Source organism: Rhizobium sp. Root149 (assembly GCF_001427345.1).
Classification (GTDB): domain Bacteria; phylum Pseudomonadota; class Alphaproteobacteria; order Rhizobiales; family Rhizobiaceae; genus Neorhizobium; species Neorhizobium rhizoryzae.
Genome location: NZ_LMGD01000024.1, coordinates 1 through 114,650, shown reverse-complemented (window position 1 = coordinate 114,650; position 114,650 = coordinate 1). Strand labels below are relative to the sequence as shown.

The 114,650-nt window shown below is 58.1% G+C and carries 103 protein-coding genes; 49 read left to right on the top strand and 54 right to left on the bottom strand.

Annotation, left to right across the window (positions count from 1 at the left end; translation table 11 throughout):
• Nucleotides 1-10 precede the first annotated feature (10 nt).
• Nucleotides 11-1,459 carry an aminotransferase class V-fold PLP-dependent enzyme gene (locus ASD54_RS23555; RefSeq protein ID WP_062557032.1) on the top strand — a complete coding sequence of 483 codons (1,449 nt, stop codon included), beginning with the start codon at nt 11-13 and terminating at the stop codon, nt 1,457-1,459.
• A gap of 3 nt (nt 1,460-1,462) precedes the next feature.
• On the opposite strand, the gene ASD54_RS23550 is transcribed toward ASD54_RS23555, so the two are convergent.
• Complete coding sequence (locus tag ASD54_RS23550) at nt 1,463-2,467, bottom strand: LacI family DNA-binding transcriptional regulator (protein ID WP_082547364.1); 1,005 nt, start codon at nt 2,465-2,467, stop codon at nt 1,463-1,465.
• A 115-nt stretch (nt 2,468-2,582) separates the two neighbouring features.
• On the opposite strand from ASD54_RS23550, the gene ltnD reads away from it, so the two are divergent.
• The 12 genes from ltnD (at nt 2,583) to ASD54_RS23490 (ending at nt 14,190) form a co-directional block, all read left to right on the top strand.
• Nucleotides 2,583-3,488: an L-threonate dehydrogenase gene (gene ltnD, locus ASD54_RS23545; protein ID WP_062557030.1), complete on the top strand. Its 906-nt coding sequence runs from the start codon at nt 2,583-2,585 to the stop codon at nt 3,486-3,488.
• A 3-nt stretch (nt 3,489-3,491) separates the two neighbouring features.
• Nucleotides 3,492-4,760 (top strand): 3-oxo-tetronate kinase, encoded by a 1,269-nt coding sequence (gene otnK / locus ASD54_RS23540; protein ID WP_062557029.1) that lies wholly within the window; start codon nt 3,492-3,494, stop codon nt 4,758-4,760.
• Nucleotides 4,757-5,407 carry a 3-oxo-tetronate 4-phosphate decarboxylase gene (gene otnC / locus ASD54_RS23535; protein ID WP_062557028.1) on the top strand — a complete coding sequence of 217 codons (651 nt, stop codon included), beginning with the start codon at nt 4,757-4,759 and terminating at the stop codon, nt 5,405-5,407. Before otnK ends, otnC begins: the two co-directional genes overlap by 4 nt.
• Complete coding sequence (locus tag ASD54_RS23530) at nt 5,407-6,183, top strand: TIM barrel protein (RefSeq protein WP_062557027.1); 777 nt, start codon at nt 5,407-5,409, stop codon at nt 6,181-6,183. The genes otnC and ASD54_RS23530 overlap by 1 nt, the downstream gene beginning before the upstream one ends.
• Before the next feature lie 131 nt (nt 6,184-6,314).
• Nucleotides 6,315-7,052 carry a FadR/GntR family transcriptional regulator gene (locus ASD54_RS23525; protein ID WP_062557026.1) on the top strand — a complete coding sequence of 246 codons (738 nt, stop codon included), beginning with the start codon at nt 6,315-6,317 and terminating at the stop codon, nt 7,050-7,052.
• A 42-nt stretch (nt 7,053-7,094) separates the two neighbouring features.
• Complete coding sequence (denD, locus tag ASD54_RS23520) at nt 7,095-8,081, top strand: D-erythronate dehydrogenase (RefSeq protein ID WP_062557025.1); 987 nt, start codon at nt 7,095-7,097, stop codon at nt 8,079-8,081.
• On the top strand, nt 8,078-8,854 hold the full coding sequence (locus ASD54_RS23515; RefSeq protein ID WP_062557024.1) for an SDR family oxidoreductase: 777 nt from the start codon (nt 8,078-8,080) through the stop codon (nt 8,852-8,854). The genes denD and ASD54_RS23515 overlap by 4 nt, the downstream gene beginning before the upstream one ends.
• Before the next feature lie 87 nt (nt 8,855-8,941).
• The gene (ugpC, locus tag ASD54_RS23510) at nt 8,942-10,009 is read left to right on the top strand and encodes a sn-glycerol-3-phosphate ABC transporter ATP-binding protein UgpC (RefSeq protein WP_062557023.1); all 1,068 of its coding nucleotides are present in this window, start codon (nt 8,942-8,944) and stop codon (nt 10,007-10,009) included.
• 135 nt (nt 10,010-10,144) lie between these two features.
• A complete protein-coding gene (locus ASD54_RS23505) occupies nt 10,145-11,455 on the top strand; it encodes an ABC transporter substrate-binding protein (protein WP_062557022.1) in 1,311 nt (436 codons plus the stop codon).
• Between the two features lie 66 nt (nt 11,456-11,521).
• Complete coding sequence (locus ASD54_RS23500; protein WP_062557021.1) at nt 11,522-12,466, top strand: sugar ABC transporter permease; 945 nt, start codon at nt 11,522-11,524, stop codon at nt 12,464-12,466.
• Between the two features lie 74 nt (nt 12,467-12,540).
• Nucleotides 12,541-13,440: a carbohydrate ABC transporter permease gene (locus tag ASD54_RS23495; protein WP_062557020.1), complete on the top strand. Its 900-nt coding sequence runs from the start codon at nt 12,541-12,543 to the stop codon at nt 13,438-13,440.
• A 3-nt stretch (nt 13,441-13,443) separates the two neighbouring features.
• On the top strand, nt 13,444-14,190 hold the full coding sequence (locus ASD54_RS23490) for an SDR family NAD(P)-dependent oxidoreductase (RefSeq protein WP_062557019.1): 747 nt from the start codon (nt 13,444-13,446) through the stop codon (nt 14,188-14,190).
• A 6-nt stretch (nt 14,191-14,196) separates the two neighbouring features.
• On the opposite strand, the gene ASD54_RS23485 is transcribed toward ASD54_RS23490, so the two are convergent.
• From ASD54_RS23485 to ASD54_RS23450, 8 genes are all read right to left on the bottom strand, one after another.
• Complete coding sequence (locus ASD54_RS23485; protein ID WP_062557018.1) at nt 14,197-14,712, bottom strand: 2'-5' RNA ligase family protein; 516 nt, start codon at nt 14,710-14,712, stop codon at nt 14,197-14,199.
• A complete protein-coding gene (locus ASD54_RS23480) occupies nt 14,709-15,779 on the bottom strand; it encodes a LacI family DNA-binding transcriptional regulator (RefSeq protein ID WP_062557017.1) in 1,071 nt (356 codons plus the stop codon). The genes ASD54_RS23485 and ASD54_RS23480 overlap by 4 nt, the downstream gene beginning before the upstream one ends.
• On the bottom strand, nt 15,779-16,594 hold the full coding sequence (locus tag ASD54_RS23475) for an ABC transporter permease subunit (RefSeq protein ID WP_062557016.1): 816 nt from the start codon (nt 16,592-16,594) through the stop codon (nt 15,779-15,781). The genes ASD54_RS23480 and ASD54_RS23475 overlap by 1 nt, the downstream gene beginning before the upstream one ends.
• Nucleotides 16,591-17,412, bottom strand: a complete 822-nt coding sequence (locus ASD54_RS23470; RefSeq protein ID WP_062557015.1) for an ABC transporter permease subunit — start codon at nt 17,410-17,412, stop codon at nt 16,591-16,593. Before ASD54_RS23470 ends, ASD54_RS23475 begins: the two co-directional genes overlap by 4 nt.
• 87 nt (nt 17,413-17,499) lie before the next feature.
• The gene (locus ASD54_RS23465; RefSeq protein WP_062557014.1) at nt 17,500-18,633 is read right to left on the bottom strand and encodes an extracellular solute-binding protein; all 1,134 of its coding nucleotides are present in this window, start codon (nt 18,631-18,633) and stop codon (nt 17,500-17,502) included.
• Nucleotides 18,634-18,753: 120 nt separating this feature from the next.
• Complete coding sequence (locus tag ASD54_RS23460; RefSeq protein WP_062557013.1) at nt 18,754-19,833, bottom strand: ABC transporter ATP-binding protein; 1,080 nt, start codon at nt 19,831-19,833, stop codon at nt 18,754-18,756.
• Between the two features lie 108 nt (nt 19,834-19,941).
• Complete coding sequence (locus ASD54_RS23455; protein WP_244484835.1) at nt 19,942-20,724, bottom strand: inositol monophosphatase; 783 nt, start codon at nt 20,722-20,724, stop codon at nt 19,942-19,944.
• Between the two features lie 85 nt (nt 20,725-20,809).
• A complete protein-coding gene (locus tag ASD54_RS23450; RefSeq protein ID WP_062557011.1) occupies nt 20,810-21,832 on the bottom strand; it encodes a LacI family DNA-binding transcriptional regulator in 1,023 nt (340 codons plus the stop codon).
• Between the two features lie 173 nt (nt 21,833-22,005).
• Between ASD54_RS23450 and ASD54_RS23445 the strand changes: the two genes are divergently transcribed.
• From ASD54_RS23445 to ASD54_RS23435, 3 genes are all read left to right on the top strand, one after another.
• Nucleotides 22,006-23,529, top strand: a complete 1,524-nt coding sequence (locus tag ASD54_RS23445; protein WP_062557010.1) for a sugar ABC transporter ATP-binding protein — start codon at nt 22,006-22,008, stop codon at nt 23,527-23,529.
• 59 nt (nt 23,530-23,588) lie between these two features.
• On the top strand, nt 23,589-24,599 hold the full coding sequence (locus tag ASD54_RS23440) for an ABC transporter permease (RefSeq protein WP_062557009.1): 1,011 nt from the start codon (nt 23,589-23,591) through the stop codon (nt 24,597-24,599).
• A gap of 108 nt (nt 24,600-24,707) precedes the next feature.
• Entirely contained in the window at nt 24,708-25,631 is a 924-nt protein-coding gene (locus tag ASD54_RS23435; RefSeq protein ID WP_244484842.1) for a substrate-binding domain-containing protein, read from the top strand.
• Nucleotides 25,632-25,679: 48 nt separating this feature from the next.
• Here the strand turns inward: ASD54_RS23435 and ASD54_RS23430 are convergent, their stop codons facing one another.
• The gene (locus tag ASD54_RS23430; RefSeq protein ID WP_062557007.1) at nt 25,680-26,603 is read right to left on the bottom strand and encodes a hydrogen peroxide-inducible genes activator; all 924 of its coding nucleotides are present in this window, start codon (nt 26,601-26,603) and stop codon (nt 25,680-25,682) included.
• A gap of 166 nt (nt 26,604-26,769) precedes the next feature.
• Between ASD54_RS23430 and katG the strand changes: the two genes are divergently transcribed.
• On the top strand, nt 26,770-28,947 hold the full coding sequence (katG, locus tag ASD54_RS23425) for a catalase/peroxidase HPI (protein ID WP_062557006.1): 2,178 nt from the start codon (nt 26,770-26,772) through the stop codon (nt 28,945-28,947).
• 158 nt (nt 28,948-29,105) lie between these two features.
• Here the strand turns inward: katG and ASD54_RS23420 are convergent, their stop codons facing one another.
• Complete coding sequence (locus ASD54_RS23420) at nt 29,106-29,843, bottom strand: GntR family transcriptional regulator (protein ID WP_062557005.1); 738 nt, start codon at nt 29,841-29,843, stop codon at nt 29,106-29,108.
• A 143-nt stretch (nt 29,844-29,986) separates the two neighbouring features.
• Here ASD54_RS23420 and ASD54_RS23415 point away from each other — a divergent pair, with 143 nt between their 5' ends.
• On the top strand, nt 29,987-30,955 hold the full coding sequence (locus ASD54_RS23415) for a tripartite tricarboxylate transporter substrate-binding protein (protein WP_062557004.1): 969 nt from the start codon (nt 29,987-29,989) through the stop codon (nt 30,953-30,955).
• Between the two features lie 86 nt (nt 30,956-31,041).
• The gene (locus ASD54_RS23410; RefSeq protein WP_062557003.1) at nt 31,042-32,118 is read left to right on the top strand and encodes a tartrate dehydrogenase; all 1,077 of its coding nucleotides are present in this window, start codon (nt 31,042-31,044) and stop codon (nt 32,116-32,118) included.
• Nucleotides 32,119-32,144: 26 nt separating this feature from the next.
• Here the strand turns inward: ASD54_RS23410 and ASD54_RS23405 are convergent, their stop codons facing one another.
• The 12 genes from ASD54_RS23405 to ASD54_RS23350 all read right to left on the bottom strand — a co-directional run bounded on the left by ASD54_RS23405 (nt 32,145) and on the right by ASD54_RS23350 (nt 42,967).
• Nucleotides 32,145-32,828, bottom strand: coding sequence for an ABC transporter ATP-binding protein (locus ASD54_RS23405; protein WP_062557002.1), 684 nt, complete (start codon nt 32,826-32,828; stop codon nt 32,145-32,147).
• Nucleotides 32,828-33,580, bottom strand: a complete 753-nt coding sequence (locus tag ASD54_RS23400; RefSeq protein WP_062557001.1) for an ABC transporter ATP-binding protein — start codon at nt 33,578-33,580, stop codon at nt 32,828-32,830. The genes ASD54_RS23405 and ASD54_RS23400 overlap by 1 nt, the downstream gene beginning before the upstream one ends.
• Nucleotides 33,573-34,544, bottom strand: coding sequence for a branched-chain amino acid ABC transporter permease (locus ASD54_RS23395; RefSeq protein ID WP_062557000.1), 972 nt, complete (start codon nt 34,542-34,544; stop codon nt 33,573-33,575). The genes ASD54_RS23400 and ASD54_RS23395 overlap by 8 nt, the downstream gene beginning before the upstream one ends.
• Nucleotides 34,545-34,556: 12 nt before the next feature.
• Complete coding sequence (locus tag ASD54_RS23390; RefSeq protein WP_062556999.1) at nt 34,557-35,477, bottom strand: branched-chain amino acid ABC transporter permease; 921 nt, start codon at nt 35,475-35,477, stop codon at nt 34,557-34,559.
• Nucleotides 35,478-35,490: 13 nt separating this feature from the next.
• Nucleotides 35,491-36,627, bottom strand: a complete 1,137-nt coding sequence (locus ASD54_RS23385) for an ABC transporter substrate-binding protein (protein WP_062556998.1) — start codon at nt 36,625-36,627, stop codon at nt 35,491-35,493.
• 275 nt (nt 36,628-36,902) lie between these two features.
• Nucleotides 36,903-37,688, bottom strand: a complete 786-nt coding sequence (locus ASD54_RS23380; protein ID WP_062556997.1) for a glucose 1-dehydrogenase — start codon at nt 37,686-37,688, stop codon at nt 36,903-36,905.
• Between the two features lie 2 nt (nt 37,689-37,690).
• Complete coding sequence (locus ASD54_RS23375; RefSeq protein ID WP_062556996.1) at nt 37,691-38,539, bottom strand: fumarylacetoacetate hydrolase family protein; 849 nt, start codon at nt 38,537-38,539, stop codon at nt 37,691-37,693.
• Entirely contained in the window at nt 38,539-38,964 is a 426-nt protein-coding gene (locus ASD54_RS23370) for a cupin domain-containing protein (RefSeq protein WP_062556995.1), read from the bottom strand. The genes ASD54_RS23375 and ASD54_RS23370 overlap by 1 nt, the downstream gene beginning before the upstream one ends.
• Before the next feature lie 74 nt (nt 38,965-39,038).
• Nucleotides 39,039-39,434 carry a RidA family protein gene (locus ASD54_RS23365; protein ID WP_062557180.1) on the bottom strand — a complete coding sequence of 132 codons (396 nt, stop codon included), beginning with the start codon at nt 39,432-39,434 and terminating at the stop codon, nt 39,039-39,041.
• A complete protein-coding gene (locus tag ASD54_RS23360; protein ID WP_062556994.1) occupies nt 39,427-39,846 on the bottom strand; it encodes a thioesterase family protein in 420 nt (139 codons plus the stop codon). Before ASD54_RS23360 ends, ASD54_RS23365 begins: the two co-directional genes overlap by 8 nt.
• Before the next feature lie 16 nt (nt 39,847-39,862).
• Nucleotides 39,863-40,645 (bottom strand): SDR family NAD(P)-dependent oxidoreductase, encoded by a 783-nt coding sequence (locus ASD54_RS23355; protein WP_062556993.1) that lies wholly within the window; start codon nt 40,643-40,645, stop codon nt 39,863-39,865.
• A gap of 6 nt (nt 40,646-40,651) precedes the next feature.
• Nucleotides 40,652-42,967: a bifunctional salicylyl-CoA 5-hydroxylase/oxidoreductase gene (locus tag ASD54_RS23350; RefSeq protein WP_062556992.1), complete on the bottom strand. Its 2,316-nt coding sequence runs from the start codon at nt 42,965-42,967 to the stop codon at nt 40,652-40,654.
• Nucleotides 42,968-43,172: 205 nt separating this feature from the next.
• Between ASD54_RS23350 and ASD54_RS23345 the strand changes: the two genes are divergently transcribed.
• The 3 genes from ASD54_RS23345 (at nt 43,173) to ASD54_RS23335 (ending at nt 46,960) form a co-directional block, all read left to right on the top strand.
• Complete coding sequence (locus ASD54_RS23345) at nt 43,173-43,679, top strand: MarR family transcriptional regulator (protein WP_062557179.1); 507 nt, start codon at nt 43,173-43,175, stop codon at nt 43,677-43,679.
• A 219-nt stretch (nt 43,680-43,898) separates the two neighbouring features.
• Complete coding sequence (locus ASD54_RS23340; protein WP_062556991.1) at nt 43,899-45,551, top strand: AMP-binding protein; 1,653 nt, start codon at nt 43,899-43,901, stop codon at nt 45,549-45,551.
• Between the two features lie 86 nt (nt 45,552-45,637).
• The gene (locus ASD54_RS23335; RefSeq protein ID WP_062556990.1) at nt 45,638-46,960 is read left to right on the top strand and encodes an MATE family efflux transporter; all 1,323 of its coding nucleotides are present in this window, start codon (nt 45,638-45,640) and stop codon (nt 46,958-46,960) included.
• Nucleotides 46,961-47,035: 75 nt separating this feature from the next.
• On the opposite strand, the gene ASD54_RS27485 is transcribed toward ASD54_RS23335, so the two are convergent.
• Nucleotides 47,036-47,161, bottom strand: coding sequence for a hypothetical protein (locus ASD54_RS27485; RefSeq protein WP_280139228.1), 126 nt, complete (start codon nt 47,159-47,161; stop codon nt 47,036-47,038).
• Nucleotides 47,162-47,264: 103 nt separating this feature from the next.
• Between ASD54_RS27485 and kdpA the strand changes: the two genes are divergently transcribed.
• The 8 genes from kdpA (at nt 47,265) to ASD54_RS23295 (ending at nt 58,856) form a co-directional block, all read left to right on the top strand.
• A complete protein-coding gene (kdpA, locus tag ASD54_RS23330) occupies nt 47,265-48,974 on the top strand; it encodes a potassium-transporting ATPase subunit KdpA (RefSeq protein ID WP_062556989.1) in 1,710 nt (569 codons plus the stop codon).
• 10 nt (nt 48,975-48,984) lie between these two features.
• Nucleotides 48,985-51,021 (top strand): potassium-transporting ATPase subunit KdpB, encoded by a 2,037-nt coding sequence (gene kdpB, locus ASD54_RS23325; protein ID WP_062556988.1) that lies wholly within the window; start codon nt 48,985-48,987, stop codon nt 51,019-51,021.
• Nucleotides 51,022-51,023: 2 nt separating this feature from the next.
• Nucleotides 51,024-51,593, top strand: a complete 570-nt coding sequence (gene kdpC / locus ASD54_RS23320; RefSeq protein ID WP_062556987.1) for a potassium-transporting ATPase subunit KdpC — start codon at nt 51,024-51,026, stop codon at nt 51,591-51,593.
• A gap of 22 nt (nt 51,594-51,615) precedes the next feature.
• Nucleotides 51,616-54,306 carry a sensor histidine kinase KdpD gene (locus tag ASD54_RS23315; protein WP_062556986.1) on the top strand — a complete coding sequence of 897 codons (2,691 nt, stop codon included), beginning with the start codon at nt 51,616-51,618 and terminating at the stop codon, nt 54,304-54,306.
• Nucleotides 54,303-54,992 carry a response regulator gene (locus tag ASD54_RS23310; protein WP_062556985.1) on the top strand — a complete coding sequence of 230 codons (690 nt, stop codon included), beginning with the start codon at nt 54,303-54,305 and terminating at the stop codon, nt 54,990-54,992. Before ASD54_RS23315 ends, ASD54_RS23310 begins: the two co-directional genes overlap by 4 nt.
• Nucleotides 54,993-55,146: 154 nt before the next feature.
• Complete coding sequence (locus ASD54_RS23305) at nt 55,147-56,643, top strand: sugar ABC transporter ATP-binding protein (RefSeq protein WP_062556984.1); 1,497 nt, start codon at nt 55,147-55,149, stop codon at nt 56,641-56,643.
• A 16-nt stretch (nt 56,644-56,659) separates the two neighbouring features.
• Nucleotides 56,660-57,721 (top strand): ABC transporter permease, encoded by a 1,062-nt coding sequence (locus ASD54_RS23300; RefSeq protein WP_062556983.1) that lies wholly within the window; start codon nt 56,660-56,662, stop codon nt 57,719-57,721.
• A gap of 37 nt (nt 57,722-57,758) precedes the next feature.
• A complete protein-coding gene (locus ASD54_RS23295) occupies nt 57,759-58,856 on the top strand; it encodes a substrate-binding domain-containing protein (protein ID WP_062556982.1) in 1,098 nt (365 codons plus the stop codon).
• An 84-nt stretch (nt 58,857-58,940) separates the two neighbouring features.
• Here ASD54_RS23295 and ASD54_RS23290 read toward each other — a convergent pair whose 3' ends face one another.
• The 5 genes from ASD54_RS23290 to ASD54_RS23270 all read right to left on the bottom strand — a co-directional run bounded on the left by ASD54_RS23290 (nt 58,941) and on the right by ASD54_RS23270 (nt 62,526).
• Nucleotides 58,941-59,954 carry a LacI family DNA-binding transcriptional regulator gene (locus ASD54_RS23290; RefSeq protein WP_062556981.1) on the bottom strand — a complete coding sequence of 338 codons (1,014 nt, stop codon included), beginning with the start codon at nt 59,952-59,954 and terminating at the stop codon, nt 58,941-58,943.
• A gap of 91 nt (nt 59,955-60,045) precedes the next feature.
• A complete protein-coding gene (locus ASD54_RS23285; RefSeq protein ID WP_062556980.1) occupies nt 60,046-60,378 on the bottom strand; it encodes a hypothetical protein in 333 nt (110 codons plus the stop codon).
• Complete coding sequence (locus ASD54_RS23280) at nt 60,375-61,262, bottom strand: NAD(P)-dependent oxidoreductase (RefSeq protein WP_062556979.1); 888 nt, start codon at nt 61,260-61,262, stop codon at nt 60,375-60,377. The genes ASD54_RS23285 and ASD54_RS23280 overlap by 4 nt, the downstream gene beginning before the upstream one ends.
• Before the next feature lie 2 nt (nt 61,263-61,264).
• On the bottom strand, nt 61,265-61,768 hold the full coding sequence (locus ASD54_RS23275) for a gluconokinase (protein WP_062556978.1): 504 nt from the start codon (nt 61,766-61,768) through the stop codon (nt 61,265-61,267).
• Complete coding sequence (locus ASD54_RS23270; RefSeq protein ID WP_062556977.1) at nt 61,768-62,526, bottom strand: SDR family oxidoreductase; 759 nt, start codon at nt 62,524-62,526, stop codon at nt 61,768-61,770. Before ASD54_RS23270 ends, ASD54_RS23275 begins: the two co-directional genes overlap by 1 nt.
• A 98-nt stretch (nt 62,527-62,624) precedes the next feature.
• On the opposite strand from ASD54_RS23270, the gene ASD54_RS23265 reads away from it, so the two are divergent.
• From ASD54_RS23265 to ASD54_RS23250, 4 genes are all read left to right on the top strand, one after another.
• Entirely contained in the window at nt 62,625-63,572 is a 948-nt protein-coding gene (locus ASD54_RS23265) for a 2-hydroxyacid dehydrogenase (RefSeq protein ID WP_062556976.1), read from the top strand.
• 12 nt (nt 63,573-63,584) lie between these two features.
• On the top strand, nt 63,585-64,616 hold the full coding sequence (locus ASD54_RS23260) for an L-idonate 5-dehydrogenase (protein WP_062556975.1): 1,032 nt from the start codon (nt 63,585-63,587) through the stop codon (nt 64,614-64,616).
• Between the two features lie 35 nt (nt 64,617-64,651).
• A complete protein-coding gene (locus ASD54_RS23255) occupies nt 64,652-65,542 on the top strand; it encodes an SMP-30/gluconolactonase/LRE family protein (RefSeq protein WP_062556974.1) in 891 nt (296 codons plus the stop codon).
• Nucleotides 65,543-65,671: 129 nt separating this feature from the next.
• Nucleotides 65,672-66,712 carry a glycoside hydrolase family 5 protein gene (locus tag ASD54_RS23250; RefSeq protein ID WP_062556973.1) on the top strand — a complete coding sequence of 347 codons (1,041 nt, stop codon included), beginning with the start codon at nt 65,672-65,674 and terminating at the stop codon, nt 66,710-66,712.
• Between the two features lie 16 nt (nt 66,713-66,728).
• Here ASD54_RS23250 and bcsN read toward each other — a convergent pair whose 3' ends face one another.
• From bcsN to bcsA, 4 genes are read right to left on the bottom strand one after another with little or no spacing between them, the layout of a single operon-like run.
• Nucleotides 66,729-67,511: a cellulose biosynthesis protein BcsN gene (bcsN, locus tag ASD54_RS23245; RefSeq protein WP_156379356.1), complete on the bottom strand. Its 783-nt coding sequence runs from the start codon at nt 67,509-67,511 to the stop codon at nt 66,729-66,731.
• The gene (locus ASD54_RS23240; RefSeq protein ID WP_062556971.1) at nt 67,508-69,553 is read right to left on the bottom strand and encodes a hypothetical protein; all 2,046 of its coding nucleotides are present in this window, start codon (nt 69,551-69,553) and stop codon (nt 67,508-67,510) included. Before ASD54_RS23240 ends, bcsN begins: the two co-directional genes overlap by 4 nt.
• The gene (locus tag ASD54_RS23235; RefSeq protein ID WP_062556970.1) at nt 69,550-71,832 is read right to left on the bottom strand and encodes a cellulose biosynthesis cyclic di-GMP-binding regulatory protein BcsB; all 2,283 of its coding nucleotides are present in this window, start codon (nt 71,830-71,832) and stop codon (nt 69,550-69,552) included. The genes ASD54_RS23240 and ASD54_RS23235 overlap by 4 nt, the downstream gene beginning before the upstream one ends.
• Entirely contained in the window at nt 71,825-74,077 is a 2,253-nt protein-coding gene (gene bcsA, locus ASD54_RS23230; protein WP_062557178.1) for a UDP-forming cellulose synthase catalytic subunit, read from the bottom strand. The genes ASD54_RS23235 and bcsA overlap by 8 nt, the downstream gene beginning before the upstream one ends.
• A gap of 345 nt (nt 74,078-74,422) precedes the next feature.
• Between bcsA and ASD54_RS26750 the strand changes: the two genes are divergently transcribed.
• Nucleotides 74,423-74,584 carry a hypothetical protein gene (locus tag ASD54_RS26750; protein WP_156379355.1) on the top strand — a complete coding sequence of 54 codons (162 nt, stop codon included), beginning with the start codon at nt 74,423-74,425 and terminating at the stop codon, nt 74,582-74,584.
• Nucleotides 74,585-74,871: 287 nt separating this feature from the next.
• The gene (locus tag ASD54_RS23225; protein WP_062556969.1) at nt 74,872-75,939 is read left to right on the top strand and encodes an HD domain-containing phosphohydrolase; all 1,068 of its coding nucleotides are present in this window, start codon (nt 74,872-74,874) and stop codon (nt 75,937-75,939) included.
• A gap of 23 nt (nt 75,940-75,962) precedes the next feature.
• Here ASD54_RS23225 and ASD54_RS23220 read toward each other — a convergent pair whose 3' ends face one another.
• From ASD54_RS23220 to ASD54_RS23185, 8 genes are all read right to left on the bottom strand, one after another.
• Nucleotides 75,963-76,958, bottom strand: a complete 996-nt coding sequence (locus tag ASD54_RS23220; RefSeq protein ID WP_062556968.1) for an MDR family oxidoreductase — start codon at nt 76,956-76,958, stop codon at nt 75,963-75,965.
• 75 nt (nt 76,959-77,033) lie between these two features.
• Complete coding sequence (gene ugpC / locus ASD54_RS23215; RefSeq protein ID WP_062556967.1) at nt 77,034-78,146, bottom strand: sn-glycerol-3-phosphate ABC transporter ATP-binding protein UgpC; 1,113 nt, start codon at nt 78,144-78,146, stop codon at nt 77,034-77,036.
• Between the two features lie 10 nt (nt 78,147-78,156).
• A complete protein-coding gene (locus ASD54_RS23210; RefSeq protein WP_062556966.1) occupies nt 78,157-79,209 on the bottom strand; it encodes a carbohydrate ABC transporter permease in 1,053 nt (350 codons plus the stop codon).
• Nucleotides 79,209-80,162 (bottom strand): sugar ABC transporter permease, encoded by a 954-nt coding sequence (locus ASD54_RS23205; RefSeq protein ID WP_244484841.1) that lies wholly within the window; start codon nt 80,160-80,162, stop codon nt 79,209-79,211. The genes ASD54_RS23210 and ASD54_RS23205 overlap by 1 nt, the downstream gene beginning before the upstream one ends.
• Before the next feature lie 200 nt (nt 80,163-80,362).
• Complete coding sequence (locus tag ASD54_RS23200; protein WP_062556965.1) at nt 80,363-81,625, bottom strand: ABC transporter substrate-binding protein; 1,263 nt, start codon at nt 81,623-81,625, stop codon at nt 80,363-80,365.
• A 47-nt stretch (nt 81,626-81,672) separates the two neighbouring features.
• Nucleotides 81,673-84,144 carry a hypothetical protein gene (locus ASD54_RS23195; protein ID WP_062556964.1) on the bottom strand — a complete coding sequence of 824 codons (2,472 nt, stop codon included), beginning with the start codon at nt 84,142-84,144 and terminating at the stop codon, nt 81,673-81,675.
• Nucleotides 84,141-84,977 carry a 5-dehydro-4-deoxy-D-glucuronate isomerase gene (gene kduI / locus ASD54_RS23190; RefSeq protein WP_082547361.1) on the bottom strand — a complete coding sequence of 279 codons (837 nt, stop codon included), beginning with the start codon at nt 84,975-84,977 and terminating at the stop codon, nt 84,141-84,143. Before kduI ends, ASD54_RS23195 begins: the two co-directional genes overlap by 4 nt.
• Nucleotides 84,974-86,074, bottom strand: a complete 1,101-nt coding sequence (locus ASD54_RS23185; protein WP_062556963.1) for a glycoside hydrolase family 88 protein — start codon at nt 86,072-86,074, stop codon at nt 84,974-84,976. Before ASD54_RS23185 ends, kduI begins: the two co-directional genes overlap by 4 nt.
• Nucleotides 86,075-86,192: 118 nt before the next feature.
• On the opposite strand from ASD54_RS23185, the gene ASD54_RS23180 reads away from it, so the two are divergent.
• The 6 genes from ASD54_RS23180 (at nt 86,193) to minE (ending at nt 91,133) form a co-directional block, all read left to right on the top strand.
• A complete protein-coding gene (locus ASD54_RS23180) occupies nt 86,193-87,248 on the top strand; it encodes a LacI family DNA-binding transcriptional regulator (RefSeq protein WP_062556962.1) in 1,056 nt (351 codons plus the stop codon).
• 78 nt (nt 87,249-87,326) lie between these two features.
• Nucleotides 87,327-88,367 carry a dipeptidase gene (locus ASD54_RS23175; RefSeq protein WP_062556961.1) on the top strand — a complete coding sequence of 347 codons (1,041 nt, stop codon included), beginning with the start codon at nt 87,327-87,329 and terminating at the stop codon, nt 88,365-88,367.
• 175 nt (nt 88,368-88,542) lie between these two features.
• Nucleotides 88,543-88,689, top strand: a complete 147-nt coding sequence (locus ASD54_RS23170) for a DUF1127 domain-containing protein (protein ID WP_082547374.1) — start codon at nt 88,543-88,545, stop codon at nt 88,687-88,689.
• Between the two features lie 575 nt (nt 88,690-89,264).
• Nucleotides 89,265-90,029 (top strand): septum site-determining protein MinC, encoded by a 765-nt coding sequence (gene minC / locus ASD54_RS23165; protein ID WP_062556959.1) that lies wholly within the window; start codon nt 89,265-89,267, stop codon nt 90,027-90,029.
• Between the two features lie 31 nt (nt 90,030-90,060).
• A complete protein-coding gene (minD, locus tag ASD54_RS23160; RefSeq protein WP_062556958.1) occupies nt 90,061-90,876 on the top strand; it encodes a septum site-determining protein MinD in 816 nt (271 codons plus the stop codon).
• Complete coding sequence (gene minE / locus ASD54_RS23155) at nt 90,873-91,133, top strand: cell division topological specificity factor MinE (RefSeq protein ID WP_062556957.1); 261 nt, start codon at nt 90,873-90,875, stop codon at nt 91,131-91,133. The genes minD and minE overlap by 4 nt, the downstream gene beginning before the upstream one ends.
• Before the next feature lie 54 nt (nt 91,134-91,187).
• Here minE and ASD54_RS23150 read toward each other — a convergent pair whose 3' ends face one another.
• The 4 genes from ASD54_RS23150 to ASD54_RS23135 form a co-directional block, all read right to left on the bottom strand.
• Nucleotides 91,188-92,084 (bottom strand): amino acid ABC transporter substrate-binding protein, encoded by an 897-nt coding sequence (locus tag ASD54_RS23150; RefSeq protein ID WP_082547360.1) that lies wholly within the window; start codon nt 92,082-92,084, stop codon nt 91,188-91,190.
• Nucleotides 92,085-92,088: 4 nt separating this feature from the next.
• The gene (locus tag ASD54_RS23145; protein ID WP_062556955.1) at nt 92,089-92,955 is read right to left on the bottom strand and encodes an amino acid ABC transporter substrate-binding protein; all 867 of its coding nucleotides are present in this window, start codon (nt 92,953-92,955) and stop codon (nt 92,089-92,091) included.
• Between the two features lie 113 nt (nt 92,956-93,068).
• Entirely contained in the window at nt 93,069-95,255 is a 2,187-nt protein-coding gene (locus tag ASD54_RS23140) for an EAL domain-containing protein (RefSeq protein WP_062556954.1), read from the bottom strand.
• 410 nt (nt 95,256-95,665) lie between these two features.
• Nucleotides 95,666-97,264: a sulfatase-like hydrolase/transferase gene (locus ASD54_RS23135; protein WP_156379354.1), complete on the bottom strand. Its 1,599-nt coding sequence runs from the start codon at nt 97,262-97,264 to the stop codon at nt 95,666-95,668.
• Nucleotides 97,265-97,344: 80 nt separating this feature from the next.
• On the opposite strand from ASD54_RS23135, the gene ASD54_RS23130 reads away from it, so the two are divergent.
• The gene (locus ASD54_RS23130) at nt 97,345-98,265 is read left to right on the top strand and encodes a lysylphosphatidylglycerol synthase transmembrane domain-containing protein (RefSeq protein ID WP_062556953.1); all 921 of its coding nucleotides are present in this window, start codon (nt 97,345-97,347) and stop codon (nt 98,263-98,265) included.
• A gap of 14 nt (nt 98,266-98,279) precedes the next feature.
• On the opposite strand, the gene ASD54_RS23125 is transcribed toward ASD54_RS23130, so the two are convergent.
• Together ASD54_RS23125 and ribA are read right to left on the bottom strand one after the other, a co-directional pair.
• The gene (locus ASD54_RS23125) at nt 98,280-98,990 is read right to left on the bottom strand and encodes a CDP-alcohol phosphatidyltransferase family protein (protein WP_062556952.1); all 711 of its coding nucleotides are present in this window, start codon (nt 98,988-98,990) and stop codon (nt 98,280-98,282) included.
• A gap of 118 nt (nt 98,991-99,108) precedes the next feature.
• On the bottom strand, nt 99,109-100,215 hold the full coding sequence (gene ribA / locus ASD54_RS23120; RefSeq protein WP_156379353.1) for a GTP cyclohydrolase II RibA: 1,107 nt from the start codon (nt 100,213-100,215) through the stop codon (nt 99,109-99,111).
• Between the two features lie 383 nt (nt 100,216-100,598).
• Between ribA and ASD54_RS23115 the strand changes: the two genes are divergently transcribed.
• The 4 genes from ASD54_RS23115 to ASD54_RS23100 are packed head-to-tail and all read left to right on the top strand — an operon-like array spanning nt 100,599 to nt 103,621.
• A complete protein-coding gene (locus ASD54_RS23115; protein WP_244484834.1) occupies nt 100,599-101,372 on the top strand; it encodes a zinc-binding alcohol dehydrogenase in 774 nt (257 codons plus the stop codon).
• A gap of 16 nt (nt 101,373-101,388) precedes the next feature.
• A complete protein-coding gene (locus ASD54_RS23110; RefSeq protein ID WP_062556950.1) occupies nt 101,389-101,787 on the top strand; it encodes a 6-carboxytetrahydropterin synthase in 399 nt (132 codons plus the stop codon).
• A complete protein-coding gene (locus ASD54_RS23105; protein ID WP_062556949.1) occupies nt 101,784-102,827 on the top strand; it encodes a glycosyltransferase family 4 protein in 1,044 nt (347 codons plus the stop codon). The genes ASD54_RS23110 and ASD54_RS23105 overlap by 4 nt, the downstream gene beginning before the upstream one ends.
• Nucleotides 102,824-103,621, top strand: a complete 798-nt coding sequence (locus ASD54_RS23100; protein ID WP_062556948.1) for a class I SAM-dependent methyltransferase — start codon at nt 102,824-102,826, stop codon at nt 103,619-103,621. Before ASD54_RS23105 ends, ASD54_RS23100 begins: the two co-directional genes overlap by 4 nt.
• Here the strand turns inward: ASD54_RS23100 and ASD54_RS23095 are convergent.
• Together ASD54_RS23095 and ASD54_RS23090 are read right to left on the bottom strand one after the other, a co-directional pair.
• Nucleotides 103,550-104,386 (bottom strand): dihydrofolate reductase family protein, encoded by an 837-nt coding sequence (locus ASD54_RS23095; protein WP_062556947.1) that lies wholly within the window; start codon nt 104,384-104,386, stop codon nt 103,550-103,552. The genes ASD54_RS23100 and ASD54_RS23095 overlap by 72 nt on opposite strands.
• A gap of 15 nt (nt 104,387-104,401) precedes the next feature.
• The gene (locus tag ASD54_RS23090; protein ID WP_062556946.1) at nt 104,402-104,932 is read right to left on the bottom strand and encodes a cytochrome b; all 531 of its coding nucleotides are present in this window, start codon (nt 104,930-104,932) and stop codon (nt 104,402-104,404) included.
• 207 nt (nt 104,933-105,139) lie between these two features.
• Between ASD54_RS23090 and ASD54_RS23085 the strand changes: the two genes are divergently transcribed.
• A complete protein-coding gene (locus ASD54_RS23085) occupies nt 105,140-106,387 on the top strand; it encodes a cytochrome P450 (RefSeq protein ID WP_062556945.1) in 1,248 nt (415 codons plus the stop codon).
• A gap of 14 nt (nt 106,388-106,401) precedes the next feature.
• Here ASD54_RS23085 and ASD54_RS23080 read toward each other — a convergent pair whose 3' ends face one another.
• The 5 genes from ASD54_RS23080 to ASD54_RS27480 all read right to left on the bottom strand — a co-directional run bounded on the left by ASD54_RS23080 (nt 106,402) and on the right by ASD54_RS27480 (nt 113,473).
• Nucleotides 106,402-108,723 carry an FdhF/YdeP family oxidoreductase gene (locus tag ASD54_RS23080; RefSeq protein WP_082547359.1) on the bottom strand — a complete coding sequence of 774 codons (2,322 nt, stop codon included), beginning with the start codon at nt 108,721-108,723 and terminating at the stop codon, nt 106,402-106,404.
• Nucleotides 108,724-108,814: 91 nt separating this feature from the next.
• Nucleotides 108,815-109,999 carry a M20 aminoacylase family protein gene (locus ASD54_RS23075; RefSeq protein ID WP_062556944.1) on the bottom strand — a complete coding sequence of 395 codons (1,185 nt, stop codon included), beginning with the start codon at nt 109,997-109,999 and terminating at the stop codon, nt 108,815-108,817.
• Between the two features lie 80 nt (nt 110,000-110,079).
• Nucleotides 110,080-112,266: a mechanosensitive ion channel family protein gene (locus ASD54_RS23070; protein ID WP_162249606.1), complete on the bottom strand. Its 2,187-nt coding sequence runs from the start codon at nt 112,264-112,266 to the stop codon at nt 110,080-110,082.
• A gap of 121 nt (nt 112,267-112,387) precedes the next feature.
• Complete coding sequence (locus ASD54_RS23065) at nt 112,388-113,332, bottom strand: glyoxylate/hydroxypyruvate reductase A (protein ID WP_062556942.1); 945 nt, start codon at nt 113,330-113,332, stop codon at nt 112,388-112,390.
• A gap of 12 nt (nt 113,333-113,344) precedes the next feature.
• Nucleotides 113,345-113,473 carry a hypothetical protein gene (locus ASD54_RS27480; protein WP_280139225.1) on the bottom strand — a complete coding sequence of 43 codons (129 nt, stop codon included), beginning with the start codon at nt 113,471-113,473 and terminating at the stop codon, nt 113,345-113,347.
• Between ASD54_RS27480 and ASD54_RS23060 the strand changes: the two genes are divergently transcribed.
• On the top strand, nt 113,472-114,326 hold the full coding sequence (locus ASD54_RS23060) for a D-amino-acid transaminase (protein WP_062556941.1): 855 nt from the start codon (nt 113,472-113,474) through the stop codon (nt 114,324-114,326). The genes ASD54_RS27480 and ASD54_RS23060 overlap by 2 nt on opposite strands.
• Nucleotides 114,327-114,650: the final 324 nt, after the last annotated feature.

Here is a 114,650-nt window from a genome sequence, read left to right as displayed (position 1 = left end):
GAGTTTCATCATGGATCAGGGCGTTCAACAGCCGATCAGCGCACTAGCCAGGTTTGAGCAGTCGCTGGCGCGACCGGATATCATTGCGGATCTGGCGAATGGCTTGATCGGGCGCGATGCCGTTGTGGATGGCCCGTTCGGGATCAAACCGCTTGTCTATGCGGATTATGTCGCATCCGGTCGGGCACTCATGCAGGTTGAGCAGTTCGTACTCGAGCAAGTGCTTCCGTATTACGCGAACAGCCATACCGAGGCTTCCTTTTGCGGGAGCACCATGACACGTATGCGCCGTGAGGCGCGCAGCCGCATCGGCGAAATCTGTGGCGCCGATTCCCGTTATGCGGTCATCTTCACGGGTTCCGGGGCTACGGCTGGGCTTAACCGTCTCGTCAAGCTTTTCGGCGCGGATCTGGCAAACACGCGGGTTATCCTAGGCCCTTACGAGCATCACTCCAATATCCTGCCATGGCGTGAGTCTGGCGCTGATATTATTGAGTTGCCGGAAGCGGAAGATGGCGGTCCCGATCTTGAAGCCCTGTCGCAGTGCTTGGCGGAGTCCAGCCGGTTTGACCGCGTGATCTGCAGCTTCTCGGCAGCTTCTAACGTTACGGGGATCGTGACGGATGTCGCGACAGTCACCCGAATGGTCAAAGCCTCCGGCGCAGTCATGATCTGGGATTACGCCGGTGCCGGGCCCTATGTACCGATCCGGATGGTGCCGTCCATTGAGGCCGAAATCGATGCCATCGTGGTCTCGCCGCACAAATTCATCGGTGGACCCGGCGCTTCGGGTATCATGATCGTTCGCCGCGATGCGGTCGGTCGTGATCTGCCGACCTGGCCTGGTGGAGGGACTGTGCGCTTCGTGTCATCCCACGGGCACGACTACGCCCAGAATCTCGAGGCGCGTGAGGAAGCCGGCACGCCGAACGTGGTTGGCGATATCCGTGCAGCCCTTGCCTTCATGGTGAAGGAGGCTATCGGGGCCGACTATATGAGGGAGCGGCAGCAGGAATTGCGTCAGCGCGCACTTTCAGCGTGGCGGGCGCATCCGAACATCGAGCTGCTCGGCAATCTGGACACGGACCGTCTGCCGATCTTCTCGTTCCGTCTTCGCGACGGGCAGGGAGGTTATGTGCACCAGCAACTGGCAACGCGTATGTTGAGCGACCGCTTCGGTATTCAGGCGCGCGGCGGCTGTGCCTGCGCCGGGCCTTATGTGCATCGATTGCTGAATATCAGCGATGAGGAGTCAGACCGTCTGCGCGCTGCAATCCTCGCTGGCGAAGAAATGGAAAAGCCGGGCTTCGTGCGCCTCAATTTCTCAGTTCTGCTGGATGACGCCAAGGTGGATTACATTCTGGCAAACGTCATCCAGCTTGCCAGCGACGCCCTGAGCTTTGGAGAGGTTTACGGTTTCGATCCGGCGCGCGCCATCTTTTTCCCGAAGGCGGCCTGAGGTTCATTTCTCTGCATCGCCCAGTGTGATCTCTGCCCGCAACTCGATGCGGCGGGCGAGATCCTTTCCGTTGCCGTTCATCGCTGCCAAGGCGAGTTGCGCCGCCTGTTCGCCAATGGCTCTGCGGGGTGATGTCGAGGTGGCAATTCGAACAGGCAGCGCGCTTGTTATCTCCAGCCCGTTGAAGCCTGCGATGAGAATGTCGCCTGGCACATCTCGCCCTAGCTTCATGCAGGCAAACAGGCTGCCTGCCGCCATATCGTCGTTCGAGCAATAGATGCAATCAAGATCCGGATGCCGTGCGAGCAGGCGTTCGGTCAGATCTCTCCCGAGCCGGGAAGATGAAGCGTCAAGACTGGTTTCGACCGAAACGAAGGTCAGGCCGTTATCCTGAAGGGCTGCCTCAAAACCGGCGCGGCGTTTGATGGCTCGTCGGTCACGGTCGACCGCACTGCCGATGTAGCCGATCCGTTTGCGGCCAGATGCAAGAATGGCCTCGGCCATGTCGCGCCCTGCTTGTGTGTGGGAAAGACCAACCACGAAATCTATTGGCTCCCCGTCCAGGTCCATGATCTGAATGACGGGAATATCGCTCTGTCGCAGCAGTTTACGCGTCTCTTCCGGCTGATCCAACCCTGTAATGATGAGCGCTGCGGGCTTCCATGACAGCATGTTGCGGATGATGTCTCGTTCCTTGTCGAGGTCGTAATCGCTGACGCCGAAAACCGGCTGGAGGCCAGAGCCTTCCAATCCGCTGATGATGCCGCCAAGCACTTCCGGGAACACGATATTGGACATGCTGGGAATGACGACGCCTATGAGATTGGTCCGGCGCGACGATAAAGAAAGCGCAAGCTGATTGCCGACATAGCCCAGTTGCTCTGCTGCAACCTTGACCTTCTCGATGCTCGCTGCGGATACATCGCGTGCGCCCCTGAGGGCTCGCGAGGCCGTCATTTTGCTGACACCGGCCCTAGCCGCCACCTCTTCCAATGTTGGCTGACGCATGTGCGAAATCCTGTTTTAGAAATTTCCCGGTTGACAGAGTTAACAATCACCTCATACGTTACCGATACCGGTATCGATACCAGTGTCAAGCATGATTGCGTTGGGAGGCGCCAGCATGACGAGGCAAATGACAGCGACAGTCATCGGTCTAGGCTCCATGGGCTGGGGTGCCGCACTTTCCCTGTTGCGCGCGGGCTTCGATGTGAAGGGCGTGGATATCCGCAGCGACGTATTGGCCAGTTTCGAGAAGGAGGGCGGCAAAGCCTATCCGGACGCTGCCAGTGCTGGCGAAAGCGACGTGGTTTTCGTCTTCGTCGTGAACTCCCGGCAGGCCGAAGAGGTTCTGTTCGGTGAGCGAGGCGCGCTGAAATCTGCCAAGGCTGGCACCGTATTTCTTCTCTGTGTCACCATGGCACCCACTGCCACTATGGAACTTGCTGAGCGGCTGAGCAGCGCGGGTATGCAGGTCATCGATGCGCCGGTGTCCGGCGGTCATATCAAGGCTTTGGCGGGCGAAATCACGGTCATGGCTTCAGGGCCCGACCAAGCGTTCGACCATGCAGCCGCGGCGCTGGATGCCGTATCAGCAAAGGTATTCCGGCTTGGCTCGGAGGTCGGTCTCGGCTCCAAGGTCAAGATGATCAACCAGTTGCTGGCGGGTGTCCATATCGCGGCAACGGCGGAGGCGCTGACTCTGGCTGCCGCCGAAGGCCTCGATCTCCGAACCGTTTTCGACGTCATTCGCGTGTCTGCAGGCTCCTCCTGGATGTTCGAAAACAGAGGGCCGCACATTGTCGATGGCGACTACACGCCACGTTCGGCGGTCAATATCTTCGTCAAGGATCTCGGCATCGTCACCAGCGAGGCTGACAAGGCAGGTGCCAGCACGCCGCTCAGTGCAGCCGCGCTGGCCCTGTTCAAGGAAGCAGCTGAGTCCGGTCTCGGACTGGAGGATGATGCAGCGGTGGCAAAGATCCTGGCAGAACGTGCATCCATCAAGCTTCCTGGCATGGAGGGATAATCTGTGCAGATAAGCTTTGGCGCTATTGCCGACGATTTTACTGGCGCAACTGACCTTGCGGCGCTTCTGTCGCGCAGCGGCTGGCCAGTATCGCTGCGGCTTGGCCTGCCAAAGTCTGACGATACGCCTATGGCGCCTTTCGAGATCATTGCGCTGAAGATCCGCACCCTGCCGGTCGAGCAGGCTGTCGAGCAGGCCCTGATCGCTGCCGACTGGCTGGAAAAGGCCGGAGCAAAGCGGTTCTATTGGAAATATTGCTCCACCTTCGACAGCACAGCCGAAGGCAATATCGGTCCTGTCTCGGAAGCCCTGATGCAGCGCCTTGGCGCATCCCAGACCATCTATTGCCCAGCCTTCCCGGAGAACGGGCGCAGCATTTTCATGGGGCATCTTTTCGTTGGCGAGCAGCCACTTGATGAAAGCGCGATGAAAGATCATCCGCTGACGCCGATGCGCGATTCAAGCCTTGTCCGGCTGCTTTCGCCGCAGGTGACCTTACCCGTCGGGCTGGCAAACCGGCTCGTGGTCGCCAAGGGCGTCGAGGCGCTGCGTGATCGACTGGACGCGCTGAAGAACGAGGGCGTGCGGCATGTCGTGGTTGATGCGGTTGCGGACGACGATCTGGCAGTCATCGCACAGGCAACCATGGGGTTTCGGCTCGTAACCGGCGGCAGTGCGCTGGCAATGCCCTTGCCGAAGTTGCTGGCCGATGCGGGGGAACTTTCGGGCTCACGCAGCCAGGGAACTCAGGTTCGCGTAGGAGAGGGGCAGATCGTACTCTCCGGCAGTTGCTCAGCCATGACCCGCAAACAGGTTGGGCGCTATCTGCCTCATGCGGAAAGCTACAGGCTCGATCCTCTGGCTTTGGCAGAGAAAGGTGTGGAACCTGCGCTGAATTGGCTGCGAAGCGTTCCAATCGATAAGGCCAAGCTCGTCTATGCCACGGCGGAGCCGGATGAGGTGCGCAACTATCAGCAGGCGCTTGGCGTCGAAAAGTCTGGCGCGCTGGTCGAGGAGGCGCTGGCCAGGATTGCGCAGGACGCATCGCGACTTGGCGTCAGCCGTTTCGTGGTTGCCGGGGGAGAAACATCCGGCGCAGTGGTCAATGCACTCGGTGTCAGGCAGCTATCGATCGGCAAGGAAATCGCACCGGGCGTGCCTTGGACCTATGCGAACCTTGAAGGTCGCACCATCGCACTGGCGCTTAAGTCCGGCAATTTCGGAGCGGAAGACTTCTTCGCACAGGCGTTCTGCCTTCTGGAGGCCTCATGAGCGAAGAGGCGCGGCTGCGGGACGATATATGCCGCATGGCCAAATCGCTGTTCGAGCGAGGTCTGACAGGCGGTTCTTCCGGCAATATCTCGGCAAGGCTTTCTGATGGTCGGCTTCTGGTCACGCCGACCGGCAGTTCTTTCGGTAGCCTGGATCCGGGCAGGCTTTCGCTGTTCGATGCGGATGGACGTCTGATCGGTGGCGACAAGCCCACCAAGGAAATGCCGCTTCATTCGGCCTTCTACGAGACGCGCCCGACGCGAACCGGCGCTGTGGTTCATCTGCATTCCTGCCATTCTGTGGCGCTTTCAATGCTGCCGGATGTCGACCCGGAAAACATGCTGCCGCCGCTGACGGCCTATTCGATCATGAAGCTCGGCAAGGTGAAGCTCCTGCCGTATTTCATTCCTGGCGATCCCGCCATGGGTGATGCGATCCGCGGACTGGCGGGCAAGCGCAGTGCGGTCATGCTGGCCAACCACGGGCCAGTTGTTGCCGGCAAGGATCTGGAGGCGGCAGTCTATGCGGTGGAAGAGCTGGAAGAGACCGCGAAGCTCGCGCTGCTCACCCATGGGCTGAAGCCGCGCATGCTGACACCGGAGCAGATCGCAAAGGTTGTCACGACATTCGATGTGGAGTGGGACTGATGGCGACACGCTTTTCCGCCAATCTGGGATTTCTATGGCAGGAGTTATCTCTTCCCGACGCAATTCGTGCTGCAAAGTCCGCTGGTTTCGATGCCGTGGAATGTCACTGGCCGTATAATGAGAGTGTCGATCGGCTGAAAGCGGCGCTGGATGAGACCGGTCTTGCGATGCTTGGTCTCAACACGGTTCGGGGACGCGTAGAGGCAGGCGAAAACGGTCTGGCCGCGCTTCCCGGTCGGGAACTGGAGGCGCAGACAGCAATTCGCCAGGCGCTGGATTATGCGGTGGCGCTCGATGTACCGAACATTCACGTCATGGCGGGTAAGGCGTCTGGTGAGGTGGCTCATGCCACTTATGTCGCCAATCTGACCATTGCCTGCGAACTGGCTGCGGCCCACGGCAAGACCATTCTCATTGAGCCGCTCAACAACCGCGATGCGCCGGATTACTTCCTGAGCACCACAGCGCAGGCTGTTTCGGTCATCGAGGAGGTTGGGCACGCCAATCTGAAGATCATGTTCGACTGCTACCATGTGCAAATCATGGAAGGCGATCTGTGCCGGCGTTTTGAACGCCTGATGCCGCATGTCGGACATGTTCAGATCGCTGCCGTGCCTGACCGCGGTGAGCCGGATTCCGGCGAAATCGACTACCCTTATGTTCTGTCTCGTCTGGCATTCCTTGGTTGGGATCGTCCTATCGGCGCAGAGTATCGTCCGCGTGCCACAACGGATGCCGGCTTGGGTTGGATGTCCAGATTCGAAGGGAGAAAATGACGCAGAATTGCCGCGATGCAGCAACGAATTTGCATTGACGCTAACGCAACCTTAAATACAGTGCATATCCGGTGGTCCGGCCAGTAGACCAGTATCAGGCTGATCGACGAGGGCGGACGGAGGAAGCGGCAATGAAGGCGGATGCCATACTGCATCAGGTTCCCATGGTCGGCGGGTCCGTGACCCGGCAGACTGCACGGGATGTGGTTGCAGACAAGCTGACGACCTTGATTGCGACCGGCATGTTGAAAGCAGGGGACGAACTGCCTGGAGAGCGTGAACTCGCGACCGTACTGCATGTCAGCCGGGAGACTGTTCGGGGCGCCATTCAGATCCTCGCGGGCAAAGGGTTTATCGAGGTATCGCAGGGAAGTCGCAGCCGCGTTGCGGATGTCGATCTCAGCCATCTGCCGATCACCCTGGCATCGAAAAGCGTGATCGACCGGTATGACCTTGAAGCCGTTCATGCGGCAAGACTGCTCGTGGAACTGGATGTCGTGCGTCAGGCCGCCCGAAACATGGACGGTGAAACGATTGCGAAATTGGAAAACCTGCTGGAGACCCAGCGGGAAGCAGGTCGGGATACGATGCGTTTTCTGATCTGCGACCGGGAGTTTCATCTGGCGATCTATCGGGTGTGCGGCAATCCATTGCTGACCGACATCGTGACGGACCTCTACGGTTATCTGATGGACTATCGCCGTCAGGCCATGGCGAAGCCGGGTGCCACGGAGAACAGCTACGAAGACCATGTGGAAATCGTGGAGGCGCTGAAGCGTAAGGATGATGATGCCGTGGTGGATGCTTTTCGAAGGCATCTGACCCGCATTTACGAGACCACGAAGGCGCTGCGCGCCGTTGCCGTCTGAAGGCAAGTATAAAATGAAATACGGCAGGGAGGAGCGCCGCACATGAAAGTTCTGGTCATTGGGTCTGCCGGGATGGTAGGCCGGAAACTGGTGGAAAGGCTCGGTCGTGAACCGGATTGCCTCGGCGCCAGCATCGATCAGTTGATACTGGCGGACGCTTTTCCGTCGCCGGTGCCGCAAAGCCTTGCTTCCGTCTCGTCGGTTCTGACGCTTGATTTTGCTGCGCAGGGATCCGCTGAAAAGCTTATCGAACAGCGACCGGATCTGATTTTCCATCTTGCGGCCATCGTTTCCGGCGAGGCCGAAGCCGATTTCGACAAGGGCTATACCATCAATCTCGATGGCACGCGGTTGCTGTTCGAAGCCATCAGGCAGGCAGGTTTGAAAGAGCCTTACGTGCCGCGTGTGATCTTTGCCTCCTCCATTGCGGTCTTCGGCGCACCCTTCCCGGATATGATCGGCGGCGAGTTCTTCACGACGCCATTGACCAGTTACGGCACACAGAAGGCTATCGCGGAACTGCTGCTGGCGGATTATTCGCGGCGCGGGATTTTTGACGGTCTTGGCATTCGCCTGCCGACGATCTGCATTCGACCGGGCACACCCAACAAGGCGGCATCCGGCTTCTTCTCCAACATTCTGCGCGAACCGCTTTCCGGCAAGGAAGCCGTGCTTCCGGTGGATGAAAATGTCCGCCATTGGTTTGCGAGCCCGCGCTCGGCGGTTGGCTTCTTCGTGCATGGTGCGACGCTTGATCTCTCCAAGGTCGGTCCGCGCCGCAATCTCACCATGCCCGGTCTCTCTGCCCTGGTCGGCGAGGAAATCGAGGCACTGCGCCGTGTGGCAGGCGAAAAAGCAGTCTCGCTGATCCGCAAGGAGCCGGATCCGGTTATCGCCAAGATCGTGGCCGGTTGGCCAACGAACTTCGATGCAAGCCGGGCAGTTGGTCTTGGTTTCAGAGCCGAGTCTACCTTCGATGAGATCATCCGCATTCATATCGAGGATGAATTGGGAGGTCATCTGGGATGAGTGAGGATACGAACCGGATGACAGGAAAGATCGCTCTTGTAACGGGCGGCGGTACGGGCGTTGGGCGGGCTATTGCTCGAGGCCTTGCCAAGGCTGGTTATGTGGTGGTGATCACGGGCCGCAGACTGGACCTGCTGGAAACCGCTGCGCGTGAACTTCGCGACGAAACCGGAGCAGCGGTGCATGCGATCAGCGCCGATATTGGCAACCCCGATGCGGTGAAGGCGCTATACGACCAGATCTCCGAGACATTCGGTCGTCTGGACGTGCTGGTCAACAATGCAGGCATGAGCGCACCTGGCGTTCCGCTCGAAGAGATCAGTTTCGAACAATGGAGCAATGTGGTTTCGGCTAACCTGACGGGTGCATTTCTGTGCACGCAAGGGGCGTTCAGGCTCATGAAGGCGCAGAACCCGCGCGGCGGCCGCATCATCAACAACGGTTCCATTTCCGCCACCACGCCGAGGCCGAATTCGTCGCCCTATACCGCAACCAAGCATGCGATTACCGGTTTGACGAAATCAACAGCACTGGATGGCCGCGATTTCGATATCGCCTGTGGCCAGATCGATATCGGCAATGCGGCGACCGACATGACGAAGAAGATCGCTGCGGGTGTGATCCAGGCAAACGGCAGCATGGCGGCCGAACCGACGATCGACTCGCGCCATATCGCGGACGCGGTGGTCTACATGGCGGGCCTGCCGCTCGACGCCAATGTTCTGACGATGACCGTGATGGCAACAAAAATGCCGTTCGTGGGACGCGGATAACAGCGAGGCGAAGCGGCGAGGCTGGAGGAGCCCGCCGTTTGCGCCAACAGACGACGAAATTTGACATCGCACTCTGGGAGGAGACGCATGGCTACCGTTCAATTTGCCGAGGTGAAAAAATCCTTTGGCGCCTTCCCCGTCATCAAGGGGGTCAATATAGATATCGAGGATGGCGAGTTCGTCATTCTTGTCGGGCCGTCCGGTTGTGGAAAATCCACACTGCTGCGCATGCTGGCTGGGCTTGAGAATATTTCCGGCGGCGAAATCCGCATTGGTGGCCGGCAGGTCAACAACCTGCCGCCAAAGGAACGCGACATCGCAATGGTGTTCCAGAACTACGCGCTCTATCCCCACATGACCGTTGCCAAGAACATGGCGTTTTCGCTGATGCTGAATTCGGCACCGCAGGCGGAAATCGACAAGCGTGTCAACTACGCGGCCGGTATCCTGGGCCTTACCAATCTGCTCGACCGCTATCCACGGCAGCTCTCCGGTGGACAGCGTCAGCGGGTGGCCATGGGGCGCGCCATCGTGCGCGATCCCCAGGTCTTCCTTTTCGATGAGCCGCTTTCCAACCTTGACGCCAAGCTGCGTGTTGCCATGCGCGCCGAGATCAAGGAATTGCATCAGCGGCTCAAGACAACGACGGTCTATGTGACGCATGACCAGATCGAAGCCATGACCATGGCCGACAAGATCGTGGTCATGCATGACGGGCGTGTGGAGCAGATCGGTTCGCCGCTGGAACTCTATGACCGGCCGAACAACCTGTTCGTCGCGGGCTTCATCGGTTCCCCGGCCATGAACATGATCAAGGGCAGGCTGGACCCGCAGGATCCCATGCATTTCGTGGCCAAGGACGGCACCCGGCTGCCGCTGACGCGAGCCTATGCGAATGCAGCCGGTCGCGACCTCGTCTACGGTTTGCGGCCCGAATATATTCGTCTCGATCCCAATGGCTATTCCGTTCCCGTCGTGGTGACGGAACCGACCGGCTACGAGACGCAGATGGTCGTGCAGTTCGGTGGCGCGGAAGTGAGTTGCGTTTTCCGCGAACGTATCCCGGCCCGTCCGGGCGAGAACATCTCGATCAATATCGATGCGGAGCATGTTCATCTTTTCGATGAGCAGACAGGAATGCGGTTGACCGCGTGATCAACGAGAATTGGTCGGGGAAGAGGAGCCCCGTCCAATTCTGGATCATCCGGCGCATGGTAGCGCGGCATGACCGGCAAGGGGCAGCCGGAATGTGGAACGCGACTTTGTCCCGATAACGGAGGAGGAGTAAACATGTCGATCAAGAGAAGAACATTCCTGGCCGGAACCGCAGGTCTGGCCGGTGCTGCCGGTCTTTCCGGTTTCGGTATCAATCCTGCATTCGCGGCAGAGCCGAAATACACGCCGGAAAAGGGGGCAAGCCTTCGCCTTCTGCGCTGGACGCCCTTCGTCAAGGGCGATGAAGAGGCCTGGCTGGCAAACACCAAGAAGTTCACGGAAGCGACCGGCGTCGAAGTGCGTATCGACAAGGAAAGCTGGGAAGACATCCGCCCGAAGGCGGCCGTTGCGGCAAATGTCGGTTCCGGCCCCGATCTTGTGATGTGCTGGTTCGACGACGCGCATCAGTACCCTGACAAGCTTCTGGATCTGACAGAGCTCGGCACCTATCTCGACGGCAAGTATGGTGGCTTCTACGATGGCGTGAAGGGCTATGCGACGCGCGAAGGCAAGTTCATTGCCATGCCTCTGACGGCCATCGGCAATGCCGTGGTCTATCGCGACAGCCACATGAAGGCGGCGGGCTTCAGCGAATTCCCGAAGGATACGAAGGGCTTCCTGGAGCTCTGCAAGGCGATGAAGGCCAAGGGCACGCCTGCCGGCTTCCCGCATGGCAAGGCGGTTGGTGATGGCAACAACTACGCTCACTGGCTGCTGTGGAGCCATGGCGCCAAGATGGTGGACGAAAGCGGCAAGGTGACGATCAACTCACCGGAAACGCTGGCCGCCATCAAATATGCCAAGGAACTCTATTCCACCTTCATTCCGGGCACGGAAAGCTGGCTCGACATCAACAATAACCGTGCCTTCCTGGCCGGTCAGGTGTCGCTCACGGCAAACGGCGTTTCCATCTACTACGCTGCCAAGAACGATCCGAAGCTGGCGGAAATTGCTGCCGACATGCGCAGCACCAACTTCCCGGTCGGCCCGGTCGGCAAGAGCATCGAGCTTCACCAGACGAGTTCCCTGCTGCTCTTCAAGCACACCAAGTATCCGGAAGCCGCAAAGGCCTACATCAAGTTCATGATGGAAGCTGACCAGATGAATGCCTGGATCAAGGGCTCCAGCGCCTATTGCTGCCAGCCGCTGAAGGCTTTCGCCAGTAACCCGGTCTGGACGGAAAACCCGATCCACGCGCCCTATGCCAAGGCATCGGAAACACTGCGTCCGAATGGCTATGCCGGCCCGCTGGGCTACGCTTCGGCTGCCGTGATGGCCGACTATGTTCTGGTCGACATGTTCGCCGCCGCCGTGACGGGTGCTTCCACGCCGGAAGATGCCATGGCGCAGGCGGAGAAGCGCGCCAACCGCTACTACCGCGTCTAACAGGATGATAGCCGGAGGGGCGCGCTTGTCGCCCCTCCGATTTTCAGCGCTTTGGAGTGAACCGTCATGACGATGCCCTCATCGGCCGGTCAGAATGCGCCGCAGCGTTCGCTCGGTGCCCGTCTCGGCAACAACCGCGATTTTCTCGGCTTTCTTTTCATGCTTCCCGCGGCAGTGTTCCTGCTGTGCTTTCTCACCTATCCGCTTGGGTTAGGCGTGTGGCTCGGGTTCACCGATACGAAGATCGGCCGGGACGGCATATTTATCGGGCTCGAGAACTATCAGTTCCTCTGGAGCGATAGCGTGTTCTGGATGTCGGTGTTCAATACCGTCCTCTATACTACGGTTGCCTCCGTCCTGAAATTTGCCCTCGGTCTGTGGTTGGCGCTTTTGTTGAACGAGCACCTGCCGTTCAAATCCTTTTTCCGCGCCATCGTGCTGCTGCCCTGGGTCGTGCCCACTGTTCTTTCGGCGCTGGCCTTCTGGTGGATCTATGACGCTCAGTTCTCGATCGTCTCCTGGTCGTTGATGAAAATGGGACTGATCGATGCGCCGATCAACTTCCTGGGCGATCCGACCAATGCACGTGCCTCGGTCATTGCAGCCAATGTCTGGCGCGGCATTCCGTTCGTCGCCATCTCGCTGCTTGCCGGCCTGCAGACCATACCAGCATCGCTTCAGGAAGCCGCTTCCCTGGACGGCGCCTCAAGCTGGCAGCGTTTCCGGCATGTGACCCTGCCGATGCTGACGCCGATCATTGCCGTGGTGATGACCTTCTCGGTGCTGTTCACCTTCACGGATTTCCAGTTGATCTACGTCCTGACCAAGGGCGGTCCAGTGAATGCCACGCATCTGATGGCAACGCTTTCCTTCCAGCGCGCCATTCCGGGCGGACAGCTGGGCGAGGGCGCCGCCATTGCGGTTGCCATGGTGCCCTTCCTGCTGGCTGCCATCATGTTTTCCTTCTTCGGCCTGCAGCGACGCAAGTGGCAGCAGGGCGGCGGCGATTGAGAGAGTTTGACGCATTTCCGGATAGGGAACCGGCTTGGTTCTTTCTGCAAATGCTCTGATTGAGGATCTGGTCAATGAATACCAAGGTACAGGCCGCCGATGGGGCGCTCACCGACGACAGCCAGGGCATGTCCTATCTCAACAGGCTGCCGCGCCGTATCGTTACCATTTATATTCCGATGGCGCTCTTCGTCTTCGTGCTGCTGTTTCCGTTCTACTGGATGGCGATTACAGCGGTGAAGCCGAATTCGCAGCTGACGGATTATGACAACTACAGCCCGTTCTGGGTGGTCGGCGCAACACTTGATCACATCAAGTATCTGCTGTTCGAAACCTCCTATCCCGGCTGGCTGTGGAGCACGATGGTCGTGGCCTTTGCCTCTACCTTCCTGTCGCTTCTGGCGTCCGTATTCGGCGCTTACGCGATTGAGCGGATCCGCTTTACCGGATCGCGGTCCATCGGCCTGTTCATCTTCCTGGCCTATCTGGTGCCGCCATCCATCCTCTTCATTCCGCTTGCCTTCATCGTCTTCAAGATCGGCATTTATGACTCGCGTCTGGCGCTGATCTTCACCTATCCAACCTTCCTCATTCCTTTCTGCACCTGGCTGCTGATGGGCTATTTCCGGTCGATTCCGTTCGAACTGGAAGAAAGCGCCTTGGTGGACGGGGCAAGTCGCTGGCAGATCCTCTCCAAGATCATTCTGCCGCTCGCGGTGCCGGGACTGATTTCGGCTGGCATCTTCGCTTTTACACTCTCGTGGAACGAGTTCATCTACGCGCTGACCTTCATCCAGTCTTCTGAAAACAAGACTGTGCCGGTGGGCGTTCTGACCGAACTGGTGCGAGGCGATATCTTCGAATGGGGTTCGCTGATGGCCGGTGCGCTGTTTGGTTCTCTGCCAGTCGTCATCCTCTACTCGTTCTTCGTGGACTACTACGTTTCGTCGATGACCGGTGCGGTCAAGGAATAACATATGAACAGTTATGATCTTTCAGGCCAGCACGCTGTCGTGACTGGCGGGGCTCAAGGTTTGGGCTTCGCCATGGCCAAACGCTTCGTGGAATCGGGCGCCAAGGTTACCCTGTGGGACGTGAACGAAGCACTGCTGTCGGAGGCGGTTTCAGCTCTTGGTGCCAATGCCCGAAGCGTGGCTGTCGATATCACGGACTATCCAGCTGTCGAGGCTGCGCATCGGGAGAGCGAGGAGAGGCAGGGTCCTGTCTCCATCCTCGTCAATTCGGCAGGCATTGCCGGACCCGCAGCGCCGCTCGATGTCTACGATGTCGAGATGTTCAAGAAAATCATCGATATCAACGTGCATGGTACATTCCACGTCAACCGCGTCTGTGTGCCAGGAATGAAAGCGCGCAATTACGGACGCATCGTCAACATCGCTTCCATCGCGGGCAAAGAAGGCAATCCAAATGCGTCCGCCTATTCCGCCTCAAAGGCGGCGGTGATCGGCATGACGAAATCGCTCGGCAAGGAACTGGCTGGCTTCGATATCGCCGTGAACTGCATTACGCCCGCGACGGCGCAGACGCGCATCCTCGAACAGTTGAGCGACGAGTTCATCGAATATATGCGATCGAAAATTCCGCGTGGTCGCTTCCTGAAGGTAGAAGAGGCGGCCGCCATGGTGACCTGGCTTGTTTCCGCCGAGAACAGCTTCACGACGGGTGCGGTGTTCGATCTTTCTGGCGGGCGGGCAACTTACTGACGCCCTTCATTCAAGGACATGGCGGTAAACGATCTGCCAGTCCTTGATTGGGATGGACTGTGCCGAGGCTGTCACCACAACTTCCGTGAAGCGGATCACTTTGCCGGTCAGGCGGGTACTGAGATCCGCGATCGGTGCCGCTTTCTGCTCTTCGGTCACGCCGTAAGCGAGCGAAATATGTGGCATGAAGCTTTCCACTTCGCCGCGCTCAAAGGCTTTCACCGCCCGCGTCTTCAGGCCGATAAGAGGACCGGCGGCCTCGAAACCTGCAAAGAGCGAGCGGAAAAACAGCGGCAAACCGTCGACGCGATTGATCTTCGCCTCAAACGAAGTCTGTCCGGCGAAATGATGGCTCAGCGCCGCCGCCAGATCATCCCGCGACCGCGGCATGTCTTCCATCAGGGTTAGATGCGGGCAGAATGATTCAGTATTGAAGCGCTCAGACAGATCATCGACGATCGCTTGAAAGAATTGCAGGTCGTCTGCGGCAGGCATCAGCCAGATCGAGTGCCATTCGCTCATTCGGCTTCGTTTCCTTTTGAAGGTTCTGGTTTTTTCCCGGGCAAGGGTCGGACCGTCTCGCGGACGACCAGTGGCAGATCGAGTTGCGAGACGATCGGCGCCGCGGTCGGTTCCTTCAGCCGTTGCTCCAGAACCTGCAAGATCTCCCGCGCCTGCCGCTCCGCATTCTGCTGGAAGGTGGTCAGCCGGTAGGCGCCCCAGCGGGCCTGCGGTACGTCATCGAGACCGATGACCGACAGATCGGCCGGGATCGAGAGCCCCAGCATGTCGCGGGCATAATCCATTAGTCCGAACGCCATGAGGTCGTTGACGCAGAAAACGCCTTCGATCTTGCGTTCCTTGGTCAGAAGCAGTGATGCTGCCAGCGTTCCACCATCGTAATTGGTTCGCTCGGCCCGCTCTACATGAACTTCGAGTCCGAGGTCCCTTGCCTTGCGCGTGTAAGCCTCTTCGCGTTCCACAAGGTTGGGGCTGCCAACGGCGGACGTTACAAGGCCGATGCGCCGCATGCCTCGCGCGGCGAAAAGGTCCACCGCCGTTTCTGCTGCCAGCACGTTGTTGATGCGGATGTGGTCCGGCCCAACTTCGCTTCGGCCAACGGCGATCAGCGGCTGACCGTTGCGTTGTGCGAGATCGACAAACGCCTTGGATGGCATGCCGGAAAGAATGATCGTGGCTTCCGCCCGGTAGCGCAGGAGGGTTGCATGCGAGGCGCGGCCTGCTTCTGTCTGATCGGTTGTGATCAGCACCGGAACCCTGCCGCTTTCGATCAGGAGGCGCGAAAGGGCAGCGATCTGCTGCGAACGGAACGGCGTTTCCGCATCGGAGGCGATCATACCGATCAATTGGCTGCGGTTGGCCAGCAGTCCGCGCGCCAGATCATTGACCTGATAGCCAAGCTCTTCAGCTGCCCGGAGCACCTTCTCTCGCGTCGCAGGCGAGACGCTGGCTCCGTGCGTGAAGGTGCGGGAAACGGCAGAGCGCGAGACACCTGCACGTTGCGCGACTTCATGCGCACTGATGAAGCGCGGCAACTCCATTTCATCTGTGCCGTTTTTCTCTGCCATTACCGGCCCACCTTGGAAAGCACATCCGCCCGCAGGAAGCGTTCAATGACCAGCATGAACGCAATCGACGGAATAAGTAGGATGAGAGCGGTGATAGAAGCAATCTGATAGTTACCGCCGGAGCTTGCCGTATAGAGCAGGAGCGGCAGGGTGGAGATATCCGGCGCGCCCACGAAATAGGTGCCGGTAAACTCGTCGAGCGATTCCAGAAACACGAAGACGGCGCTGGCGAGAAGGCCGGGTGCCGCAATCGGCAAGGTGACATCCCGAAAAGTACGCATCGCCGAGGCGCCCATGGAGCGAGCAGCTTCTTCCAACTCGCGGTCGATGGCGGAAAATGCAGCTGTTGCGATCCAGACCGCATAGACCAGCCCGTGAGTGACATGCACCAGCACGACGCCGATGACTGTTCCATTCAAACCAAACTGGTAGAAAATACGGGCAATATTTACATAGACCGGCAGGTTAGGGAAGGCTTGCGGTATAAGGAGGATAAGCAGGATAAGACCGCGTAGCGGCAACTTCAGGCGCGCCAGGGCATAACCCGCCGGTATCGCGAGACCGATGGAGAGCACCACGGTCAGGCTGGCGATGAGAATGCTCATCAACAGGGAGCCCGTTGCGTTACCGCGCGGTGAGAATACGTTCACCCAATAGGAAAATCCGTATTGCAGCGGCAGCGCATGGGGGAAATACCATTTCTCTGCGATAGCCCAAAGCAGCAGGTTCGTCAGCGGCCCGAAGATCGCGAAGGCGAGAAGGCCAAGGCCCAGCGCACGCGGTATCCACTTCAGATCGATCATGAGCGTTTTCATCTGTGTTCCCTCATGGTTTGCCGCAGATAGATCCAGGCCACAAGACTGGTGGTGAGCAGCGAGATCACGCCAAGCGCGTTGGCCACGCCATAATCACCATAGGCATTGATGCGGAAAGCCATGCTTGCGGTTATCATTGTCGGGGACTGTGCGTTGATCATCAACGGTACCGAAAGCACCGACATCATCGTGACGAAGCTGAGAATGAGCCCGACCATAAGCGTTGGCAAAACCTGTGGCAGGATGATTTCGATGAGAATTCGAAGGCGTCCGGCACCCAGATTACGTGCAGACTCGATCATTGAACGATCCAGCGAGGCCATGGCACCCGCCAGCAGCAGCGTGACGAATGGCGTCTGTTTCCAGACGAAGGCGATCACAATGCCGCGCCAGTCCAGAAAGCTCATGGTTTGCAGTGGTGTCACCAGACCGGTTTCGATCAGCATGCTGTTCATCAGGCCGTTCTTCGCGAGAAAGGTTCGCAGGATCTGACCGACCACGATGAAAGGCACGAAAAGCGGCCAGCGATAGAGCCAGCGCAGGATGGCAACAGCCTTCGGATTGGAGCCCAGCGTCAGGTATCCGCCAATCGCCACAGAGCAGAGGCCGATCAACGCCGCCGAAAGCGAAACGATGACGATCGTGAACAGGATATCGCTGCTGTAAAGCTCGAAGGCTTTGTAGAAATTGGCGAAGCCGAAGCTCCCGTCCGCGTTGAACGCGCCCGTGACCGAGCTTGCAAGCGGCACGATGAACAGAAGCAACACGATGATGAGGGCGGGCGTGACCAGCAGCAGCCCGATCAATGGTAATGGCATGAGGGATCACCCGGCATGGAGAGGTGAGCGAGTTTTGTCGCCTGGAAAAGTGAGGATGCGGGACTGAACCCGCATCCTCCTAGGGATTCAGTTTCCGACCTGACGCTCGTAGGCTTCGAGGATCGCCTTGTTATAGGGAGCAATCGGGAAAGCCTTGCCGTTCTTGGCGAGATCATCCGGGGAAATATCAGTGAAGAGCTTTTCCCAGGTTGCCTTGTCGAGCTTGGCCTGCACGTGCTGCGCATCAATGCCCGGATACCAGTTGAAGCGTTCCACGATACCCTTGGCCTGAACTTCCGGGCTGGTGGCAAGGTTGACGAACTTCTCGGCCAGATCCTTGTGCGGGGCCTTGGCAGGAATGGTGTAATGCATGGGCTGGCCCGGCATGCCCGGCGCAGGCAGCACGAGTTTCATGTCCGGCGGCAACTGGCCCTTGGCCTTCCAGGAATAGAACATGTCGACCCAAACCGGACCAATGGCGATTTCACCACGGCTCAGCATGTCCAGAGTGCCGGCATTGCCCGGCGTCAGGGTCGCGTTCGTCGTGAAATCCTTCAGCTTGTTGAAGGAATCGTTCCATTTCGCAGCCTGTGCCGCATCGAACGGGCCGTTCTGAAGTTTGTCGGCATCGCCGCCGAAAGCGTAGATCCAGCCCATGACGAAGCTCACGCCCGATGCGCCGCCCTTGATGCCGTTATAGCCAAATTGCTTGGGGTTCTTCTTGGCCCAGGCAACAAGCTCTTCGTAGCTCTTTGGCGGATTTGGAACGAGGACGGGGTTATAAGCAAGTGCGGTCTGGCTGTTGAACATCGGCATGACATAGCCGTCAACATTGGTGCCGAGCGCCATCTTGGCATTGGCGCGCGTCACAAGAGCACCGCTTTCGATCTTGCCACGGTACTTTTCCAGATAGCTCTTTTCGACCATCGGGCCGACGAACTTCTCATGCACCACGGCAACGTCTGCATCCCATGTCTGTACATTAGCCTGCGCCTGCGCATCGAAACGCTCAAGGATCTTCTGCGAGCCTGCATCGCCGGGGCCGGTTCCGACAGCGCGAACCTTGACGCCCGGGTTCTGCTTTTCGAACATTGGTCCGAGAAACTCGTTGATGTAATCAACCATGTTCTGGTCACCCGCCGTCATGACAGTCAGTTCCTGCGCCATGAGCGGCGAGGTGCTGAGGCCGAGCGCCAGGATTGAATACGCTACTTTCTTCATTGCAACCTCCCTTTGGGGTTTTGTTGTCCAAGGCAATGCAGGCCCGTTCATGTACGCCGGAGCCCGGGTTGAACGGCGGATAGGCATCCGCCGGTCGGAGCATTCGCTCCGTCTTCCCCTTCAGTTGGGGGGAAAGATGTAAAGCCGATCTTCCGGAATGCGCATTTCGACCTCCGCTCCGTCTTCGAAGCGGGTGTGCGAATCCACGATCACGGTACGGTCGCCGATATGGATGACATGCCGCCAGATGCCGCCCGGATAGCTGACTTGCTCGACATGTCCGTGAAGCAGAAGGTGAGGCTGCCCGGATGTATGGCTGTGATCGCCTTTGGCAGAAAGCAGGATGGCCTCGCTGCGGAACCTGGCGATTGCTGCACCCGTAGAAAGCTCTCTGCCGGCTTTCGAAAATGAGGCGGGACTATTGTAGTGGCCTTCCTTCACATCCACCGCTTCGCCGTGCACCACGATATCGAGATCGATCAGGTTCTCGGCGCCCATGAAGGCTGCAACGAAGGCTGAATTCGGCCTGTTGTAAACCTCGAGCGGTGAGCCAACCTGCGCGATTTCGCCGGCATTCAGGATGACGATCCTGTCGGCCATCACCATGGCTTCCTCACGATCATGCGTCACATGGACGGCTGTGATCCCGAGGCGACGCTGGAGGGCGCTGATCTCGTGGCGAACTGTCAGTCGAATGCGGGCATCGAGGTTGGAAAGCGGTTCATCCAGCAACAGGATCTCCGGATTGATCGCCAGGGCACGCCCCAGCGCCACGCGTTGACGCTGTCCCCCGGAAAGCTCTCCCGGTTTACGATGGCCAAGGGCATCAAGACCCAGAAGCCCCTTCATCTCATCGATGCGTTTTTTCGCGATGCTGGTTTCGGTGCGCCGAAGTTTGAGGCCATAGCCGATGTTCTGGTCCACCGTCATATGCGGCCAGAGGGCGTAGGACTGGAACACCAGCGCCATGCCCCGCTTGTCAGGCGGAAGGCGGGTGACATCCTTGCCGTCGATGGAAATCGTGCCATGCGTTGGCGTGTTGAAACCCGCAACCGTTCGTAGCAATGTTGTCTTGCCGCAGCCCGACGAGCCCAACAGCGCAACGAATTCGCCCTTCTTGACGGACAAATCAACCCCTTTGAGGATCTCTGTCTCGCCATAGCGAACGCGAGTCTGTGATATGTTCAAATAACCGCTCATCCGTGCCTCCTTGTCACAGATAATATGCACAGCTGTGCAACAGTTTTGTGAATGCGCCGCTTGATTAGTGATATCAGGCGATCCTCCTCGATTGCCCGATATCGGCGGCTATTCAGCTTTCAATGCGATGCCGGTGGCCCGGCAAACAGCTTCAGCGAGGCGCGGGGTAACCGCCAGGACGGGACCACCGCGCAGGATCTTTTCAGGTCCTTCGAAAGAGCAGACGAGGCCGCCCGCTTCCTCGACCATCAGCAAGCCAGCAAGACAATCCCATGAGTTCATGTGCGCTTCAGCATAAGCGTCGTTGCGACCATCCGCGACATAGGCGATGCCCAGCGCGCCGGAGCCGGCGCGGCGAACGTTGAAGCCCGCATCGATGAGATCTTCAAGCGAAGAGAGATAGTCGCTTTTGGCGATTCTCGTGGACCAGCCCAGTTCTACCGTCGCAGAACTTGCCTCGGAACGATCGGAAACCGAGATCGAAACGCCGTTGCATGTGGCACCGCGTCCGCGCTGTGCGAAATGGAGCTCTTTGAGAACCGGATTATAAATCGCGCCGATCTCGGTCACGCCGTCGACCACGTAGGCGATGGCAATACAAAAATGCGGAATGTTACGAGCGAAATTGGCCGTTCCGTCGATGGGGTCGACGACCCACAGCTTTTCCCCGGAGGTGCCACCGCTTTCCTCACCGAAAAAGCCATCGTCCGGAAAGGCCTCAAGCAATCGCTGCCGAAGGAACTCCTCGCAGCGACCATCTGTTTCGGTCAGATAATCCTGAGGCCCCTTCATCTGCGTCTGTCGCGCCTTGCCGTAACCGGCCAGTGCAATAGCGCCAGCCTCGACGATGATGCGACGGCAGAAGTCTGCCTTGTGGTCCAAGCTATCCAAGTTTCGCCCTCCCAAGCGTCTCGGCCTCATGATGCTTGCACAGCTGTGCAAGCATGTCAATTCTTACGTAAGGATATTTGCAACTTCATCGCAAGGACGCGGAGAGCGGCTCACTGACGGAGCCCCGAACGATAAGATCGGGAATAATCAGATGCTCGGTTGGCTCCTGCTCCGGCGTCTCGAGCATTGTCAGAAGCGATGCCATGGCTTGTTTGCCAATGGCTGAACGGGGCTGGCGGATGGTTGTCAGCGCCGGCTTGACATAGATTGCCTGCGGTACATCGTCGAAACCGATCACCGAAAACTCCCTTGGAATGTCATAGCCGCGTGCCGCCAGGCCATTCATCACGCCCAGCGCCGTGGCATCGTTCACGCACATGAACGCGGTAGGCAGAGTGTCACGCATGAAAAGCTGCTCGACTCCCAGTCGTCCGCTTTCGATCGTGCCATCGCCATCCAGCACCAGTCGGTTTTCCGGCGCAATGCGTGCCGCGTTCATCGCATCCTCGAAACCCTGGCGGCGGCGCTGCTGGCCAAGGCGGGTCTTGCTATCGCCAATGAAGGCAATGCGGCGGTGTCCAGCGGAAAGCAGATGTTCCGCAGCTTTGCGACCGCCTGCCTTGTCGTCCACACCAACATAGGGGATCTTGCTGTCAAAAACCGGCTCGAAAACGGCGACTGAAGGCGGCAGTCGCTCCGCGAGTGCCTGATGACCAAACGGCTGGTGACCAGTAAAGAGCACAAGTCCCGCGGCCTGCCCGGAACTGACGAACTTCAGATACTCCAGGCCTCTTTCCGCATCGTTCTGGGTATGCCCGATGAGCACGCCATATCCGCTGGCTCTTGCCTCGTTTTCCAGTCCGATCAGGATCGAGGAGAAATTCGGATCGGCAATATCTGGCGCCAGCACCAGGATCATATTCGAGCGGCCCATTCGAAGCGACCGCGCCATGGCGTTTGTCGTGTAGCCGGTTATCGCAATAGCCTGGTTCACGCGCTGGCGGGTCGTCTTGGCAACTTTCTCCGGGGTGTGAATGGCCCGGCTGACCGTCGCGATGGAAACATCCGCAAGCCGGGCGACATCCTCGATTGTTGCCGGATTGCTCATCGTCGCGGTACCCCATCACGCGTTAAAGCTCGACGTTACAGGTCTGTTCGCAAATGCGAAATGCTGAGATAGGTGAAATCCCCTGATATTGTGCGATGTAAACCTTTACATGATCGATGTAAAGGTTTACATCATGGGTATATTAGCAGTTGAGGAGCTGCTGGGAGGGGTGAATGGCGGTTCTGGGCGAGGGGTCGCAGCCTGTTGTGCTGGCGGCTGAACGAGTCTCAAAATCCTTCGGGGAAATACAAGTTCTTTTCAGCGTCGACTTCGATGTCAGGCGCGGCGAGGTTCATGCCCTCATGGGTGAGAATGGCGCCGGCAAATCGACTCTTGTGAAGATTCTTTCCGGCTTCGAGCAGCCCACCTCTGGCAAGATCCTGCTGGACGGGCAGCCGGTCGCCTTGCCTGCAAATGGCTCGGCCGAATCGCTCGGCATTGTTCTGATCCATCAGGAATTCAATCTCGCGGAACATTTGACGGTCTCGGAAAGTCTTTTCCTCGGGCGAGAGGTCACGCGCTTTGGTGTCTTGAACAAGGCGTTCATGCGCGAGCGCACCCGCCATTATCTGGACCAGCTTGGTACCCGCATTCACGAAGATGCGCTGATTGGATCGCTTTCAGTGGCGGAAAAGCAGATGGTCGAGATTGCCAAGGCAATTTCGCGCGAAGCTCGCGTCATTTTCATGGATGAGCCGACCGCTGTCCTCTCGCGAGAAGAGACCGGCCTATTGTTTGAGCAGGTGCGCCGTCTTCGCGCTGAGGGAACGAGTTTCGTTTTCGTGTCGCACAAGCTTGAAGAGGTGATGGAATTGACCGACCGGGTCACCGTCCTCCGGGATGGGCAATGGGTAAAAACCGCACCAACCAAGCTGCTGGATGGCGAGGCCATTGCGCAACTGATGGTTGGCCGCGAGCTCTCAACGCTTTACCCGGCAAAGCATGAACCCGATGTCGACGAAGAGGTTGTGCTTTCGGTGCAAGGCTTGACCACCGGCTATGTCAAGGACGCCAGCTTCGATCTGCGAAGGGGGGAAATTCTCGGCTTTTCGGGCTTGATCGGCTCTGGTCGAACGGAACTCATGGAGGCGGTTGCCGGTCTTCGCAGCCGCCAGTCCGGCACCGTGGAAATACATGGCCAAGCCATGGCGTCGTCGGACTTCCGGGCCGCCAATGCTGCAGGCCTCGCCTACATGACCAAGGATCGCAAGGGCCACGGGCTTCTCCTTGGTGAAAGCATGGCCGTGAACCTGACGCTGCAATCGCTCGATCGCCATGTGAAGGGTGGCTATCTGGATCCGGTCAGCGAAAGCAAGGCGCTCGTCCGTGCAAAGCGCCGCTTCGATATCCGTGTGCGCGACGAGAATGTCCGCGTCGGCCGCATGTCGGGCGGCAACCAGCAAAAGTTGTTGCTCGCCAAGATCATGGAGGTCGAGCCGAAAATCATCATCATCGATGAGCCAACGCGCGGCATTGACGTCGGCACCAAGCAACAGATTTACCACTTCATTGCGGCGCTCGCCCGCGAAGGTCGCTCCATCATCGTCATTTCTTCGGAAATGCCGGAGGTGATCGGGCTCTGTACGCGCGTCGCGGTCATGCGCGAGGGGCGTATCGTCGGCATGCTCGAAGGAGAAGACGTCTCCGAGCAGATGATCATGCGCTATGCGGCCGGCTTGCGTCGGCAGGCAGGTTGAAGTGGGTAGCAGCCAGCAATTGAGAACCCGGCAGAGGTCCGTCGGGAGGAGTGGGGATTATGTCGGTCGAAGCTGAAGGGCATTCAGGTGCCCGTCGTCAAAGAGCATGGCGTGATATCGATCTGAGGGCGGTCGCGCCCTTTGCAGCGCTGCTGTTGCTGCTCATCATCGGTGCCCTGGTGAACCCGAACTTCATCGGCCTCACCAATCTGGCAAATGTTGCGACACGCTCAGCCTTTATTGCGATCATCGCTGTCGGCGCTACGTTCGTCATCTCTGCCGGGGATCTTGATCTCTCGGTCGGATCCATGGTCGCTTTCGTTGCCAGCCTCATGATCCTGTTCATGAATTCCGGAGCCATAGCTGATCCGGGCTTGATGATTGCCGCAGCGGTGGCGCTTGCCATCGTCATCGGATCGCTATGTGGCCTGGCAAACGGGCTCATTACGACGGTCGGGAAAATCGAGCCGTTTATCGCGACCCTCGGAACCATGGGCATCTATCGCGGTCTCACGACCTGGCTTTCCCAGGGTGGCGCCATCACGCTGCGGTCGGCGGAACAGCAATCTATCTACCGTCCGGTCTATTTCGGCTCCATTCTCGGCGTGCCGGTCCCGATCCTCGTCATTCTATTGGTCACGGTCATCGCAGCTTTCATCCTGTATCGAACGCGCTATGGCCGCCATGTGACGGCTGTAGGTTCAAGCCGGGATGTGGCGCGTTATTCCGGTATCGCGGTGGATCGGGTGCGCACCATAGCTTTCATCATCCAGGGGCTTTGCGTCGCGATTGCCGTGCTTCTCTATGTTCCGCGTCTCGGGTCCACATCGGCCACAACCGGCATCCTGTGGGAACTCCAGGCCATCACCGCGGTCGTGGTCGGCGGTACGGCGCTCAAGGGCGGTGCGGGTCGCGTCTGGGGCACAATTTGCGGGGCCTTCATTCTCGAGCTGGTCGGCAACATCATGCTGCTGTCGAATTTCATTTCGGAATATCTGATCGGCGCCATACAGGGCACCATCATCATCGTCGCCATGCTGGTTCAGCGGTCGCTGGCCCGCAAGGGATAGACATAACCACACGCTTGCCTGGCCGGATCAGGGGTCGTCCGGATGAGGTGTCAGAAGACCCCATCACCATCTTGGGAGGAAGAGATGAAAAGAATGATTGGCCTCGCCATGGCCGTGGCGGGAATGGTAGCGGCTGCCCAGGCGGTTGCTGCTGACACGAAAACGATCGGCGTATCGATCCCGGCTGCGGATCACGGCTGGACTGCTGGCGTTGTCTATCACGCCAACCGTGTCGCGGACCTTCTTATGAAGGAACATCCGGGTCTCAAGGTCGTGGTCAAGACGTCGCCGGATCCTGCCAGCCAGGCAAATGCGCTGCAGGATCTGGAGGTGCAGGGCATCGATGCGCTGGTCATTCTGCCGACGGATCCGGATCCGCTGGTCAACGCTATCAAGGAAGTGAAGAAGAAGGGAACCTTCGTCTCCATCGTCGACCGCGCCCCGTCCACCAATGACAATTCCGTCCGCGATCTCTATGTTGCGGGCAATAACCCGGCGCTGGGTCAGGTGGCAGGCGAATATATCAAGGCGAATACGCCCGAAGCGCAGGTGGTCGTAATCCGCGGTCTGCCGATCCCGATCGATCAGCAGCGTCAGGACGGTTTCGACAAGGGCATCGCCGGCTCGAAGCTCAAGATTCTGGATCGCCAGTTCGGCAACTGGAACCGCGACGATGCCTTCCGCGTCATGCAGGACTATCTCACCAAGTATCCCAAGATCGATGTGGTCTGGTGTCAGGATGACGATATGGCTGTGGGCGTCCTTCAGGCCATCGAGCAGGCAAAGCGCACCGACATCAAATACATTATCGGCGGTGCGGGTTCGAAGGACATGATCAAGAAGGTCATGGACGGCGACAAGATGATGCCGGTGAACGTGCTGTATCCGCCGTCGATGGTTGGCACTGCGATGGAACTGACGGCTGCCGCCATCTACGATCAGGTTCCTGTTCACGGCACCTATACGCTGGATGCGACATTGATCACGAAGGATAACGCTAAGAACTACTACTTCCCGAATTCGCCGTTCTGATCCGGCTGCAATCGAGTGTGAGGTCCCGCTCCTCAGGGTGCGGGGCTTTCACGCGCTGGTTAACTTCTCACTGCAGTTCTGCCTGTTGACGCCAAGATCGCGAATGATTTCGATGATCTGGCCGAACTGTGCGGCCAACGGGTTCGAATGACGCCATACGATGCCGATCGTGCGGGTCGGCTTGGGATCAGCGAGATGCGACACGGCGACGTTTGCCCGATGCGCCTCGATATCGATGGCCATGCGAGGGATCAGGGTTACGCCTATTCCCGCTCCAACCATTTGCACGAGGGTGGAAAGCGAGCTCCCTTCCATCAGGTCGCGCGGCGGCGCACTTGATATGTTGCAGAAGGAGAGGGCCTGCTCGCGGAAGCAATGTCCTTCCTCAAGCAGCAGCAGCCGCATCTGCTTCAGCATGTCGGCACTTGGTACCGGCTTCCCGGCATCTTCTATCGGTCTCACCAGAACGAACTCCTCTTCGAACAGAGGAACTTCCTCAAGCGAGGGTTCAGAAACAGGCAGAGCGACGATGGCCACGTCCAGCTTGCCGTCGACCAGATCCTCGATCAGCTTTTGCGTAATCGCTTCCCTTGGCCGCGCATCCACCAGAGGATAGCGGGCAGCAATGGACTTCATCAGTTCCGGCAAAAGATACGGCGCGACAGTCGGTATGACGCCAATCCGCAGCCGTCCGCTCAAGGGTCCCTTGGTCGAACGGGCAAGATCTGCAAGTTCATCCACAGACCGCAAGATCTCGCTTGCCCGCTCGGCAAAAACTTCGCCCAAACCTGTCAGATGGATCTGGCGTCGCCCGCGTTCCACCAGAGGCGCTCCGATCAGTTCCTCCAACTCCTTGATCTGCACGGAAAGCGCCGGTTGGGAGATTGAACAATCTTCCGCCGCCCGACCAAAGTGACGGTGTCGAGCGAGCGATTCAAAATATCGCAAATGCTTCATCGAGAGGCCATTCATAACCTCAGCATATCGAACCGTTAGGAATATACAATTGGAAACTATGGAACTCGTCTGCTAGGCCTCTGCCGTGATGAATTGAAACGAAGAACAAGTTATTTTCACACTGCATTGATATCACCTGCCAGTTTACTGAATGAGAACAAACAGATCGTCGGAGAACCTCATGGACGCGCATAAAACGAACTCAGCCGGCAAATGTCCCGTTATGCACGGTGGCAACACCGTTTCTGGCCAATCAACTGTCGCCTGGTGGCCGAACGCCCTCAATCTCGACATCCTGCATCAGCACGATGCCAAGACGAACCCTCTCGACAAGGGTTTCAACTATCGCGAAGCGGTCAAGTCTCTCGACGCCGCGGCTCTAAAGGCCGATATGAAAGCTCTGCTGCGCGACAGCCAGGAGTGGTGGCCGGCAGACTGGGGCCACTACGGCGGCCTGATGATCCGTCTCGCATGGCATTCCGCAGGTTCCTACCGTCTGGCCGATGGCCGCGGGGGTGGTGGCTCCGGCAACATTCGTTTTGCACCGCTGAATTCCTGGCCGGACAATGCCAGCCTCGACAAGGCACGCCGCCTCCTGTGGCCGCTGAAGAAGAAGTATGGCAACAAGATTTCCTGGGCCGACCTCATTCTCTTCGCAGGCACCGTTGCCTATGAAGACATGGGCTTGAAGACCTTCGGCTTCTCCTTCGGTCGCCCGGACATCTGGGGTCCGGAAAAGGACGTGTATTGGGGCGCGGAAAAGGAATGGCTGGCGCCGTCCGACACGCGCTACGATGATGTCACCAAGCCGAACACGATGGAAAATCCGCTTGCCGCCGTGCAGATGGGTCTTATCTACGTCAACCCGGAAGGTGTGAACGGCAATCCGGATCCGCTGGCAACCGCTGCCCAGATCCGCGAGACTTTCGCTCGCATGGCGATGAATGACGAAGAAACCGCAGCCCTGACCGCTGGCGGCCACACGGTCGGGAAGGCGCACGGCAATGGTCTCGCGCAGGAACTCGGTCCTGAGCCGGAAGCTGCTGGCATCGAAAACCAGGGCTTCGGCTGGACCAATCCGCACCAGAACGGCAAGGCGAGCCTTGCAGTCACCTCCGGCATCGAAGGTGCATGGACCACGAATCCAACCGTGTTCGACATGGGCTATTTCCAGCTTCTGTTCGGTTATGACTGGGAACTGACGAAGAGCCCGGCCGGTGCCCATCAGTGGCAGCCGATCGGCATCAAGGAAGAGGACAAGCCGGTTGACGCCAGCGATCCGTCCATCCGTCGCATGCCGATGATGACTGACGCCGACATGGCCATGAAGGTCGATCCGACCTACCGCGCCATCTGCGAAAAGTTCATGGCGAATCCGGACTACTTCAACGACACCTTTGCCCGCGCATGGTTCAAGCTTACGCACCGCGATCTCGGCCCCCGCGTTCGCTACATCGGCCCGGAAGCTCCGACCGAAGATCTGATCTGGCAGGATCCAATTCCGGCTGGCACGACGGGTTATAACGTCGATGCGGTCAAGGCGAAGATTGCAGCATCCGGCCTGTCCACCGCCGAACTGGTCGCAACCGCATGGGACAGCGCCCGCACCTTCCGTGGTTCGGACCTTCGCGGCGGTGCCAACGGTGCCCGCATCCGCCTTGCCCCGCAGAAAGATTGGGAAGGCAATGAGCCTGCCCGACTTGCGAAGGTTCTGGCCGTTCTGCAGCCTATCGCTGCCGAATTCGGTGCGAGCCTTGCCGATGTCATCGTCCTCGGCGGTAATCTCGGTGTTGAGCAGGCTGCAAAGGCTGCCGGCTTCAATGTGAACGTTCCGTTCGCCCCGGGTCGTGGCGATGCCACGGCAGAGCAGACCGATGCGGCCAGCTTCTCGGTTCTGGAGCCTCTTGCCGATGGCTTCCGCAACTGGGCCAAGAAGGATTATGTCGTCAGCCCGGAAGAAATGCTTCTGGACCGCGCCCAGTTGATGGGCCTCACCGGTCCGGAAACCACGGTTCTGCTCGGCGGCTTGCGTGTGCTCGGCACCAATTACGGTGGCAGCAAGCACGGCGTGTTCACGGATCGCGAAGGCCAGCTCACCAACGACTTCTTCGTCAACCTGACGGACATGAAGTTCACATGGAAGCCGACCGGCAAGAACTCCTACGACATCGTCGATCGCAAGACCGGCGTTACCAAGTACACGGCAACACGCGTGGATCTGGTGTTCGGTTCCAACTCCATCCTGCGTGCCTATGCGGAAGTCTATGCGCAGGACGATGCACAGGAGAAGTTCGTGGCTGATTTCGTCGCAGCCTGGACGAAGGTCATGAACGCGGATCGCTTCGATCTCGCTGCCTGATTGAACCAGCCTCCCTAAACGAAGGGGCTCGCTGAAAGGCGGGCCCCTTTTTGTTCTAGAGCGTGTCGCGATCTTTCAGATACGCTCCTGGCGCTCTATTTCTCTACTTTTCGCATGTCGTTATCGCAAAACCGCTGCACACTTTTGCGCGACATGCTTTAAAGATTGCGTAGATTGAGCCGCCGGATCAGAGGGATGAGTTGATCCTTCGCCTTCTGTCGGTGCAGTCGCGCTGCAGTACTTGCACCCTCCACGTCACCCTGTTGAATAGCGGTGATGATCAATGCGTGCTCGTCTGCGGAACTGGCTGGCAGTGGACGAAGGTTGAGGGTCAACATGCGCGTTCGGTGCAATTGATCGGCCACGGTTCCGGCCATGCGGATCAGCCGTTTGTTCCGGCTGCCCAGCAGCAGTTGCTCATGGAATGTCTCGTCTGCGGAGGCCCACACCACGAGATCCTTTGCACTGATCGCGACGCCCATTGCGTTTGTGGACGCGGTGAGGGCCGCAACGCATGCCTGGCGATCCTCGTCCGCAAGACTTGCAATCTTTCCTGCTGCAGCACCTTCCAGCGCCATCGTGATCTCATAGATCTCTTCGATGTCTTCCGGTGCAAGCGGGCAAATGAGAATTCCCTTGCGGGCCAGGATCTTCACGAGGCCATCTTCCTGCAGGCGTGCCATTGCCTCATGAACTGGCGTGCGGCTCATCCCAAGCTGGCGCGCAATTTCAATCTCCGCCGCCTGATAGCCAGGTGGGAATGTGTTGTTCCGGATGGCGGATTTGATTGCCTGGTAAGCCGCGTCCACTCGGCCTTGCGGAGCCGATTCCAGGTCTGGTTCTGTACCTTCGGTCTCTCGGGGATTGATCCGGGGATGCTGTTCGCTCTGTGCCATGTGCCTCCTGCCAAGATTGTTGAAGCTATAGCGCAGCCAGCCCCCGTTGACAAACGCAGCGCAAGCTGGAATTCTAACTTGCATGCAAGATTGCATGGTACAGCCGATGTGGAGGCGTCGGTTGGTTTCGGGAGGAGACCATCATGAAGACAGCGCGGATTGCATGTGCGACGTTGAGTTTTTTTGGCGCCATGAGTGCCCAAACTTTTGCGCAGGACAAATTTCCATCGAAAACGATCACGCTCATGGTCCCTGCAGCAGCCGGCGGGCCGAGCGACACGGTGGCAAGGCTTGTGGCTCAGTCCATGTCGAAGACGCTTGGACAACAGATCATCATAGAGAATATGGGCGGGGCCGGTGGATCTCTTGGGACGGCTTCGGTGGCGCAATCGGAACCGGATGGCTACCGCATCGTGCTGTACCACATCGGCGTTGCGACGTTTTCGGCGCTCTATCCCAATCTGCCCTTCAAGCCGGAAGAGCTGACGAGTGTCGGCCTTGTGACAGAGGTGCCCATGACGGTCGTCGCCCGTAAGGATTATCCGGCGAAGACCCTTGCCGAGCTGCTTGCCGGGTTGAAGAAGGATGCGGAAGCAGTAACATTCGGCACTGCCGGAACAGGCGCGGTATCTGATCTCTGTGGTCGCCTGATCCAGGATGCCGTCGGCGCAAAAATGACGGTCGTTCCCTATAAGGGCATGGGGCCGGCAATGACAGACCTGATCGGAGGTCGTATCGATCTTGCCTGCGATCAGACCACGAATACGGCGACGCAGATCAAGGCCAATGAAATCAAGGCTTTCGCCGTGACCACAGCGAAACGGATATCGTTGTTCCCGGATCTGCCCACCGTGAGTGAAAGCGGTATACAGGGGTTCGAACTGAGTGCGTGGCATGCGATCTGGGCACCTAAGGGAACGCCGGAACCCATCCGAAAGACATTGTCAGATGCGTTGAAGACCGCGCTCAAGGATCCCGTTGTCATCGAGCGCTTTGCCACATTGGGCACAGCGCCCGTGGCGGAAGATCAGGCAACACCAGCGGCGCTCGACGCCAAGTTCAAGTCTGAGATCCAGAGATTGAGTGCCTTGATTGCAAAGTCATCCAAATAAACGCGAGAGCCGGGATATAGTTTGTCCCGGCATCGCTGATCTTCACGCGGCGGGATCTGCCGTAAACACTGCTGAACGAGACGCACATGAGAGACTACAAGATTGCCGCCATTCCGGCGGATGGAATTGGCCCCGAGGTCATTGCGGCCGGACTGCAGGTTCTGGAGGCGCTGGAAAAACGCAGCGGTGATTTTCGCATCCATGCGCAGAGCTTCGAATGGGGTTCCGACTATTACAAGCGCCACGGCGTCATGATGCCAGCGGACGGCCTTGAAACGCTGAAAGGTTTCGATGCCATATTCTTCGGAGCCGTCGGCGCGCCGGACGTGCCGGATCACGTAACCCTCTGGGGCTTACGTCTGCCGATTTGTCAGGGTTTCGACCAATATGCCAATGTGCGGCCGACAAAAATTCTCCCTGGCATAACGCCACCCTTGCGCAATTGCGGTCCCGGAGACCTTGACTGGGTGATCGTGCGCGAGAATTCGGAAGGGGAATATTCCGGCCATGGCGGCCGCGCCCATCGCGGCCTGCCGGAAGAGGTCGGAACGGAAGTCGCCATCTTCACCCGCGTCGGCGTTACCCGCATCATGCGCTATGCGTTCAAACTGGCGCAGGCGCGACCGCGCAAGCTTCTGACCGTCGTGACCAAATCCAATGCCCAGCGGCATGGCATGGTGATGTGGGATGAAATCGCAGCCGAGGTTTCCAAGGAATTCCCTGATGTGACCTGGGACAAGATGCTGGTTGATGCGATGACAGTTCGCATGACCCTCAATCCAAAAAGCCTAGACACGATCGTCGCGACCAATCTGCATGCGGATATCCTGTCGGATCTTGCAGGAGCTCTTGCGGGAAGCCTTGGCGTCGCGCCAACGGCCAATATCGATCCTGAGCGGCGCTACCCCTCGATGTTCGAACCAATCCACGGATCTGCGTTCGACATAACGGGCAAGGGTATTGCCAATCCGGTCGCTACTTTCTGGACTGCGGCGCAAATGCTGGAGCATCTGGGAGAAAAAGAAGCCGCATCCCGGCTGATGGCAGCCGTCGAGCGGGTGACCGGTGCTGGCATCCTGACCCCGGATGTTGGTGGCACGGCCAATACAGCCGAGGTTACCCGGGCGGTGTGCGAAGCCATCGCAGGGTCGAATATTCTTTAAAGAACTCGTCCGAATATCTGGGGGTATCAAACCCCCAGATAGCGATCCTGCAGGTCGGCGGTCAGCGCATCCGGCGCGCCTGTCCAGACCGTCTTGCCATTCTCCAGCACGATGCAACGATCAGCCACCGGAAGCAGTTCGGACAGCGTCTTGTCGACCACGAGAATGGAAAGGCCATCTGCCTTCAATGTGCGGATGGCCCGCCAGATATCCTGCCGGATGACCGGCGCCAGACCTTCTGTCGCTTCATCGAGGATCAGCAGGCGCGGATTGGTCATCAGTGCGCGCCCAACCGCCAGCATCTGCTGTTCGCCACCGGAAAGCGACCGCGCAAGCTGGTTTTTCCGCTCTTCGAGCCGCGGAAACAGCGTCGAGATGCGCTCAAGGGTCCACGGCCCCGGGCGCGCCGCCGTAACCAGATTTTCGTAGACGGTGAGGTTGGGGAAGCAACGTCTTCCTTCCGGCACCAGGCCGATCCCCAGTCTTGCGACCTTGTGTGTCGGCATGGCGCGGGTGGTAACGCCACCAAAAGCAATAATGCCCTCGCGTGGCGGGACGAGGTTGCAGATTGCCTTTATGGTGGTGGATTTGCCCATGCCGTTGCGCCCCATGAGCGCCACCACCTCTCCCTCTGAAAGCGAAAGATTGACACCGAACAGTGCCTGGCTCGAACCGTAGAAGGCCGTAATCTCCTGAACATCCAGCAGCATCAGGCATGATCTCCCAGATAGGCGGTACGCACGGTTGGATCGTTGCGGATCTGATCGACCGTGCCTGTCGCGATGATGCGTCCGTAGACGAGAACGGAAATCCGGTCCGCCAGCGCATAAACCGCATCCATGTCGTGCTCCACCAGAAGAATAGGGGCTTCGCGCCGCAAACCATCCAGGAAACGGGTCAGTGTCTTGGAACCTTCAGGTCCCATTCCGGCCATGGGCTCATCCAGCAGGAAGGCGCGCACATCGAGCGCCAGCGCAACTGCGATTTCGAGTTGCCGCTTTTCCCCATGGGAAAGTTCGGCAGCCGGAACATGGGCGCGATCGGCGAGACCCACACGAGACAAGCGCTCCATTGCGGCCTCTGTCAGGGACTTGTCCTTCATCACAGGTTTGAAGAAGTGGAAGCTCGAGCCTTGCTGTGCCTGCACCGCCAGCATCACGTTGCGCAGCGTGGAAAACTCTCCCGCGAGCGACGAGATCTGAAACGTGCGCCCCAGACCGAGACGGGCGCGATCGGCCACACTCAAACTGCTGACATCCTGACCGCCGAGATGGATCGTGCCTTTGTCCTGTCTCAGCGTGCCGCAGATCTGGTGAATGAGCGTGGATTTGCCAGCCCCGTTCGGACCGATGAGCGCATGGATCTCACCGGGTCGCAGCGTCAGGCTCACATTGTCTGTAGCCTTCAACGCACCGAAGCTTTTCTCAAGGCCGTTGATTTCAAGAACAGCATTCTCAGCCATGACGTGCCTTTCCGGCCAGAAGACCCATGACCCCGCCGCGCGCGAACAGGACGACGGCGAGCAGAATGAGACCGAGGAAGAACTGCCAGCGCTCGGTCATGCCGCCCAGCACGAATTCCAGGATGACATAGAGAGCGGTACCGGCAAGCGGCCCGAACAGCCGGCCCGTTCCACCCAGAATGATCAGCACGATCAGTTCGCCGGACATGTGCCAGGAGAACATGGACGGGCTGACGAAGCGGTTGAGGTCCGCATAGAGAGCACCGGCGAGCGCGGTGATCATGGCAGACAGCACGAAGGCCGTCAGGCGGATGGGGAAGGGCTTGATGCCGATGGAGGCAACGCGGACATCGTTCTGCCGCACGGCCTGCAAGGCTGCACCGAAGCGGGATGAGCGCATCAATGAAAACAGGCCGAGCGTCAGCATCAGCAGACCATAGGCCACCAGGAAAAACTCCATCGGGCGCATGGTATTCAAGCCGGGAAACCCGTTGCGCACGGCAATCGACAGGCCGTCTTCGCCGCCATAGGCTGGCCAGGAGATCGCGAAGTAAAAGATCATCTGCGCAAAGGCGAGCGTAATCATGATGAAGTAGACGCCGGACGTTCTGAGGCTGACGACGCCGATTCCAAGCCCTATGAGACCGGCAACGACGGCTGCGACCAGCCAGATGACCGGCATGGATTGCGACCCCTCGAAGCCGAACATCATCGGTTCACCGGACAGCGCGTGGGCAGACAGAATGCCTGCGGCATAGCCGCCAATCCCGAAGAAGGCCGCATGCCCGAAGGAAACGAGCCCGCCGAGGCCAAGGGCAAGATTGAGCCCGGTGGCGGCCAGTGCCAGAATGGCAATGCGTGTTGCCAGCGTGATGGTGAAGGTCTGGCCCATTTGCAGCGCGATGATGGGCACGGCAAGCAGCGCCAGCGCCATGGCTGCGTTTATTGAAACCTCGCGATTCATCAACTTATGTCCTCACGCCTGAGCCGGAAAAAGGCCGCGCGGTTTGACTGCCAGAATGAAGGCCATGACCAGATAGATCAGCATGGATGCGATGGCCGCTCCCATGGGCTTGGCGTCGGCAGGTGATACGAAAAGGGTCAATATCTGCGGCAGCAGGAAGCGCCCCATCGTATCTACAACACCGACAGTCAGCGCGCCGACGAAAGCGCCCTTGATGGAGCCTATGCCGCCGATGATGATGACCACGAAAGCAAGGATCAGAACCGGTTCGCCCATGCCGACCTGGACCGACTGGATAGCCCCCACCATGGCACCCGCAAGTCCGGCCAGTGCCGCACCCAGTGCAAAGACCAGCGTGTAGAGCGTACGAATGTCGACACCGAGAGCCGCAATCATTTCCCTGTCGCTTTCACCGGCACGAATGCGCATTCCGAGCCGGGTGCGCGAGATCAGCAGGTAGAGACCTCCAGCCACAAGAGCGCCCGTGACGATAATGGCGAGCCGATAGAGTGGATATTGCGCGCCGCCAGGCAGAGAAACAGCGCCTTGCAGAAGTGGTGGTATGTCGAGATAGAGCGGAAATGACCCGAACAGCCAGCGCGTTCCTTCCGAAAAGATAAGGATGAGTGCGTAAGTCGCCAGCACCTGTTCCAGATGGTCCCGATTATAAAGCCTGCGGATGACGGTGATTTCCATCAGGGCACCAGCGCCCGCTGCAAAGGCAAGGCTTGCGGCAAGACCCAACCAGAACGAGCCGGTGGCTGCCGCCACGGCGGCGCAAGCAAATGCGCCGACCATGTAGAGCGAGCCATGGGCCAGGTTGATCAGGCCCATGACGCCGAAGACGAGAGTCAGCCCGGCCGCCATCAGAAACAGCATGAAACCGAGCTGAACGCCGTTCAGCAATTGCTCGAGGGCAAGTGCGAAGGTCACAAGTCTGCCCGCCTTACTTCTTGCATTCCTTGGCGTAGGCATCGCCGTGATCGGTGAAGATCTTCTCGACGGTCTTGTTGGTCAGCACGCCATTTTCCTTCACCACCTCGGTCACATAGATATCCTGGATCGGGTGACGATTGGTGTTGAACTTGAAGTTGCCGCGTGGCGATTTGATATCGGCCGCATTCAGCGCTGCTGCAAACGCCTTGGCATCCTTCACGCTGGCCTTGGACGAGGCCGAGAGAATCAGCTGCGCCGCATCGAAAGCCTGCACGGCATAGATGGAGGGCAGGCGGCCATATTCCTTCTCGAAGGCTGGTACGAACGCCTTGTTCGCAGCGTTGTCCAGATCCTTAACCCACTGGCCGGACGCTTTTACGCCAAGCGCAGCATCGCCAATAGCGGGCAGCACGTCCTGGCTGAAGGAGAAGCCGGGGCCAATGATCGGTGTCTTCACGCCGGATTGCGCATACTGCTTCATGAAGGCGATGCCCATGCCGCCGGGAAGGAAGACGAACACCCCATCGGCACCGGATGCGCGTATCTGGGCGATTTCAGCGGCGTAATCCGTCTGGCCGACCTGAGTATAAACCTCGTTGGCAACAGTTCCCTTGTAGTAGCGCTTGAAGCCGGTCAGCGAATCCTTGCCCGCCGGATAGTTCGGCGCCATGATGAACATCTTCTTGTAGCCTTTGTTGGCATATTCGCCCATGGCTTCGTGAAGATTGTCGTTCTGGTAGGCGGCGTTGAAGTAGAGCGGATCGCACTTGGCACCGGCAAGCGCCGCAGGGGCTGCGTTGGTCGAGACGTAGAACTTGCCCTGCGCCACGACGCCCGGCTGAACGGCCATGAGAAGGTTCGACCAGACGATACCCGTCAGGACGTCAACATTTTCGCTCTGGATCATCTTGTCGGCAATCTGCACCGCAAGTTCCGGCTTCTGGGCATCATCCTCGGTGACGACGGTCACGTCCTTGCGGCCCGATTGCTTGATCGCGAGCATGAAGCCATCGCGCGTATCGACACCAAGTCCAGCGCCGCCGCCCGACAATGTCGTGATGAGGCCGATCTTGACCGGTTCAGCGGAAGCCATGCAGGCGCTGCCCAGCATCAATGCTGCAGTCGCAGCCAAAAGAGAAGTTTTCATCCGATGCACTCCGTTTTCTGTTGCTGTTCCCGATTATTGTTATTTTTCATTCGGTTCTTTGGAGAACCTTTATGCTCAACTGCGCTCACCAATGCAACCGCCCGGCACTTTGTTGTTTAAGCAGGTTGTCACAGGTCATTTCAGACCACAAGAATTATTTTAAGCTTAGAATAAATTCTTGGGCGTTGCTTGCGCCGTTGGCGACCAAGCGCATGAAAGCTTGCCGGGCGTTCCTCCGCCCGGTCACAAATTCACGATGTTTGGCCATGCTGGCCTTAAAATATGCCGGTCTCGACGGCGACCCGACGATAGGCGGCACCTGCGGTAAACCCGCCATCAATGACAAAGTCTTCGCCGGTGACGAAAGCGGAGCGTGACGAGGCGAGAAACAGAACCAGTTCCGCAATCTCCTCCGGAGCGCCCGAGCGCTTCATCGGCGTCATCTCGATCATCGGCTTCAAATGCGGGCTGCTGGCGTTGAGGCCGGTGACGACAAGGCCGGGGCAAACGGCGTTGACGCGAATGGCCTTGCCCGCCAGCTCCATGGCTGCACTCCTCGTCAGCCCACGCAGGCCCCATTTGCTGGCGGTGTAAGCCGGATCGTAATGACCGGAGAATGCGCTGTTGGAGGAAATATTGACGATGGAGCCACCGCCATTTTCCGCCATCAGATCGGTCACGGCACGGATGCCAAGAAAGGCACCGGTGAGGTTGACCTTCAGCAAACGTTCCCAGGCTTCAAGCTCTGTAGAGGCAACCGTCGAGCGATTGATGATCCCGGCATTGTTGACGAGGATATCAAGACGGCCCTGCCATTCGCGGGCAAGATCGACAACCTTTGCCCAGCTTTCCGGACTTGTCACATCATGTGCCAGGAACCGCGCCTGATGACCTTCCTCGGTGAGCGTTTTCTCCAAAGCTTCACCTTCCGCCGTCAGCACATCTGCGATGATGACGGCGGCGCCGTGAGACGCGAAGAGGCGGGCTTCCGCCTCACCCTGTCCGCGCGCGCCACCGGTGACAATGGCCAATTTGCCGGCAAGTTCTCCCTGTGACGTCATGGTCAGGCCCTCGCTTCGACAGTGGTCTGCTTCTGTTCGCCCAGACCCTCAATGCCAAGCGTCATGACTTGGCCGGCTCTCAGAAACACCGGTTCCGGCTTGATGCCCATGCCGACGCCGGGCGGCGTGCCGGTCGCGATGATATCGCCCGGCTCCAGTGTCATGAACTGGCTGATATAGCTGACGAGGTGGGCGACACCGAAGATCATCGTGTTGGTATTGCCGGTCTGGCGGCGCACGCCATCCACATCCAGCCACAGCGACAGGTTCTGCGGATCCGCTACCTCATCGCGAGTGACAAGCCATGGGCCGATCGGCCCGAAAGTGTCGTGGCTCTTGCCCTTGGTCCATTGCCCGCCGCGCTCTGACTGGAAAGCGCGCTCAGAAACATCATTGACGACGCAATAGCCTGCCACGTGGTTGAGCGCTTGAGACTCGGCCACGTATTTTGCACGGGTCCCGATTACGACGCCAAGTTCGACCTCCCAGTCGGTCTTCAACGACCCGCGCGGGATTTCCACATCGTCATTCGGACCGACGACGGCATTCGTCGCCTTCATGAACAGGATCGGCTCTTCCGGCGGTGCCTTTCCGGTTTCCTTTGCGTGGTCGGCATAGTTCAGGCCGACGCAGATGAACTTGCCCGGACGGACAACGCAAGCGCCAATGCGCTGCGGGTCAACCACCGGCAGGGTTGAAAGATCGGTCTGACGGAGGCGGTCGAGTGATGCGTCCGACAGCGCCTCTCCACCGAGATCGCTGAGCATGCCGGAGAGATCGCGGATCTTGCCCTCGGCGTCGAGAATGGCAGGCTTTTCGGCGCCTGCCGGTCCATGGCGAAGGAGTTTCATCAGGCCCGCCGATATCCAACCAGAACACTGTCGTCCACATCCGGAAGATTGACCACGATGTTATCCGGCGTGCGGGTTGTGAGCCACACCAGTTCCTCGGTCGTGGACATATTGACCTCGATATGCGGCCAGTTCGGCGGCACGAAGATGAAGTCGCCTTCTTCCATGTCGATGAATTCCTGCCAGTTCTCGCCGAAATAGATGCGGCCCTTGCCCTTCAGCACATAGCCGCCGGTTTCGGCTTCGCCATGGTGGTGGGGATAGGAGCGATAGCCCGGTTCGTTGGAAACCTTGCCGAACCAGATCTTGGTCGCCGGGGTGTGCTGCGGGCTGACGCCGGAAATACGCACACATCCGCCGGACTGGCCGGTTCCGGTATCTTCCTGACCCTTGCGGGTCACGACGGGCATAACCTTGTTGCTCATGAAATCCTCCTCTAGAACCTGTGTAGATGGCTAGATGTCTAGATAACTAGACATCCTCTGAATGACCTTGATGCTCAGTCCGGCACGACGGCCAGTGCCTGGATCTCGATCTTGGCGCGGTCTTCCATCAGTGCGACTACCTGCACGGCGGCCATGGGCGGGAAGTGGCGCCCTATGATCTCGCGATACACGGCGCCGATCTCTTTCATGCGCGTCTTGTAGGCTTCGCGATCCGTGAAATACCAGGTCATCTGAATCAGGTGTTCCGGCTTGGCATCTGCGGCCGAGAGAACGCTGACAATATTCAACAGCGTCTGCCGCACCTGCTCGACAAAATCGTCGGAATGAAACTCACACTGCTCATCCCAACCGATCTGACCGCCCACCTGAACGATGCGCCCACGGGCGCTGATGCCGTTGGAATAGCCAATCGGCTTGGCCCAGCCTTCCGGCTGGATGATTTCATGCATCATGGGAAGGCTCCAGGTAACGGGTCAGTCCGGCCCTGACATCGTCGGGCCATGGATGAGATTTGTGATCTTCAAGCGAAGTCATCACGATGCGCTGACGCACCGTCCAGATGATGTCGCCGCGGACGGTAACGATGGTTTCAAGGTCCAGCGAGGCGCGGCCAATGGCGCGGACATGCACGGCAAAATCCAGCACATCGCCATAGACGGCGGGCTTCTTGAATTCGAGGTTCAGCGTCACGGTCGGCAAGCCGAGCTTGCGCTCGAACATGATTTCTTTCCATGTCACGCCGAAGGAGGCAAACATTGCCTCGTTCACATCGACCAGCATGGAAAGATAGGCCGGATGATAGGCGATGCCGGTCAGGTCGCAGTCGCCGAACCGCATTGGCTTCGAGATTGTAAAAGGCATGCTTCCTCCCTGTGGCTCAGCCGGACAAGACTTCGCCGCCCGCCACCGCAATGGCCTGGCCGTTGATGGATTGGGACAGGGGCAGCGCGAGCCACGCGACTGTCTCGGCCACTTCTTCCGGCGTGACCAGGCGTCCCTGCGGATTGCTCTTTGTGAACTCGGTCAGCGCCTGCTCTGGCGTGCGCCCTGTCTTGGCCACGATTTCTTCGATGGAGCGGGCAATGATGGGCGTATCGGTAAAGCCGGGGCAGACGGCGTTGACCGTGATGCCCTTCTTCGCCAGTTCCAGCGCAAGCGCCCGTGTCAGGCCCACAACGCCGTGCTTTGCCGCGCAATAGGCCGAGACGTAAGCATAGCCGGTCAGGCCTGCAGTCGAAGCGATGTTGATGATGCGCGCGCCTGCGCCATGGGCTTTCAAATCGGGCAGGACCGCTTGCGTGACGTTGAATACGCCCGTCAGATCGACATTCAGAACCTTCGACCAAAGCTCCAGCCCCGTCTTTTCGAAGGGTGCGCTTGGGGCTTCGCCAGCATTGTTGACGAGAATGGTAACCGGCCCGAAGGCTTCACGTGCCTGCGCAAGCCCTTGTTTGATCGCCTCTGGATCGGTGATATCGAAACCCGAGGCAACCAAAATCCGCTCGTTTCCAAGCCCTTCCGCCAGTGCCTGTAGCGGCTCCCGGCGGCGACCGGCAATCGTCAGTCTTGCGCCACCCTCATGCAGGCGGCGGACGATGGCAGCGCCTATTCCGCTTCCAGCGCCGGTGACCAATACGTGTCTGTTTTCAATGCCAGCCATAGCGGATCACTTCGCCGGTGCCGCAGCGCGTTCGAGGCCGGATTCGTACTGGTACTTGCCGGACATGTACTGCTTCGGCCACGGTACATTCTTCAGGCCAATCTTTGCGGCCTCGTGTAAGGCCCAGGCCGGATCAGCCAGATGTGGACGAGCCACGGCACAGAGATCGGCGCGTCCCGCGGCAATGATGGAATTGGCATGGTCGGCTTCTGAAATTGCGCCCACGGCGATGGTCGGTATGCCGATCTCGTTGCGGATCTTGTCGGAGAACGGCGTCTGGAACAGGCGGCCATAAACCGGCTTCTCTTCCTTCGATACCTGACCGGAGGAGCAATCGATGAGATCGGCACCGGCTTGCTTGAACATTTCCGCAAAAATCGCAGCATCTTCCGGCGTATTTCCACCGTCGGCCCAGTCGTGGCAGGAAAGACGGACGGAGATCGGCTTATCCTGAGGCCAGACCTCGCGAATGGCTTTGAAAACTTCCAGTGGATATCGCGCGCGGTTCTCGTGACTGCCGCCATATTTGTCTTCGCGCCGATTGGTCAGCGGCGAAAGGAACGATGACATCAGGTATCCATGGGCGGCGTGGAACTCCAACCAGTCTGCCCCGGCTTCTGCAGCCCGCTTTGTGGCGGCAACAAAGTCTTCCTTCACGCGGTCCATGTCGGCGCGATCCATCGCCTTCGGCACCTGACTGTGCTTCAGATAGGGCAGGGCGGAGGCTGACAGAAGTGGCCACGCGCCGTCTTCCAGAGGCTGATCTATGCCTTCCCAGGCCAGCTTGGTGGCACCCTTGCGGCCAGCATGGCCGAGCTGGATGCCGATCTTGGCGGCACTGTTGGTGTGCACGAAATCCACGAGGCGCTTCCAGCCAGCGGTCTGCTCATCGCTCCACAGGCCGAGGCATCCGGGCGTGATGCGGGCATCGGGCGAAACGCAGGTCATTTCTGCAAAGATGAGTCCAGCACCGCCAAGGGCGCGGCTTCCCAGGTGAACGAGATGGAAATCGTCCAGCATGCCATCCTTCGCGGAATACATGGCCATGGGCGAGACAACGATGCGGTTTGGCAAGGTCACGTCACGCAGACGGTAGGGCGTGAACATGGGCGGCAGGCAGCGTTCACCTTCCTGCACATTCAAGCCCTGCTTGGCGGCGAACCAACGCTCATAGCCTTCCAACCAGGTTTTGTCGCGCAGGCGAAGGTTCTCGTGGCTGATCCGCTGCGAACGGGTCAGCATGGAATACATGAACTGCTCCGGTTCCAGCGTATCGGCATAACGCGTCCCAACGACTTCGAACCATTCCATGGCGTTGCGGGCAGCGTTCTGAATGCGGGCAACATCAACCCGGCGAATTTCCTCATACGCTTTCAGGACGGCTGGAATGTTCTCCTTGCCGTGCCCGAGCTTCTGGAACTGGTTGGTCAGCTCAATCGCATCGTCGATTGCAAGCTTGGTGCCGGAACCGATGGCGAAATGCGCCGTATGTGCGGCGTCGCCCATCAGAACGACATGGCTGTTGCCGTTGAAGTGGCTCCATTTGCCGCAAATCAGCCGCTGGAAGTTTAGCCATGCTGAACCCCGCATATGCCGGGCATTGGTCATCAAGGACGACCCTTCCAGCGTTTCGGCGAAAAGGTCTTCGCAGAACCTGATCGACTCGTCCTGCGACATCTCACCAAGCTTGTGGGCCTGATAGGCTTCTTCCGTCGTCTCGATGATAAAGGTCGAGGTCTTGTCGTCGAACTTGTAGATATGCGCCTGAAACCAGCCGTGATCCGTCTTGCGGAAATCAAAGGTGAAGGCGTCGAAAAGCTTGTTGGTGCCAAGCCAGATGTAGCGATTGGGACGAACCACGAGATCTGGCTGGAAGACGTCCGAATATTTGGCTCGAATGCGCGAGTTCACGCCATCGGAAGCAATGACGAGGTCGGCATCCGGAAAATCCAGATCGCTTTCCGCCTCGGTCTCGAATTGCAGATTGACGCCGAGCGCTTCGCAGCGAGCCTGCAGAATATTCAAAAGCTTGCGGCGGCCAATGCCGACAAAGCCATGGCCGCTGGTGCGCTGACGCGTGCCCTTGAACAGAACCTCGATGTCGTCCCAATGGTTGAAGGCATCCTGGATTTCGCCAGCGCTTTCAGGATCCCAATGCCGCATGGACTGCATGGTCTGATCCGAAAAGACAACGCCCCAGCCGAAGGTATCATAGGGGCGGTTGCGCTCCACCACCGTCACGTCGTGTTCCGGATGGAATTTCTTCATGAGAAGGCCGAAATAGAGGCCAGCCGGACCTCCGCCGATGCAGACAATCTTCATTGCCGTTCCCTTCATTGTTGACGCAAGTTCATGCACGCCAATTATTTTAAGATTAAAGTATTTGACATTCGTGCATTGTCAACCGGAAAAATCGGTGGCCTATCCTGCATCCTTCGGACATCCCGATATGCTTGAATCTTGAATGATCAAGCTTGACATCGGCTTCATTCATCAGCACTCCGATAGGACGGGGCAGGGGAATCGCATGGTGAATGATATCGAGGCGATTGTTGCGGATACGCAGGAAGGCAAGAAGCTGGAACTGCGCTTATGGCTGCGTCTGCTTTCCACCACCCGCCTCGTTTCGCAGGAAATTCGCCGTCGGCTCAGGCTGGAGTTCAACAGCACGCTGCCGCAGTTCGACGTGCTCTCCCAGCTTTATCGCCAACCCGATGGCCTGCGTCTGGGCGAGCTTTCCCAACTGACCATGGTGACGAACGGCAACATCACGGCGCTTGTCGAGCGGCTTGAAGCGGATGGTATGCTGGTTCGCGAAAGGCTGGGGCAGGATCGGCGTGTGACCGTTGCGAAGCTGACGCCGCGCGGCCGTGAGATCTTCAGCCGTATGGCGCAGGCGCATGAGGCCTGGCTGAAAGAGTTGATGGTGGATGTGGACCCGATCGTTTTGGCCGGGTTGCTGACGCATGTCGGTCAGGTCAAGAATTCCACTATCCGGCACATGAGCCGTGGCGAACTCGAAGACGCCGAGTAATTCCTCCTGCATGTCGTCAGATCAGAGGCTGCTGCGCGAAACCGCGCGTGGCGGCTTGTTCGCGACGACGTGCCACCGTTCAGGAAAAATCATTATAAGCTTAAAAGATTTTTCTTGCCGAGCTTTTGGACCTGTGCCAGTCTTTCCAAAAATCAAAATACGCCACCTGGAAAACCAGCAAGGCGTGCAGACCAAATGTTTGCGAATAGGGGAACTGACATGAATCTGGGTCCAACCGGACACGCGGATACCTTCGCGCGCGACCATCTTCCGCCCTTTGAAGAGTGGCCGGAAATCAATCTGCAGGGCTTTGACTACCCCGAATATCTCAACGCGGCTGTGGAACTCACCGACCGTATGGTGGAGAAAGGGTTCGGCGACCGCGTGGCGCTGATCGGCGTTGGTCGTAAACGCACTTACCGCGAACTGACGGAATGGACCAATCAGCTGGCGCGGGCGCTGATCGAGGATTACGGCCTCCAGCCAGGCAATCGCGTTCTCATCCGCTCCGGCAACAATCCGGCCATGATCGCCTGCTGGCTGGCGGCAACCAAGGCGGGCGCTGTGGTCGTCAATACCATGCCAATGATGCGTTCGGGCGAATTGCTGAAATATCTCGAAAAGGCGGAAATTTCGCTGGCTCTGTGCGACCATCGGCTGATGGATGAGCTGGTGGAGGCGGGTAGCCAGAGCCAGTTCCTCAAGCGCATCGTCTCCTTCGACGGAACCGACGGCCATGATGGCGAACTGGACCGGGCGGCCCTAGCCAAGTCCAGGGAATTTGCCGCCGTTGAAACAGGGCGTGATGATGTGGCCTTGCTGGGCTTCACGTCCGGTTCAACCGGCATCCCCAAGGCTACGATGCACTTTCACCGCGATATCCTCATCATCGCAGATGCCTATGCGAAGGAAGTGCTGCAGGTTCAGCCGGAGGATGTCTTTGTCGGTTCGCCACCGATTGCCTTCACATTCGGTCTCGGTGGCCTCGTGGTCTTTCCGCTTCGTTTCGGCGCCTGCGGTGTGCTTCTTGAGAACGCCGCACCCACCAAAATGCCGGAGATCATTCAGGAACATCAGGCCACGATCTGCTTCACGGCGCCGACGGCCTATCGCGCCATGCTGGCGGCGATGGATGGTGGGGCAGATCTCTCATCGCTGCGTATTGCAGTATCCGCCGGGGAAACCCTGCCGGGTCCTGTGTTCGAAGAATGGACACGCAAGACCGGTAAACCGATCCTCGATGGTATCGGCGCTACCGAGATGCTGCATGTTTTCATCTCCAACCGGCTAGGAGAGGGCAGGCCTGCCTGCACCGGACGCCCGCTCAGTGGCTATGAGGCGATCATCGTCGACGACTCGATGAACGAGGTGCCGCGCGGCACGGTGGGCAAGCTCGCCGTGCGCGGGCCGATTGGTTGCCGCTATCTCGCCGATACGCGTCAGAAGGATTATGTCCGGGGCGGCTGGAATCTGACCGGCGATGCTTTCTATCAGGACGAAGAGGGCTATTTCCACTTTGCGGCCCGAGCCGACGACATGATCGTATCTGCTGGCTACAATATTGCGGGCCCAGAGGTCGAAGCAGCACTTCTCAAGCATGATGCCGTTGCCGAATGCGCGGTGATCGGCGTTCCGGACGAAACACGCGGCATGATCGTTCAGGCCCATGTCGTGCTGGCGCAGGGCTTCAGCGGTGATGACGTGTTGACGAAGCATTTGCAGGAGCATGTGAAGTCCATCATCGCCCCTTACAAATACCCTCGCTCGATCATCTTTACGGAAGCTCTGCCCAAAACGGAGTCCGGCAAGATCCAGCGGTTCCGTTTGCGCAGTGCAGCAGCAGCGCCGCAAATATCGGCGCAAGCGGTCTGACCTCGGCCTCGATTAACGATTGGCATTTGTCTTTTCCGCGCAAATGATCGACATCACGTCTCGATCAGAGGCAAGGGGCAGACACAGTGACCGACAAAAGCCAAACGGCGCGTGCTTTCACCGTGGAAAGCCGGGATGTACTGCGCATCTCGCTTCCCATGATGATCGCCTATCTATCGACGCCCTTGGCCGGGTTGATCGCGACGGGCGTGATCGCCCAGCTTGGCGACGAAAATCTGGTTGGAGGCGTTGCCCTCGCCTCCGTCATTTTCGACGTGATGTTCACGACATTCAATTTCCTGCGCGCCGCGACGACCGGTTTCACGGCGCAGGCCGTTGGGGCTGGCAGCAAGCTTGACGAAAACCGGATGCTGGCGAGCGGCTTGATCATTGCGCTTGTGTCCGGCCTGCTTCTTCTTCTGGTGCAAGGTCCGCTTGGAGCCTTCAGTCTTGGCGTGCTGGGTGCCGAGGGCGCCGTGGCCGAAGCTGCCGCCATCTATTTTCACTGGCGTATATGGTCGGCACCGCTTGTGCTCTTCAATTTCGTCGCCTTCGGCTGGATCATCGGTCGTGGAGAGGCGATGTGGAGCATGATTCTGCAAACTCTCCTGAACGTCCTGAATGCGGGGATCAGCTATTACTCCGTGATGCGGCTTGGTTGGGGCGTGGAAGGCGTGGCGATTGCCGCGCTCGTGGCGGAAGGTGCAACGGCGCTTCTCGGAGGCATCCTCATTCTGGTCAAGACAGACCGGCTGGCCTGGGAGCTTCCGGGGCTGAAAAGCTTTCAGCGATCCTTCTCCGTCAATGGCGACATGATGATCCGGTCCTTTGCATTGCTGATCGGCCTGTCTTTCTTCACACGCCAGAGCGGAACGCTGGGGATCGATATTCTTGCGGCAAATACGATCCTGCTGCGCTACTATTTCTTCGGCGTCGCGTTTCTGGATGGTGTGGCGACTGCGGCAGAACAACTGGCCGGCAAGGCGGTGGGTGCCCGCTACCGCCCGGCCTTTGATCAGGTTATTCGTCTCACGACCATCTGGGGTCTCGTCTTTGCAGTGATTGTTTCTCTAGCCTTTATGCTGAGTGCAGGCTGGGTGATCGATGTGCTGGCACCCACTGGAAACGTCGCCGCCCTCGCGCACGCCTATCTTCCCTACATGCTGGCCTTGCCAATTCTCGGTGTCATCGCGTTCCAGATGGATGGCGTCTACATCGGTGCCACATGGTCACGGCAGATGCGCAATCTCATGGTTGCCTCGCTGGCGACCTACATTCTGACCTGGGCTGTGCTGCAGCCGCTTTTCGGCAATCACGGTCTGTGGATGGCTCTTCTCGTCTTCCAAAGTGCACGAAGCATTGCCTTTCGCCTGATGCTGCCGAGGCTTGCCGATCGTACGTTCGGCTGATCTGGGCGGTCTTTATGTTTTCCTTACATGAGGCAGCATTCTTCCCAATCGAAACCTGACGGGTTCAGCGCCTAATCATTCTCCTGCATCAACAGGAGAATAGCGATGCTCGATTTCATCTTCCTCGTGCTGGGTTGCGGCACGCTTGGCGTGCTGGCGCTCTATGCCCGCGCGCTCGACCGGCTGTGAGGTCCAACCCATGCTGGAACCCCTTTTCGGCCTTCTCGTCGCTCTCGCTCTCGGCGTCTATCTCGTCGTTACGCTGCTGCGTCCCGAACGCTTCTGATTTCCCAGGAGAAGTCTCATGACAATCGTCGGGTGGCTGCAGATCAGCCTCCTTTTCCTATTCGTCGCCATCGCCATCAAGCCGCTGGGTGTCTACATGGCGCAGGTTTTCGAGGGCGAGCGTAATCTCGCGACCAAACTCGGCGGCCCTTTCGAGCGCGGTTTCTATCGTCTGGCCGGTATCAACCCGGACAAGGAGCAGGGCTGGCTGTCTTATACGCTCGCCATGCTCGCCTTCTCGCTCGCAGGCTTCGTCTCGCTTTACGCCATCCTGCGCCTGCAAGCCTATCTGCCGCTCAATCCGCAGGGTTTTCCGGCGGTTCCGGCAGATCTGGCGTTCAACACGGCTGTGTCCTTCGTGACCAACACCAACTGGCAGAACTATGCCGGTGAGGCGGTGATGAGCCATTTCAGCCAGATGGCGGGCCTTACGGTTCACAACTTCCTGTCGGCTGCCACCGGCATGGCGCTTGCGATGGCGGTGACCCGCGCGCTGGCTCGCTCCAAGGTTTCCACGCTTGGAAATTTCTGGGTCGATTTGACCCGCGCCACGCTTTACGTTCTTCTGCCCATCGCATTCATCATCGCGCTTGGCTTCGTGGCGATGGGCCTTCCACAGACGCTGGATGCCTCTGCGACCGCAACCACTCTGGAAGGTGCCCAACAGGTCATTTCCCTCGGTCCCGTTGCGTCTCAGGAAGCCATCAAGCAGCTTGGCACGAACGGCGGTGGCTTTTTCAATGCGAACGCTGCACATCCGTTCGAGAATCCGACGGCCTGGTCCAACTACCTCAACATTTTTTCCATGCTCTCGTTGTCCGCCGCGATCGTCTACACGTTCGGGCGAATGGTCGGGAACAGGCGTCAGGGCTGGGCCTTGATCACGGCCATGGCGGTTCTCTTGATCGCTGGTGTCGCCGTGACCTACTGGGCAGAAGCCGCTGGCAATCCCATCCTGACCAGTCTCGGCGTCGATGCTGCGCAAGGCAACTTGGAAGGCAAGGAAGTTCGCTTTGGCCAAGCCATGACGGCGCTTTACGCGGCCGTGACCACAGGCCTGTCGGATGGTGGCGTCAACGGTATGCACGGCTCCTTCACGGGTCTCGGCGGTCTCGTACCCATGTTCCTGATCCAGCTTGGCGAAGTTCTGCCGGGCGGCGTCGGCTCCGGTCTTTATGGCATGCTCGTCTTTGCGCTTCTTTCCGTCTTCGTCGCGGGGCTGATGGTTGGCCGGACACCGGAGTTCCTGGGCAAGAAGATCGAAGGCCGCGAAATGAAATTTGCCATGCTGGCGGTTCTTATCCTGCCACTGGTGATCCTTGGCTTCACGGCGATCTCGGTCATGCTGCCGTTTGCGGTGGCAAGCATCGGAACCGCGGGCCCACACGGGCTCTCGGAAATTCTCTACGCCTACACGTCTGCTGCCGGGAACAACGGCTCTGCCTTCGGTGGCCTTTCCGGCAATACGCTCTGGTACAACTCGACGCTCGGCATCGCCATGCTGCTCGGTCGTTTCGCCTATGTCATTCCTGTCATGGCCATCGCGGGCTCGCTTGCCGCCAAGGTCAAGACACCGGCGTCCGCAGGAACTTTTCCAACCGATGGCCCGCTTTTCGTTGGCCTGCTGATCGGGATCATCCTGATCCTGGGAGGTTTGCAGTTCTTTCCGGCGCTCGCACTCGGTCCCATCGTCGAGCATTTCGCAATGCTTGCTGGCCAAACTTTCTGAGGAAACAACCATGTCAAAGGATCATAAGGCGCAGAGCCTTCTCGACCCTGCCATTCTTCTGCCAGCCATGCGGGATTCCGTTTTGAAACTGAACCCGCGGCAATTGCTGCGTAACCCGGTCATCTTCGTCACTGAGGCGGTGGCTGCAGTCGTTACCATCCTGTTTCTCCGTGATCTGGCGGTTGGAAACGGGCAGGCCGGGTTCTCCGGGCAGATTGCCGCCTGGCTTTGGTTCACGGTGCTGTTTGCAACATTCGCGGAAGCCGTTGCAGAAGGCCGGGGCCGCGCCCAGGCGGAAAGCCTGAAGAAAACCAAATCCGAAATGACGGCCCGGCGCCTGACATCGAACGGTGGCGAGGAAAGCGTTGCCGCGACCAGCCTCAAGGTTGACGACATCGTGCTCGTCGCAGCGGGTGAACTCATTCCCGGCGATGGCGAGGTCATTGAAGGGGTTGCATCGGTTAACGAGAGTGCGATCACTGGCGAATCCGCGCCCGTGATCCGCGAATCCGGTGGCGATCGTTCCGCCGTGACGGGAGGGACGCAGGTGCTTTCCGACGAGTTGCGGATCAGGATTACCGTCGCGCCCGGTTCATCCTTCGTCGATCGCATGATTGCACTCATCGAAGGGGCGCAACGCCAGAAGACGCCGAATGAAATCGCGCTCTCGATTCTCTTGTCAGGTTTGACACTGATCTTCCTGCTTGTCTGTGTCGCGATCTGGGGGCTGGCGGGCTATTCGGCGACGATCCTCTCCATCACCGTTCTTTCGGCGCTCCTGGTGACGCTGATACCGACGACGATTGGCGGGCTTTTGTCGGCCATCGGCATTGCGGGCATGGATCGTCTGGTCCGTTTCAACGTCATTGCAACGTCCGGACGTGCGGTAGAGGCGGCGGGCGATGTCGATACGCTACTCCTGGACAAGACCGGAACCATCACCTTCGGCAATCGCATGGCCAGTGATTTTCTTGCGGCCCCCGGTGTGACACAGCAACAGCTTGCCGAAGCCGCCCTGCTGGCCAGCCTTGCCGATGAAACACCTGAAGGCCGTTCCATCGTCGCGCTTGCGACGGGTGAGTTCGGGATTGCTATGCCAGAGCAGCGGTTCGACGAGATCATTGCATTCACCGCCGAAACACGGCTTTCGGGCGTTGATCGGGATGGTCGAAGACTTCGAAAGGGTGCCGTCGATTCCATCCTCAAATTTGCCGGTGTGACGGATGCCGAGGCTCCGGCGGAGTTCCGCCGCGCGGTCGACATGATCGCACGAAGCGGCGGCACGCCGCTGGCTGTTGCAGACGGCAACAGGCTGCTGGGCGCCATCCATCTGAAGGACGTCATCAAGCCTGGCATCAAGGAGCGTTTCGCAGCTTTGCGCGCCATGGGTATCCGTACGGTCATGGTCACCGGCGACAATCCAGTCACCGCCGCAGCCATCGCGTCAGAAGCAGGCGTGGATGATTACATCGCTCAGGCAACGCCGGAAGATAAGCTGAACTACATCCGACGCGAGCAGCAGGGCGGTCGTTTGATTGCCATGTGCGGCGATGGCACGAACGATGCCCCAGCGCTTGCGCAGGCCGATGTGGGTGTTGCCATGCAGACCGGAACACAGGCTGCGCGCGAAGCCGCCAACATGGTGGATCTTGATTCAAGTCCGACCAAGCTCATCGAGATCGTGGAGATCGGCAAGCAATTGCTGATGACCCGCGGGGCGCTGACGACGTTTTCCATTGCCAATGACGTGGCGAAATACTTCGCCATCATCCCGGCGCTTTTCGTCGCAACCTATCCGGCCCTCGGCGCGCTGAATGTCATGGGGCTGGCCTCTCCGCAATCGGCCATTCTCTCCGCCGTCATCTTCAATGCGCTCATCATCATTGCGCTGATCCCGCTCGCCCTGCGCGGTGTTACCTATCGGCCGTCCGGTGCCGCAAGTGTGCTGCGACGCAACCTGCTGGTCTACGGGCTGGGTGGGTTGATCCTGCCCTTCATCGGCATCAAGGCAATCGATGTTGCCGTCAGCGCGCTTCATCTGGTGTAAACATGATCAACCATCTCAGACCTGCAATCACTCTTCTGTTCCTCCTGACACTGGTGACGGGACTTGCCTATCCGCTGGCTGTCACCGGCATAGGTCGGGCTCTGCTTCCACAACAGGCGCAGGGGAGCCTGATCGAGCGCAACGGTCAGATCGTCGGCTCGCGGCTGATCGGTCAGAATTTCACGAGCGACCGCTATTTCTGGCCGCGTCCATCTGCCACGAGCCCGGATCCCTATTCGGCCTCGGCGTCCGGTGGTTCGAACCTCGGTACGACCTCCGCCAAGCTGAAGGGTCGTGTCGACGCGGATGTGAAGCGGCTCAGTGCGGCGGGCATTGCCTCACCGGTTCCCGCCGATGCGGTGACCACGTCCGGCTCCGGGCTCGATCCGCATATTTCCCCGGACTATGCTGCAGCGCAGGTGGCACGCGTTGCCAAGGCGCGTGGCGTCAATGAAGCCGACCTGAAGGGTCTGCTTTCGCGACTGTCCGAAGGTCGCGACCTGGGATTTGTCGGTGAACCGCGTGTCAATGTGCTAGAGCTTAATCTGGCTCTTGATGAAATGAAGTCCTGAGAATCGACAGAGACGAAGACGAATGACGGACGACGATCGCGGCGATCCGCGCCGCCCTGACCCCGATGCACTGCTTGCCCTGGCGGATAAGGACCGCCGGGGCAAGCTCATCGTTTTTCTGGGGGCGGCACCCGGCGTGGGCAAGACCTATGCCATGCTTTCCAGAGCAAGAAGGCTGCGTGCCGATGGTGTCGATGTTGTCGTCGGTCTGGTGGAAACCCATGGCCGAAGCGAGACCGCAGCGCTTGTGGACGATCTGGAAGTCTTGCCCCGCCGTCGCATCAGCCATCGGGGCCGAGTATTGGAAGAGTTCGATCTCGATGCTGCGCTCGCCCGAAAGCCGGCGATCATTATCGTGGATGAGCTTGCGCATTCGAACCCGGAGGGTAGCCGCCACCCCAAGCGCTATCAGGACATAGAAGAGCTCAGGGCTGCCGGTATTGAGGTCTGGACTGCGCTGAATATCCAGCATCTGGAAAGCCTTGCGGATCTGGTGGGCCAGATTACAGGCATCGTCGTGCGCGAGCGCGTGCCTGATATCGTGCTGAAGCGGGCCGACGATGTTCTGCTGGTAGATCTGCCGCCGACGGAGCTCATACAACGGCTGAAGGAGGGAAAGGTCTACCTGCCGGAAAGCGCAAGCCGTGCGGTTGACCGATTTTTCCGCCTCGGCAATCTGACGGCTCTGCGCGAGCTGGCCCTGCGTCGGACCGCTGACCGTGTGGATGATCAGATGGTTGATTATCTGCGGCAGAACGCAATCGATGGACCATGGGCCACGGGTGAGCGGCTGATTGTCTGTGTCGGAGCAGATGAGCTGTCAGCCAGGGTGGTTCGGGTCGCCAGCCGCCTTGCGTCCGGTCTGAACGCGCCGTGGATCGTCGTATCCATCGAGAGGGCCGACCGTGAACTGGAGACAGCGGATACGCTGCGCCAGTTGGAAGCGTTGTTTCGCCTGGCGGAACAACTGGGTGCGGAAACGCGCCGGGTGATCGGTCAGGATTATGTCGAAGAAATCCTGAAACTTGCCAAGCGGGAGCATGCAACGCAGATTGTTGTCGGCGTGCGCAAGCGAGGCGGCCTTTCGCGTCTTCTCAAACGCTCCTTGCCGGATGAACTTGCGAGGCGTGCAGCCGGGATCGGCGTTCATTTTGTAACGGCCGATCGACAGGAAAAAGCGGCCAGGAAAATTCCGCTTCCTGCGCTCTCCGTGGTAGGATTGCCGCGCTCTACTATGATAGCGGCCTCGTTCGTGGCGGTCGCAACGTCAATCGGCAAGCTGATCGACACGATCATCTATCTGCCCAATATCTCGCTCGTCTTCCTGTTGGGCGTTCTTGGCTCGGCGGCAATCGGAGGCTATGTGTCAGCCCTGATCGCGGCCTCCCTTTCGACGCTCGCCTATAATTTCTTCTTCATCGACCCTCTGTATACCTTCACGATTGCAGCGCCGCATGAGGTGTTCGCTCTCTTTGTCTTCCTAGCCGTTGCCATCATCTCCGGCGGATTTGCCTCCCGGATCCGCGAACAGGCCAATGTCGCGGGAACCCGTGCGACCGCCCTGCAATCGCTCTATGATTTTTCACGCAAGCTTGCGGGTACAGACAAGCGCGATGATGCGATCTGGCTCGCCGTGTCGCAACTTCAGGCCAGCCTCAAGCGGCCAGTTGTCTTCCTGACCTTGTCTGCGGGAGAGCTGAGCGTCACGGCGGCTTGGCCGCCCGATACAGAACTGGACGTGACCGACATGGCTGCGGCGCGTTGGGCGGAAGCGAAACGAGAGGCCGCGGGTCATGCGACCGGCACATTGCCAAACAGCCGTTTTCAGTTTCGCCCGCTTCTTGGCCCTCATGGCATCGTGGGCGTGTGCGGCATCGCCTATGACAAGGATGATGTCGATCCGGCATCGGAGCGATCGCTGTCGGCGGTGCTGGATCAGACAGCCATCGCGCTCGATCGCGCCCGTCTCTCCGAAGAAACAATCCAGCAGGCAGCGCAGCTTGAAGGCGAGCGCTACAGGGAAGCTCTTTTATCGTCCATTTCTCACGACCTGCGCACGCCGCTCGCCACGATCACCGGATCAGCCAGCAGTCTGATCGAGCTGGGCGACAAAATGAATCCAGAATCGCGACGGGATCTTCTGCAATCCATAGAGGAAGAATCGCAGCGGATGAGCCGCTTTGTGGCAAACCTGCTCGACATGACCCGGATCGAGGCGGGAAGCCTGAAACCGAAGCAGGACTGGGTGGATGTGGCGGACGTCGTACATTCTACCGTGGAACGCACGCGCAGATATGCCCCCAACCGCCAGATCGAGACACGGGTGGCGCCCACCCTTTCGCTCATCCGGGGCGACAGCGTGCTTCTGGGACAGGTTCTTTTCAACCTGCTCGACAATGCGATCAAATATGGTGGCAACGAACCTGTTGCCGTCTATGTCCGTCAGGATGACGACGAGATCGTCATCTCTGTGACCGATCTCGGGCGCGGAATTCCCGCCGAGGAACTGGAGCGCGTCTTTGAAAAATTCTATCGCCGTGGCAAGGCCGATGGCAGGGCGCCCGGCACAGGTCTCGGTCTCTCGATTGCGCGGGGTTTCGTACACGCGATGAATGGCACGATCCATGCCGAGAGCCCGGCTATACGCAAAAGGGGAACGCGGATCGTGATGCGGTTCCCTGTGGCGGGTAATGCAGATATGGTCGAGGCATGAACCTTTCGCGCATTCTTGTCGTCGACGACGAACCCCAAATCCAGCGCTTTCTGAGGCCTGCGTTGACAGCAGCCGGCTATGACGTTCTGGAGGCTGTCAATGGCACCGAGGCGCTGAAGGCCGCAGCCACGCAGGCTCCGGATCTCATAATTCTCGATCTTGGTCTTCCCGATATGGACGGCAAGGATGTTGTGACGAGCCTTCGCGGCTGGAGCGACGTTCCGATCATCATCCTGTCGGCGCGCGACAGGGAGAGCGAAAAGATTCTGGCGCTTGATCTCGGTGCCGACGATTATGTCGAGAAGCCCTTCCGCATCGGTGAACTGACGGCGCGTATTCGCACAGCACTTCGCCACAGGAACAGGCCGGACGCAATTCCGGCCATTTTGGAGGCGGACGGTCTGCGCATCGACCCTGTGCGGCGTCAGATCACGCGCGGCGAGGACATAATCCACCTGACTCCGAAGGAATATGATCTGTTGATCCTTCTGGTGCGCCACGCAGGTAAAGTTGTGACCCATCGAACGCTTCTGACGGCGGTATGGGGGCCGGCCCATGGTGACGATCTGCATTATCTGCGCGTCTTCATCGGTCAGTTGCGGCAAAAGATCGAACGCGATCCAGCCGAACCTCGCATCGTTCAGACGGAACCAGGCGTCGGTTACCGGTTGATCGCGGAAGGATAAGGCGCACGCATTATGGAAGACCAAAGCGTGCGACTTTGAAAAATAACAACGCGATATCAGAGACATAAAACTTATAAAGAACGAATATGGGTGCATCGCTTGACGTAATGTTATCGATAACATAGTGTTTGAACATGAGCTTTGGGAGGAGCTGATGAACGACGAAACGCTGCTGGAATTCCGGAATGTTTCAAAGGTCTTCGGCGGGACCAAAGCGCTGACGGATGTCTCGCTGGACCTGCGCAAAGGCGAAATTCTGGCGCTTCTTGGCGAAAACGGCGCCGGCAAATCCACGCTGATCAAGACTCTGGCCGGGATTTTCAAGCCAGATGGCGGCGAGATCCTGTTTCGCGGCCAGCCCTATAGCCATCGCCCGCCCAAGCCCAATGAGCGCCAGCCGGTTGCCTTCATCCATCAGGATCTGGGTTTGATCGAATGGATGACTGTCGGCGAGAATGTGGGATTGGCCCAGGGTTTTTCGATGCGCCGAAAGCTCATCGATTGGCGCGCCACGGAGCGGCGTACCGCGGAAGCGCTTAAGCTGGTCGGCTGTGATTTCGATCCATCGACACGCGTCCAGAACCTGACCAGAACGGAAAAATCGCTCGTTGCCATTGCCCGTGCATTGGCTGTCGAGGCTGATATTCTCGTGCTCGATGAGCCGACGGCCAGTCTGCCTGCCAACGAAGTGGAGCGGCTTTTCAACGCCATCCGTCCGCTCAAGGAACGTGGCGTTGCCATGATCTATGTTTCTCATCGTCTGGATGAAATCTTCCGTATCGCGGATCGCGTTGCCGTGTTGAGAGATGGTCGCCTTGTCGGCCAGACGCCCGTTCAGCAAACCAATCCGGACGAGTTGATCCGCATGATCGTCGGTCGCAAGGCCGACCAGCTTTTCACGAAAGCGGAGCACAAGGCGGGCAAGACGCTTGTGTATGTCCGCAACCTGATGTGCAGCGGTGCGGGACCAGTAAGCTTCGACCTTCGAGAGGGCGAATTGCTGGGTCTTGTCGGGCTTCGCGGAGCGGGGCAGGAATTGATCGGACGCGCGCTTTTCGGATGTGAGGCCTATCGCGGCGATGTCCGTATTCATGGCGAGACGCCCGATCTCTCGAGTACGGTCACGGCGATCAAGTCCGGCATCGGGCTTATTGCCAGAGACCGAACGGAAGAGTCGGTCGCATTGTCGCTGTCGCTGCGGGAAAACACCTACATCAATCCATCCGCCTCCGGACGGGGTCTCTTCACCTTCAAGACACCTGGCGACGAGGCCCGCGAGGCGGCGACGCTGGGAGATAAGGTCGGCCTGCGGCCCAACGATCAGAGCCTTGCGATCGAAGCGCTTTCCGGGGGCAACCAGCAGAAGGTTGTCGTCGGGCGCTGGCTGGCGACAAACCGAAAGCTGTTGATTGCCGAAGATCCGACAGCCGGCGTCGATGTGGGCGCCAAGGCTGATATCTATCGCCTGATCGCCTCCGCCGTCGAGTCCGGCCTGGCGGTTCTCGTCATCTCGACGGACTTCGAAGAAATCGCCCACATTTGCCACCGTGCCCTCATCTTCTCCCGTGGACAGATCGTCCGCGAGCTGTCTGGCACCGATCTCACAACATCCGCCGTCATTGCAGCGGCATCCGCATCCGAAGCGGCCTGAAAGGGGAGGAACCGCCTTGAACTCCATCCAGTCGACGGCGCTTGAGCCGACCAAAACAGAACTCGCCGGGTTGAACCGTCTCGAGAAAGCACAGCGCCTTCTACCGGTTTATGGTCTGGTGATCCTGACCGCACTGCTGATCGTGCTCTTCTCGCTGCTGCTGCCGGATACGTTTCCGACAATCCTGAACCTGCGCTCGATCATTGCAGCGAAGACCATCATTGCCATTCTTTCGTTGGCCGCGATGATCCCGATGGCCTGCGGGCGCATTGATCTCACCATCGGCTACGGCATCGTGCTCTGGCACATTCTGGCGATCAGCCTGCAGACAATGTATGGTTTTCCATGGCCGGTCGCGGTGCTTGTCGTTCTGGCGCTTGGGGCATTCACCGGCCTTCTCAACGGTATTCTCGTTGAAGTAGCGAAGATCGACAGCTTCATTGCGACACTCGGGACAGGCACGGTGATCTACGCGCTGGCGCTGTGGCATACGGGTGGACGTCAGATGATCGGTGTGCTGCCAGAAGGCTTCTATACTCTGAACAGCACGATGTTTCTCGGGCTGCCGATCACCGGTTTCTATGTGCTGGTGCTGGCCGTCGCCATGTGGATCATCCTCGAATATACGCCGGTTGGCCGCTATCTCTATGCGATTGGTGCCAACCCGAAAGCGGCGGCGCTGAACGGCATTCCGGTTCGCCGCTTCGTCATGGCCGCTTTCATCGCGTCGGGAACACTGTCGGCAATCGCAGGTGTTCTCCTGGCATCCAAGCTGCGAATCGGTCAGGCGAGCGTGGGTCTGGAATATCTGCTGCCAGCACTCGTTGGTGCCTTCCTCGGGTCGACGACCATCAAGCCGGGCCGCGTCAATGTCTGGGGAACGATGATTGGCGTTATCATTCTGGCCGTCGGCATTGCCGGTATCCAGCAATTTGGCGGATCGTTCTTCGTGGAGCCGCTGTTCAATGGCGTCACGCTTCTCGTCGCCATCGGAATCGCAGGATATGCGCAGCGCAGGAAGGGCTTCGCCGCAAAGGCACCGCCAGCCGAGCCCGCAAAGACAACAGCATCCAATTGAATTCAACGCGTAAAGTTTCTCGTGGGAGGAGAATAACATGAAGCGCAGACATTTTCTTCAGCTGACGACTGCCCTTGGCATGGTTGTCATGGCCGGTCCCGCATTGGCCGATGCCATGGCAGATGCGAAAGCCATGGTCGCGAAATATGCGAGCAAGGTCGAGAAATGGGATGGCCCGACAACGGGGCCGAAGGCACAAGCGTCCAAGACCATCGTTATCCTCGCCGCCGATATGAAGAACGGCGGTATTCTGGGTGTTACTAACGGCATCCAGGAGGCAGCAAAGGCAATCGGCTGGAAGGTGACTGTTCTTGACGGTGCAGGCTCGATCGACGGCCGCACCGCCGCTTTCGGTCAGGCCATGACGCTCAAGCCGGATGGCATCATTATCAACGGCTTCGATGCTGTGGAGCAGAAGCCAGCCATGGAAGCCGCCAAGAAGGCCAAACTGCCCATGGTCTCCTGGCACGCTGCATCTGCTGTCGGGCCGGTTGACGAAGTCGGAGTATTTGCCAACGTTACCACGGACGCCATGGAAGTGTCGAAAGCGGCTGCCAACTGGGCCTTTGTTGATGCAGCCGGCAAGCCGGGCGTCGTCATCTTCACAGACTCCACCTATGCCATCGCGATTGCCAAGGCGGACCGCATGAAGCAGGAGATCGAAAAGCTCGGCGGAACCGTTCTCGAATATGTCGATACACCCATTGCCGAAACATCCCAGCGTATGCCGCAGCTGACGACGACGCTTCTGCAGAAATACGGGGCGAAGTGGACGCATTCGCTGGCGATCAACGATATCTATTTCGACTTCATGGGCCCATCACTGGCAGCGGTCGGCATCAAGGGTGATGGCGCGCCGAAGGCGGTTGCAGCTGGCGATGGTTCGGAAGGCGCTTACCAGCGTATCCGTGCAAAGCAGTATCAGGCAGTGACCGTGGCCGAGCCGCTGAACCTTCAGGGCTGGCAGTTGGTGGACGAGTTGAACCGTGCGCTCGCAGGCGAAAAATGGTCTGGTTACGTTTCGCCGCTGCATGTGGTGACGACGCAGAATGTCGAATTCGACGGTGGCCCGAAGAATACGTTCGACCCGGATAACGGCTATCGCGACGCCTACAAGAAGATCTGGGGCAAATAAGCAAAGCTTGCAGCCTTACCTCCTGCCTGGCGCGGTCCTTCAAGTGGATCGCGCCTTTTTTGATTTCCATGAGATTGTCGTAAATCAGCGGGTGCTCTCGCGAACGATCAGTTGAGGCTTGATGAGCACATCGCCCACATCCTGCTTGCCGTCGAGAATATCCAGAAGCAGGGAGCCGGTCCTGCGCCCGATATCGCGCGCGTGCGCATCGATCGTGGTGAGTGTCGGCACGCAAATGCTGCCGATTTCATAGGCGCCGAAGCCGCCGATCGAGATGTCCTCCGGCACGCGCAGGCCGCGCCGTTGACATTCGGTCAAGGCACCGAAGGCGGAGAGATCCGACACGCAGATCACGGCTTCAGTGTCGGGAAACTGTTCCAGAAGCCGCGCCATGGCATTGGCGCCTTCCCGCATGGAAATGGGCGGTGGGCCGGCTGCAATCAGCCGGGACGTATCGAGCCCGTGTTGGCGCATGGCTTCCAGAAAGCCCTGGCGTCTGTCGCTGCCGCGCGTATCGCGCCCCACATCGCCGCCGATGAAAGCGATACGGCTATAGCCTGAGCGAACGAGATGATCCACCATGCCGCGCACCACACCGGCGTTTGAAAAGCCCACGAAGTGACCGATAGGCTCAGCGGGAACATCCCATGTTTCGATTACGGGAATGGGCGCGTTTTCCAGCAGTTTGCGGGCGCGCGCGGTGTGTTTTCCGCCCGTCACCACAATGGCTTCCGGTTTACGACGCAGCAGTTGCTCGATCAGCCGCTCTTCTTCCTGCATGTCGTAATTGGTGTAACCGAGCAGGATCTGCATGTTGCGGGCAGCAAGCGTTTCGGAAAGTCCGCCCACCGTATCGGCAAAGTTGGCATTGTTGATCGAAGGGATCGTGACGGCCACAAAGTCGGTTTTCTGTGAGCGCAGGTTCGACGCCGTGGCATCGAACACATAGCCCAGATCTTCTGCGGCTTTCAGGATGGCGTCCCGCGTTTCCTTGCTGATGAGGCTGTCCGTCTTGAACGCACGCGAAACCGTCATCGGCGAAACGCCGGTGACGCGCGCGATGTCCGCCATGGTGGGCGGTTTACGGATCTGGCTCATCAAACGCCTTTGTTATCGATACCATCCAACTAGAGCCTGTTTATTGAACCGGCGCAAGTGGAGGTGGCGGGTAACACCGATGATCCGTCAATCAAAGCGGAAATTCGTTGGCCAGCGTCACATGATGATGAATGCGGCCATCGAAGAAACGTGACAGCACGCTTTCAGTCGCGGCCCGCGCTTCGGTTCGCACAGGACTTGCCAGCGCCTGTTCGACGGCTTCGATGCTGGGATAATTGACGGCAAGGATCATCGGGAATTCCGGCGCGCCATCATCTCTGGCTTCCGCGAAGGACACCCGCACATCAAGCGCGCCTGGAAACTGCTTCCACTTCGGCAAGATTTCATCCATCACAGCGGCGCGAAAGGCTTCCGTTTGGCCCGGTTTTACAGTGCCTTCAAACAAGGCATAGCGCGTAATCATGGCGAAATCTCCCTCTTCGCTCCCGTGAAAAATTCCATCAGCGCTGCCTGATCCTCGCCGCCAAGTCCGGCAGCCGTCAGCATGCGGTGCACCTCCGCACACACGGCGGTCAGCGGCATGGCGGTGTTGGTGCGGCGAGCGAGATCCTGCGCGCCGTTCAGATCTTTCACCATATTGTCGATGCGACCGGTGCGCCGATAATCCTTGGTCACGAAGCGCGGCATATATTCCTGCAGGATGGCGCTGTCAGCACGTCCGCCCTTGAGCGCCTGCGGAATCTTGGCAGCATTGACCCCGGCATCCAGCGCCAGCTGCGTGGCCTCGGCCACAGCCAGAAAGTTCAAGCCGCACAGCACCTGATTGATGAGCTTTGTTGTCTGCCCTGCCCCAACCGGCCCCATATGGGTGTAGTTGGAGGAAACATGGCAGAGAACCTTGTGGGCATCGCTCACATCCTGCTCGCTGCCGCCCGCCATCAGCGTCAACTGACCAATGAGGGCTTTCGGTGCGCCGCCGGAAAGCGGGCTATCCACCCAGCGCAAGCCCTTTTCAGCCGCCTCTGCCGCGAGTTCCTTTGTCGCGTCCGGGTCGATGGACGACATGTCGATGATAAGGGTGCCGGGAGCCGCGCCTGCCGCGACACCCTTGTCGCCAAATACCGCCAGCCGAACAATCTTTGGCGCATTGAGGCTGAGGATGACGAAATCCGAAACGGACGCGGCTTGCGCCGCACTGGCAGCACGCTTGGCGCCAAAGGCCTCAAGTGCTGCGATCTTGGCCGGGTCCGGGTCGAACACCGTCAAATGCTGACCCGTCTCGGCAAGGCGCTGACCGATCGCCCCACCCATTGCGCCTGCGCCGATCAGGGCGACCCGGTTGCTCATCGTCAGTTCCTTCCGATCTTGTTCAGAATGTCCCGGACCACCTCATCCAGAGGTTGCCCGATATCGGCATCGACAGACAGTTCGCCTTCTCCCGGCGGTTCCAGCGTCGCGAACTGGTTATCCAGCAGGGAAGTCGGCATGAAATGTCCGGGACGATGCTTCATCCGCTCGGCAATCACCTCTTTCGCGCCAGTCAAATGAATGAAGAGCACAGGCTCTCCCGCCTTCTCGCGGATAAGATCGCGATAGGAGTGCTTGAGGGCAGAGCAGCCGATGAAGATCTTCCCCTCATGACTGCCCAGCCGTTCGCCCACAGCGGCAAGCCAGGGCCAACGATCTTCATCGGTCAGCGGAATCCCTGCACTCATCTTCTCGATATTGCTTTTGGGGTGAAGGTCATCGCCATCCACATAAGGCGCTCCGGTCTTTTCCGAAAGAGTTGCACCGACCGATGACTTGCCGGAGCCGGATACACCCATGATGACGAACTTCTGAATATCCGCCATCAGAGCGACACCGTGATGCCGCCATCCACATAGAGGATGTGGCCGTTGACGAAGGTGGAGGCGTCGGATGCCAGGAAGATGCAGGCGCCGACCAGTTCTTCTACCTTGCCCCAGCGTCCGGCAGGCGTGCGCTTTTCCAGCCAGGACGTGAAGGCCGGATCACTGACCAGTGCTGCGTTCAGCGGGGTATCGAAATAGCCGGGTGCAATGGCATTGCACTGGAGACCATACTTCGCCCAGTCCGTCGCCATGCCCTTGGTCAAGTTGCCCACGGCACCCTTGGTGGCAGTGTAAGGCGCGATGGAGGGGCGGGCCAGCGCCGTCTGCACACTGGCAATGTTGATGATCTTGCCACGGCCGCGCTTGATCATGTGGCGGGCAACGGCCTGGCCAACATGGAAAACGCTGGAAATATTTGTTTTCAGCAGCCGCTCGAACGCGTCTTCCGGGAAGTCTTCCAGGGGACCGCGATGTTGCATGCCCGCATTGTTGACGAGCACATCGATGGCACCATGTTCAGCCTCGAAACGATCGATTGCCTCGCGCGCTGCGCCGTGGTCCGTAACGTCGAAGTTCAGAACCTGGACCGGCTTTGAAAACTGTTTTGCGGCTTCGGCAAGCTTTGCGGGATCGCGGCCATTCAACACGAGATCAGCTCCCGCATCCGCCATTCCCTTTGCCAGGGCAAAGCCGATTCCCTGCGACGAACCCGTGACAAGCGCCCGACGGCCCTTCAGATCAAAAAGTGCAAGCGACATGTTTTCCTCCCTCTTGCATCTCGACAACCGTCATCTTGTGCGTTTATGTTATCGATAACATCAAGTGTCAAGACGATTTTCGTGGAGGAATTTTAGCAATGGCGAAACCGCACATCCTGCAGGTTGGACCCTATCCGCAATGGGACGAGGAGCCTTTGAATGAGGCTTTTCAGGTTCACCGCTATTTTGAGGCCGAGGATAAGCAGGCATTTCTGTCACAGGTCGGTCCGCAGGTTCGCGGCATTGCGACTCGTGGAGAACTGGGCGCCAACAGGACCATGATCGAGGCCTGCCCCAACCTCGAAGTCATCTCCGTCTATGGCGTGGGCTATGATGCCGTGGATCTGGGGGCCTGCCGTGAGCGCGGTATCCGCGTTACCAACACGCCGGATGTGCTGACCAATGACGTGGCTGATCTGGGCGTGGCCATGATGCTGGTACAATCGCGCGGCATCATCGGTGCGGAAACCTGGGTGAAGGATGGAAGCTGGGCCGCCAAGGGCCTCTATCCGCTCAAGCGCCGTGTCTGGGGCCGCAAGGCGGGTGTTCTGGGCCTTGGCCGTATCGGTTTTGAGGTGGCCAAGCGTCTCAGCGGCTTCGATATGGATATTGCCTATAGCGATGTATCTGCCAAGCCATACGCAGAAGGCATGGAGTTTGTGAGCGATCCGGTTGAACTGGCGCGGCGATCCGATTTCCTGTTCGTCACTTTGGCGGCATCTGCCGAGACACGGCACATTGTGGGCCGCGCTGTTATTGAGGCTCTTGGACCGGAAGGCATGCTGATCAATATTTCGCGCGCCTCGAATATTGATGAAGAGGCGCTTCTGGAGGCATTGGAAAGCAGGCAACTCGGCTCGGCGGCGCTGGATGTTTTCGAGGGCGAGCCGAAGCTGAACCCGCGGTTCCTGGCACTCGATAATGTTCTGTTGCAGCCGCACCACGCATCTGGAACGGTGGAAACCCGCAAGGCCATGGGCCAGCTGGTTCGTGATAACCTGATGGCGCATTTTGATGGACGCGCCCTACTGACGCCGGTGATTTGAGGAGACAGAACCATGAGAGCAATTGTTGCACACGCGGCGAAGGATCTGCGCATTGAAGAACACCCGGCTGCATCGCCCGGTCGAGGTGAGGTCAAATTGCGGCTGGCGACCGGCGGCGTCTGCGGCAGCGACCTTCACTATTATAATCACGGTGGGTTCGGCACGGTTCGCCTGAAGGAGCCGATGATCCTCGGCCATGAAGTTTCCGCCTATGTCGAGGAACTGGGGGAAGGCGTGAGCGGTCTGGAGATCGGCCAATTGGTGGCGGTTTCGCCGTCCAGGCCATGCCGCACCTGCCGCTATTGCCAGCAGGGCCTGCATAACCAATGCCTGAATATGCGGTTCTACGGCAGCGCCATGCCTTTCCCGCATATTCAGGGGGCTTTCCGTGAAAGTCTGGTGGCGGATGCCATTCAGTGCGTGCCAGCAGACGGGCTTTCTGCGGGCGAGGCGGCGATGGCCGAGCCTCTGGCGGTCACGCTGCATGCAACGCGGCGGGCGGGCGAAATGCTGGGCAAGCGGGTGCTTGTCACGGGCTGTGGCCCGATTGGCCTGCTCTCCATTCTTGCGGCCAGACGTGCAGGTGCCGCGGAAATCGTGGCGACGGATCTTTCCGATTTCACGCTTCAAATGGCAAAGGCCGCCGGTGCCGACCGGACCATCAACACAAAGGATGAGCCGGAGGCGCTCACCGCCTATTCCGCCGACAAGGGCACGTTCGATGTGCTCTACGAATGCTCAGGAGCGGCCGTTGCGCTTGCAGGCGGCATTGCAGCCCTTCGCCCGCGTGGCGTCATTGTTCAGCTGGGTCTTGGCGGCGACATGAGCCTGCCGATGATGGCGATTACCGCAAAGGAACTGGAGCTGCGCGGCTCCTTCCGCTTCCATGAGGAGTTTGCTGTGGGTGTCGGGCTGATGCAGAAGGGCCTTATCGACGTGAAGCCGCTGATCACCCATACGGTCGCGCTAGACGATGCCATCTCGGCATTTGAAATTGCCTCGGATAGAAGCAAAGCCATGAAGGCACAGATCCGATTCTCTTGATCGAGGTCGGATAGAAGGGTTGGGAGGGTGAGTTCATGTCGTTTTTCGAGGTCGTCGAACCGGTTTTTTCGCGCTTCGTGCTGGGCAATGCGCCGGTAAAGGAGATCGCGACCGGCTTCGACTGGGTGGAGGGACCGGTGTGGTTCGGAGATCTGAACTGCCTGCTGTTTTCCGATATTCCGAACAACCGGATGATGCGCTGGATACCGGGCGTCGGCACCTCGGTGTTCCGCGCTCCTTCCAACTATTCGAACGGCAATACACGAGACCGGGAAGGTCGCCTGATAAGCTGCGAGCACCTGACGCGACGGGTGACCCGAACCGAGCGTGACGGATCGATCACCGTGTTGGCGGACAGCTATCAGGGCAAGCGGCTGAACTCTCCCAATGATGTTATCGTCGCGTCCGATGGTACTGTCTGGTTCACCGATCCGCATTACGGCATTGCGATGGACTACGAGGGTGAAAAGTCGGAGCAGGAACTGCCCTGCCATGTCTATCGCATCGATCCGAACGGTGAAATCAAGGCGGTTCTGACAGACTTCAACTGCCCAAACGGGCTCGCCTTCAGCCCCGATGAAAAGCGGCTCTATGTGGCAGATACCGGCCGCATGCATTCCGGTGACGCGCAACACATTCGCGCCTTCGATGTGGGAGAGAACTGGTCACTTTCTGGCGGTGAGGTGCTGCACAGCATCAAGCCCGGTTGTGCCGACGGTCTCCGGCTGGACACGGACGGCAATATCTGGTCTTCGGCGGCAGATGGCGTTCACTGCCTTTCGCCAGAGGGCCGATTGCTCGGAAAGATCAAGATTCCGCAGGTCGTATCGAATGTCTGCTTCGGTGGCAGGCACCGGCATGTGCTGTTCATTACGGCTTCGACCAGCGTCTATTCTGTTGCGCTGAACAGGCGAGGAGTGCTGTGAGGTCGCAACCACATAAACGATTTGTTGACCATACATCGCTCCAATAGCCTCTCCGATCCGGCCAGCATTGCGACCCTTCAGGGATTGGGTCAGTTTGCCTGACACGCATTGGGACAAGGATCAGAGCACATGCAGGTTCGGGCGGCAATTGCTGGCTTACTGGCCTTAACGGTGGCTGCACCCGAGACCTCGGCTGCCGGAACCTGTCTTCGCGGCATCAATCTGGCCGGTGCCGAGTTTGGCGCGGTCGGTGGTCTGCATGGTCAGGCCTATGCCTATCCGAGCCAGCAGACGATCAGCTATTTTGCAGAGAAGGGCTTTACGTCTGTTCGCTTGCCCTTCCTTTGGGAGCGGCTTCAGCCGAAACTCGATGCTCCGTTCGATCAGGCTGAACTGGAGCGCCTGATCGAAACGGTATCCTCCATGCGGGCGCTCGGTCTGAAGGTCGTACTCGATCCGCATAACTACGCGCGCTATCGTGGGCAACTCATCGGTTCCAAGGCTGTGCCTGTCTCCAGTTTCGTGGATTTCTGGGTGCGGCTGTCTGCTCTATTCAAGTCGGATCCCTCGGTGATCTTCGCGTTGATGAACGAACCGCACGGGATTTCCGCGAAGGACTGGGTGGATGCCGCCAATGCCGCCACGTCTGCCATCCGCAAGAATGCCGCGCAGAACCTCATTCTCGTCCCGGGCACGGCATGGACGGGTGCTCACAGCTGGTTTGGCGATTGGTATGGCGGCGCCAACGCCGAGGCTCTTGGCCGCTTCCAGGATCCTGGCAATCGCTACGCCATCGAAATTCACCAGTATTCAGACAAGGATTTTTCCGGCACCAACCGGGATTGTTCCCGAGGGCCGGAGGCTGTCGCTGCTGTGGCGAAGCTTTCCCAATGGCTGAGGGACAACGGCAGAAGAGGGTTTCTGGGTGAGTACGGGGTCCCCGCCGATCCGGCCTGCATTGCTTCTGCGAAGGAAATGGTCTCGACGGTCGAGAAAAATGCGGATGTCTGGCTCGGCTGGGCCTATTGGGCCGCCGGGGACTGGTGGCCCGAAGATGAGATGCTGAACATCCAGCCACGCGGCGGCAAGGACCGGCCTCAGTTTGCGGCACTGGCAGAGGCTTTGAATGGTCCGATCGACACGAAGGCCTGCGCCAGCCTCTTCAAATAGAGGCTGGCCTTCCAATTCAGGATGCGGGCAGTGGCACCACTGCCGCCGCTGGTGATGGCGTCGCCTTGGTTGCTCGCTCGCTTGTGTGGACGCCTGTGGCAGCATGGGTCCGTCGAACCGGATTGACCGGCGACCCCGGTCGTTCATGCAGAATGGAATTCGATTGACCGGATGCGACTGGCAACCCATCCATCTGCCCCGTCGACGCGAGACCAATCGAAAATCCGCTGAGTAGATTGGCAAGTTGCGCCATATCCATGTTCCGATCGCAATAACGAAGACGGACCTTGGCGCTTGTCTCCTTCGCCAAACCTGGCCAGTGGTTGATCTGCTGCCAGGTATAGACACAGTGCTCACCCTGCTGCGATGTGCCTGAGGCTGTGCCATACGGCCCAAAAGCATTGGTGCGAATAATCGGATCAACGGTCATGCGGATATCCGGAAGCGCTTGAGCTATCTCTGCCTGAAGCGCTGCGGCGGATGGTGCGCGTGAAAGACGCAGATTGGCGTTTGCGCTGCGTTCTATGGTCAGCATGTTTTCGCCCGCCAAATTGGTTTTGCCTGGATAGACGATCTGCTGAATCTCGCTCTCTTCCGCCGAGAGGAGGCGAATGCTGCTCGGGCTCTGTCCCAGTGTGGCCAGCTGCGCCCAAGCCATGTGAAGCGGAACCTCGCGGTTGAGGACAGGTGCTGCGCCGACCGTGCCGGATGTTGCCTGATGATCGAGCCAGGCATCGGACGTGGTGCTGCATGCGCTCAACAATCCGAGCGCGACGAGGACGAAAGGAGAAGACTTCATCGCCATAGTCCCATGCGTTCTTCGATGGCCGTTATGCCGCGGGTATTACCTGCGTCGCGAACCACCTGATTGAGAGCGGTAAAGATTGCCTTCGACTGGCTGAGGTGGCCCAGATGGTAGTGAGACCATGCGCGCATCTGCGTCATGCCAACCGCTTCAGGAGCAAGCTGCAGACGCATATCGAGATTTGCGATCACCTCGGCGTAGCGCTTCTGATCGAAGGCTATGCGCGCCTTTTGCCACAGCAGTTCGGACCGCAATTCGCGCTCGCGTGCCGGGGAGAAACCACCCCGCAGCAACAGTGTCTCGGCATCGGCAGTCAGTCTTGCCCGCAACAAGGTCAGGCCGAGACCATACAGCGCATCATCGCCTTTACCGCCACCGCCGCGCACCGCTGTTTCGAAGGCAGAGCGAGCCTCGGAAATCCGGTTGAGTGAGAGGCTGCACCAGCCACGGATCAGTTCGGCATTCGCATCGAGCCGCCCGGAAGCCGCCTTCTTCGAAAGATCGGCGAGGCAGTCTCCATATCGACGGGCCTTGAAGCTTGCGAGATATTGCGGCTGTCCCTGTTCGGATGGAGTGGCAACGGTCTGCCCTTTCTGGCCTGTGGGTGCCCGTGCGGTCTTCAGATCCGCGAAGACCTCACGATAGTCGCCACCAAACCGCGCCTCGAGGTCACCATAGGTCGTTTTGTCCTTTCGTTGAAGGCTGGCAAGCAACTGACCCTTCAAGGCGGCTGCTGACGGTTTCCACTCGAAAGACTTGCGGAACCAGGCCTGAGCGGATTCGAACTGCAGCCCGTTATAGGCATACCAGCCGAGAAGCTCCGCATGCTCCGGCGATTGGGCGGCCTGGATTGCATTCGCGAAAGCGTCGACAGCCTTGGAATCGGGCTTCTTTTCGCTTTTTTCCATGAAAGCCACAGCAAGCGCGGGCAGGAAGCTTTCCCAATCCTGCGATGCGAGCGCGAGATTGTCGCTGACCACCTGGAAGGCTTCCGCTCTTTTTTCGTCTTGCAAAAGTGTAAGGCTCAGGCCTTTCAAGGCTTCGGAAGAGGGGGCGGATAGAAGCGCACGTCGGAACCAGGTTTCGGCTTCCTTGCGCTGCGCGACCTTGAGATAGTACCAGCCAAGAAGGAGCTGGTCCTTGCTGCCCGTCTTCTCATCTGCGGAACGCCGCAGGGCAACCAGCATTGCAGGCAGTGGCTCAGTCGCACCTTCGATACCGGCCACATAATCGGCCAGCTCGCGGCGCATGAGATCGAGATCCAGGATCTTGCTTCGTGCTGCTACCGTGGGCGAGACGGACAGCTGACGAATGACCTGACGCAGTTCTGCCGCCGGAAAGTCACGAGCCGCCTTTTGCAACGTGGTGATCAGCACATCATCGCTCAGACGCTGTTCTCCTTCGCGAAAAAGGATGCCCTGATAAATGAGGCTTGCCTGATCCAGCATGCCGTTTTGGCTATAGGCATCCACCAGCATCCAGAGCAGGTCGGCTTCCGGCTCGCTCTTTGGATCAAGGTCGTGACCGGCTGCGATGACGGCAGCCCAGTCTTCGGCCTTTGTTGCCCGTACCATCTCGAAGCGTTGTTTGCGCCGGTTGAGCTTCTGCTGGAAATCGGAGGATGGCTCCCAGCCTGTATTCTCGCTGGCGAGGCGGCTAATTTCGTTATCAATGCCAACGTAATCGTCTTTTTCATAAAGCCGCCAAAGAACGGTTTCATCGACCTTTCTCTCCTCCACAGGCTGGAAGAGATCACCCGGCACCGCGAAATCCGGATATTTGATACTGATGCGACGGATCTCGCGATCCACGCGCTCTTTCTGGCCCTGCTGCGCATAGTAATAGAGTGCCGCCAGCTCGACCGGGTCCGGCGTAAGCTTTGGCTTCGGCAATTGCGGCTTTCCGGCGATCGCGTTCGGCATGGGCTGCACCTGTTCGGCAGGCAGCAGGCTGGAGGCGCTGCTTGCGTGGAAGCTGCCGGTCAGAATGAGAACTGTGCAAGTTGCGGACCTGAGCAGAGTGAGCCTGTTGTTCATTCGACGGTCCTCACACCCTTGCGTGGAACGATATAGCCAAGCCATAGACCGATCAGGCTGACGAGCATGACGACGGCGAAGGCATAGAGGGCAATGTGGTCTGACAGCCAGGCGGCCGCCAGTCGGCGCAGATTTGCAAAGCTCTTATCCGCGAGCGGATAGAAACTATAGGCGGCTGCAGATGTAGAGATGACCTCGCCCGTAGACCGCAGAACCGTGGCAGACCCTCCGTTCAATTTCGACCATGCCGCAGGATCGGTCAGGTAATCGATAGCCTTGGATAACTCGGCATCGGTTGCAGCGCTGACGGTCGTTACGACAGAGTTTCCTGTTTCACTCTGGACCTGCGAAAGCGTTGCGAGCACTTCGGAGTTCCTGATGGGTGCCGGATCACTCTCCGCTTCGCGATATTGAAGCCACCGGCCGACGACATTGATTGCGCGTTGAAAGCCGATAATCAGATTTTCGGAGATACCCGGTTCATCCCGATCCTGAGATGTGCGGGCCTGAAACGCATCCAGCAGAGCGCGTGGATCGGAGGGTTCAGCGACTGTGCTTCCATGACCGAAGACCGATGCGGTTGTCAGACCATCCAGTGAAGGTGCCGCCAGCCGCGCGGATTTGACCAGGCTCTGTCCTTGAGCCGTAGCGATGATCAATCGATTGCGGTCTGGAATTGCGCTGCGGGCTTCCTGATCCGAGACGAGGTTCGCTGCCAAGGGCTGGCCGGCACTGACCGCCAATCGTGATAGCAGCGTTGCTGCGGCACCCAGCTGAACACTGGACGGTGCCGAAACCACGAGATCGAGCGTTTCCGTGCGACTGAAGGGATAGGCGCGTCCCGCAAAAGCCGCCAGATCCGGCACGCGGCCTGCACGCGCCAAGGCTGGCACCGAAATGCTCGTATCTTCCAGAAGCAGGAATCTCGGCTTGCTTTCGTCACGGGCGGCAGGGTCGCAGACTTTGTCTTCTTCCTTGGGAAGTTCTGCCAGAATATCTACCGTGTTGATGCCCGGACGAAAGGCCCTAAGCGGAATATCGAGGGTCTTGTCCTTCAGGATCGTGCCGTTCGGATCGATCAGGCCATGGCTCGTTACCGCCTTCTCGTTGACGCGGACGACAAGCTGCGCGCCGGGCGCCAATTTCGGTGCGGTTGCCGCATTGAGCTTCAGGGTCATCGCGCCATAATCGCCGGGGTAAAAGTCGGCGGGCATGACGGTCTGGAAACTGGTGCGGAAAAGGCGCCCGGCAAATGGTTCTGCGCGATAAGCGAGGTCAGACAGTCGATACGTGCCTGGCTGATCGGCATTCAGCACACCCATTTCTGCAGGCAGGCGGCGACTGTCCAGAACCAGTTTCAAGGGGCCATTTAAGGCTTGGAGCAGTGCGGCGTTGATGGCCTGCTCGCCTGCCCCGCGGATGATCATCTGCAAGCGACCGGCTCCGGACGGCCGGATCGACACGCCAGCCGGTGCCGTAGCCAGCAGACGCTTGCCTTCCTCGCTTTGCCAGCTCGAATTGACATCGCCGACTATGAGATCAATGCCAGGCTCATCTTTCGTCGCGGTTGTGAATTCGACCGAGAGGTCCTTGCGCCCGAGCAGGAGAGCGATTGTCTGGATGGCATCAAGCGAATTCCGGGCACCGGCCTTGACATCGCCAGCCGTCAGCACCCTCACTTGGGTTCGGCCACCGGCATTGCGACCGACGGACATCAGCGCCGCAGCCGGATCCTGAGCGCGGCTCGCGGCAGGCTGGAAGCCGCTGTTCGAGACGTCGATCTGCGTCCACAGTTCATAGGTCGCATCAATGGAACAATCGACCCGATGATGCTGCTGCGCGGCAAGGGTGACGGTGTTCCAACCGGGTTTCAGAGCAGTTGTCTCCGCCTTCACATCCATGATCCCCGGGCCTTGCGGGGAGCGGATCGGAAATTGTTGACCGGCATGACCATTGAAGGAAACGCGCAGGGTCGCGTCCTCCGGCCGAACCGAGACGGCGTTGGTATAGGTCAGTCGAAGGCTGCCACCTGCCTGCGCTTGCTCCGACGTCAGGAAGAACGACAGATATCTGACATCCCGTTCACCCTGAAGCCGACTTTCAAACGAGGATTCCAGAAATGGTATCAGCCCTGTGGGATTGGACTGCACTCCTGGCGTGCCTGAATTGTTGTTGATGAGATCCGGTTTCGTAGGCGAGGGCAGCAAGGAGGGGGCCGCCTCGCTTCCGGAGGCGATGCTGAAAAACGCGATTGCAATGAAGCTGGAAAGCTTACGCATAGGTCGCCTCCTTTACTGAAACTGCGTCGAAGCCCGCGTGCGGTCCGCTCCGGGAGCGGTTGTTCGCTGGAGCAAGAAGCAATTCAGCATCTGGATGAGAGGTCTGCTGCGTCTCTTTCACGAGGCCGAGAACATAGATGAGGGCGCGCATGCACTCCCGCACAGACCAGAGAGAAAAGCGGAGTGTTCCGATAAAAAAGCCGATTGGCTTCTGACGCAGATTGATCCGGTCCTGCAGGAACGACTGTTCGGAATACATGATTTCGGCAATCAGACTGAACGTATCCGGATCGCGCTGGACGAAGGCAAAGCCGAAGCTTCCATCCAGGCCGCTTCGTGCGACCCGGCAGACGATATCCTTGCGCAACGCCTTTCCGTTGCGGCGAAGCTCAAGGCTGCAAACCTCGCCTTCGCCAACTGCCTTCGCAGGATTATCGATGAACTCTACCGCAACGCCGCCGCTGGAAACATTGGTCAGGATGACGGTGTGCACAACGCTACCCATGTGAAGAAGTGCATGCCGGCGGACACTAAGACGCTGATTACGCCGCCGCTCGCGCCGCTCCGCGACGACACCGAGGGCTGCGCCTGCCAGACCCATGTTGATAAGATTCCAGCCGATGACGATCAGCAGGAGTTCCGACGGCATAGGCTCGCTCAGGTAGCGCCAGATTGCGTAGCCTGATGCGACAGCCAGCAGCAGGAAGATGGCAAAGTAGGGCAAAGCGATCGGTGAAAGTTTGCTTGTTTCAAGCGTCTGACCTTTGGCCGTCACGTTAAAGGTCGGTTTGCGCGGATTGCGAACGACGCTGAAGATGGCGCCAAGCAGCATCACTGCCTGAACATATTCGTAAAGTTCCGACACCCAAGGCCAGCGGACTTTGCCGAACAGGTAATTCTGCATTGCAAAGGAGGAGATCAGATAGGTGAGTGTGTAGCAGACGAATTCAACGATATTCGCCTGGAAGATCTGAAGCGAGAAGAAGATGTAGAGAAGCGGTGCGACCATGAAGGTCAGCCGCGTCAGCGGGAACAGCCAGAACAAGTTGGTACCAGCGTAGCACACGCGCTGTGCAAAGGTGAGACCGCGCTGGAGGAAAGGGCGGTTCAGGATCAGGATCTGCAGCATGCCTTGAGCCCAGCGCACGCGCTGCCCGATGAAGGAAACAAGAGTTTCCGGCTGCAGGCCCGCAATCAGGGGCTTGTCGACGTAGACACTGTGCCATCCGCGGCAGTGAAGCGCGAGCGCACTTTCGCAGTCTTCCGTGATGGATTGGCCCTGAAAGCCGTTGGTTTCCTCAAGAGCTGCGCGACGAAGAACGGCTGCGGAGCCACAAAAGAAGGAGGCATTCCACTTGTCGAGTCCGCGCTGGACGATGGAGTAGAACATCTCGTTTTCCGACGGCATCTGTCGGAACGTGTCGAGGTTCTTTTCCAGCGGGTCGGGGTTGAGGAAAAAATGCGGCGTCTGGACAAGGAACAGGCGGTCATCGGCTGCGAAATAACCCACGGTCTCGCTGAGGAATTCGCGAACCGGCGCGTGGTCGGCATCGAAGACAACCACAAGGTCGCCGCTCGAAATTTTCAGTCCGGCATTGAGATTGCCAGCTTTGGCATGCGTGTTTTCCGCGCGGGCATGGTAGCGAACCCCCAGGGCGGCACACAGCGACTGTAGTTCCTCCCGCCGACGCTGTGCCGAATGAGCGACAACCGGATCCCTGTGTCCGCATTTTGCATCGGTGCCGCCGTCATCCAGCAGATAGACCGTCAATTTATTCGCGGGATAGTTCATATTTTTTGCTGCTGCCAGCGTCAGCGCAAGCAAGTCCGGTGCTTCGTTATAGGAGGGCACGAAGACATCGACCGTTGGCAGGTCGGCCGCAGCCTGCGTACCCGGTGCGGCTCGCTTCAGCGGATCGGCTACGATGAAGAAGTTGATGGCCAGCATGACTAGGCAGTACATTTCGGCAATGTAAAGCAAAAGGCCTGGAATGAAATTCAGCAGATCCGATGAATCGGGCAGTGTATCCGTCGTACGCCAATAGGCATAACGCAACGCGATAACACCTGCATACACGAAGGTCATCAGACGAAGGGTCTTGTTCTCCGGCCGCTGCATGGACAAAAGCATGAGACCGAGGATCGTGAGGCTCAACACGAGTTGAGCCTGAAGGCTCATAGGGAGCCAGAGTAGGAATAGACTGCTTGTGCCTGCAATGATTGCAAGCAGAGAGACGTACTTCATGACGCCATCAACCCCATTTGTCACCGCCCGGGCGCTCATTGCCAAGGGTCCCGTTTCGAGACATCTCGAGGTCTAGGGTTGAGATGTTAGCAAAATGCTAATGGTTGCGAGGACCGGAACAGGCATTTTGCTGACAAAAGCAGAGTTCGTGTATCTGGATAACTCATTGAAATTATATCGTAAAAAATCAAAATCTGCACAAGGTGACTGATTTTGTTGAATCAGTGTCGTCTAATTCAAATTCGCCATCAGTGTTAAGAAATCCTTAAAGGCAGGGCATTTTGCTCGTCCGGAACAATTAAGCAGCCTCGTCCGTTGATTGACCAGCAACAATGGAGGCCAGACATGGACAAGTCTTCTTCACCCGCCGCCCGCGAAGCGGCGAAAGAACGCAACGCCAAGGAAGAGGATCACGGCGTGATTTCTGCCGGAAACGATGCTCACCAGCGCGAAAATGCGAGCGAGCCGAAAGTGGAAGAAGTTCGCGGGTCCCGACAAGAAAAGTGATGAACGACTCTGGATGGTGCTCCAAACATGCGCCATCCTCATCCGGGAACATCCAAGTTTCATGCTTGCCAAATCTGGCTGGGTAAATGCTCGGTAATAACAGCTTTGTAACGGCTGAAATCTCATCTTCGAAGCAGGCAATAACCGTCAGGAAGTTGCATGCTTCTATTCATTCTTTATTAGGCAGCCGTCTGTCTACTGTCCCGCAGGAGTAATCGAACAAGCTCTCGGGATTGACGAGGCCGAACCCGGCGAATTGGGGGGCCTCGAACGATAAACGGCGGAACATGCGCATCTTTTTGATTGACGATAGCCGCTCCATGATCGCGGCAATGCAGCAAGCGATTGCTTCTTTGGATAATGTCGAAGTCATCGCATTTCTAGAGCCAGTGAAAGCTCTGGGTAGTCTTGCAGAAGAAAAGCCAGATCTCATTCTGGTGGATTACTCAATGCCGGGCATGAGTGGTATCGACGTCATTCGGCAAGTTCGAGCGACGCCGGAAACCGCGTCGGTTCCTGTCATCATGGTAACATCGAATACCGAAACAGGCCTCAAGATGGCTGCGATGGAGGCGGGGGCGACCGAGTTCCTCAGCAAGCCGTTCGACCAATCCGAATTGAAGATCCGCGTATCCAATCTCCTGAGTATTCGCGCCGAGCAGCGCAAACTGGCTCTTCAGGCGCAAGAACTCCAACGCAAGTTCGAAGAGGCCATGGCGCGCGTGGAGCGTCGGGAGGAAGAGATCATCTGGCGTCTTTCTCGCGCCATTGGCTGTCGAGACGGCGAAACGGGACAGCATCTGGACCGCGTGGCGGTGATCGCGCGCATGATTGCCGAAGAGCTAGGTTTTGATGAAAGACAGGCCAGAGAAATCTTCCTTGCTTCTCCTCTGCATGATGTCGGCAAACTTGCCGTGAAGGATGCAATTCTCCTCAAGCCGGGCCGTCTTACTCCGGACGAGTTTACCGAAATGAAGAAGCACACAGAATACGGTCAGGAGATTCTGAAGAATAGTTCCAGCGATCTGATCAAGACAGCAGAGCGCATTGCCGCGAGCCACCATGAAAAATGGGACGGCACAGGCTATCCGCGCGGGCTTAAAGGTACCGAAATTCCGATCGAGGCAAGGATTGTCGCCGTTGCGGATGTCTTTGATGCGCTTTGTTCGGAACGGCCCTACAAGCAGGCCTGGCCCCTGCAGAAGGCGCTTCAGGAGATCATGAACAACAGCGGCAAGCATTTTGATCCCTCTTGCGTAGCGGCTTTTGCGCGGCGCTGGGCACAGATCCGTGAGCTGTTTCAGCAGGGGGAAGAAGGCTCATATGACGAGACGAAGACGGCCAGGATCGCCTGACCGACTTGTCCGTAATCATGAAGCTATCGAGTGACGTCCACGACAACGCGGCCTTGGATGCGTCCCGACACGATCTCCTGCGCCAATTGCGGCAGTGCCGACATAGGTTCGATCCTTGTCATTTTGACCAGATGCGTGCGATCAAGGTGGTCTGCCAAGGTCTTCCAGGCTCGCGCACGCTTTGGCATGGCCGTCATCACGGAATCGATACCGATCAAGGTAACAGCGCGCAGAATATGCGGCATCACGGTTGCCGGAAGGTCTGCACCTCCAGCCAGACCACAGGCGGCGACCGCTCCACCGTAGACAGTTTGTGCGAGGATGTTTGCCAGGGTGACAGAACCGACGGCATCGACCGCGCCACTCCAGCGTTCCTTCTGTAATGCGCCACCTTTTTCACTCAGCGTTGCGCGATCAATGATCTGGCTCGCACCAAGATATCGCAGATAGTCATGCGTTTCCGGCCTGCCGGTCGAAGCCGTTACGTTGTATCCTTTGGCAGCGAGAAGACTGATTGCTACCGAACCGACACCGCCCGCAGCCCCCGTCACCAGAACCTCGCCTTGGCCGGGACTGATCATACCCCAATCTTCGAGCGCATTGACGCAGAGTGCCGCAGTGTATCCAGCCGTGCCGATGGCCATCGCCTCTTCAAAGCTGAAGGCGTCTGGAAGCGGCATCAGCCATTCGGGTTTCAGGCGTTGGTATCGCGTATAGCCACCGGATTCCGTTTCGCTCAGTCCCCAGCCGTTCACAATAACCTTGTCGCCCGCTTTCCATGCAGGGGAGCGCGACTCAACGACCGTGCCCGTCAGATCGAGACCTGCAATGAGCGGCGTGCGACGCGCGATGCGCCCTTTGCCAGTAATTGCGAGGCCATCTTTGTAATTGACGGTCGAACAGGCAATCTCGACCAAAACGTCGTGATCCGGCAGGTCAGCCGTTGTGATCTCGCGAAATCCGGCTACCGGCTTTCCGTCTACCAGATCAATGACCATGGCGTTGAATCGATCTGTCATCCTGTCTCCTCCTCGCATCGCTAAAGCAGACAATATGCAGAGAAGCAGTCGACTGACAAACGAAGCTTTCGCTCCTCAGACGAAGGTCGAGGAGCGGCCGTCTTCCGTCTGAACGGTTGCGATCCGCAAGCCGCTCTGGTCGAAAAGATGCAAGGGAGCATTGGCGTAGGAAAGATAAATCGTATCGCTCGTAGAAATACGTCGTTGACCCGGCACAATCGCCAACAGTTTTGTACCGAAAGCGGAAGCATGGATAACGGTTTCAGAGCCCAGGGCCTCGACCAGTTGTACCTGAGCCGCAAATCCCGATTGATCATCCGACAGCGAGATGTGCTGCGGGCGAAGACCGACGGTAATCGGTGCGCCGGGAGCAACACCTTCAACGCTCTGAGGAAGATGAAGCACATCGCCTTGCGCTGTGCGCAGCATCTGGGTGCCGTTGGAGCTTTCCAGCACGCCTTCAATGAAGTTCATATGCGGTGCACCGATGAAGCCCGCGACAAATCGGTTCGCCGGTTGATTATAGAGATCGAGCGGCGTTCCAACCTGCTCGATGCGTCCCGCCCGCATGACCACGATCCGGTTTGCGAGTGTCATGGCTTCAACCTGATCATGGGTAACATAGATCATCGTCGATTTGAGGCGGGCATGAAGCGCTGCGATCTCGGCACGGGTCGAAACGCGCAGTTCCGCATCGAGGTTGGAGAGAGGCTCGTCGAGCAGGAAGGCCGTGGGACGACGCACAATGGCCCGTCCGATGGCAACGCGCTGGCGCTGCCCGCCTGAGAGCTGGCCCGGACGGCGGTCCATATATTGCTCGATTTCCAGCATTCGGGCTGCTTCACCGATACGTTGCGTGATCTCGGCCTTGGGCATGCCTGCATTTTCCAGGCCGAAAGCGAGGTTCTGGCGCACCGTCATGTGCGGATAGAGCGCATAGGACTGGAATACCATAGCAAGACCACGATCTGCGGCCGAAACGTCATTGACGCGTTCGCCATTGATGGAGAGCTCCCCACCTGTGACTTTCTCCAGACCGGCTATGACGCGCAGAAGCGTCGACTTTCCGCAGCCGGATGGACCAACGAATACGATGAACTCACCTTCATTGATCGCAAGGTTGATGTCGTGGAGGACATTCACCGCACCATAGGACTTCTGGATGTTCGTGAGAGTGATGCTACCCATGTTGATAATCCTATTTCAGTCCGGAGCCGGCGATGCCGGTGGTAATGAAGCGCTGGAGGAAGATGAAGACAACGACGACGGGGATCATGGTGACGACCGTCATGGCGAGAATGTAATGCCACTGCACATTCAGCTCTCCCGCATAAATGCTGAGACCAACCTGCAGCGTGTAAAGCTCGCGTCTGGACAGCACGATGAGTGGCCAGAGGAAGTCGTTCCAGCGCCAGACGACGGAGAAGATGGCGAGGACTGCAAGCGCGGGGGCAGTCAGCGGCACGATGATGCGCCAGTAGATCTGCCACTCGGATGCCTTGTCCATGCGGGCGGCATCAATCAGTTCATCCGGTATCGTCAGCATATACTGTCGCAGGATGAAGACGCCTGTCGGCGTCGCAACGGTGGGCAAGATGACGCCCCACAGGCTGTTGAACAGACCAACCGTCGAGATGATCGAGTAGAGCGGAACGAGGATAACCGAAAGCGGTACCATCAGCGTGGCGAGGATTGTCAGCATGGCCAGATTTCGGCCCTTGAACTCGTATTTCGAGAGCGCGAAAGCAGCCATGGAATTGACGATGAGGGTGATCAGTGTCGCCGTCACGGTTACGAAGACAGAATTCCACAGATAGCGGAAGAAATCGAACTGCATGAAGGGCTGCGTGTAGTTTTCCGTGGCGAAGGAAACTTCACGCACCGGCTGCCGATCACCAATGTTGACCTTGATGATTTCGCCCGGTGCCTTCGGGTCGACCATCTGGCTGACAATGCCGATACGGCGAACCTCTGCCAGAACCCGGGTCGAGCCGTCGGGCATCTTCGCATTGTAAAGCATCAGCGGCTTTTCATAGCCTTCGACCTTCACCTGCTGGGTGACATAGGGGAGAATGCTAGGCGGAAATTCCGCAAGCCCTTGCGGTGTCTTGAAAGAGGAGAAGGCAAGCCAGACGGCAGGCCCGAACATGATGAACAGGCCGCCGATCAACCAGACCCAGGTCACGATATCGGTCCAGTGCCAGCCCTTGCCACCCTTGCGGCGCGTAAGAAAGCGGATCGCGGCGCTCATCAGCGTTTCCCCTTGTTTTCATTCTTGCGGCCAATGCCGAGTTGCACGAGTGTCAGCACGACCAGAACAAGCCCCATGAGGATGGATGCTGCCGCGGCAAGGCCTGCATTGCGGGGTTGCGAGACGAATCCGGTTTCATAAATATACTGCGTCAGGAACAGCGTGCTGGTGCCGGGGCCGCCACCGGTCAGGACGAAGACCTCGTCGAAGACCTGCACGGCGCGAATGAGTGCGAGCACGACGACGACCAGAAGGTTCGGCATCAGGAGCGGCAACGTGATGCGCCAGAAGATGCGGGCTGGCTTGGTGCCATCCATTTCCGCCGCTTCGTAGAGATCTTTCGGAATTGCCTGGAGGCCTGCGAGAAGGATGAGCGTGTAGAAGCCCATATGCGCCCAGATCGAAACACCAACTGCCGCAGCGAATGCGAAGGTACGGTCCGATAGCCAGGTGTAGGGTTCGAAACCCATGGGATAGAGGGCGAAATTCAGAAGCCCTTGCCGTTGCAGGATCCATTTCCAGATCAGGCCGACGACGACCGGCGACAAAAGGACCGGAAAAAAGAACACCGCACGCCAGAAGGAGCGGGCCATCAGTTCGCGGTTGAGGATCAGCGCTGTGATGAGCGAGAACAGGATCAGAAGCGTGACTTGCAGAACGACGAACCAGAAGGTGTTGCCGACAGCCGTCCAGAACGCATCTTCCTGGCAGGACATCGGATCCAGATAGCTTTTGCAGTCGAAAAGCTTTGCATATTGATCTGTTCCGACAAAGCTTCTTTCTGACAGGAACAGTGCGGAGCCGCCGGTCATCGAGTAGATCAGGTTGATGATGATTGGCAGCAGAACGAAGACGCCGAAGATGAGCATGTTCGGCGCGAGAAAGAACGCGGCCATGCCACCTATGCCGGCGCGCTTTTGCAGCAGGCGCAGCGGTCGGTCGGCCAATCCCATGATGAAGTGGACGGGCGCAAGCACGACGGACGACCAGTCTGTTTTCGGCTTGAGCTGCCCGGTTCGCGGCGGCGTATGGGAAGGCGAAGACATGGCGTCATTCCTCTTGCGCTGATTTTTGCCTGGCTATCGATGCCCGACCGAGAAACGGCCGCCGCCTCTCGTGGCGGCAGCGGCCGTGATTTCACCTGATTGAACGATCAGAGACCGGATGCCTTGACCTTTTCCGCGACATCGCTGTCGATGCGGGTAAAGGCATCTTCTTTCGACATCTCACCGGCAACCGCCTGGGCTGTGCGGGTGACCACGGCGCCGTACATGGTGTCGGACCAGCGCCAGCCGGGCATCTTGTTGGCAAGGTCGGACGTCGTCTTGGTCGCGTTGACGAAGGTGTTCAAGGCTTCCTTGACCAGAGCGCTGTCGGTCTTGAAGTTGACGCCCTCGGCAATCACGCCCTTATGCGCGGGCAGGAACAGGGTGCGCTCGGAGAATTCCTTCACGATGTCCTTGCGCGCCAGATAGTCCATGACCTTGGCGACTTCCTTGGCGTTCTTGGTATACTTCACAGCAACCAGTGCTGCGCCACCGGGAAGGCCTGTGCAGGCCGCCGGACCGCAGGGGCTTCCCGTCGCAACCCAATCGAAATTGGTGCCTATCTTCTTTGCGAAATTCGGGACCTGCCACGAGCCTGCGTAGTAGAATGCGACCTGACCGTTGATGAAGTCATCCGCAGCAGCGCGATAGGATTGTCCAGCGGCCGAGACCCAGACGTCCTTCGACATCGTGCCGTCCTTTGACCAATCCACGAACTTGCCTAGGAAGCCCTTTGCGCCAGCGTCGAGCGGAGCAGGCTTGCCGTCCTTGCCGATGTAGTTGGCGCCGTTGGAAATGGCCGGGCCGGTGATGCGGTGACCCGAACGGTCCATCGCCATCGGATAAGGGATCTGTTGGCTCTGCGCGACCTTCTTTGCCGCCGCTGCCCACTCATCCCAGGTGGCCTTCGGGCCCGGAAGCGGGACATTCGCCTGCTCGAAAAGGGTCTTGTTGGCGAAGCCGCCGGTCAGTGTCAGCTGCGTCATGAAGCCGGAAATCTGGTTGGAACCATCCGGGCGCATCCAGTCTGCATTGGCGCCGAAGTTCTCGTCCCAGTATTTCGCATCAGCCACCAGCGGACGCAGATCCAGCCAGTGCTTCGCCAGATCCTTGATCGCGGTCACGCGGGCGATATCCGGGCCGTTACCGGCTTCCAGCTGAACCGGGAGCTGCTCCTTGATGACGCTGTAGGCGACATTATCAACGATGACGTTGATGCCGGGGTTTTCCTTCATGAACCTGTTGACGAGATCCTGGAAGACTTCTCCCTCGATACCATCCGAATACCACATGATGCGGACATCGCCCGCATGGGCCGTGGTGGCCAGCAACGCCAAAGCGGATGCTGCAAAAAGCGACTTCAATGCCATTGTCTTTCCTCCTCCGATTGGGCAGATCCTCCATCCGCCCGGCTTGTTTACAGGTCGATCGCTTGGCCCTTTACGGTGTAATCCTCGCGACGAAGTGTTCTGCCTTCCGCCTCGACCGAGCCGTCGGCCAAGAACCGGACAGGCCCGTAATCAGGGTCGTTGACGGTGAATATTCCATCATTCTCAACCATCGCCAAGTCGCCATAGCGCGCCTCGGCCTCCGTTAATCCGTCACCTTCGGTGAGACGGACGATCCAGCGCGTCTTGCGCCCTCGAATACGAAGCTCAGCGCCTGCGGACGGGCCTTCATGGACCTGCGACAGCGTATCGCTCGCAATCAGAAGTGCTATGCCTCGACCGCTGCGGGCGATGGCTTTGTTTCCAGCAATTTTGACGCCGTCGAATTCCGCCTTCGGGAACCACGCATGGGAGAAATCAGGCTGCTCCTCATGCACGTCGAAATCCACCACGGCCAGACCGCGGTACTGCTGCACCCTGGGTACCGAGCCGCAACCACCCCAGTAAGATGGACGCCCGTAGCCGAGCTGGATGATTTCACCGGGATGGTTGATCCAGATCGCTGCCTCGGGCTTTTCGCCGATACGCAGGTGCAGGACGGTTTCCTGATAGCCCCAGTCCTTCCAGCGGTAGTGGACTGCGGAACCCATCGCATAGTGCTCGCCCTTGTAGTGGTAGAGCGCGGCAAAACTATCCTGACCCTGTGCAAAGCGCCATTCCTGATGCTTGGCACGACGGTGGCTGGCGATGGCTGCCAGTTCTTCCGGCACCACGAGGCCGTGATCCCGAAGGCAGACGGCGAGCTGAGGCAGAGCATGAACGCGGCGTCCATACCAGCCCTTGCCCCAGAGAAGACGCGCAACCGCAGAAAGCTCCAGCGAGCGACCGGCGCAGAGCGTGTGTTCGTAGGAGCGGCCCTGTGCTGCCGTCAGCATGCCATGATGGGCGGAGCGAGCGACGATTTCGCACAGACGGATGATGCCAGCCTTGGCGCGGTCCGCGATATCCTTGTCCGGCGAAAGTGCTGCCAGCGCCGTCAGGCCCTTCAGATCGATCGGGAAATAGGGTGCGGAGTTGAACTCGGCCATTTCCCAGTGTTCGAAATGGTCGAGCCATGCGCGCACCCGCTCGGCTCCGATTTTTGCCTGTTCGGAACCCTTGCGGCCAGACCGCACGAAGGTCGCATCCGGCAACAAATGTCCTGCCAGATAGCACGAGGTGTGGAAGAGCAGCGCGTGGTTTTCGGAGAAGTACCACTGAACGTCGTTGCCCGGCTCATCCATCCAATAGCGATAGTTGAGGATTGCGCCGTCGATACGATCGCGTGTCTTTTGGTTGATATCCTTGCCCCAGACGGTGCGCGACCAAATGAGCGGGACCAGCGAGAAATCGGCGCAATCATGGCAATCTTCGATGGAAGGCAGGATCTCCTCGATCATTGCATCGGTATCGCTTCCGGCGCGACCGCTTGCCAGCCGTGCGAAGGCGCGCACGGTATCGCGCTCGGAGTGCTCGGAGACTTCGGTTAACGTCTCGATGATACGGTCCTGAAGCGAAGCCGGAGCCTGACCCTGGCGCTCCGCATGGCAAATCTCCACGCCAAGCGGGCGCGCCGCGACAAAGCCGCCAGCATCCAGCCTGATGCGGAAATGGCGGAAATCTGCCGGTGCGCTTTCTGCGGAGCCGAGATTGAGGCTCGTTGCGCCAGCGGGCAGCTTGAAATCGTGATCGAAGCGTTCGCGCGACATGAAATCGCCTTCGACCGCGACATTGACCTCGACGGCCACGGGCAACGGCTTGGCGAATAGCAGCGTGATATCGCCACTGAAATAGGCGGGGCGATCAAGATGCATGCCTTCCAATGCGTTCTCGATACTTTCGGCAACAGAGCCTTCCACCGGAACCGGGATCGCGATCTTCGCGGACGGTCCGGCCAGATAGTCGAACTGATAGAAGTACCGTGCGTCGCGTTCCGCAAGATCATCGAAAAACAGCGTAATCTCGTTCAGCCCGGGCTTGAGGTCGAGTTCAAACTCCTGCTTCGTTTCCAGATTGCGGCCATAGGGTGCCATCCATCCGATTTCCTGACCGTTCAGGAAAAGGACCGCGCCGCCGCAGGTGCCGAGACGAATACGAGCTGTCCCTGCTTCGCTGACCTCGAGATAGGTGCGGGCCCAGGTTGCCATACGGGTAGGACGGAACCAGAAACCGGACAGATCGACACGCGGAGAGCCGAACGGCAGCCACCACTGCTTTGCCTCGAAGGACCCACGCACATCTGGTCGTTTGCCGCGATAGGTTTCTGCAAAGAGGGTGCGGCACGGATATTCGTGCGGAATGAAATTCTTATGTTTGGTCAGGAAGAAGAAGGGGTCCATTTCGCCCTTCATCGGCTGATCGACCACATCAAAGCGGTCTTCCATCGTCGCGCCGAGCTGCCAGTACCGCACCGGCTCACCCGCGTTCAAAGTCTTGCGCATGTAGTTCTGTTCTGTCGTCATTTCAGATCCGCCACGGCCACCGGGGCCACATCGTTGTATTCCTGGTTCTCGCCGGTCATGCCCCAGACAAAGCCATAGGGGCCTGTGCCTGCGCCCATGTGGATGGACCATGCCGGAGAAAGCACCGCGTTGCCGTTTGCTACAATGAGGTTGCGCGTTTCGTCCGGCCTTCCCATCAGGTGGATGACGCGATCTTCCGCTGCCATGTCGAAGTAGCAATAGGCTTCCATCCGCCGTTCATGCAGGTGCGGCGGCATGGTATTCCACACGCTGCCTTCAGCCAGATCCGTGATGCCCATCAAAAGCAGGCAGGACGGAGCAACCTGCGGGTGAATATACATACGCAGGTTTCGCTTGTTGGAGCGCTTCTGATCGCCCAGTTCGAGCAGCTTCGATTCGCCCCGCTTGATCAGGCGATGCGGGAAATCGGCACCCGCCGGGACGGAGTTCATGTAGAAGCGTGCGGGCTCATCGGGACTGTTCGATTGCACGGTAATGGTCTGTGCGCCTCGGCCCACATAGAGCACATCGCGGTTGTCGAGTTTGTACGTCTCGCCGTCGACGGTTACGCTGCCTGCACCGCCGAGATTGGCAATGCCCATCTCTCGTGCGGAGAGAAGATAGGGTGTTCCAATATCTTCGCCTGACCCGAAGGTGAGGGGAGATGTTGTCGGAACTGCGCCGCCGAGGATCAGCCGGTCGACATGAGTGTAGACAAAGGTTGTCTGACCCAGCTGAAACAGATCCTCGACAAGAAACGCATCGCGCAGCTTCTGTGTGTCGTAGGTCTTGATGTCTGCCGGAGCGGCACCGTAGAGAACGCGCATGGTCATGCCGCCACCTCGGAAGCATTCACATGGTTGAGGGCTTCCGACAGGCAAAGGATTGAGAGGGCTTGCCCGTACCCGGTCGGCTGTATCGGAATGTCCTTATAGAATTGCAGGTCATGGCCCATGCGGGTGCCGTAGGACACGTTGAGTACGGTTCCGTTTGCGTCGATGTTGCGAAGGACAAACTCGACTGCCCGGAGGCCTGCTGTTTTCCAGCTCTCGTCCCCATATCCCAGGCGATAGGCTTTCAGCAGGCCGTAGCCAATCCCCGCAGTTGCCGAGGTTTCCTCGTAAGATGTCGGGTCGTCCAGCAGGGTGCGCCAGGCGCCGCTCTCGGCTTGCAGGGGAAGCAGGGCGTTCACCTGGGCCGTCAACACGCCGAGAAGGAAGTCCCGCACCGACGTGGGGAGTTCGGCCAGATCGAAGAGATCCAGAATACCAGCCGTAATCCACGCATTGCCACGCGCCCAGCGTGCGCGGGCGAAATTGTGGCGTCCATTGAACGTCCAGCCATGGAACCACAGGCCGGTTTCCGGATCTGAAAGATAGCGCGCATGCACGAGGAACTGGCGCGCCGCTTCATCGACCAGTTCCTTGCGGCCACTTGCCTGACCGTAGGAGGCCAGAAACAGCGCGACCATATAAAGCGTGTCGTCCCACAACTCGTCGTCGTTCACCTTGTCGGAGACGTGGTGCTCGAATGCACGTTCCTGGGTTCGACCCATCTCAGTGATGACGCGGCTTGCCCAGGTGTCCAGCGTCTCTTTCCAGCGGTCATCCTGCGTTTCGCGCCAGAGCACGGAAAGGCCAAGCATGGGTGCCGTCGTGTTCACGTTCAGCTTTGGCAGGCCGGCTGCCAGCCGCCGCTCATACCAGCCCTCGATCAGGGCCTTCAGATCATCCCGACCCGTGAACTGCCAAAGGCGAATGATGCCATAGAGCCCAACGCCCTGCGGCCATTCCCAGCTGTCGAATGAAATGTAATCTCCTGCCGTGCCATCAAGGTTCGGCTCGTGAAAACGACCGTCGTTTTTCAGGCCAGTTATCCCGGCGACAAGCCGATCGAGATTGGCAAGAATGGTATCGCCATTCAGGGCCATGGTGTCCTCCTGCGTCCGCCTCTCCCAAGGCGTCATGTATGAGCAAGAAGAAATCATCACGAAAATCATTGCGCAAGCTGAAAATTTTTTGCAATTTGCTGCAAACGCGAGATGACTCATGACCAGTCGACCCATGCCCGGAAAACGGGCTACGAAATCCAGGCGGATAAAACTCGAAGACGTCGCAGCGGCGAGCGGCGTCTCGATCAGTACCGCTTCCCGCGCGCTGGCAGGCGAGAAAGGCGTGAAACCGGAAATACGCGAGAAGGTTCTAGCCGCTGCCAAACAGGTGAATTACACACTTCCCGTTGCCCTTGCAGGTCGAAAGATCGTGCTGGCGGCATCGAGCGCGGCCATGATCGATTATGTGCGAAACCAGTTCACGCTCTACGTGCTTGAGGGACTGCGTGAGCGTGCCGAGGCGCTCAATCTGGAGATCGTGACGCGTCCTATCGCAGACAAGGCGGACGAAACCCAGATGCTGGAGGAAGCGCGGGAAGACCCCGAAACCGCGGGTCTTCTGTTTCTGACGGTGGACGACGAGGCCATGCTGGCGGCGACCCGCGATTTTCCGAAACCGGTGGTCCTGTTGAACGGACATGATCCGCTAATGCGTCTTTCCAGCGTGACACCTTGCAATCGCTCCGCCGCAAGGCTGGCCACAGAACATCTGATTCAGCTAGGACACAAGCGAATCCTCTTTCTGATGCGCCCCGGAAGACGGACGATTCTGCACCGGTGCGACGGCTGGCAGGATGCACTGAAAGCGCATCATCTGATTGCTGACCCGGATCTGATCATTTCAGTCGATGACTGGCTTCCGGAGTTGGCGGCAAGGGCAATCGAAGAACGCATACGGGACAGGGGGCTGGATTTTTCCGCGATCGTGACGGCAGGCGATAGCCTTGCGGTCGGCGCCATCATGGGTGTTCAAAAAGCGGGCTTCACGGTGCCGGACGATGTGTCGGTTGTCGGCATGGACGATCTGCCTCAGGCTTCTTTCGTCAATCCGCCGCTGACGACAATGCATCTGCCGATGCGAGAGATCGGTTCGGCTGCTCTCGACCTGATCAGCGACAGTATGGCGGGCAGGATCAACCCTGCTCGGCGCGTCGAACTGGCCTGTCATCTGGTAGAGCGTTCATCGACCGCACCCGCCAAGGTCCACTTGTGAAAGCTGCCGATTTGCCCTGAGCGGCTGGCTGGCGTAGGACTGGGTTGAACAGCTCGATATGTTTTACTGGAATGCACCATGCCCGATAGCCCACTTGTTCCGATCATAGACGGTCATAACGACGTTCTGCTGCGCATGATGCAGCCGGGCCAAGACGATCCCGTTGCCGGGTTTCTGGAAGGCGAGGGAAGGGGGCATATTGATCTGCCGCGCGCCAAAGCTGGCGGTCTGGCAGGAGGGCTTTTTGCCATCTTCGTTCCCTCCCCGCATCATAGGCCAGATGCCGACGGAAATTTTGTTGCACCGGAACAGGCCTCCGCCCTGAACCAAACCTTGGCAATGGCCCGCAAACTCTTCGAACTGGAAGCGCGTTCACAGGGCCAGATCAAGGTCTGTCGCAATTCAATCGAATTGCAGGCCTGTATTGAGCAGTCGATTTTTGCGCCGGTTCTTCATATCGAAGGTGCCGAGGGCATAGGTGAGGACCTCGATGCGCTTCACGTGCTTCATCAGGCCGGTTTGCGAAGCCTGGGGCCCGTCTGGAGCAGACCCAACATCTTCGCTCACGGGGTTCCCTTTCGGGTGCCCCATTCTCCCGATATCGGGCCGGGGCTGACGGATGCCGGGCGCGCTCTCGTTCGCATCTGCAATCATCTCAAGATCCTGATCGATCTTTCGCACATGAACGAGCAAGGCTTCTGGGACACTGCAAGACTGTCGGATGCTCCGCTTGTGGCGACACACTCCAATGCACATGCGCTCAGCCCGCACAGCCGGAACCTGACGGACCGCCAGCTTGACGCGATCGGCGAAAGCAAGGGCCTCGTTGGCATCAATTACGGAGTGCTGTTTCTCCGGGATGATGGCGTGCGGAACCTCGATACTCCTTTGCAGATCGTCGTGGATCACATTCGCTACATCGCAGACCGGATAGGGATCGAGCGTGTAGCACTCGGTTCCGATTTCGACGGAACAACTGTTCCCAATGAACTGAAAGATGCTGCTGGATTGCCGCGTCTGATCGAGCTTATGCGGCAAAACGGTTTCGATCAGATTTCGATCGAGCGGGTTGCTTATCGCAACTGGCTTGATGTGCTCGCTCGCACCTGGGGCAATTAAACAGCAGTCCTGCGTTTTGTTATTAACGATTGAGTAACCAATGCGCGCAGCGCATGGGTGGCGTGAAGTCTTGTCTCTGCAAGTTCGAAGGGTGCGGGACTATATGGAGCTCATCGAAACGACGCCGGAACTGATCAAGTTGCTGACGTCACAAGACCTCAGAAAGGCGAAGAAAATGAACGTAGCACGCTCCTTCAACAATTGGCGCAAGTACCGTCAGACCGTCAACGAACTCGCTCGCATGTCGAGCCGTGAACTGGCTGACATGGGCATCTCCCGCTCGGAAATCGAAGCTGTTGCCCGCGGTTCCGTGGCCCGCTAATCGTTTTAGCTCCGCGTACGTCGCAACGCCCGCCACACGCGGGCGTTTTGCTTTTTATGAAGTTTATGTTGCATTGCATTTATGCATAGCTGCACTGCAACACAAGCGCTTCCGCTTCTCCTCAAATTTGCTAATCTCTGGTCATCGAAACGACGCATCCTCCTCCCGCGAAGTTTCGATGTCAGGCCAACTCCTCCTCCTCCCAAAGTTGGCCTGCAGGAACGACAGCAACTCCTCCTCCCATGCTGTTGTTCGGTTCTTTTCGGAAAGCCTGCCGCACCTCCTCCCGCGGCAGGCTTTTTCGTTTTGGAATGGGGTTCCCGTCAGGGTTGGGCATTTTTCCCGCTGCAACATCTTAACAATTAGTGACCGGCTGTTTGCCAGATTGGCACAGTGATCGGCGGTCGGCGCAAGTTTGGCATAAGCTTCGTCTGGCTAAAAAGGTGAGCGAATTCAATCACCGATCTCCGTAGGCCCTATCCGTTCGCGATACGGACCGGGAGACCGGCACTTCCATTGTTAACTCTTTGTTAACCATATAGCCGCTATCAGAAATCAACCATTTGTTAACGAAGATGACCAAAGTGGAAACAGATTCACGCTCGATCAGGATCAAGGGACGCTCGTTTCTCGCTGTCGTTCTGACACCTGACCTGCCCCTCGATCAGTGGTTGGAGAGGCTGGATGATCTGGCAGCGCGTTCTGCAGGCTTTTTCCTGGGTCGTCCGGTCGTCCTCGATGTCACGGAACTGCAGATCGATCGGCAGCAACTCGCAGAGTTTCTCGCGCATCTGGCACAGCGCAATGTCAGCATCATGGGCATTGAAGGCGCGCGCCATTCGATGATTGCGCCCGGCATGCCGCCGGTGTTGAAGGGTGGACGTCCGGCCGGTGATGTGGATGTCGCCTCCGTTGAGCCGGTTGCGGTGGCTGTTCAGCCCGCAGTTCCGGATTCCGGCGATGCCCAACCAGAGCCGCAGGCAACTGTTTTGCAGGCGCCGCGCTCCGCCTTGCAATCTTTGGTCATCAACGAGCCCGTAAGGTCCGGACAATCTATCATCTTTACCGAAGGGGACGTCACGATCGTCGGCTCCGTTGCCTCCGGCGCCGAGGTCATCGCGGGCGGATCGGTGCATGTTTACGGCACTCTTCGTGGACGAGCCATGGCCGGGTCCGTCGGTAATTCGCAGGCGCGCATATTCTGCCGCAAACTCGAAGCCGAACTGATCGCGATCGATGGAATTTACAAGATGGCCGAGGATCTGCCTACGGACCTGCTTGGACAACCCGTGCAGGTCTGGCTCGAAGGAGATGCAATCGTTGCCGGAAAAGTCAATTGAGCTGCACCAAGCTCACGAACAGGAGAGAAAGATGGGGAAGGTAATCGTCGTTACGTCAGGCAAGGGCGGGGTCGGCAAGACAACCTCCACAGCTGCTTTGGGTGCTGCACTTGCCCAGCGCAATGAGAAGGTCGTCGTCGTGGACTTCGATGTAGGCCTGCGCAACCTGGATCTGGTCATGGGTGCCGAGCGCCGGGTCGTCTACGATCTCGTCAACGTCATTCAGGGCGATGCGAAGCTGACACAGGCGCTCATTCGCGACAAGCGGATTGAAAACCTGTTCCTGCTGCCTGCCTCCCAGACGCGCGACAAGGACAATCTGACGCCGGAAGGCGTCGAGTGGGTCATCAACGAACTCAAGCGCTACTTCGATTGGGTCATCTGCGACAGCCCGGCGGGGATCGAGCGCGGTGCGACACTTGCCATGCGCCATGCGGATGTGGCCGTGGTCGTCACCAATCCCGAAGTCTCGTCGGTGCGCGATTCCGACCGTATCATTGGTCTCCTGGACTCCAAGACGGTCAAGGCGGAGCGGGGCGAGCGTATGGAGAAGCATCTTCTTCTGACTCGTTTCGACCAGAACCGCGCCGCACGCGGCGACATGCTGAAAGTCGAGGACGTGCTGGAAATTCTCTCCATCCCGCTGCTCGGCATCATTCCGGAAAGCATGGATGTGTTGAAGGCTTCCAACATCGGCGCTCCGGTAACGATCGCTGATGCGAAGTCCGCTCCTGCCCAGGCCTATTTCGAAGCGGCCCGCCGTCTGGCCGGTGAAGACATTCCTGTCACCATGCCGGAAGAAAAGCGTGGTCTGTTCGGCAAGATCTTCTCGCGGAGGGCTGCATGAATATTTTCCGGCTTTTCAACAAGCAGAGATCCGCGCCTTTGGCGCGCGAGAGACTGCAGGTCCTGCTGGCGCATGAGCGTGTCGCAACCGGAAATGATCTCGTCGCCGTCCTGCGCGAGGAAATTCTGGCTGTCATCGCCAAGCATGTCGAACTCGACAGCGAACGCGTTCACGTCAAGATGGATCGCGACGAGCGGTTCTCCATCCTGGAGATCGATGTAGAAATCCCGCTGGAAGCCAAGCTCGAAGCGGCCTGAAGGCTAGTCTCGATTGAGAAAGTATCGGCGCGGACTGGCTCTGCGCCGACCGGATCACTGTGTCGCGAAGGACGCCTTAAGTTCATCGCTTATCGGCAGGTTTAGGCCCTGAGGAGAACCCTCGAACGGCTGCATGAACCAACGGTCATACATCTCCTGCATCTGCGGGCTACGATAAATACTGCGAAGGGCTGTCGCTGCGAGCTCCGCAAATTGCGGATCGTTGATTCGGGTCATGAAACCGTAGGGTTGTGGTTCGGATATTGCCTCCGAGCTCACCACATAATCATCCGGATTTCCTGTCTGGGCTATAAGATTGCGGATCAACACGTCGTCCATTGCAAATGCCGAGACCCGTCCGGATTTCACAAGCTCGAAGGCTTCGCGCACTTCATTGACGGGAACCGAGACAAGTCCGAGCTTTCTCTCGCGAGACAGCTGCAGGATTTGGCTTACGTTCACGGTTCCAAGAACGACGGCAACACTTTTCCCTCTCAGATCGTCTATCCTGTTGATGTTGTTGCGCGCGAGGGAGACGACCTTCGTCTGGGCGATGAAATGGGGCGGCGTGAAAAACACTGCCTTACGGCGATCCGCTACGTTAGTGCTTGCATTGCATTCGATATCTATCCCCCCATCATTCAAAAGCTGGATGCGATTTGCAGGTGTGCGCTGAACCAGTTCAACGGACAATTCCGGCAGATCCAGCATAGCCTGCATTTTTCTGGCCATGGCCCTGCAGAGATCTATCGAATACCCGACGACTTCTCCTGAACTGGTCTTAAAGGAAAATGGTTGGGCCGATCCATAACCGACACGTAAGACCCTGGTCTCCTTCAGCCGCTCTATGGTTGATCCGTTAAAGCTCAAATCAGTCTCAGCCAATGCGAGAGTTGACGGCAGCAGTAAAAGAAGGGCGGCTAAAAGCCGTTGAAAAAGGATCTTCAACATCAAATCACTCCAAATATTCTTTTGGTTTTGAAAACACTGCCTTCAATTCGGGTGACATCGGCAGTTTCATATTCTGTCCCAGCGGTGGAATTGGCCGCTCGAACCACTTTGTATAAAGCTCCTGGATATCCTTGCTGGTGAACAGTTTCTCGAGACTCGCGTTCACGACCGCCTTGAAAGCATCGTCGCCCAAGGGCAGCAAAATTCCGTAAGGCTCCGGCGGGCTGAAAGTTTCCTCTGAGATTACATAATCGTCCGGCTTCGACGAAGCCGCGATCTGGCCGGCGAGGAGAATATCGTCCATGACGAAGGCAGACGCCTTGCCGTTGGTGACCAGATTGAAGGAGTCCGAATTTTCGCGGTTCAACAGGACCGAAATATTCAGCATCCGCTGCCGGTTGATCGCGTTCAGTTGATCCAGGTTGACGGTTCCGGTCGTTGCGGCGACGCTTCTGCCTGCAAGATCCGAAATCGATCGGATGTTCGAGCTCTTCAAGGAGACAAAGCGCGTTGCCGTCACGAAATGCGGATAGGAAAAGGCCACCATTTTTCGCCGCTCGGCATTATTGGTGGTTGCCGCGCATTCCATGTCGATCCGGCGAGATTTGACCATGACGAAGCGGGTGGCCGATGTTACCGAAACATATTCTATACGAAGATCGGATTTACCGAGCGTCGCAGCGATATCTTTTACGATCCGCTGACAGATTTCGACGGCATACCCGGTCGCTACGCCAGCCACGAGATAGGAGAAGGGTGGTTCCGACACACGGTGCCCGATAGTGACCGTTCCGGTGTTTTTGATCTTCGTCAGAGTGTCCGAACTCTCTTCTGCCGATGCGCCAGCGCTTCCTATAGTCAGCGCCAGCATCGCAGGCCATAAAAGTGTTTGGACGGATCGACTCAAAATTGAGAACGCCCTGATCGTTGGCACTGTCGCTGCAATTTCGTCGTGTCCCGGCATGAAGATCGTTCCCTTTTGTTTCAGGCGGCGCTCGATCCCAGATACTGTTCCGTGAAGCTGGCTTGCGGTCTGCCCAGCAGATAACCCTGGACCGATCCGCAACCGGCTGCACGCAGCAGATCCAGCTGTTCCTTGTATTCGACACCTTCGGCGGTCACGCTGATGTCCAGTCCCCGGGCCAGGGAAACAGTCGACAGCACGATATTGAGACATCGGGTACTTTCCGCGACACCTGAAATGAAGCGGCGATCCAGCTTGATACGCGTGACCGGCAGATCAATCAGATAGGACAAGGATGCGAACCCGGTTCCAAAATCATCAAGTGCTATGCCGACACCCATCGCCCGAATGGCCGTCAGGATGGTGATCGCCTCCTTGCCTTCGACCTTGTTGGTTTCGGTGATTTCTATCTCCAGACGGTCAGCCGAGAGGCCGGTTTCATTGAGTGTGGCACGAATGAAATCCGGTAGATCCTGTCTCAGCAGGCCGATGGCAGAGATATTGACAGAGACTGTTGTCCGATCATCCTTGCCTGCCATCTGGCGGCAGGCCTGCTTCAGGACCCAGCGGTCGAGCTCAACGATAAAACCGGTTTCTTCAGCGGCAGGGATAAATTTGTCGGGCGTAATGAAGCCGCGCTTGGGATGGTTCCATCTCACCAGCGCCTCATAGCCCGAAATTCTACCCTCGCCGATGGCGACGATCGGCTGATAATGTACCTCGAATTGGTCCTCGTTCAGGGCAGTCATGAGCTCCAGCTCGATAGTGGAGCGGTGTGATGTTTCCATGGTCATCCCTGGTTCGAATATATGGAAGCAACCGCGGCCTGCACCCTTCGATGTGTAAAGCGCGACATCCGCATTGCTCAAAATTTGATTGGAGTTTCGGCCATGTAATGGTGCCCTGGCAATTCCGATACTGGCACCGATAGACAATGAAAGTTCGTTGATCTGAAAGGGTCTGGAAATTGCCTCCAGAATTCGGGCAGCCAGCCGCTTTGCCTCCTTTTCGGCGTTCAAGGCTACCACCTGGATGAGCGCGAACTCATCGCCACCGAGGCGGGCGAAAACATCGTCTGGCCCCAGCAATGTGGAAACGCGTTTGCAGGTCGATATCAACACCTGGTCACCAACAGCGTGCCCATAGGTGTCATTCACGGGTTTGAAGCGATCAAGATCCAGCAACATCACGTTGATGATCTTGTTTCCGACTTCGACCTCTTCAAGTAAACTATTCAGTGCTTTCTGGAGAAACGCCCGGTTTGGCAGTCCCGTGAGAGCGTCATGATGGGCAAGATGCTCCAGTTCTCTGGCTGCTTCCCGCATCTGTCTCAAATGTTCACGCTCGACCACTGCCTCCCGCAAGGTCTCGATCGTCGTGGCAAGTTGCCCGATTTCATCCTGTCGTCGCTGGTACGGCGTGATGTTCCCCGTTTCATCGCGAGCAATCCGTTTGAGCGCCTCGATCAGAACTGGTACGGGTTTGAAAAGGCTCCGGAGGAGCAAGGCAATCGCGCCGCCGGTGGCAAGCATGATGACAGCGAACGATAAAAGTGAATTGCGGTAAAAGATGCCGCGGGTAGCCATGAGCGATTCCGTCGTCCCGACCGATGCGGCGACGCCACCCAGCATCTTGCCCTCGGAGGAGCGGATAGGCAGATAGCCGATGTAGTGCTCTTCAGTGCCAATCTTGCCAAAGCCGGTGAAAAACTCCGTGTATTCTTCTGACGGTCCGCCATTGTCCTGAACGGATAGCGTCAAGCCGGCAGGCCCGCCGTCACTGTCAGTAATGGAAACCAGGCTTTTCGTCGAAGCATCGTATTGGAGGAGCCACACCTTCTGCTTTGTCTGCACGGACGCGAGCGCGAGAACATCCACGGCCACATAGCCGGTATCCAGCACCGACGCATCGTCGCCTATCATGCGGTCGGTGATGATCCGTACAATCTGGCTCGACGGTGTCATGTCCACGGCAACGAAGGTATAGACGCTTCGAATTGCACTGCTGACGATCTGGATATTGGTGCTCGCCTGCTGTCGCCATTCATCTCGCTGACTTCGCTCGATCATGATCCAACCCGTCGCGGCGCCAGAAATGTAGGCAAGCGCGACAGCAAATAGCAGGAATGAGGTAACTTTGCCGATGATGGATCGACGCCAATTCAAACGCGTCTTCAGGGCCTTTTGGCCTGCGAATATCGACAGCATCAGGGTTCCAATCACAGTGCAATTATAAGTAGGTTGTATAAATCTTGCAGCCCTGATGATGGTTGCGCGGTTCTTTCCAAATCATTGACGAAGGTGAAACTGTGCAACAAACCACCCGGATGGTTAATAAAAATATATTAATCAGAATGTGATAATTTTAGATTTAGATAAGCGGACTGACGTCATAATAAATACTTTTGTCTGAGAAGGATATAAATCAGATTCGCGCAAAGATTCGAATAATAGACAAAAAAATCGACTTTCACGGGATTTAATACAGATGATTTTCTTGTAAATGATCACGTATCATATTGTCGATTTATGATAATGCCCCGGTGTGGCACCAGTGGAATACTTGAAGTCGATGATACCAGACCCGTTCGCCCTGTCGCTCGCTCGTGTTCCGAGCGTCAGGAATTTGGTCCGGAAAAGAGCTCTACGATAAGGTTGCGCAGTTGATCCATTCTCAGACTCTCGGTCTGTACCGGCCTCAAGCCTGAATTGAAGCCTTGCCGAAGGAATTCGGCTACAACATCCGTGCGCTTTGCAATGATGTGAATTGGGACATCGCGCGTTGCGTCAGGCCCGGTCACGACTGATGCCGGCTGATGATCACCGATAACAATGAAAATCGCATCATCACCAAAGGTACGGATATAGCTTGCCACCGCCTCCAGCGAATAGTCTATCGTTCGGATGTAATGGTCCCGGATGCGGTCGGGGTCTGCCCAGACGAAAGCCGGCGACTCGCCGGACGCCGCCTGGTCATTGAAGGGTTTCCCATCACCGACCGCCTGCCAGTCGATCATGTGAGCGACTGGCGTCCAGGGCGCATGACTTGAGATGAGGGCAGTCTCGATCATGACATTGCGACGTGGTTGCGGATCTCGAATGAGTTTTTGAATTGCCGAGAGCGTATATTGGTCTGGCATTGTGATCCAGTTGAAGGGCTGGCCCTGATAACCCAGATCTTTCGCCGCATAGACCCGATCATAACCAAAATAGGCGCTTTCCGGCCAATCCAGAGTGATTGCAGGCATGGCCGCCGCCGTCTCCCAGCCTGCATTCTTAAACAAGCGGTTGAGACTGCTTCTGTCGCTCATGACCAGTCGATCGTAGCGCGCCTGACTGTCGATCCAGAGTCCAGACAACAGTGTGCCATGGGCAAGCCAACTGAGGCCCGCCACAGTCGGCGATGTGACCCAGCGACTGGCAATCTGAAACCCGGACTGTTCGAGGCTTTTCTGCATATCCTCAAATCGTGCAGCGATACGCGGCGAGTAACGTGTGTCTTCAACAGCAGTGCGTCCGTAAGACTCGACGAATATCAGGAAAACGTCCTGTCCCTTGACCCGTCCCATGAGCTCGGTCTTTCCTTTGAAAGGGTCGGATTGTGCGAGCTCCACCTCAAAGCGGTGCATGTCGGCAATTGCATGCGAGATCAGATCGAGCCGTTGTATCAGATAGGGCGTGGCTTTGGCTTCGACCGTGAATGCGTGCCCCTCATCTCCGCTTCGTAGCATCAGAATCGAAAGCCCGATCAATGCGGTTGATACCGCCACACAGCCATAAAGCCTGCGTTTGGATGACCAGCCTCCCAGAAAGTTGCATGACCAATAAAACAGGCCAATTATGATGAAAAGGCTGAAGGAGCCGGACAGAATGGCAAATGCGCCGACCCAGGTACCAATGCTCCTGGAAAGCACATTCCAGCCGTCTCCAATCATTTTGATATCGAGGTACGGGTTGAACGGTCGCTGAAACGCCGATTGCGTGCCGATGTCTGCGAGCTTGAGCAGAACCAGCAAGCTCGCCAGTACAGTGACCACAGCCGCAAGTTTTCCCCGCCACTTGCCAGGCACGATGATGAGACCCAGAGCTATGATCGGTATCTCAAACGGGATGGACAGGAATGTCCGGAAATCGAATGCGTCGGGATGTTCCGGCATGTTGATGAATGCGGACAAAAGGGTGCAAAACAAAAGAAATCGCGTCGTGCTTACAAACATGCAAATCATTCCCGCCGTCGTCATCCGCGCCGGTCCATCACAATCGACGTTCCGTATCTTGAACTACGCCCCGATCGTGGATGGCGATCACCCTGCTCGATGAAAGGAGCCCGATTTTGAAACTGGTGCGCATCTTCGGTACCGCTCTTGCCTTGGTCCTTGCTGCGTGGGTGGTCTGGCAGACCGACTGGAGCATCGTTTTAAAATCTCTCTCATCCGTTTCCCTGGTCCATCTCTCCGCAGGCTTGTTGTTGGTCCAGTTCCAGATCTGCATGTCCGCATTCCGCTGGCGATATACCGCCTTGAGCATCGGACAGCCCATCGGGAAGTGGCAAGCCGTTCGCGAGTACTACTTGTCGACAGGTCTCAACCAGTTGCTGCCAGGCGGGGTCGCAGGGGATGCAATCCGCGCTTATCGGGGACGGGCGCAGGATGGGTCGGGCCTGGCGCGATCTGCGACGTCCGTCATTCTCGAGCGACTGTCTGGCCAGATCGCCCTTCTGATGTTCGTTTTGATGGGCCTGCTGCTTTGGCCAGATCGGATCTATGGGACCAATAAATGGGCTGTGTTGGCCTTGGTCGGTGTCCTGTTGGCAGCCTTGTGCTTGGCGGTTCTTCCAGTCATCCGCACCAGGTTTACAGGGCTTGCAAATGATCTCAGCGCAGCTTTCTGCAGCGTGGGAGCGGCGGGTTACCAACTGACGACGAGTGTTCTGATCGTTGCATCCTATATTGCGCTTTTCATGCTGTGTGCTGACGCAACCGGGGGGGCTCTGACAATCGGTGCGGCACTGATGGTTGTCCCTCTCTGCCTTTTGACGATGGTGTTGCCGAGTGGCTTCGGCGGCTGGGGAACGAGAGAGGCTGCGGCTGCAGCTCTCTGGCCAATGGTCGGCTACACTCCGGATCAGGGCATTGCAGCAAGCCTGCTTTATGGAGCCGTGGCCATGCTCGGCGCAGCACCAAGTCTAATGCTGTTGTTTACATCCAAGGACAGATGAACGCCCTTCGCGTGTCATCCGCGAGCCACGACGGGTTTGGACGACCCTCGGACGAGTGCGACGATATCGACGGCGAATGAATAGACCAGAGCGATCAAAGCAATGGCTGAAATCCATGCTGATATCGGCGCTTCGACCACCGGCACGAGTACGATACCGAGAGCCAGCACCTGGACCACACAGACCAGCTTGCGTCGAAACGAGGGCTTGAGAGGCTGATTGAGGGCAGGCAAGGCGAACTGCCCAAGAATGAACATGTATCGCATGGCACCGATGAGCAGCACCCATGCCCCAGCCTTGCCCAGAACGAAGGCGGCACAGGACAGCATCAAAATCAGGAATGCATCGACTTCCATGTCGAACTTGGCGCCAAACTCCGACACGTGGTTGAAGCGTCTGGCGAGGTATCCATCGAACCCGTCAAGAGTGAGTGCGACCACGGTAATGATGAAGACCGCCCAGACCAAGGCTGATCCGTCCGAGTCCGCAAATGCGTCCGAAAGAAGTATTGTCGCCGCTACGAGGCTCGTCGCGGCAGCACGCACGGCGGTGACCAGATTTGCGTAACCAAACCTTGTGTGACGATGCTGCGGCAAAAAGCAAAGTGCCAGCCCGAACATGACAGCAAGCAATCCTGCCGCAGCCAAAGGAACGGCTGGCTCCATCGAATAATGGTAAGCGAAGCCGACGCTACCCACCAAGGATAAGGCAAAAATTACTGCCATCGATTTCAAGGCATCCCTCAGCAGCCTTCGACTAACGTTGAACGACTGCAAGGTGGGGAGCAGACTACTCGAGCTGCGTCTGTCTGAATCAAGAATTGTCATGACGGCACGTCAATCCTTACTCAGCCGCGATCAAGGCGTCGACATCCAGCATATGGCCAGCGCGCGCGGTTTTCGTGCGGAGGTAAAACTCGTTTTCCGAGGTAACGCGGCCTGTGACGGCACTGCGTGCATGAACGAGGATGCCCGCATCCGATAACGCAGCGATTTTCGTTGGATTATTGGTGTAGACGATGACCTCATCGATATTGAGCAGCTTCAGCATGGCGACAGCAGCCTCATAACGACGATGATCGGCGCCGAAACCCAACTGGGCGTCCGCATCGATCGTGTCCATGCCGCGGTGCTGGAATCCATAGGCCCGCATCTTGGCGCCAATGCCCGTGCCGCGCCCCTCCTGATCAAGATACAGCAGAACGCCGCCACCAGCCTTGGCCAGCAGATCGAGACCGTTCCGGAGCTGATCGCCGCAATCGCATTTCAGCGAGCCGCACAAATCGCCGGTGATGCAGGACGAGTGGATACGGATCGGCACCGGCTTTGACACATCAGGCTTGCCGACAACGATCGCCACCTGATCCTTCTGCGCCAAACCGCCGCGGAAAACGACGAAATCCGCGTAGCCAAATGTTTCGAGCGGAACCGGCGTACGAGCGACGATCTGGAAAGACTGCCGGACGTTGGAAGACGCGGACAGTTGTGCATGATCCAGGGTGCAGCACGAGGAGAAGCGTTTATCGTCTCTTTCTACTTCTGCGCATACCATGGCTGGAAGCAGCAGCGCCGTGCTGGCGAGCTCCGCGCTCGCGCTCTCCAGTTCATTTGCCTTTCGCCAGGCGGACAAACGCTTGGTCCCGGGAGTGTAAGCAAGCTCCGACGCCTGATGGAAGCTTACATTGCGAAGCGGGGCGACGATATCGCTTGCGCGAGTGATACCAAGTTTTTCGGCACGATTGCGGGTGAGAAACAGTTCGTGCTTTTGGCCAACAACGCTCGCAAATTGATCGTACAGGGCCGGCGAAACGGCATCGAGAGCCAGTACGGCGAGAGCGCGAGATCTATCTTCGAGTATGATCGGCCGACCGAACCGCAACTCCGCTACGGCACGCTCTACTTCACGGGAAGGGTCTTTGAACTCGAGAGCAAATGGGCTGTGCTCGGTCATGATCATCTCCATTGAATTTTCAGCTAGTTACGCAACCAACCCATTCTTTGGATCGGTCGAAGGTGCATAAATAAAAGTTGATGGTTCAGGGGTGGAAATTCCGAAAGAAGCTCTAATTAGCAGCGGCTGACCCGAGGAAACTCCCGCCTCGCGCCGTCAGCGACGCCTTAACTTGAACAGATGGTGTAGCAATGGTCGATGCCAAGTCCCTCTGGTGTGAGGCAGCCGGACATCCGGTGTTGCGGTCAGAGGTTTTGACACCCAGATCAAGCGGCCAAGTGCTTGTCCGAACTCTCTTTTCAGGCATCAGCCGCGGAACTGAAACCACCGTCTTCACTGGTAAGGTACCCGAAACGGAATATGACAGGATGCGTGCTCCACATATGTCAGGCACCTTCCCGTTCCCGGTCAAATACGGATACAGCTCGGTCGGACAGGTTGAGGAGGGTGAGGGGCTTGAGAAGGGGACTACCGTTTTCTGTCTCTTTCCACACCAGAGCCACTACCTTGTCAGAGCCGAGGATCTTGTCGTGGTCCCGGCCGGATTGCCGGCAGACCGTGCAGTTCTTGCCGCCAACATGGAGACAGCGCTTAATATCTGTTGGGATGCGCAGATCGGGATCGGTAACAGGGTCGCGGTTTTTGGTTGCGGCGTCGTCGGTCTGGCGGTCGGCTACCTCGCATCGCAGGTGCCAGGTGTGGAATGCACGCTGGTGGATCCGGATGCATCGCGGTCTGAACCGGCGGAGCGCATGGGCGCTGCCTTTTGCCATCCCGACCAGTTGAAAGGTGAATTCGACATACTGATCAACGCGTCCGGTTCTGGGCAGGCACTTGCCCAGTGTGTGGATCATGCAGGTCTTGAAGCCAGAATAGTGGAAGCCAGCTGGTATGGTGAGCGATCCGTGACATTGCCGCTCGGAGGCGCCTTTCATTCACGCAGGCTTCGTCTCATCAGCTCACAGGTCGGACACGTCTCACCTTTACAGAGACCGCGCTGGACCTATGCGCGCCGGCTTCACAAGGCGCTGGAACTGTTGTGCGACGACAGACTTGATGTGCTGATCTCCGGGGAGACCGCTTTCGATGATCTACCCCAAGATTACGGCCGTATCCTGACCGATCCCTCCACGCTGTGTCACCGTATTCGCTACTGATCAAAAGGAAATTTGCATGTTTGCCGTAGAAGTTCGCGATCACATCATGATTGCTCACAGCCTGCCGAGACCGGTATTTGGCCCCGCTCAGGGAATGCACGGTGCGACTTTCGTTGTCGATGCCGCCTTCTTCACACGCGATGTTGATGCCGATGGTCTGGCTGTTGATATCGGCCTGGCGACGCAGGTTCTTTCCAAGGTACTCAAGCCTTTAAACTACCAGAACCTTGATGAGGTTGAGGTTTTCAAGGGTCGCGTTTCGACAACGGAAGTGATCGCCAAGCATATTTTCGATGAGCTCGCCAAAGCCGTAAAGGCTGGCGAACTCGGTTCCGGAAGCGATCGTATCTGCAAATTGCGTGTTCTTCTGCACGAAAGCCATATGGCGCGCGGATGGTATGAGGCCGAGCTTTGAGCCCGTCGCTCGTCTTTGCCTATCCAGGCGATCTCATGACGAAAACCGGCGGTTACGCCTACGACCGCCATATCGTCAGCGAATTGAGATCAGCCGGTTGGACGGTGAACATGATGCCGCTTGGCCCAGGGTTCCCCTATCCGCGCGAAAGGGATCTTCGGAATGCGGAATCGTTGATTGCCGCACTTCCGGATGAAACTGTGCTGCTCGTGGATGGTCTGGCCTATGGCGTCCTGCACGAGGTGGCCGAGCGCGAACGGGAACGGTTGCGGATTCTGGCGCTCGTACATCATCCGCTGGCGCTTGAGACCGGTCTCGATCCTGCAGACCGCGTCAGGCTGGAGGTCAGCGAACGGCTCGCTCTAACCTGCACCAGACATGTCTTCGTAACCTCGCCAGCGACTGCAAAGACGCTGGAAAGCTCCTACGGGCTGACCTCGTCTCACATTACGGTTGTTCTGCCAGGGACCGAGCCGGTTCAACCTGCGCAGCGCGGCTCAAATGTGCCGCACATTGTCTCGGTCGGTTCGCTGACGCCACGAAAAGGCCATGACGTGTTGCTGCGGGCGCTGGATACGGTGCGTGAGTTGCCCTGGCGCGCGACGATAGTCGGCAGTGAGAAGCTCGAGCCTTCTACGACGAGAACCCTTCGGGCTCTGGTGAAGGAGCTTGATCTGGAGGACCGTGTTGTTCTTGCGGGAGAAATTGATGATGTGGGCGAGGTATTCGCGGCTGCTGATCTCTTCGCGCTCGCAAGCCGCTACGAAGGATACGGCATGGTGTTCGCAGAAGCGCTGGCCCACGGTCTCCCGGTTATCGCCTGTCGGGCAGGGGCAGTTCCGGATGTGGTACCTGCCGGTGCTGGTCGGCTGGTTCCACCGGACGATCCAGCGGCCTTTGGAACTGCATTACGGGAAGTGTTGCAGGATAATGACCTCGCCGATGAAATGGCGAAAGCGGCTTACGCCGCCGGCAAGCAGCTTCCGACCTGGGCGCAGTCGGCATCCGTCCTCTCCGACAGACTGAAGGATTTTGCATGAGTGGTTTTGATAAAAGCTGGCTCGCGCTGCGGGAGCCTGCAGATCTCGCGGCGCGCGACCCGGGTCTGGTCGAACACATCGTGGGTTGGCTGCGCCAGAATGCAAGACCGGTGATCGTTGATATCGGCTGTGGAACCGGTTCGAGCGTACGCGCCTTGGGGCCGATGTTTCTTTCCGCTTTGCAGGTGGACTGGAGGCTGGTTGACTACGATCCGGCGCTTCTACGCGAGGCGAGACTCCAACTTGGCGACGATGGTCTTGAGTATCACCAGGTTGATCTCAACCACCTTGAAAATCTGCCGTTGGAAGGTGCTTCTGTACTCTCAGCCTCCGCATTCTTTGATCTCGCATCGGCGAGGTTTTGCGAGGAGATCGCAGCTCTTGTCGCAAAGCGCCGTTGTGCCTTCTACGCCGCGCTGAACTATGATGGCAAAGTAGAGTGGAGCAACCCTCATCCACTCGATCGCGATGTCGTCCGTGATTTCAACCAGCATCAACGCATGGACAAGGGTCTGGGTTCTGCATTGGGCCCTCAAGCCGTGGCACATCTGCAGGGAGTGTTTGAAAGCCTTGATTACCGGATTTTCGTCGCCGAAAGCCCCTGGATCCTGGGAGAAGAAGAAGCGACGCTCCAGCAGGAAATGCTGAAAGGAATGATGCGACCGGTTCTTGAGATCGGCAGGCTTTCGCCTGCCGAAGTCGAGGAATGGTTGGAGTTCAGATTAGACAGGGTCCGCGAGCGCTCGAGCTGTCGGGTTGGCCATCTGGACATCCTTGCCTTGCCGCGCGCTTGAGGAAGCAGCTTCGGCCCGGAGGCGGCAGTCGAACAGGATGTCGCTTCCGAGGCTGTAGACGCTGGCCTGCGGCCGCTGCGCTTCGGACAGGAACTTGATGGGATTGAGCGAGATTCCCGATGGTCCTGACCCGATGATCAGCGGGGCTATGGAGACGTGCAGGTGATCGATGAGATCCTGCTCGAGAAAACGGGCGATCGTCCGCGCTCCACCCTCAACTAATATCTTGTTCAATCCGCGGTCTTGCAACACGTTCAGGATGTCATGCGGACAGAGGCCTCGTTCTTTCAGGGGCAATCTTATGACGTCGGCGCGCAGAGCGCGACGCGGCGCCTCTGCAGATTGGATGACGATGACCGGGGCCCCATCATCCAGCAAAATTCGTTCAGAGCCCGTCAGTTCGGCACGACAATCGATGACGACTCGGACGGGATCCGGTCCTCTGACCTCGCGAACGGATAATCTGGGATTGTCGGCCTTTACTGTGCCAACACCGACAAGAACCGCATCCATCAGCGCACGGCACCGATGCAGATGGGCAAGACCATCAGGGCCGGATATGTCGCGCGCATCGCCGAAAGGCGTTGCCACGCGTCCATCGAGAGACTGTCCCACTTGCGCCAGGACGAACGGGCCGCGTGCTTCTGCCAAAGGCCCATAGAGCATTGCGGCAGCGCTTCGTTCAATTGAAAGACGGCTGGCTGAACTGTTACGCGCCTGAAGCAAATGGCCCCAGATCTGGTCCGTCATTTCAACGCGACGCATAAGCAAACCTCCCGCTTACAGCATTTTATGCAGCGTTCCGTCTCTCTTGATGAGATGGTGAAACAGCACGCCAGCGATATGTAACGCAAAAAGGGCAAGAAGGATCCATGCGCTCCAGGTGTGGATGGTAGAAAATGTCGGGGCCAGTGTTGGAAGTTTGCCGATCGGACTCCATACGGTGAAAAGGCCGAACCAGGAGAGGGGGAAGCCATGGGCGTTCGTTGCGAGAAAGCCACTAACCGGCATGACCACCAGCATCAGATACAGTAGCGCGTGAACCAGTCTGGCAAGAGCAGCAAGTGGACCTCCGCCGCTGGAAACAGGCGTCTCACTCGTCAATCGTATGCCGATACGAACCAGCATGACCCACAGCACGAGGAAGCCGATTGATTCATGCAGCATGTAGAAAGTGAGCTTGAAGGGCTCCGCCGTGAATTTGATCATCATCCCCAGCGGCCAGGTTGCCAGGACGCCGAGTGCGACGATCCAGTGCAGGGCGCGCATGGGCGCGAGATAGGGTATCGTTGACAAGCGGTCAGTCTGCATGGCTGTTCACCTCCTGGGTCTGATACGTTTTCTGCCAAGGCTGGATCAGGAGAGTGCTGGCGTTGCTGCCTTTCTGCCGATGACATGGCATCACAAAATCGTTTGGCAGGCCAGCCAAATCCCAAAACTTCTATTTTTCTGCGGATGGCTGTTTCGTGGCATCGCGAATTGATTTCGCTTTCTGCATTGATGATGTAGTCCTCAGGAATGACCGACATGAACGAATTCCTGCGCATCGATGCATCCACCCGCCGGGTTTGGCTGGATGCTCGCCATCCCGGATTCTACAGCGATCCGAACCTGACCTATGCACAGCTGCATGCCCAGTGCCCCACCTTCTTCTGGGAGCAACAAGGGCAATGGTTTTTCACTGGTCACGACCACGTCAATGCCCTGCTGAGGGATCGAAGATTTGGTCGACAGATCCTTCACATTGCCAGCCGGGAAGAGCTTGGGTTGGCGGAGCCGCCAGAGCATACCCGCAATTTCGATCTGGCCGAAAGACATTCGCTTCTGGAGATCGAGCCGCCGGAACACACGCGACTGCGGACGCTGGTCAATCGCGCCTTTGTGTCGCGCCATGTCGAGAAGATGAGCGGCGAAATCGAGCAACTTGCGAACGATCTGATCGACAGGTTCGAGAGCGCCGGACGGGTGGAACTCTTGTCAGCCTTCGCCGACATCATCCCCGTTACAATGATTGCGCGGATGATCGGAATCCCGGAGGAGATGGGGCCGCAGCTTCTGCGCTGGAGCCATGACTATGTCGGCATGTATATGTTCAAGCGTAGCCGCGCCGATGAAGAGGCGGCTGACCGCTCTGCCAGGGAGTTCGCAGATTATGTGCGCTCGGTCATCGCAGAGCGCCGCAGCGTCCCGAAAGACGATCTGCTGAGCCACATGATCCACACGGAGCACAAGGGTCAGTTTCTCACGGAGGAGGAACTGATCTCTACCACGATCGTGCTTCTCAATGCTGGCCATGAGGCGACGGTTCATCAGATTGGAAATTCGGTCCGGATCATTCTGGAAAGCGGACTTCCCGTAAGCGACCTGTTTCGCGACTCGGCTTCGACGGAACGCGTGGTCGAGGAAACGCTCAGGCTCTGCGCTCCCGTTCATATCTTCCAGCGCTGGGCGTTGGAGGAGGTCGAAGTCGACGGCGTATCGCTCAAGCGCGGCGACAAGGTGAGCCTCATCCTGGCTGCCGCCAATCTGGATCCGGCAAAGTTCCCGGACCCGCTCATCTTCAAGCCTGACCGCAACGATGGAGCAAACCTCTCCTTCGGGGCGGGCATCCATTTCTGCATTGGCGCACCATTGGCACGCCTCGAGCTGAACATCGTCCTGCCTCTCCTGTTCCGGCGCTTGCCGAACCTAAAGCTGGCGCAGACGCCCCAGGTGAAGGACGTCTACCATTTTCATGGGCTTGAAGCGCTGCATCTGACTTGGTGATAGGTTCAACCGGTTTACGTTACGATCTGGACCGGAACGGCTTTTGATGCCGGGGTTTTCGAATGCTGATCGTGATGCGAAAGGGGAATCAGCGGGTTGAGCTCCGGGTAATAGCCGGCGATACAGCCATTCGGCAGGTCGAATGGTGTCACCGTCAGGCCGCCCACGTAGCGCTTGCGTCCGTCGTCGGCATCTGAGGAGAGGCCGACAACCTGGCCTTCGCGAAGTCCAGCCTTTCGGATCTCCGACGGGCTCATCAATAGAACTGAACGCGTACCTTCGATCCCGCGCAGGCGATCGCTGTATCCATAGACGGTCGTGTTGAACTGATCGTTGCTGCGCAGCGTGATGAGGCGGTAGCGTCCAGCAGAGTCTGCGAACCCGGCCGCCGAGAGTTGCTTGGGAAGGGTGAACTCCGCCTTGCCGCTTTCCGTTTTCCAGATCCGCTCCCGAGCGCTATTGCCGCGATAGAAGCCACCCGGGGTAAACACTCGGGCGTTAAAATCGTGGAACTGGTCAGGGTAGGTGGCCTCGATCAGGTCGCGGACCTTCGAGTAGTCGCCTGTCCATTCATCCCACCGCACTTTCGGGTTGGGGGCAAGGGTCTCCTTGGCGATACCCGCTACGATAGCTAGCTCGGACTTCAGGTGTTCGCTCGCGGGCTTGCGCTTGGCAATCGATCCGTGGATGCAGCTGAAAGTATCCTCGATCGTCACGATTTGCGGGCCCGCCTCCTGCAGGTCTTCCTCGGAGCGCCCAAGACAGGGCAGGAGATAGGCGATATCGCCGTTGAAAAGATGGCTGCGATTGAGTTTGGTTGCGATCTGGACTGTTAGCCGCATGAGGGGCCAGGCCTCTTCCATGGCGCCCTGCTCGGGAATGGCCCGAACGAAATTCCCGCCAAGACCAATGAATGCTTTGACGGTGCCGTCCAGAATTCCCTGGCATGCGTCTACCGTGGTCAGTCCTTTTTCGCGCGGTGCTGTGAAGCCGAACATCTCCTCCAGCCTGTCGAGTGGTACAAGCTCCGGCTTCTCCGATATCCCGACGGTGCGCTGGCCTTGCACGTTGGAATGGCCGCGCACAGGTGAGATGCCTGTGCCATCACGACCAATATTGCCTTTCATCAGGAGCAGATTGACGAACATGCCGATGTTATCAAACCCGTGAACCTGCTGGGTGAGCCCCATGCCATAGATGCCGATGACGCGTTCCGCTTCGACATAGACCTGCCCCGCCTGTTCCAGGGCATCACGCGTAAGACCGGATTCGTGCTCGATCTGCTCCCATGGCGTTGAGCGCACGAGCTGTTCAAACGCTTCGAAATCATGCGTATGCTGATCTATGAAATCACGATCCAGAACGCTGCGTCCGCTTGATCGTGCCTCGTCATCCTTGGCCAGAACATGTTTGCAAAGTCCCATGAGGGCCGCAATATCGCCTCCAGCCTTGACCTGAAGATAGTAGCTGGAGATTTGCGTTTCCTGGCCGGTCAGCATCTCGGTCGGGCTTTGCGGATTGATCATTGCTTCCAGCCCGCGTTCGCGAACCGGGTTGAACGTGACGATCCGGCAGCCCCGCTTCACCGCGTCCTGAAGAGGATGCAGGAAACGCGGGCTGTTGGAGCCTGTGTTCTGGCCGAAGAAGAAGATGGCGTCACAGGTGGAGAAGTCCTCGTAGACCGATGTGCCGACTGGAGCGCCGATGACTTTCTTCAGGGCGACGGACGTCGTCTCATGACACATGTTGGAACTGTCGGGCAGATTATTGTTTCCGTAGAGTCGCGCGAACAATGCGTAGAGATAAGATGTTTCGAGGCTGGCTCGACCAGAGGCATAGAAAACCGCGGATTTCGGATCGAGAGACTTTAGCTCGCGACCGATGGCGGAAAAGGCTTCATCCCAGGAGCAAGCGACATAAGTGTCCAGCTCGCGATCATAGCGCAGCGGATGGGTAAGACGCCCCGTTTGTTCGAGATCGTGATCCGTCCAGTCCCGCAGTTCGGAAACCGTATGTTTTGCAAAGAAATCGGGCGTGCATCTGCGCGTCGTAAGCTCCCACAGGGTCGCCTTCGCACCATTCTCGCAGAACTCGAATGCATTGTGATTGGCAGGCTTCGTCCAGGCGCAGGACGTGCACATGAAACCGCCAGGCTTGTTCTGGTGGGCGAGCGTATCGAGAACGCCAGGGGTCGGCCATTCCTTGCCGAAAATGCGGGTGATACCTCTCAGCGAGCCCCAACCGCCAGCCGGTCCATCATATTTCACGGTATCCTGATCAGCCACCAGCGCATCTCCTTCTGCCTGCGGTCCAGGCCGAAAGCAGCTCTGTGTCATTGCAGATTGAACGACTGCATTGGCGTGATGCTTCGACGGCCCGCTCGGGCAACTCGAAGAAAGCTGGTTGGTTCCCCGCCTGATCTATCTTTCAGGAATCGATCAGGAAACGTTCCGCAAGGCGTGCCCAGAGTGCCGCTCCAACCGGAATGTTGGCATCGGAGAAATTGTATTTCGGATTATGCAGGCCAGCCGACTCGATACCATTGCCAAGGCGGATGAAGGCACCTGGCAATTCCTCCAGCATATAGGCAAAATCTTCGCTGCCGGGGATAAGCGGACAGACGCCAACCTTCTCCGGCCCGACGAGCTCTGACGCAATCGTTTTGATGAATTCGGCCTCTGCCTCACTGTTGGATACAACAGGGGTGCCGCGCACATAATCAACGATTGCCTCCGCGCCGTGCCCTTCCGCGACGGAAGAGGCGAGGGTGCGGATGCGTTCCTCCAGCAAATTACGGATACCGGCATCGAATGACCGGATGCTGAGCCTGATCATGGCAGTTTCCGGTATGACATTTGCGGCATCACCGCCGTGGATGGCGCCTACGGTCACGACCGCAGTTTGGGTCGGGTCGATGCTGCGCGATACCACCGTCTGCAGGCTGACGACGAGCGAGCATGCCGCGACAATCGGATCTATCGCAAGGTGTGGCCGGGAGGCATGCCCCCCTTTGCCGCGGATGGTGATGGTGGCCGTATCGGACGCCGCCATCATCGGGCCCGGCCGGATCATGAAGTGGCCTTCAGCCAGTCCCGGGTGATTGTGAAGGCCAAAGACCGCGTCCGCAGGAAAGCGTTCAAACAGCCCGTCCGCGATCATCCGCTGGGCGCCGCTATTGCCGCTTGCTTCCTCAGCCGGTTGAAAGATGAGATTGAGCGTACCGCTGAACCGTCGGGTTCTGGCCAGATATTCCGCCGCAGCGAGCAATACTGTCGTATGGCCATCATGGCCACAGGAATGGGCCTTGCCAACCGTTTTGCTTGCATAGGGAAGCCCCGTTTCTTCCTGAATGGGAAGTGCATCCATATCTGCGCGCAGAGCCAGGCTCTTCGTTCCGCTGCCTTCCCGTAGACGTCCGACAACGCCGTGTCCACCGATGCCGGTTGTTACCTCATAGCCCCAGGAGCGCAGCTTGTCGGCGACGAACCGCGCAGTTTCCTCTTCTTCATGGGAGAGTTCGGGATGCGCATGAAGATGTTGCCGTATCGCTGTCATTTCCTCGTGGGTCTGTTCGAGATCTGCAATATGGGCGTAGACATCATCATTCAGCATGGGGCACCGGTCTGTTTTGGATTACGAGGCCGATCATAGGAATTTTAGCGCGGATGAATAGCTGAGATATCAGAAATCTGTCACGTACTTGCTTGTGACGTCAGCGGCATGAGCGAGGCCGCAGCGGCATCTCCCGGGCGTTCACTGCCGCCGCGCACGACAACAGCGTTTGATGCTAGCGGCAATCCGGCTGCTTTGAACGCGGCCAGAAGGCGCTTCATGCCCTCGCGCTTGATGATGCTGGGATTGCCAGGGCGCGCGGTAAACTTGAAGCGGATCACCATGGAATTTTCCGTCACATCCTGAATGCCCTGCATCTTGAGAGGCACCAGGAAATCGCCGCCGAATTCCGGATCATCCAGCATGGCAAGGCCGACCTTCTTCGCCGTCTTCCGGATTAACTCCAGATCCGCGTCCCGATCGAACCGCAATTGGAATTTGATGGTTCCCCAGTCGCGGCTGTAGTTGGTGATCGAGGTAATCTGGCCAAAAGGAACCGTGTGGATCGGACCATTATGGTGCCGGAGCCGAACCGACCGCAGCGAGATTTGCTCAACCGTTCCCATCAGCTTTCCGGTATCGATATACTCTCCGATCCGGAAGGCGTCCTCGGCCAGAAAGAAAATGCCGGAAACGACATCCTTCACCAGCGTCTGGGATCCGAAAGACAAGGCAAGACCCAGCACTCCAAAACCGGCAAGAAGTGGTGCCACATCTATTCCGGCAGCCGATACGACGACAAGCGCCGCGATGGCGATGACCCCACCCAGGACCAGATTTCGCACGACAGGCAGAATGGTGGATATCCGGCTTTTTTCCTTGCGGGCATCGCCATCATCCTCTCCCGGCATGATGACCGTGGCGCTCGGCGCGATTGCTTCGAAATATTTGAGCAGGAAACTGCAGAACGACCAGCTGACGATCAATGCCAGGCTCAGTCGCTCAAGCCACATCAGCCAGGTGGTCACCAGTGTAGAAGCACCCATCAACAATGGCTGCCACAGCTGCACGATCATATGAAGCCCTATCAGCCATATCGCCCCCGCCAAGGGTGTTCGAAGGCTCCACAAGACAACGGATGGCAGGCCCTTGCCGGTCGCAGCTTCCCGCTTCCGTGCCATATGACCAAGAAGGGAAACGACGGCCAGATCGAGAACAGGCACCACGATCATCAGGAACTGCGTTATACCGGCGGCGCGAGCCCAGACCAGGTTTTGTGCCGAACCCGCGACCAGCAGGCCTGTTGCCCATATGACGATTGCCGAAACGATGTATGAATCGGCCAGAATACTCCCGACTGCCCGCCGAAAAGGACCGGCATCTTTTCCGGCAAACACAGAAGCGATATCGCGGCGACCGCCAATGAACCAGTAAAGCTTCATCACGGTCAGGACTGTGGTTGTCAGGAACAGCCAGCTATCGGCCGCCGCAGCATCCACCATTCTCATATCCGCCAGATGCACGCTATTCCCGATGAAGGCGGTCATAAGCCCGTAAAGCACCAGCATCCGGAAATGCCAGCGCGGCCTTGCGATATCGATCAAAGGGCCGCCGCTCGCGCCATTGGAGTGAAACAGAAAGCGACCGAGGCAGGCATACACCAGCCCGCCTGTCAGCATTGAGAGAAGGGCGCCGTTGACCTGTTGCCCAAAGCTGCCTGCGTCCAGACCCTGGCGAGCCGCGATGTGGGACGCGGCATGAAAAACCGCCACTGCCGCGAGATCAAGTAGCAAGCGCAAACCCGCATTGGTGAACCGGCGTTTCGGTATGAAACGCCCATAGGCATGGTTCAGAACCACGCGAGCACCATAGGCGCTGGCAAGCCCCAAGCTTGCACTAACCAGCAACATCCAGGCTGCGAATGTGGTGCCACCCGGCTCTTCGGAAATTGTCTGCCAACTTGTCTGGAACACAGCTGGCAGCCGGCTGATGCCAGCAATGGCCCCCTCTGTGCCGTTTGCCAGTGCTTTCTGAAGGTCGCCAATCATCCACATGTTGTTCATGGCGGCCATGGATTGATCGCGGCTGTTAGACGCAGCTGGCGGCGACGTCTCTTCTGCCCATCGGATAAGTACGGGAGCGCCGCCCTCTGAGGCAGCTTTTACGGCGGCCTCTATCTGTGCGGCGGTTTGATTTGCGGTGAGGACCACAATCGTCGGCGGCTTGTCTTCAGCAGAAGCCGAGCTCTCGGCCGTCTGAAGCCAGACAACAAGACAGACAAGGCAGGCCAGAAGCCGCGAAAACATATGAATGCGTGTACCCAGCATGCCCCACCTGACGCGATCGAAAATGCCAAGAGGCATTCCGTTGATGATGATGCAATGTTGCCCGCATTTAGGCAATTAGCCGAGGTTGGGATCTGCCCGGTTCTGCCGATGGCCTGAACGATCAATATCCGCGTTTTCGGTCTATGGTGGCAGGCAGCTTGCCGGTACTTCTCCACGTCTCAATGTTCTGTGCCACGATTTTCGCTGCTGTCACTGCATTTGTTGGCGCTGAGATATGCGGAAGGACTGTGATATCCGGATGCCGCCATAGCGGGGAATTCTCGTCGAGGGGCTCCTGTGTGAAGACATCAAGCACTGCGTGATCGAGATGCCTGCTATTCAGAAGCTCGGTAAGGTCATCCGCGTCGACAATCGCGCCACGGGCGAAATTGATGAGGGAGGCACCGTTGGGCATCAATCCAAGGCGATGTTTGTTCAGCAACCCCCGGGTTTCGGTAGTAAGAGGCAGAAGGCATACGATGATATCGCTTGTCGAAAGAACCGTGTTGAGGCCATCCTCTCCAGTAAAATGCACGGCACCTGGAAGCGTTGCCGCGCTACCGCTCCAGCTCTGGACCTGAAACCCGGCATCCATCAGGCGTCCCGCCGCCGCCTTGCCAAGCACACCCAACCCCAATAGGCCAACAGTCATTTCGCCGGGATGTCGGTAGCTGCGTGGTTCCCAACGGCAATCGACTTGCTGTTTTCTGTAAGCGGGCATCTCCCGTTGCAGATAATAGGTCCAGGCCAGAACCGCCTCCGCCATCACGCGAGACAATTCCGGATCGATGAGCCGCACGATGGGCGGAGCAGCGGCGCCTAGTTCAGCAACCAGCCTCTCCACACCGGCCCACAGGCTATGGATCCAGGATATGCCGGGAAGCGCGGCGACGTCACAAGGATCGGGATTGGCAACGATTGCGATTTCGGCCAGTCGCCTTTCCTCCTGCGTCAGATCCCGAAAGGAGAGAATATGCTCTGCCGGCATGGATTGCTGCAGGACGTTCAGCCACTGCTTCTCTTCATCGCCGGGCATGCGGGTGACAAATGCAATCGGCGGTGTCATGGCGATTCTCCTTCAAGCTTCGATCTTTTCAGCATCCACGCCATAGGCGTCAAGCCTTGGCCTTGCCCGAATCGTATGCTGCTGGTTCTGTGCGACCAGCGACGTCGCATGGGCGTCTGATAGAATGACCGGAGTGAGCATGTCCCGCATCGTATATGTAAATGGCGAATGGAAACCCGAGGCCGAGGCAACGATCTCAGTCTTCGACAGAGGTCTTCTGTTCGCAGATGCGATCTATGAGGTGACGGCTGTCATCAACCGTAAGCTCATAGACTATTCAGGCCACACCGCTCGCCTGAAACGGTCCTTGGAAGCGCTCGGTATCCCGTCACCGGTATCGGACGACGAGCTTCTCGATCTACATCGCCAGATTATCGAACGAAACGATCTTGAGAGCGGATTGATCTATTTGCAGATCTCGAGAGGGGCAGCGGATCGCGACTTTCTGTTCGCCGATGGCATGAAGCCGAGCATCATCATGTTCACTCAGAAGAAAAACGTTCTCGAGAACCCGAAGTGGGAAACGGGACTCTCGGTCGTCACAGTGCCGGAGGGGCGTTGGGCGAACCGCCAGATCAAGACTGTGCAGCTTCTCTACTCATCAATGATAAAGACTGAAGCTGCAAAAGCCGGAGCAGACGATGTCTTCTTGGTCGAAGACGGGTTGATCACGGAAGCGAGTTCATCGAACGTTCATATCGTCACCAAGGATGGCGTTCTGGTGACGCGGCATCTGTCGAACGCGCTTCTCCACGGCATCACGAGGGCATCCGTACTTTCTCTCGCGCAGGGATCTGATCTCGAAGTGGAAGAGAGGGCGTTTTCCGTTGCTGAAGTCCTGAGCGCAGCGGAAGTCTTCATTACCTCCGCAAGCGCATTCGTTATGCCTGTCGTTCGCGTTGATGGCAGGTCAATCGGTGACGGCAAGCCTGGTCCGGTTTCACGGAAGCTTCTGCAGACTTATATCCAGGATTGTTTGGCCCACGCTATCTAGACGCAAACCCGCCCCGATGCCCACGTTCGGACCTGGTTTTTGGAGCTTCCGGCTCTGACGCTAGGCGGATGCACGAATAAACACAACCATATCAACGACTTATCATTTTCGTTGAATGATTTTGAAATCGTCTGTTGACGGATAAAATTGGTTTCCCTATAACGCCGATCACTGACGAGGGCGGCGGCGCTGCTGGCGACGAAGTCCTTCGTTCTTGAGAAAGTCTGGGTTTGACTGGATAGTTTCTCGAGGGATTGATGATCATTGAGATTGGCGAATGCTGATTGTGGCAAGATCCTTGTGCACGAGACAGGAACGGAAGAA

Bases quoted from the DNA above. Each gene is read 5' to 3' on its own strand.
- ASD54_RS23555 (WP_062557032.1), top strand. From the start codon at position 11: ATGGATCAGGGCGTTCAACAGCCGATCAGCGCACTAGCCAGGTTTGAG.
- ASD54_RS23550 (WP_082547364.1), bottom strand. From the start codon at position 2,467: ATGCGTCAGCCAACATTGGAAGAGGTGGCGGCTAGGGCCGGTGTCAGC.
- ltnD (WP_062557030.1), top strand. From the start codon at position 2,583: ATGACGAGGCAAATGACAGCGACAGTCATCGGTCTAGGCTCCATGGGC.
- otnC (WP_062557028.1), top strand. From the start codon at position 4,757: ATGAGCGAAGAGGCGCGGCTGCGGGACGATATATGCCGCATGGCCAAA.
- ASD54_RS23530 (WP_062557027.1), top strand. From the start codon at position 5,407: ATGGCGACACGCTTTTCCGCCAATCTGGGATTTCTATGGCAGGAGTTA.
- ASD54_RS23525 (WP_062557026.1), top strand. From the start codon at position 6,315: ATGAAGGCGGATGCCATACTGCATCAGGTTCCCATGGTCGGCGGGTCC.
- denD (WP_062557025.1), top strand. From the start codon at position 7,095: ATGAAAGTTCTGGTCATTGGGTCTGCCGGGATGGTAGGCCGGAAACTG.
- ASD54_RS23515 (WP_062557024.1), top strand. From the start codon at position 8,078: ATGAGTGAGGATACGAACCGGATGACAGGAAAGATCGCTCTTGTAACG.
- ugpC (WP_062557023.1), top strand. From the start codon at position 8,942: ATGGCTACCGTTCAATTTGCCGAGGTGAAAAAATCCTTTGGCGCCTTC.
- ASD54_RS23505 (WP_062557022.1), top strand. From the start codon at position 10,145: ATGTCGATCAAGAGAAGAACATTCCTGGCCGGAACCGCAGGTCTGGCC.
- ASD54_RS23500 (WP_062557021.1), top strand. From the start codon at position 11,522: ATGACGATGCCCTCATCGGCCGGTCAGAATGCGCCGCAGCGTTCGCTC.
- ASD54_RS23495 (WP_062557020.1), top strand. From the start codon at position 12,541: ATGAATACCAAGGTACAGGCCGCCGATGGGGCGCTCACCGACGACAGC.
- ASD54_RS23490 (WP_062557019.1), top strand. From the start codon at position 13,444: ATGAACAGTTATGATCTTTCAGGCCAGCACGCTGTCGTGACTGGCGGG.
- ASD54_RS23485 (WP_062557018.1), bottom strand. From the start codon at position 14,712: ATGAGCGAATGGCACTCGATCTGGCTGATGCCTGCCGCAGACGACCTG.
- ASD54_RS23480 (WP_062557017.1), bottom strand. From the start codon at position 15,779: ATGGCAGAGAAAAACGGCACAGATGAAATGGAGTTGCCGCGCTTCATC.
- ASD54_RS23475 (WP_062557016.1), bottom strand. From the start codon at position 16,594: ATGAAAACGCTCATGATCGATCTGAAGTGGATACCGCGTGCGCTGGGC.
- ASD54_RS23470 (WP_062557015.1), bottom strand. From the start codon at position 17,412: ATGCCATTACCATTGATCGGGCTGCTGCTGGTCACGCCCGCCCTCATC.
- ASD54_RS23465 (WP_062557014.1), bottom strand. From the start codon at position 18,633: ATGAAGAAAGTAGCGTATTCAATCCTGGCGCTCGGCCTCAGCACCTCG.
- ASD54_RS23460 (WP_062557013.1), bottom strand. From the start codon at position 19,833: ATGAGCGGTTATTTGAACATATCACAGACTCGCGTTCGCTATGGCGAG.
- ASD54_RS23450 (WP_062557011.1), bottom strand. From the start codon at position 21,832: ATGAGCAATCCGGCAACAATCGAGGATGTCGCCCGGCTTGCGGATGTT.
- ASD54_RS23445 (WP_062557010.1), top strand. From the start codon at position 22,006: ATGGCGGTTCTGGGCGAGGGGTCGCAGCCTGTTGTGCTGGCGGCTGAA.
- ASD54_RS23440 (WP_062557009.1), top strand. From the start codon at position 23,589: ATGTCGGTCGAAGCTGAAGGGCATTCAGGTGCCCGTCGTCAAAGAGCA.
- ASD54_RS23435 (WP_244484842.1), top strand. From the start codon at position 24,708: ATGGCCGTGGCGGGAATGGTAGCGGCTGCCCAGGCGGTTGCTGCTGAC.
- ASD54_RS23430 (WP_062557007.1), bottom strand. From the start codon at position 26,603: ATGAATGGCCTCTCGATGAAGCATTTGCGATATTTTGAATCGCTCGCT.
- katG (WP_062557006.1), top strand. From the start codon at position 26,770: ATGGACGCGCATAAAACGAACTCAGCCGGCAAATGTCCCGTTATGCAC.
- ASD54_RS23420 (WP_062557005.1), bottom strand. From the start codon at position 29,843: ATGGCACAGAGCGAACAGCATCCCCGGATCAATCCCCGAGAGACCGAA.
- ASD54_RS23415 (WP_062557004.1), top strand. From the start codon at position 29,987: ATGAAGACAGCGCGGATTGCATGTGCGACGTTGAGTTTTTTTGGCGCC.
- ASD54_RS23410 (WP_062557003.1), top strand. From the start codon at position 31,042: ATGAGAGACTACAAGATTGCCGCCATTCCGGCGGATGGAATTGGCCCC.
- ASD54_RS23405 (WP_062557002.1), bottom strand. From the start codon at position 32,828: ATGCTGCTGGATGTTCAGGAGATTACGGCCTTCTACGGTTCGAGCCAG.
- ASD54_RS23400 (WP_062557001.1), bottom strand. From the start codon at position 33,580: ATGGCTGAGAATGCTGTTCTTGAAATCAACGGCCTTGAGAAAAGCTTC.
- ASD54_RS23395 (WP_062557000.1), bottom strand. From the start codon at position 34,544: ATGAATCGCGAGGTTTCAATAAACGCAGCCATGGCGCTGGCGCTGCTT.
- ASD54_RS23385 (WP_062556998.1), bottom strand. From the start codon at position 36,627: ATGAAAACTTCTCTTTTGGCTGCGACTGCAGCATTGATGCTGGGCAGC.
- ASD54_RS23380 (WP_062556997.1), bottom strand. From the start codon at position 37,688: ATGACGTCACAGGGAGAACTTGCCGGCAAATTGGCCATTGTCACCGGT.
- ASD54_RS23375 (WP_062556996.1), bottom strand. From the start codon at position 38,539: ATGAAACTCCTTCGCCATGGACCGGCAGGCGCCGAAAAGCCTGCCATT.
- ASD54_RS23370 (WP_062556995.1), bottom strand. From the start codon at position 38,964: ATGAGCAACAAGGTTATGCCCGTCGTGACCCGCAAGGGTCAGGAAGAT.
- ASD54_RS23365 (WP_062557180.1), bottom strand. From the start codon at position 39,434: ATGCATGAAATCATCCAGCCGGAAGGCTGGGCCAAGCCGATTGGCTAT.
- ASD54_RS23360 (WP_062556994.1), bottom strand. From the start codon at position 39,846: ATGCCTTTTACAATCTCGAAGCCAATGCGGTTCGGCGACTGCGACCTG.
- ASD54_RS23355 (WP_062556993.1), bottom strand. From the start codon at position 40,645: ATGGCTGGCATTGAAAACAGACACGTATTGGTCACCGGCGCTGGAAGC.
- ASD54_RS23350 (WP_062556992.1), bottom strand. From the start codon at position 42,967: ATGAAGATTGTCTGCATCGGCGGAGGTCCGGCTGGCCTCTATTTCGGC.
- ASD54_RS23345 (WP_062557179.1), top strand. From the start codon at position 43,173: ATGGTGAATGATATCGAGGCGATTGTTGCGGATACGCAGGAAGGCAAG.
- ASD54_RS23340 (WP_062556991.1), top strand. From the start codon at position 43,899: ATGAATCTGGGTCCAACCGGACACGCGGATACCTTCGCGCGCGACCAT.
- ASD54_RS27485 (WP_280139228.1), bottom strand. From the start codon at position 47,161: ATGGGTTGGACCTCACAGCCGGTCGAGCGCGCGGGCATAGAGCGCCAG.
- kdpA (WP_062556989.1), top strand. From the start codon at position 47,265: ATGACAATCGTCGGGTGGCTGCAGATCAGCCTCCTTTTCCTATTCGTC.
- kdpB (WP_062556988.1), top strand. From the start codon at position 48,985: ATGTCAAAGGATCATAAGGCGCAGAGCCTTCTCGACCCTGCCATTCTT.
- kdpC (WP_062556987.1), top strand. From the start codon at position 51,024: ATGATCAACCATCTCAGACCTGCAATCACTCTTCTGTTCCTCCTGACA.
- ASD54_RS23315 (WP_062556986.1), top strand. From the start codon at position 51,616: ATGACGGACGACGATCGCGGCGATCCGCGCCGCCCTGACCCCGATGCA.
- ASD54_RS23310 (WP_062556985.1), top strand. From the start codon at position 54,303: ATGAACCTTTCGCGCATTCTTGTCGTCGACGACGAACCCCAAATCCAG.
- ASD54_RS23305 (WP_062556984.1), top strand. From the start codon at position 55,147: ATGAACGACGAAACGCTGCTGGAATTCCGGAATGTTTCAAAGGTCTTC.
- ASD54_RS23295 (WP_062556982.1), top strand. From the start codon at position 57,759: ATGAAGCGCAGACATTTTCTTCAGCTGACGACTGCCCTTGGCATGGTT.
- ASD54_RS23290 (WP_062556981.1), bottom strand. From the start codon at position 59,954: ATGAGCCAGATCCGTAAACCGCCCACCATGGCGGACATCGCGCGCGTC.
- ASD54_RS23285 (WP_062556980.1), bottom strand. From the start codon at position 60,378: ATGATTACGCGCTATGCCTTGTTTGAAGGCACTGTAAAACCGGGCCAA.
- ASD54_RS23280 (WP_062556979.1), bottom strand. From the start codon at position 61,262: ATGAGCAACCGGGTCGCCCTGATCGGCGCAGGCGCAATGGGTGGGGCG.
- ASD54_RS23275 (WP_062556978.1), bottom strand. From the start codon at position 61,768: ATGGCGGATATTCAGAAGTTCGTCATCATGGGTGTATCCGGCTCCGGC.
- ASD54_RS23270 (WP_062556977.1), bottom strand. From the start codon at position 62,526: ATGTCGCTTGCACTTTTTGATCTGAAGGGCCGTCGGGCGCTTGTCACG.
- ASD54_RS23265 (WP_062556976.1), top strand. From the start codon at position 62,625: ATGGCGAAACCGCACATCCTGCAGGTTGGACCCTATCCGCAATGGGAC.
- ASD54_RS23260 (WP_062556975.1), top strand. From the start codon at position 63,585: ATGAGAGCAATTGTTGCACACGCGGCGAAGGATCTGCGCATTGAAGAA.
- ASD54_RS23255 (WP_062556974.1), top strand. From the start codon at position 64,652: ATGTCGTTTTTCGAGGTCGTCGAACCGGTTTTTTCGCGCTTCGTGCTG.
- ASD54_RS23250 (WP_062556973.1), top strand. From the start codon at position 65,672: ATGCAGGTTCGGGCGGCAATTGCTGGCTTACTGGCCTTAACGGTGGCT.
- bcsN (WP_156379356.1), bottom strand. From the start codon at position 67,511: ATGAAGTCTTCTCCTTTCGTCCTCGTCGCGCTCGGATTGTTGAGCGCA.
- ASD54_RS23240 (WP_062556971.1), bottom strand. From the start codon at position 69,553: ATGAACAACAGGCTCACTCTGCTCAGGTCCGCAACTTGCACAGTTCTC.
- ASD54_RS23235 (WP_062556970.1), bottom strand. From the start codon at position 71,832: ATGCGTAAGCTTTCCAGCTTCATTGCAATCGCGTTTTTCAGCATCGCC.
- bcsA (WP_062557178.1), bottom strand. From the start codon at position 74,077: ATGAAGTACGTCTCTCTGCTTGCAATCATTGCAGGCACAAGCAGTCTA.
- ASD54_RS26750 (WP_156379355.1), top strand. From the start codon at position 74,423: ATGGACAAGTCTTCTTCACCCGCCGCCCGCGAAGCGGCGAAAGAACGC.
- ASD54_RS23225 (WP_062556969.1), top strand. From the start codon at position 74,872: ATGCGCATCTTTTTGATTGACGATAGCCGCTCCATGATCGCGGCAATG.
- ASD54_RS23220 (WP_062556968.1), bottom strand. From the start codon at position 76,958: ATGACAGATCGATTCAACGCCATGGTCATTGATCTGGTAGACGGAAAG.
- ugpC (WP_062556967.1), bottom strand. From the start codon at position 78,146: ATGGGTAGCATCACTCTCACGAACATCCAGAAGTCCTATGGTGCGGTG.
- ASD54_RS23210 (WP_062556966.1), bottom strand. From the start codon at position 79,209: ATGAGCGCCGCGATCCGCTTTCTTACGCGCCGCAAGGGTGGCAAGGGC.
- ASD54_RS23205 (WP_244484841.1), bottom strand. From the start codon at position 80,162: ATGGGATTGGCCGACCGACCGCTGCGCCTGCTGCAAAAGCGCGCCGGC.
- ASD54_RS23200 (WP_062556965.1), bottom strand. From the start codon at position 81,625: ATGGCATTGAAGTCGCTTTTTGCAGCATCCGCTTTGGCGTTGCTGGCC.
- ASD54_RS23195 (WP_062556964.1), bottom strand. From the start codon at position 84,144: ATGACGACAGAACAGAACTACATGCGCAAGACTTTGAACGCGGGTGAG.
- kduI (WP_082547361.1), bottom strand. From the start codon at position 84,977: ATGACCATGCGCGTTCTCTACGGTGCCGCTCCGGCAGACATCAAGACC.
- ASD54_RS23185 (WP_062556963.1), bottom strand. From the start codon at position 86,074: ATGGCCCTGAATGGCGATACCATTCTTGCCAATCTCGATCGGCTTGTC.
- ASD54_RS23180 (WP_062556962.1), top strand. From the start codon at position 86,193: ATGACCAGTCGACCCATGCCCGGAAAACGGGCTACGAAATCCAGGCGG.
- ASD54_RS23175 (WP_062556961.1), top strand. From the start codon at position 87,327: ATGCCCGATAGCCCACTTGTTCCGATCATAGACGGTCATAACGACGTT.
- ASD54_RS23170 (WP_082547374.1), top strand. From the start codon at position 88,543: ATGAACGTAGCACGCTCCTTCAACAATTGGCGCAAGTACCGTCAGACC.
- minC (WP_062556959.1), top strand. From the start codon at position 89,265: ATGACCAAAGTGGAAACAGATTCACGCTCGATCAGGATCAAGGGACGC.
- minD (WP_062556958.1), top strand. From the start codon at position 90,061: ATGGGGAAGGTAATCGTCGTTACGTCAGGCAAGGGCGGGGTCGGCAAG.
- minE (WP_062556957.1), top strand. From the start codon at position 90,873: ATGAATATTTTCCGGCTTTTCAACAAGCAGAGATCCGCGCCTTTGGCG.
- ASD54_RS23150 (WP_082547360.1), bottom strand. From the start codon at position 92,084: ATGTTGAAGATCCTTTTTCAACGGCTTTTAGCCGCCCTTCTTTTACTG.
- ASD54_RS23145 (WP_062556955.1), bottom strand. From the start codon at position 92,955: ATGCTGGCGCTGACTATAGGAAGCGCTGGCGCATCGGCAGAAGAGAGT.
- ASD54_RS23140 (WP_062556954.1), bottom strand. From the start codon at position 95,255: ATGCTGTCGATATTCGCAGGCCAAAAGGCCCTGAAGACGCGTTTGAAT.
- ASD54_RS23135 (WP_156379354.1), bottom strand. From the start codon at position 97,264: ATGTTTGTAAGCACGACGCGATTTCTTTTGTTTTGCACCCTTTTGTCC.
- ASD54_RS23130 (WP_062556953.1), top strand. From the start codon at position 97,345: ATGGCGATCACCCTGCTCGATGAAAGGAGCCCGATTTTGAAACTGGTG.
- ASD54_RS23125 (WP_062556952.1), bottom strand. From the start codon at position 98,990: ATGGCAGTAATTTTTGCCTTATCCTTGGTGGGTAGCGTCGGCTTCGCT.
- ribA (WP_156379353.1), bottom strand. From the start codon at position 100,215: ATGACCGAGCACAGCCCATTTGCTCTCGAGTTCAAAGACCCTTCCCGT.
- ASD54_RS23115 (WP_244484834.1), top strand. From the start codon at position 100,599: ATGTCAGGCACCTTCCCGTTCCCGGTCAAATACGGATACAGCTCGGTC.
- ASD54_RS23110 (WP_062556950.1), top strand. From the start codon at position 101,389: ATGTTTGCCGTAGAAGTTCGCGATCACATCATGATTGCTCACAGCCTG.
- ASD54_RS23100 (WP_062556948.1), top strand. From the start codon at position 102,824: ATGAGTGGTTTTGATAAAAGCTGGCTCGCGCTGCGGGAGCCTGCAGAT.
- ASD54_RS23095 (WP_062556947.1), bottom strand. From the start codon at position 104,386: ATGCGTCGCGTTGAAATGACGGACCAGATCTGGGGCCATTTGCTTCAG.
- ASD54_RS23090 (WP_062556946.1), bottom strand. From the start codon at position 104,932: ATGCAGACTGACCGCTTGTCAACGATACCCTATCTCGCGCCCATGCGC.
- ASD54_RS23085 (WP_062556945.1), top strand. From the start codon at position 105,140: ATGACCGACATGAACGAATTCCTGCGCATCGATGCATCCACCCGCCGG.
- ASD54_RS23080 (WP_082547359.1), bottom strand. From the start codon at position 108,723: ATGACACAGAGCTGCTTTCGGCCTGGACCGCAGGCAGAAGGAGATGCG.
- ASD54_RS23075 (WP_062556944.1), bottom strand. From the start codon at position 109,999: ATGCTGAATGATGATGTCTACGCCCATATTGCAGATCTCGAACAGACC.
- ASD54_RS23070 (WP_162249606.1), bottom strand. From the start codon at position 112,266: ATGCTGGGTACACGCATTCATATGTTTTCGCGGCTTCTGGCCTGCCTT.
- ASD54_RS23065 (WP_062556942.1), bottom strand. From the start codon at position 113,332: ATGACACCGCCGATTGCATTTGTCACCCGCATGCCCGGCGATGAAGAG.
- ASD54_RS23060 (WP_062556941.1), top strand. From the start codon at position 113,472: ATGTCCCGCATCGTATATGTAAATGGCGAATGGAAACCCGAGGCCGAG.
- ASD54_RS27480 (WP_280139225.1), bottom strand. From the start codon at position 113,473: ATGCTCACTCCGGTCATTCTATCAGACGCCCATGCGACGTCGCTGGTC.